This window comes from Synechococcus sp. 60AY4M2 (genome assembly GCF_002760375.1).
In the GTDB taxonomy this organism is placed as follows: domain Bacteria; phylum Cyanobacteriota; class Cyanobacteriia; order Thermostichales; family Thermostichaceae; genus Thermostichus.
In genome coordinates this window covers 1,072,949-1,155,511 of sequence record NZ_AUMZ01000001.1, presented here as the reverse complement: position 1 = coordinate 1,155,511, position 82,563 = coordinate 1,072,949, and the positions used below count along the sequence as shown (strand labels likewise).

Genomic DNA, 82,563 nt, shown 5'->3' with positions numbered 1-82,563 from the left:
TAAACAGAAAGATCAACTGGTAGTAATCCGTACTGAACATATTATACATTATTTTCAGTATAGTTGAGCTTATTATTGACTAGAGTCATGCTCCTCCTCTGCGGGGGCTAGGGGGGACTGGGTTGCCGGCGGGCCGTAGGCTTCACCCAGATCCGGGGATCCCTCTGCTTCCAGGCTCTCGAGAGCGGACAGTTCTGCCGTTGCCTCCTCGGGCGAGGCCAGGATCCCTTGCAAATCTATCAGGCTGCCGTTGAAATGGTCGGCAAAGCGGCGGGCCACCTCCGCCAGCTCGTGGGCAAGGTGGTAGGAGGGAGGCTTTGCCGCTTGCGCTGGCGGGATGGAGTTCTCGCCAGGGGTCTCTGGCTCAGCAGGAGGAGGTTGCCCGACTCTACCGTAGCTTTGGGATCCCGCCTTGGGAGATGGCGATAAGTCTTTGGGGAGGTTGTCGCCCCTGGGGGTTCGGCTCTGCAACTTTGCAGGGGCGAGGGGTGGAGCCTTTTCGCGACCTGAGGTTTCGCCAGCACTCCCCTCACGATGGCGGGACGAAGGTCCCTGCTGCACCACCAAATTTAGCCGCACCGGGCGCTGCAGCAGGTTGTGGAGCGCAGAGCAGAGCTCGGCTTCTTTGCTGCGCACCTTGTCCACTAAGCCCTTATTGGGAAAAGCAAGGGTAATCTCTAAGGTCTCCGTCCCGTCAGAGCCAACGAGAGACTCCTGCTGCAAATAGCCGGATGCCAATAGGCCTCTGGTGATGGGGCGAAGGTTTTCAAGAAACTCCTCCCACCGGGGCCGCAGCAGCTTGAGGGGATGCGGATCTTTCGCTTTTTCCGGGCTGGCCGGCTTCTCCCGACTTGGCTTTGCCGTTTGCGACGGCGGGAGGGATCCCCCTGTTGCAGCAGGGGAAGGGGCTGGGGTCTCTGGAAGGGTTGTCGTAGGAGCTGTCAGCTCCTCGCTGGCTGGGACGGTGGGGCTAGGGGTCTTTCCGACCGTTGGCGGGCCGACGGCTGGGAGCGGCTCTCCGCCTTTGGCCTCTATTGACGGCAGCGGGACGGCACTCTGGCGAAGCTGGCCCAGCAGATCCAGCAGGGCGATCTCCAACCAAAGCTGGGGTTGCCCGCTCTGGCGAATTTGCGGCTCGCACTGGCGCAGGTGGCTCTGGGCCGCCAGCAGCATCTCCACCGAGTAGCGAGGAGCCCGCTGCTGCAGAGCTGCCCAGGTGGGATCCGTTACGGCCGCCAACTGCCGCTGTTGGGGGGCCGTCTTGGCCAGCAGCAGATCCCGGTAAAAAACCACCAGGCTCTGCAGCACCACCAGGGGCTCTCTGCCCCGCTCCAGCAATTGTCGCGTCTGGGCCAGCACCGCCTGCACATCCTGAGCCAGCAACGCATCGGTCAAATCCAAAAGCTGCCGCTCCGGGATCCCGCCCACCAAGTCCCATACGGCTTCTGGGGTGATGGATCCCTCCAGCAAGCTGAGCTGATCCAACAGGCGCTCGGCGTCCCGCAGCCCGCCCTGGGCCAGTTGGGCCACCAGGTGCAAGGCTTCTGGTGCAATGGGGATCCCTTCCTGGGCGGCGATCTGGCCCAGGTGGGCCACCATGTCGTCGAGGGGGATGCGGCGGAAGTCAAACCGCTGACAGCGGGAAACGATGGTGGGCAGAACCCGCTGGGGGTCGGTGGTGGCCAGCACAAACACCACGCGAGGAGGCGGCTCTTCCAGCGTCTTCAGCAACGCGTTGAAGGCGGCATTGCTGAGCATGTGGCACTCGTCGATGACATAGACCTTGTAGCGGCTATTTACCGGCGCAAATTGGGCCCGCTCGATCAGCTCGCGGATGTTGTCCACGCCGGTGTTGCTGGCCGCGTCGATCTCAATCACGTCCAAAGAAGAGCCGGCGGTGATGGCGCGGCACTGGCTGCATACCTGACAGGGATCCGGCGTTGGCCCCTGCTCGCAATTTAAAGACTTGGCCAAGATGCGGGCGCTGGAGGTTTTTCCGGTGCCCCGCGGCCCACAGAACAAGTAGGCCGGCGCCACCCGCCCCAGCCGGATGGCATTGGCCAAAGTCTGCACGACTGCCCCTTGGCCCACCACCTCGGCAAAGCGCTGCGGGCGGTATTTCAAATGAAGGGGTTCGTACTTGCCAGCAACGGCCATTTTTTCGAGCTCTCCAGTCGCCTTGCAAGCGCGCCCCCGCCGAAACCGCTCTTGCTGGGCAATGCTGAGGCATCCCAGGGGGGCTCCCCTATTCTGGCTTCTCCCTTTGTCCCTCAAGAGCGATACTGGGCCTGGGAGGAGATGTCGCTCCCTGGGCGGGCAGAGCTTTGGGATCCCGGCGGCGCAGCGGAGGGATCTGCGGCAATTGCACCTTCCAGCCGGGGGCATCCAGTTGATCCACGTGCTGCAGCCGGTAGCTGAGCTGGTACAGTTCCCTCTTGAGCCGGCGATTTTCTGCCTGCATGGCGGCGATGCGCTCGCGGATGGGCTGCAGGCGGGCCTGAAGTTTGCGCCGGTAGAGCTCCGGCAGCTCCTGGAGCATCTGCTCCAACACCTGCTTTTCTTGGTAGAGCTGCTCGATCTCGGCCTCGTAGCTGCGAATTTGCCGCTGTTGCTTTTCTTGGCGCAGCTCCAACAGGTCGATCTGGCTCTGCAGCAGGCGGTTGCGCTCCCGCAAAAGCTGGATCTCCCGCTCCCGCGCCGCCAGCGCTGAGGTCCACAAAGACTCTCTCCCGCTGCCACAAAGTGCTTCCTGCATCGCCTCTTTCTCGATCCATCCAGACATAGCTGCAAAGAAAGGGATCCCTCCCCCGTCACTCTATCCGGCTCGGCGGGGTGGGGCAAATGGCCCCTCCTTCTCTGGGGTGAGCCCCCAGGGCTTGCCTAACCTGGGCTTCCAGCTGCGCCAGGGATCCGGAATTGTCCAGCACTACATGGGCGCGACGGGCCTTTTCTTCTAGGGGCCACTGGCTGGCCAGGCGCGCCTCGATTTCTGCCGCCGTCAGCAGATCCCGCTGCGCCAGCCGCTGCCGCTGCTGCTCCGGGGTACAGGTCACCACCCAGATCTCGCTGGCCCAGTTTTCCATGTGGGCCTCAAACAGGAGCGGGATCATCAGGCAAACGGTGGGATGGCCTTCCCCGTGAGGACATTGGCAACTGGGTCGAGCCTCAGTCGCTTCCTCAGGCGGCGCAGATGCCCCGTGGGCCTCGAGAAACTCCCGCAGCCGCGCTTTGACAAAAGGATGGATCTGGGCTTCCAGCCAGGCCCGCTCGGCGGCATCGGCAAAGACAATCCGCCCCAACTGGCGGCGATCCAGCGCTCCAGAGGGATCCTGGATGGCCCGGCCGTAGCGCTGCAGCACCCGCTCGCGGATGGGGGATCCCACCGCTAGGGCTTGCCGCGCCATCTGATCTGCATCGGCCACCGGGATCCCGTGCCGTTCCAAGAGGCGGGCCACCGTGGATTTGCCTGTGGCTATGCCGCCCGTCAGGCCGATGATTCTCATGGGAGCTGGGTGATTTCAAATGAGTTGGAGACAGGCCCAAGCGCTCCGCGCCGGCCCTCACCCCCAGCCCCTCTCCCAGAGGGAGAGGGGAGATCCCCTTCAAGGCGAGGCCCTTTGGGCAGAGGGTGGGGAAAGGCAAGGTTCTGTTAAGAGACTATACTCAAAGCCTTCCACCAAGGCCCGGCAGGAGGCTTCGATGATGTTGGTGGAAACTCCCACCGTGGTCCAACGGCGGTGGCCGTCGCTAAACTCCACCAGCACCCGCGTCTTGGCCGAGGTGCCGGCCCGCCCGTCCAAGATGCGCACCTTGTAGTCGGCCAGGTGAATGGCCTCCAGTTGCGGGTAAAACTCCAGCAAGGCTTTGCGCAGCGCCCCATCCAAAGCCGCCACCGGCCCATTGCCTTCCGCTGCCGTCACCCGCGTCTGCCCCCGCACCGCAATCTTCACCGCCGCCAAGGACTGCACCTCCGTTGCCTCGCCGCTGGGATCCCAGTCTTTGCTGCTCCAGTCGGAGCGGGTGGTGGCGCTGACATGGAAGCTGAGCACCTCAAACGGATGCGAGCGCTGCCCCAACAGCTCCCGCACCAAGAGCTCAAAGCTGGCCTCAGCGGCCTCAAACTGGTAGCCCTGCAGCTCCAAGGTCTTCAGCCGCTCTAGGATCAAGCGGGCCTGGGGATCCGACTTGTCCAGCCGGATCCCGAACTCGGCCACCTTGCTGAGGATATTGCTCAACCCCGCCTGATCCGAAACGACGATGCGCCGGCAGTTGCCCACCTGCTCCGGAGCAATGTGCTCGTAGGTAAGAGGGTTTTTCTGAACAGCGCTGACATGGATCCCACCCTTGTGGGCAAAGGCGGATCGGCCCACGAAAGGAGCATGGTCGTCCGGGGCCAGGTTGACCACCTCACTGATGGCGCGGGAGATCTCTGTTAGGTGTTGCAGCTTTCCCTCGGGCAGACAGCGGTAGCCTAGCTTGAGTTGTAAGTTGGGGATAACGCTGCACAGGTCGGCATTGCCACAGCGCTCCCCGTAGCCGTTGATGGTGCCCTGCACCATGCGCGCCCCCGACTGTACTGCCGCCAGGGCATTGGCCACAGCAGTGCCAGAGTCGTTGTGGGTGTGGATCCCCAAGGGCAAATGCCCCAGGTGATGGGATTCGGCCAAGACGGCTGCCGTGATGGCGGCGATCTCGTGGGGCAGGGATCCGCCGTTGGTATCGCAGAGAACCAGCCACTCCGCCCCTGCCTCGGCAGCCGCCACGAGGGTTTGCAGGGCGTAGTCGGGGTTGTGGCGGTAGGCGTCGAACCAGTGCTCGGCATCGTAGATCACCCGCCGCCCTTGGGAGCGCAAATAGGCGATGGTGTCGCGGATCATGGCCAGGTTTTCCTGCAGCGTGGTGCCCAGCCCCTCCGTAACATGCAGATCCCAAGACTTGCCAAAAACCGTCACGTAGCGGGTTCCCGCCGCCAAGATGGCCTGCAGCAGGGGGTCATCGGCTGCCCGCCGCCCCGGCTTGCGGGTGGAGCAAAAGGCCACCAGCTCCGCCTGCTCCAGCGGCTCTTCCCGCAGTTGCCAGAAAAATTGTCCATCTTTGGGATTGGCCCCCGGCCAGCCCCCCTCAATAAAGGGGATCCCCAGCCGATCCAGCAGCTTGGCAATCTGCACCTTATCTGGCACCGACAGCGACAGCCCCTCCCGCTGCGCCCCATCCCGCAGCGTGGTGTCGTAGAGGGTGATGGCGACCGGAGAATCTGCTTCAGTCTTCATACCGCATCAACTTTTTGTAAAAGGCGGTGGTGAAATCCGGCGGCTGCCCCCGCTGCACCAGCGCTACCACGTCGATGAGGTAGTCCACAAACTCGTAGTTGGCGATGGAGAGCTGGTAAGTGAGCTCGGCATCCTGATCGAAGACCACCTGCACCACGGTCAGATCTGCGGGCAACAGCGACGTGTGCCAACTGGCCAGGAAACGCACGGGCTTGTCTCCCTCGATGGCCCTCTGTCCTTCCAGGCTGCCTTTTTTGTAAAGGCCCACGGCCAGGGGCAGGTACTGCCGGCGGGCAACCGCGTAATAGGGCTGATAGAGGGACACTTCCGACGGGCCGGCGGGTTCGAGCTGCAGAGCCATGGCGTGTCAAGGGAAGAAAACGGTTAAGGACGGCAACAACCCCAACTGCAATCCAGCCTACCGCCTCGACGACTTGCTGGTCTAAGGGTTAGGGGCTCTAGGAGGGATCCGGCACCTTCTTTGGGAGAAAAGCGTTGGAAAGTCGAGAAGCTCTGCGGAAGAATAGGAGAAGTAAAGAGGGGATCCCCCCAAGCGACTCCCTCTTCGGCATGTCCTGGACCCATGGACACCAACCAAGACAGGAACATCCCTTCCCCCGCCCCAGCTCTGGCGACGGAGTGGGATCCCGTGCTGCAGCAAAAGTTTGAGCAGCTTGCCCAGATCTTGGCCAAGATGGGGCGGGTCTTGGTGGCCTACTCAGGCGGGGTGGATAGCAGCCTGGTGGCCAAGCTGGCCTGGGATCAGTTGGGGGAGGGGGCCCTGGCCGTCACTGCCGCCTCCCCTGCCCTTTTGCCCGAAGATCTGGAGGAGGCCATCTGGCAAGCCCAATCCATCGGCATCCGCCACCAGATCGTCGAGACCCAGGAGCTGCAGGATCCCCGCTACGCCGCCAACCCCGCTAACCGCTGCTACTTCTGCAAAAGCCACTTGCATGACCTGCTGTGCCGGCTGGCGCAAGCCCAAGGATACGACTACGTGGTGGATGGCCTCAACGCCGACGATCTGGCCGACTACCGGCCGGGAGTGCAGGCAGCTCGAGAGCGGGGCGTGCGTTCCCCCCTGGCGGAGGTGGGGATGAGCAAGCTGGAGGTGCGGCAACTGTCTCGCCATCTGGGCCTGCCCTGGTGGGATAAGCCGGCTCAGCCCTGCCTCAGCTCCCGCTTTCCCTATGGCGAGGCCATCACTGCCGAGAAGCTGCGCCGAGTGGGGGCGGCAGAGCGCTATTTGCGCAGCTTGGGCTGGCACCAGGTGCGGGTGCGCTCCGAGAAAGATACTGCTCGCATCGAACTGCCCCCTCACCAGATCCGAGAGTTTGTGCAAAAAACCGATCTGGAAGCGCTGGTCAGGGCTCTGCAATCCTTCGGCTACCTCTACGTCAGTCTCGATTTGGAGGGCTACCGCAGCGGCAAGCTCAACCGCGCCCTCAACCCGCCCCCGCCGACAACGGGCTGAGCCAGCCCGGGGGCTTGGGCTGAAGTTTTGCGCAGGTTTGGGGGAGTATGAAAGGGTTTTGGTGGCTCTGGCTTTGCTTGGGGGTGTTTGGCCTGGCAACGGCTGCTCCTGCCTCAGCCCAGAAAGACCAGGTGGCAGCCGCTCAGCCTGGGGATACGAGTGCCCCCGATACCCTTGCGGATCGCACGTTACGGCTGCGCTCCGACCGCCAAACCTTCGACCAACGGGCGCAGGTTTTCCAGGCGGAAGGAAATGTGGAGATGCGGCTGGGCCGCTCTGTGCTGCGGGCAGACCGCCTGCGCATCGAGCTGCAACAGCGGCGAGCCGTGGCCGAGGGCAATGTCTCGGTGGAGCTGCATCGGCAGCGCATCCAGGGATCCCGCCTGGAATACGACTTTGAGCGGGAGCAGGGAGTTTTGGAAGAGGCCTTCGGGCAGGTGGATATCGGCCAGTTGCAGGCCGCCGGATCCCCGGCAGCGGCCCTCTCGCCGCAGCGGCTGGTGCGCTTTCGCGCCGTTCGCATCCGCTTCGCTGCCAACAACTGGGAAGGAGAGCAAGTGCAGTTGACCAACGACCCGCTAGATCCGCCAGAGCTGGAGATCCGCAGCCCGCGAGTGACCTCCGCCCTGCAGCCGGATGGTTCCAGCCTGCTGATGGCCGAGGCGGGGCAACTGGTTTTCGACCAGGTCTTTTTTTTGCCCCTGCCCATTCGGCTGCGTCTTGACTCCTTCAACCGTCAGCCTCCGGTCAGCCTTTTTTACGATGACTTCGACCGGGAAGAACTGCGGCGCGGCCTGATCCTGCAAGCCAACATCGAGCTGCTGCAGGATCCCAACCTCAGCTTGGTGCTCTCCCCCCAACTGTATCCGCAGCGCCTCTGGGGGAGCCTCCAAGGGATCCGCGATGGGGTTGGGCTGCGGACGGATTTTCGTTGGCGGCAACCGGAAGCCAATGCCCAAACCTCGCTGTTTGCCGAGCTGCGCGGGATCGTCTTCGAGGAATTTGCTCGGCGCTTGCGGGCGCAGGTCGAACACCGCGTTACCACCGGCGACGGCGGCCAAGTCACCTACACCTATGCTTATCGGGAGCGTTTTTTCAGCGGGCGGCTGGGGTTTCAGATCGTGGAAAATCGCTTCGGTGTCAGCTACAACTCGCCCACCCTCCTTCTCGGCGACACCGGCTTGAATTTCAGCTACCGCATAGCCGCCGACTCCATCGACGCCCTAGGACAACTCGGCGACATCGACACCGATCCCGATCTAGCCCTGGCCAAGACCACCGACCGCATCCAGCTCACCCGACTGCAACTGGGGGCAACCGTGAGCCGCTCCTTTCCCATTTGGCGGCCCCCCAAGACGGCAGCAGATCCCCCACCCCGCTTTTCCGCTTTGCCCATCGAACAGGGAATCTGGCTCAACACCGGCCTCAGCAGCAGCCAGTCGTTCTACTCCAATGGCCGTGCCCAAAGCTATACTGCCGGCAGCATTGGCCTCGACGCGGTAATCGGGGCTTTCGTGGCCGATACCTTCGACTACACCAACCTGAGGGTGACCTACTCCAATGGCTTTTTGGCGGGGGCCTCGCCGTTTTTGTTCGACCGCATCACCACGCGGGAGCAGCTTGTTCTGGGCTTTTTACAGCAACTGTACGGCCCGCTGCGGGTGGGGGCCGAAACCACACTGGATCTCCAATCCGGCCAGCAGGTGGATACCACCTATCGCCTGGGTTACGACCGCCGCACCTATGGATTTAGCTTGCAATACAATCCGGTGCGTCAGTCGGGGGCGCTGGAGCTGCGGGTGGAGGGCCTGAACTGGGATCCCCGCCAGTCCTCGCCGAAGCCGACGACCGGAGCGAGCCTCCACGAGCCGTGATCCCCAAACTCCCAAGGGGACTCAAAATGTAATCTTAACTACTGCTCTGCGGAGATTCTCTGTGAGAAATTGCCTCGCCGCAGGCAGAAATTTCAATCCAAATCCCTCCTGATTTGAAGGGCCATTCTGAAAAATCAAAACGGTAAGATAAAATACAGAAATTACTTTTCCAGGATTCATTTTTGCTGGTTGGGATCGCCGTATCAAAGGCTACTGCAGCGATCCCCAGGCGGTGTTAGGGTAGATAATAGGCTGAGCAGAGTGGGCTGGTGATCTAATTATGCAAACACTTGATGCGATCCCCGACAAAAAACGAGTAGAGCGAATAACCTGTAGCTACATCAACGCGACCAGCTCCGTTCAGGTGGTTCGCATCACAAATATCGAGAACTGGTACTTTGAGCGGGTGGTCTTCCCAGGGCAGCGGCTGCTGTTTGAGGCAGTGCTGGGAGCCAAACTGGAGATCCACACGGGCATGATGGCCAGCTCCATCCTGACGGATATCATCCCTTGCGAAAAGCTGCGCGTGCGAGAGACGGAGCCGGTGACGGTGGGCGCCTAGATGCCCCGAGGCCAGCGGTGTGGACTAGGTCTCGCGACCTTGCTCCTTTCTCTCCTCTCTTTCCGGGCTAGGGGAAGGTTGGGGTGAGGGGCGAGGCTTGGGCGGCAGTGGGATCTCAAGGAAACGGGCGCTCAACCGCACCGGGCTGATCTCGCGCCGTTGCGGCGGCCACGGGATCCCCAGCCAACGGGCCGTGAGCTCCAGCAGGCTGGGGGGCGGTGTGGGAGTAGGGGTGGGCGTTGGTGGTGGGGTGGGGTACAGATCCAAGCGCGGCGGACGGGGGGTGCTGACCCGAAAAGCATCGGGGGGAGGTTGGGTCAGCGGCACATTGGGATCCCCGCACCCCAGCAGGCCCAGCCCCAGCAGGATGTACAGCGTTGCGGTGCCTCTGCTTCTCATGAACAAGCTGCCGAGCATCGACACCAGACTATCACCGGGATCCCAGGGCTCTGAGCTGGGTTTGCAGATCTGCTTCCAGGGCAGATAGCTCGCGAGCTATGGCTGCGTAGCGGTTGGCAGTCAAGTTTTTGGCGATAAATTGCTCCAGCAGTTGCTGATCCCGGGCAACCATCTGGTTAAAGTACTGCTCTACGGGAACCCGTGGGTCTTCGATCAAGGCTCTGCACATCTGCAAAGCCGTGATCAACTGGGCCCGCACCTGCAAAAAGAGCGACTGGATATACCGCTGCTCGGCCTCGCTCAGTTGGCGAAAATCTCGCCAATACTGGCCCCCCTCCAGCGATTGTTGGAGCTCTTGCACCCAGCGGTTGTACTCTTTTACCTTGCGGGCGAGATCGCTGGCAAACTCCATGATCTTGGGAGGGCTATTTAGGAGGTGGGCCTCCTGCCAGCGCTGGCGAATGCGGCGCAGGCTCTGCTGCAGCTCCAAGCTGGCCCAGAGGAGGCCCAGCAAAACCACCGCCAGCAACACGACGGCCACTGTATACAGTAGCCAATAGCCGGGATCCCGCATCCCCAAAAAGATCACCAGGGCAACCACCAACAGGCAGAGGGCCAGCATAACCCAGAAGCGCAGTTGTTGTTGTTGCAGACGCAGGTACCCTTCCCTCAGGCCAAATGCTTCACAGCAAGCCTCCAGATCCGCATCCATGATCTGGCGAAACTCCTCTAGAGAGATTGGTTCGGCAGTGATCATCGAAGACCCTCGCAACGCAATCTGGGTTGAAGTCCAGGCCGTTAGGATTTGCCCTGCCAATTCCGCGCGGCTTCCGTACTCTCCTCCAGCGGCTCCAGCACCTCGCTGGCTGGAACCACCATCAACCCATAGCCCCCTTCGCGACAAAAATCGACGATCTCCTGAGTATCAAAGCGCTCGGCCAGCGGCTTGGGCAGCCCCTGCTGGGCCAGCCTTTGGGCATATTTTTTCGCCCCAAAGGCGCTCTCAAACGCAATGACAATGTCCTGCCCCCCGATCTGGCGTGTGCAGATCCCCTCTTGGCCATTGGCTTGGTAAAGCAGCACGATGACCTGGGAAGGCAAGTCTTCCGGGCTAGCCCAAGCCAACTCCTTCTCAGCCTGGGATCCGCCGCCGAGCAACACATCCCGCGCCTCGTTGAGCCGTGCCAGTTGCGCCTCCAGCAAGGGCCTTTGCCGTTCGTCCTCCAGCTCCAAGAGGGCGGCACTGAGGGTTTGATATTCTCGAAACCACTTCCTCCGGATCTCCCGTTCGCTGGCATCCGGCGGCAGGTTGAGAACTTGGAGGGCCTCGGCGGTGTCCATCGACAGCCTCTGCTCGGATTGAGAGGAACGTCACTGTCCACAGTCTAGACTAACCGCTCTGGGAGCTTTGAGAGGGGGACTCTTCCAGGGATCCCCGCTCCTTGGCGCTGTCAGCCGGTCGTTGGGTAGGAAGCCGAACTGCTGAGCAATTCCCCTTGCACCACGTTCGAGATGCCGCCAGCGGGGTGGGCAGATATCGGGCTTGGCCAACTGGATAGGCAAATCGGGCAGAGCAGCAAAGGATGGTGTGGCACAGCAAGTGGGGGTTGCCTGCCAGCAGCTACTGCAAGTTGTGAAAGAATCGCCGCTCTCCCCCTGCGTGGGAGCAAGCCGGCAGGGCTGCGGACAACGTCAAGGTTAATTCTCAGTTAAGAAAAAAGCCGTTGCGGGGTGTAATCCCGCTGCATCTATGAGAAGATGGTAAAGCTGTGCTTTTTGTTCGCACGGCTTCGGTAGTCTATCTGGCCAATTAGGGGATAGTATGCTGCACACACTATCTGGCCAATTAGGGGATAGGTCTCTGGCTCTGATCGGGATCCACTGCATCCTAGAGCTTTACGACTGCCCGGCCAAACTTCTGGATGATGTTTCCCTGGTGCAACAGGCCTTGCGGGAGGCAGCAAGACGCTCCAACTCCACCCTCTTGGGCGAGCTTTGCCATCCGTTTGAGCCACAGGGGATCACGGCTCTGGCCCTTTTGGGAGAATCCCATATCTCCATTCACACTTGGCCCGAAGCGGGCTATGCAGCGGTGGATGTGTTCACCTGTGGTCGCCACACGCGGCCCGAAGCAGCCTGTGAATACTTGATCCAGGTGTTTCAAGCGCGGCGGTATTCGCTGCGCAAGCTACCTCGCCGAACCACGGATGCGGCACCCATTGAAGAGATGGCGGATTTTCCCGAAGCGCTAAGCTGTGAAACGGCCGGACGAAGGCGCTGAGATCCCGCCACTTTTTGTCAGGTGTCCTATGAACACCCCAAAGAGCTTCTTCTGGGCGCAGGAGTACTTCACCCCCTGGGACTACACTGCCCGTGCCATCACGCGCATTCTGGCCTACCGAAAAACCCGTTTTCAGGAGATGCTGATCGCCGAGACGGGAGCCTATGGCAAGGGCCTGATGCTGGATGGCCACTGGCAGTCCACCACGGCGGACGAATTCCTGTACCACGAGGCTCTGGTTCATCCGGCCCTGGTGCAGGTCGTCCAGGCGGGTGGGATCCCGCGGCGAGTGTTGATATTGGGTGGTGCGGAAGGGGCGACGCTGCGGGAGGTGCTGCGCTGGCGCTCGGTGGAGCAAGTGGTGATGGTGGATATCGACGGGGAGGTGGTGGAAGCCTGTCGAGAGCATCTGCCGGAAATGCACCAAGGATCCTTTGCGGATCCGCGGGCAGAGGTGGTGATCGCCGACGCCTTGGACTTTCTTGGCCAGACGGAGCCGATCTGGGACGCGATCCTTTCCGATCTGTCGGATCCCGTTGAGGCCGGCCCGGCCTACCGCCTCTTTACCCAGGAGTTTTTCCGCCAGGTTCGCTCCAAGTTGCAGACCGCTGGGGCTTTTGTCATCCAAGCTGGGCCGACGGGTCCAGTGGAGTTGTGGCAGCACACTCGCATCGTTCACACCTTGAAAACGGTGTTTGCTGCTGTGCAGCCCTACGCTATCTACGCCCCCACCTACGGCGGGCCGCTGGGGTTTGCCCTGGCAGCCCAGGATCCCATCTCTTCCAGGCCGGAGCCCGAACAGGTCGACCAGATCCTGGCCCAACACCTGGATCCCGACCGCGGAGCGCTGCGCTTCATCGATGGCATCACCCTCCTGGGACTCTACCAGGTTCCCGCCCACCTGCGCCGTGCCATTGCTGCTGAGACCACCGTCTACACCCTGGCCAACCCTCCTCAGGTCGAGTAATCTGGCGGCCCAATCCGCGATTAAAAGTGGGATCCCAGGGTATTTGTCTTCGGTGCCATAACTTGGTAGATTCGTGAGCAGCCGAATTTTGCTTCCCCGATGAAAGTCCTGGTTATTGGTGGTGACGGATACTGCGGCTGGGCAACGGCCCTACACCTGTCCAACAGGGGCTATGAGGTGGCCATTCTCGATTCCTACGTGCGCCGCCTCTGGGATCTGCAGCTAGGGGTTTCTACCCTGACGCCCATTGCCCAGCTCGAGCAGCGGGTGGATCGCTGGAAGGGGCTGACCGGCAAGGATATTCCCATTTTCGTTTGCGACGTCACCAACTACGAGGCCCTCATTTCTTGCATGCGTCGCTTTGAGCCGGAGGCCATCGTCCACTTTGGCGAGCAGCGCTCTGCTCCCTACTCGATGATTAGCCGCGAACATGCGGTGATGACCCAGGTCAACAACGTGGTGGGCACCCTGAACATCCTCTACGCCATCAAGGAGGAGTTTCCCGACTGCCACCTGGTGAAGCTGGGCACCATGGGCGAGTATGGCACCCCCAACATCGACATCGAGGAGGGGTACATCACCATCGAGCACAACGGCCGCAAGGATACCCTGCCCTATCCCAAACAGCCGGGTTCCATGTATCACCTCTCCAAGGTGCACGACAGCCACAACATCCACTTCGCCTGCCGCGTCTGGGGCCTGCGGGCTACCGACCTCAATCAAGGGGTGGTGTACGGCGTGTTAACAGAAGAAACCGGCATGGATGAGGTGCTGATCAACCGCCTCGACTACGATGGCGTGTTCGGCACGGCCCTGAACCGCTTTTGCGTTCAAGCCGCAGTGGGCCACCCCCTGACGGTGTACGGCAAGGGGGGCCAAACCCGTGGCTTCCTGGATATCCGCGATACGGTGCGCTGTGTGGAGCTGGCCATCGCCAATCCTCCTGAGCCAGGTCAGTTCCGGGTGATGAACCAGTTCACCGAGCAATTTAGCGTGGAGCAACTGGCGCTGATGGTGCAAAAGGCCGGAGCCGCCATGGGCCTGAAGGTGGAAATCAACTACTTGGAAAACCCCCGTGTCGAGCTGGAGGAGCACTACTACAACGCCAAAAATACCAAGCTCCTAGACCTGGGCCTACAACCCCACTACCTATCTGACTCGCTTTTGGACTCGCTGCTCAACTTCGCCCTCAAGTACAAAGACCGCGTGGATGTGCGGCAGATCCTGCCCAAGGTGAAGTGGAAGGGCTAGCTCTCCAGGCAAGCTTGGGCCAGGCTCAGCCAGCCGCGGGCCAGATTCTCCAGGTCATAGCCCCCTTCTAACCCGAAGACGGTCTTGCGGGTCACCTCCTCCAGGCAGAGGTGGGCCATGCGGCCAAAGTCTTCCGGCTCCAGCAGCATACTGGCCAAGGGATCCCCTTTGGCACAGTCAAAGCCGGCGCTCACCAGCAGCAAATCCGGTTGGAAGGCCCGCAAAAACGGCAAGACCTTCTCATCGAGAGCTTTTTTGTAGACCGACCAGTCTGACCTGGCAGGCAGAGGCACGTTGCAGAGGTTGCCGTGGATCCCGGTTTCCTCGGCCAAGCCCGTGCCAGGGTAGAGGGGAAACTGATGGATAGAGGCATAGGCCAGTTGGGGGTGACGCTCCACCAACGCCTGCGTGCCGTTGCCGTGGTGCACATCCCAATCGAAAATGGCTACCCGCCTCACCCCCGGCTGATCCAGGGCCCAGAGGGCGGCAATGGCGGCGTTACTGAAGAGACAAAACCCCATTGCCCGTTCCGGCTCCGCGTGATGCCCCGGCGGGCGACACAGCACCAAAGCAGGCTGAGCCGCGGCCAAAGCCGAGGCCGAAGCAGCAATCCAGGCTCCAACTGCCTGCCGCGCCGCCTCAAAGCTCGCTGGGGAAACGGCGGTATCGGCATCGAGGCGACCCCCTCCTGCCGCAGCCAACTCGGCCACCCGTTGAATGTGCCAGCGCGGGTGTACCCGCTCCAGTTGTGCAAGATCGGCCAAGGGGGGATCCCGCCATTCCAGATGCTCGGCGAAAGAGGCACCGCGCAGCGCCTTGACAATGGCCTGCAGGCGAGCCGGACGCTCGGGGTGAAACGGCCCGGCGTCGTGGCGGAGAAAAGTCTCAGAATAGTAAACGGGCAACATACCAGGGCAAGGTAGCGTTCTTGCAGTCTAGCCTAAGCCCATCTTCCCTCTACCCGTAGAAGGCTTCCGACATGGATCCCGCATAGGGATCAACGCCAAAAGAAGCTTGTTGCAGCTTTTGATTGACCACCTCCCGCACTACCGAGCGGAGCAATTCCAGCTCAGAAGGGTTGAGCTGATCGCGGCTGGGACACTCATCGGCAGCCAGCCACATATAAACAGCAGGAACCCGGTTTAAGATCTGCTGCATCAGCGCTTCCCGCTCCCTGGCATCGTGGAAAACCTGCTGATGGGGGTGCTCAGTACAGAGGACATTTTCCAGTTCTCCCAAAGCCAGGTACTCAACGATATTAACCAACATCTTTTCCATTTGTCCCTCCTAAAAATCCCCGTCGCTCTTAAAACAGGCATTAAACAAAAAGTGCAACTTTCTCCTTTCCTCCTTCGCCGCTCTTTGCCTCGGACTCTTGCCTACAGGCCGGATAGCTGAGCCGGCGGCAGATCCAGTCCACCAGCGGGAAGAGGTTGTGGATTTGTCTGCTAAGATCTCCCCTGCGGCCAATCCTTAGCCCCCTCTATTTGCCCCGTTTGCCCTCCCCTCTGCCGCTGAAAGCAGCCAACAATCAGCAGCCGGAAAATCTCTTCGCTGGTATCCGGTACCAACGAAAAATTATCGGCTTTTTGAGAAGGACAGGGTAGGCCATTTAACAAAGACTATAGAAACTCAACCGCAAGAGGGAAGAAGATCTTACCCAGCTACTCCTCCTCCAATACGCTAACACGTAACTATGTAGGAAGTTATGGGACTATTAAGAAGTTTGCACATTTCTTGACGATCGGCTAACACTTTCGTTTGGCAAAGACACCCACTTGAAGAGCTAAGCGGAGCAACTCTTCGCCTGGCTACAAGCTCTGAAAAGCTGCCAAGATCTAAGGATCTAAAACTATGTCTAGCCTGCTATTGGCAAATCGACTCGCTGAGCCTGGATCCAGAAAGATTCCAGGTCGTAATAGTCTCTTTCCTCCTGCATGAACACATGGATGATGAGATCGGCATAGTCGATCAGTATCCAAGAGCCTGACTCTTGACCTTCGATGCGGCGCGGACTCTGTTGCCACTCCTCCCAAACCTTTTCCTCGATTGCTCGGGCAATGGCCCGTACTTGCGTAAGCGAGTAGCCACTGATCAAAAGGAAGTAATCCGCCAACGTGGAAATTTGGGATACATCCAGCAGGACAATGTCGCCGCCTTTTTTTTCTTCTGCTGCGCGAGCTGCGCTCAACGCCATGCGATAGATGGGATCCCTGGCACGGACAGGCATGGACTGTAGCAACTAAAACCCTCCTGAAACGACTGAATTGACTGGAGACACAATCTCCTCCGAACCTTTTTTACCCAAAGGATGCAGCAGAAAATGATTCCGAGTCATGAGTGTGCGTGGATGGATCACCTGATACCGGTTTAGCAGAAATCTCAGGCTGAGATCGCAAACCCCCACCACAGCTTTAGATAAATCTACAAAAGCTAGTCGTCGCAGATGTTCTAGCTCCGGACTGTTGCCGCGGTTGGGTTCCAGAGCATCGGCTACAAAAACCACACAACTGAGCGGATCCATGCCGGGCCGTCCCAGGGTGTGGTTGGCGATGGCTGCCAAGATCTCCGCATCCTGCACCTGAAATCGCTCCCGTGCCAGCAGGGATCCCACCTCGGCATGGAGAAGGTGGGGCTCGGCCCGCTCGATCTCGTCCAACTCCCGCTCCTGAGCGACGCTCTGCAGCAGTTGCTCCGGGGGGAAGGACTTGGCCAAGTCGTGCATCAGCCCTGCCCAAGCAGCTTTTTGCTCATCCAGCCCATAGTGAGCTGCCAGTTGCCGGGCCATCGCCTCTACCCCCAAGATGTGGCGAAGGCGAGGGGGGGGCACCTGCTCCTGGAGCCAGGCCAACACCTCTTCCCGCCGTAAGACCGGGCTAGTCATTTTGCAACTTCAGCACCGCCATAAACGCCTCTTGGGGCACCTCGACGGTTCCCACCGCCTTCATGCGCTTTTTCCCCTCCTTTTGTTTTTCCAACAGCTTGCGCTTGCGGGTCACATCCCCCCCATAGCACTTGGCCAGGACATTTTTGCGCAGGGCAGGAATAGTTTCGCGGGCTATCACCCGAGAGCCAATTGCTGCTTGAATGGGCACCTCAAACTGGTGGCGTGGGATCAGCTCGCGCAGCTTGGCTACCAAAGACCGGCCCACATAAAAGGCTTTGTCCCGATGCACAATGGTGGACAGAGAATCCACCACGTCGCCGTTGATGAGGATGTCCAAGCGCACCAGGTCGTCGGCGCGGTAACCCACCATTTGGTAATCCATACTGGCGTAGCCGCGGGTGCGAGATTTCAGTTGATCGAAAAAGTCGGTGACCACTTCTGCCAGCGGTAGCTCATACACGAGCGTAGTTCGACCCTGCGCCAGGTATTTCATGTCCTTAAAGGTGCCGCGTTTGGTCTCGCACAGCTCCATCACGGTACCGACAAATTCCTCAGGAAGAATCACCTCTACCCTCACAATCGGCTCCTCAATGCTGGTGCGCTCGTTGGGGGGAGGCAGCTTGCTGGGATTGTCTACCCGAATCACAGAGCCATCGTTGAGGGTAACCTGATACACCACCGTCGGAGCGGTGATCACCAAATCCAGGTTGTATTCCCGCTCCAGGCGTTCCTGCACCACCTCCATGTGCAGCAGGCCCAAGAAACCACAGCGGAAGCCAAAGCCCATCGCAGGGGAAACTTCCGGCTCAAAGTAGAGGGCGGCATCGTTGAGCTTCAGTTTTTCCAGAGCTTCTTTGAGTTCGGCGTATTGATCGGAGTTGCTGGGGAAGAGGCCGCAGAAGACCATCGGCTTGGCTTCTTTGTAGCCGGGCAGAGGCTCAGAGGCCTTGCGATGGACAAGTGTGATGGTATCCCCGACACGGGCGTGCTCGACACTTTTAATGGCGGCGGCAATGTAGCCCACTTCCCCAGCATGGAGAGACGCAACGGACTCTTGATGAGGGCGCATCACCCCCAGCTCGGTAATTTCGTATTCCCGACCGGAGGCCATGAAGCAGATCTTATCTCCCGTCTTCACCTCCCCATCCATGATGCGCACATAGACAATCACGCCGCGGTAGGAGTCGTAGTAGCTATCGAAAATTAGGGCCCGCAAGGGATCCGCCACTGTATCCCGCGGCGGGGGCACCCGCTGCACAATGGCCTCTAGGATCTCTGGGATGCCGATGCCCATTTTGGCAGAGGCCAAGATCGCTCCGCTGCAATCGAGGCCGATGACCTGCTCGATCTCGGCGATCACCCGCTCCGGCTCCGCCCCCGGCAGGTCGATTTTGTTAATGACCGGGATGATCTCCAGGTTGTTCTCCAGGGCCAGATAGACGTTGGCCAGGGTCTGCGCCTCCACACCTTGAGAGGCATCCACCACCAGCAGCGCCCCTTCGCAGGCGGCCAGGGAGCGGGAGACTTCGTAGGTAAAGTCCACATGCCCCGGCGTATCGATGAGGTTGAGGACATAGTCTTGGCCGTCTTGGGCGCGGTAGTTCATGCGGGCCGCCTGCAGCTTGATGGTGATGCCCCGCTCCCGTTCCAGTTCCATGTTGTCCAACAGTTGCGGCTTCATCTCGCGGGCTGAAACGGTGCCGGTCGCCTCCAGCAGCCGGTCGGCCAGGGTGGATTTACCGTGGTCGATGTGGGCGATGATGGAAAAGTTGCGAATGCGGGAGACGGGAACGTCGGTCATAAAAACCTGGTTGGGGCAAAGATTTTTTACAATGCTAGCCTCTTTGGCCCTCTGCCTGGGCCAAGGTTGCCCAGAAGTTAAAGTGGCTGGGACAGCTTTTCCCGGCAACGCCGACGATGGCCGGTGTAACAGATGGGTCGCTTGCGTGGCAGCAATTTTACCAAGCAGACTTTCTCTCAAGGCGGAGAAACCCGAAGGACCTCAGGTGGGTTGTGACAACTCCGCCGGGGAGCTGTGGGGCCAGCTCGAGAGTAGAGGGATCGGCCCTACTTATCCAGCTTCTCGATGTAGGGGCGAATGTCGTTGAGGTCGATGTAGCGATCGGTGGCATTGCGCAGCTCGCGGGCGATCATTCCTTCAGTGGAGACGACTGTAATCAAAGTGTTTTTGGAGCGCAACAGCTCAACGGCCCGCTCAAAATCGCCATCGCCGCTAAACAAGATGATCCTGTCGTATTGCCCAACCGTGTTGAACATATCGATGACGATCTCGATATCCAGGTTGGCCTTCTGGGAGTAGCGGCCAGAGTCTTCGTCTCGATACTCTTTAAGGATCTTGGTGCGCACCGTAAAACCCAAGCTGATCAGAGCATCTCGAAAGGCCCTTTGATCGTTGGGATCCTTGATGCCGGTGTACCAAAATGCGTTGACTAGCTCGACGTTGGGCTGTGACCTGACAAAATAATCCAAGACTCGGCGCGGGTCGAAAAACCAGCCATTTTTTTGTTGAGCATAAAACATATTGTTCCCATCGATAAAGATGGAAACCCGCGTGACGGGATGGCGAAACATAAAGATTTTTCTCGGAATAAAGGTGGACTGGTCAGGAAAAGAGGGTGAAAACGAGAGTGTCGATTATCCTAAGGTAAGGGTGGCCACGGCAGGCCAGCGCCTGCTGATACCGATCACCCATCATAGCGAAAACAGGGATCTTTTTCCCTAGCCATTAGCCCAGGCGCCTTTGGAGATCAGGGTGGGTTCCGGCTGCCGCAGGGCATAGCTGGATCCAGGGCGGTCGGCTTGGCTAACGTACAGCTCTGCCAATTGTCGGGCCAGGTTGCGGATGCGCCCAATGTAGAGGGTGCGCTCGGCTACGGCAATGACGCCGCGGGCATCGAGCAGGTTGAAGGTGTGGGAGCACTTGAGCACATAGTCGTAGGCGGGCAGGAGCAGCGACACCGCCAGCCGATCGGGAAGCACCTGTTTTTGCAGCTTCTGCTGTGTGGTTTCGATCAGGCGCTTGGCTTCAGCTTCGTAGAGGCGGAACAGCTCCAGCAGCATCTCGGGATCCGAATACTCGAAGTTGTAGTAGGACTGCTCCACCTCGTTTTGGAAATAGATTTGCCCATAGGTAATCCGGCCTAGGGAAGGGTGCTCACCCCAGCAGAGGTCGAAAACCGAGTCCACCCCCTGTAGGTACATGGCCAGGCGCTCTAGGCCGTAGGTAATCTCCACAGAAACGGGGCGACAATCCAGCCCGCCCACTTGCTGGAAGTAGGTGAATTGGGTTATTTCCATGCCATCTAGCCACACTTCCCAGCCCACACCCCAAGCCCCCAAGGTGGGAGATTCCCAATCATCTTCCACAAAGCGAATGTCGTGTTCTGCCGGGTCAATGCCCAGGGCCCGCAGGCTCTCCAGGTACACCTCCTGGATGTCGTCGGGGGAGGGCTTGATCAGAACCTGGTACTGAAAGTAGTGCTGCAGACGGTTGGGGTTTTGGCCGTAGCGCCCATCGGTGGGGCGGCGACAAGGTTCCACATAAGCCACCCGCCAGGGATCCGGCCCCAGGGCGCGCAAAAACGTGTGGGGGCTCATGGTGCCGGCGCCTTTTTCCAGGTCGTAGGGTTGCAGGATGAGGCAGCCTTGCTCCCCCCAAAACTGCTGCAGGCGAAAGATCAAGTCCTGAAAGGTGTGGGCTGACATACCAAGGGCTGAGCAGGGATACCTTATCCTACCAATCTCCCCCCCTCAGTCGATCAGCTCTTCTTGATCGGCATCCGCTGGGTCTGAGTGGTTCCACTCGATGGGCGGCATTTGGTCGAAGGCTTGTTTGAGGGCGCTGATACATTTACGCTGAACACTGCTGAACATCACTGTTCAACTATGCAGCGATAGCATTCTGCTTGTTTCCATTCGCGTTAGCGGGACGGAGTCCAAACAGAATGGCGGTATCCCGCAAAGCTTTGAGTAGAATACCCAAAGCGCAGTTTCCGTGTCGTCTTACTACCAATTTTCTGCTTTGCTTTGGCTACCATGTTGGCAGACTCGAAAGGTACTGAACATATTATACATTATTTTCAGTATAGTTGAGCTTATTATTGACTAGAGTCATGCTCTCCCAGAGCTTGCGCATCTTGGCCAGGTAGGGATCCCCGGTGCGCAGGCGCAGGCGCTGGGAGACTTTGAACTGATCCGCTTGTACCATCACCAGGTCGATGGGGGGGCCGACGGAGATGTTGGATTTCATGGTGGAGTCGATGGAGAGGAGACCCCGGCGTTGGTGCGGGAATCTGCCGCCATCACCAAGCCAGAACGGGTGAGGATGCCAAAACAGTAGGTCATGGGTGCAAGGGGCTCGGCTTCTCGACTGTAGGATCTCAAAGCAGCGCCGAACCGATTTTGCTGCGGATCTCTTCCCGGAGGCGCGCGGTAATGGAGGTCTCGTCCAAATCGGCCAAAATTTGGGCAATGGCGGCTTTGGGCCCTTCTGGCCCCCAACTGGCTCCTTGGGCCAGGTAGCGACGGGCCGCCTCCCCGATGGCGTAGCAGGAAAACCCGGCCAAGACCGCTTGCGTCAGGGCCACCGAACCGTAGGCCCCTAGGGAGAATCCTCCAGCGAAGGGCAGGGATCCCCCCAGCAAGGTTTTCAGGGATCCCAGGCCCAAGAGCGCCACCCATTCTCCTGCCCCCAGGCTGAGCATGCTGAGGACGATCTTCTGCAGCAGTTGTGCGGCTCCCGCGCTGCTCATGGGCCAGCCATAGAGGCGGGACAGGCGCAGGATCAAGGCAATATCCAGGGCCAGCCCTCCCAAGGTATCGAGCAGGGTAACGGGGTTGAGGGCAACGGCCAGCGCCTTGGTGCGGGCAGCGGCGGCGATGAGGTCTTGGGCTTGCTGGGCGCGGCTTTGCAGCTTGCGCTCGATGACCTGTTGGTTGACGCGATCGGCAAACAGGAGGGCATTCAAGGCCAGCAGGGAGCGCCCCTCCCGGTGCAGCACCTCCAGGATCTTCAGGCGCAGGGCGTCCACTTGGGGGGGGCCGATCTCCATCTCCACGCCGAAGCTGCCATCTGGCCTCTGCACCAGCCGCGGCACGCGCGGGGAGGCCGCCACCATGACGATCTCGTCGGGAGAAAGAAGTTGCCGCACCCGTTCGTTGCGGATCTTGTCGTAGATGGCCTGGCGATCCGCCTCCGGGTACTGGTCGATCTTGTTGAACACCAGCAGCATGGGCTTGCCCGCCTCCCGCAGGGCCGCCAGGGCCTCAAACTCCACCCGCGTCAGATCCCCGCAGACCACAAAGAGGATCAGATCGGCCCGCTGCGCCACCTCCTGGGCCAGCCGTGCCCGCTCCTCGCCGTCCACTTCATCCAGGCCGGGCGTGTCGATCAGCTCCAGACGGGATCCCTGCCAGTGACTAACCTGAACCGACTGCACCGAGGCAGGGGGCAGACGGGATCCCTGCAGGGCTGCTGCAGAGAAGGGGGATTGGGGGCGGGTTTCCCAACTGATGTTCCAAGCTGCCGCTTGCTGGGTGCGGGTAATGCCGTGGGTGGGCCCCGTCTGGAAGACCGGCTCCCCCAGCAAAGCATTGAGCAGAGAAGATTTGCCCCGCCCCACCAGGCCAAAGGCAGCGATGTGGATCACCTCGGTTTCCAGCTTGTCCAGCAGCGTCTGCAGGCTCTCCAGCTCCCCTTCCAAACCCGCCATCTCCTGGGGGCTTAGATCCAGTTGAGCCACCCACTGGCGCAGGCTGCGCTTGGCTTGCTGGTAGTTGAGGTCATCTTCTAGGGTGTTGCGGCGAGCCATGGCAGTGACGCTCAATAGCAGTGGAGAACAGCCCGGCAGGGGCGGGTGTCAACCCTCAACGACAACGATGACGATAAGCAGAAACGCTAATCTCAAAGAAAGGCAGTTGGCCTTGCCGGGATCTGCAACTTTAAAAATAACGTTGAGAACTGGGAGTTTGCGACAGGAGGTTTTTCATGCCGAGGGCCATCTGGAACGGGGTGGTTGTGGCGGAGACCGACCGCTACGAAACCGTGGAAGGCAACATCTATTTTCCGCCGGAATCCCTGCGCTGGGAATACTTCCAGCCCAGCTCCACCCACACCACCTGCCCCTGGAAAGGACAAGCCAGCTACTACACCCTGGTGGTCAACGGCCAGGAGAACAAAGACGCCGCCTGGTACTACCCGGATCCCAAGCCGGCTGCAGCCAACATCCGCGGCTACGTGGCCTTCTGGAAGGGCGTCGAGGTAGAACTCTAGCCGAGCCGAGTTGCCAACTGAGTATGATGGAGAAGAATTGGAGGGGCAATGCGATGCTGACCGATGGCCAGATTCCACGCAGCCCAACCCGCTGGGCAAGCAGGTGGTGTTGGGCCGGCTTGAGCCTCCTGTTGCTCGGTTGTGGCCCGGCAGGGTTTCGCACGCCGCGCCCCACGCTGGCCGGCAGCGGCCTCAACAGTATCTTCCCCGATGGGGAGCCCTCCTTCAGCGGGGATGGTCGCTACCTGGTGTTTTCCTCCGCCCGCGGCGGCAGCCAGGATATTTTTCTCTACGACACGGTGGAACAGCGGCTGGTGGACTTGCCCGGCCTGAATTCCAGCGACGTGGCCGCCACCTCGCCCGACATCAGCGCCGACGGCCGCTACATCGTTTACGTGTCCAATGCGCTGGGCAAATCGGAGATTTTTCTCTACGACCGCCAAACCCGCCGCGTTGAGAATATCAGCAGCCGGGTACCGGGAGATGTGCGCAACCCCACCATCAGCGGCGATGGCCGCTTTATCGCCTTTGAGAGCAACGGTCGCGGCCAGTGGAACATCGAGATCTTCGACCGTGGCCCGGCAGCGGCCACACGGCCCTCTGCCCCCAGCTCTTCTAATGCCGGCAGCAATCCCTAAGGGGATTCAGGAATAGCCAACCTGGACTTGTCGCATGCTCGCTGCCTTCGCCCAACGACTGGAGCCGCTGCACTCCAATGTCTTTGACCAGCTAGACCAGGCCAAGTGGGAGGCGCGCCGGTCGGGCTTGGATGTCATCGACCTTTCTTTGGGCTCCTCAGACCTGCCCCCGCCCCCGGAAGCGCTGGCAGCCATTCAGAGGGCCCTGGCAGATCCCTCCACCTATGGCTACACCCTGTTCCACGATACGGCCGAGTTTCGCGCCGCCTGCGCCCAATGGTATCTCAGGAAGTTCGGCCTGGAGATCGACCCAGAAACTGAGGTGCTGCCGCTGATCGGATCCCAGCAGGGAACGGCTCTCCTACCGCTGGCCCTGCTCAATCCCGGGGATGTTGCTTTGATCACCGACCCGGGCTACCCCTCCCATGGGGGCGGGATCCATCTAGCGGGCGGGATCCCTTACTACTTGCCCCTGCGGGCAGAAAACCGCTTCCTACCCCAGTGGGATGAGATCCCGAAGGAGATCTGCCGCCAGGCACGGCTGCTGGTGCTGAGCTATCCCCACAACCCCACCACTGCCACCGTTACCCCGGAGTTTTGGCAGGAAACGCTGCAATTTTGTCAGCGGTACAACATCGTGCTGGCGCACGACTTTCCCTACGTGGACTGGTGTTTCGACGGCCAGGTGGCTCCCTCGGCGCTGCAGGCGGATCCCGATAAGACCCGCACCATCGAGTTCTTTTCCCTCTCCAAGTCCTACCACATGGGGGGGTTCCGGGTGGCCTATGCTATCGGTAGCCGCGAGCTAATCCGAGCCTTGCGGCTGGTGAAGTCCACCATTGACTTCCACCCCTACCAGGGCATCTTGCGGGGAGCAGCAGCGGCTTTGGCGGCTCCCGATAGCTTTTTGGATAACTGGCGGCAGGTATACCGCAAGCGACGGGATCTTGCGGTGGCCGCTCTGCACCGCATCGGCTGGCCCGTGCCCCTGCCGGAGGCCACCATGTACCTGTGGGCACCTTTGCCCGAGTTCTATCGCGGCTCTTCAGCCCAGTTTTGTCTAGACTTGGTACGGGCTACCGGGGTGGCTCTGTCGCCAGGCTCAGGCTTTGGCCCCGGCGGCGAAGGCTATGTCCGCTTTGCGCTGGTGGCAGAGGGATCCCGGCTGGAAGAGGCAATAGAACGAATTGGGGAATTTTTGGGCAAAGGCACTTCTGGTCTCCGGCAGGCCTAGTCGCATAGAGCCAGCTTAGAAGCAGCAAGGGGGCAGGCTACAGATGTTCCTCTGAGGCCGGTTGTTGTCCCCGTCCTGGCCTTTTAGGCTGCCAGTATTAGCTGCAGCCAGTGCCGGCTAATCTGAGCCAGGATAGGAGTTGTGTTGGCCCAGTTGGCTCCCAAGGGGCATGGAAAAAGAGACGCTCGAGAGTTTTTTGTCCATCCGCGGGGTGATGGGGGTAGCGCTCCTGAGTCGAACAGGCCGCCCTTTTTTCTACCGTTCTTTTCAGAACTTGGACAGCCGACAGCAGCAGGCCCTCACCGAAGGGCTGTTTCAGGTTTTGCAAACCATGCCCCCAGGACTGGACTATTTTGACTTTCAGTTTGCCGAGCAGCGGGTTTTCGTTTACCCTTTGGGGCCGGAGTGGGTGCTGCTGGTGGCGGTCAATGACGACCTGGTGATGCCGGTCTACACCTTGGCCGTCAACCGCCTGCGAGCCGAGCTGCAACGGGATACGCCGAAGGGCCTGGCCACCTTGCGCCTGTTGACCAGCCAGGCGGAGACGGGTCGGAACCTTACCCAACCCAGCTCCACCCTAGCAGAAGGCAAGCCCACACCAAGGGAGGAGGCGACCCAGCCGGCAGCGACAGGCAGCCGCATGGAGATGGATGTCTTCGTGCAATCTCTCAATCGTCTTTGCCAGATCACAAGCGGCTATTTGGGCAAGGCGGTGATCGTCAACTATTGGAAGGCGGCGCGGCAGGAAGTGGTGGAACGCCAGGGATCCTCAGCCGAGTGGCTCCATCAGTTCGAGATCGAGCGCAGCGGACAAATCCACTACAAGGGCACCCTCAAGGAGCTGGACGAATCTCAACAAAAGGTGCTGCGGGACTGGGTGCTGGCTTTTTTCCGCCGCTGCGAAGAGGTGATCCACGATTTTCGCAATTTAATCAAATCGGCGGAATTGCGCTTTTGACATGCTCCCTAAGGCCACAACACCCCCGCCCCGCAAAGGCTGGGCGGCTCTTGGCCGCGGAAAATCCAGGCTAAGCTATGACCATAGCCACCGTGGATCACGCTAGGTGCAGACGGGATCCCTGCCTGGGGATGTCCCTTCTTGTCGCCGCAAGCCGACCCAGCGAAAGATCCGCTTTGCTACCGCGATGCCGCCGGATCCCTCGTTACTATGGGGTTGCGGCACTCTACGCGAAGGAGTCGCTATGCTGAGAATCGTCACCCAGCTAGCCGAGGCTGAAGCCGAGCTTAGACGGATCTCGGAGCGCACTCAGGCTGACCAGAACTTGCACCGCGAGGCAACCGTGCGGGAGATCCTACAAGCGGTACGCCGCCAGGGGGATCGCGCTCTCCTGGCCTACACGGCGGAGTTCGACCAGGTGGAGCTGAGCGTAGCCGAGCTAAAGGTGTCGGGGGCTGAGCTGGAGGCAGCCTACCAGGCGGTATCTCCGCAACTGCTATCGGCCCTGCGCTTGGCCAAACAGCGCATCGAAGCCTTTCACCGGCAGCGGGTGCCCAGCAGTTGGGTGAGCTTTCCCGGCCCCGAGATCGTCTTGGGCAAGCAGTACCGCCCGGTGGATCGCGCTGGCCTCTACATTCCAGGAGGGCGGGCCGCCTATCCCAGCACGGTGTTGATGAACGCCATTCCGGCCAAGGTGGCGGGGGTGCCCGAGATTGTCATGGTGACCCCGCCGGGATCCGACGGGCTGGGGGGCAAGGGGATCAGCCCGGCTATTTTGGTGGCCGCCCAAGAAGTGGGCATCCACACCATCTATCGCGTCGGCGGGGCCCAGGCTATTGGGGCCTTGGCCTATGGCACCGAGACCATCCCCAAGGTGGACGTGATCACCGGCCCCGGCAACATCTATGTGACGCTGGCCAAGAAGCTGGTCTACGGCACGGTGGGGATCGACTCGCTGGCGGGGCCTTCCGAGGTGTTGATCATCGCCGACGAGAGCGCCAATCCCCTCTACGTGGCTGCCGATCTGCTGGCCCAAGCGGAGCACGATCCCTTAGCAGCCGCGATCCTCCTGACCCCCGATCCCAAGCTGGCCCAACAGGTGCAGCAGGCTGTAACCACCCAGATGGAAGCCCACCCCAACCGTCTGCTGGTGGAGAAGGCGGTGGCCAACTACGGCCTGATCGCGGTGGTGCCGGATCTGGCCACAGCGGTCAACTTGTCCAACCAGTTTGCGCCGGAACACCTGGAGCTGCAGGTGGCGGATCCCTGGGCTCTGCTGGATCCCATTCGCCACGCGGGGGCGATCTTCCTGGGACACTACACCCCAGAAGCGGTGGGAGACTACCTGGCCGGCCCCAACCACACCTTGCCCACAGCGGGGGCGGCCCGCTACGCCTCAGCGCTGGGAGTGGAGACCTTCCTGAAGCACTCCAGCCTAATCCAGTACGGCTCGGCAGCCCTGCAGGAGGTGGCCGGCGCGATCCAAGCTCTGGCGCAAGCCGAGGGGCTGCCCGCCCATGGCCAGTCGGTACAGGTACGGCTGGCGGAGGAGCACTAACCTAGCCTAGACAGGGCTTGAACCGCAGTGAAGACGGAAGGTGGAGCAGATGGGGAGCCGGCTCAGGCAAAACTGGCTGGGGCAACTGGGGGGAGCCCTTGTGGCGGTTTGGATCGTCTGGGCGGAGGGGAGCGCCGCCTGGCCGAAGGACATAAAAGACATAATGTCGGCTGCCCCCGAAGCAATCTCTTCTCCTGCCTTGCCCATCCCGTGGGAGTGGGTATACGACTTGCAGGAGCAGGCGCGGCAACGGCAGTGTACGCTGGTGGGCCTGTTGCGCAGCCGGCCCCTGCCGGCCCCGGATCCCCAGTGGCAGGTGTACACTCGTCTGGATTTGGTTGCCACGCCTCAGACCAGTCGGTTGACCAGTGTGTTGTTTGCCAAGAACACTCGTACCCAAGCCTTGCAAGTGATCTATCAAGCTGCGGCGTCTGTGTACGACTCCGTTGAGCCATTGGATTTTGCCATGATCCTGCCTCTGGCCTGGCAGGACAACACCCTGCTGGCGCGGGAGTACGCAGGCTGGTTCCAGACCGACTTGAGCTGGGATCGGGCGGTGATCTGGCCCTTGCCCGCCGACTCGAACAGGATCCCACCGGTACAGGTTTGGGAGCCACCGCCGGCCCTGGGGTATGCCGAGCTGCTGGACTGGGATCCCCAGGCGCGAGGGCGGGTGCTGTTTGCCGTGGCCGATAGCCTGGAGGAGGTGCCGCGGCTGGTGAGCGTTGGCCCTGGTCAAGACTTGCTGTTGCGAGGGACGGCACCGCTGCCAACCTCCGAGCCTCCTCTCCCGCAAAAGGGCTGGACCAGCGCTACCCTCGCAGGGTCGGTACCCATTTGTCATGCCAACAACTTTGGGCTAAACATCAGGTAGTTCCTCCCCAGGGTTTTGGAGCTGCCGCCGATCTTTGGGGTGCTTAGGAGCCGAGGGGAGGATCTAGAGCAGCCCCTAGCGGGAGAGGGAGTAAGCATGCCTAGACCCCAAGTACGACGCGGCTGGCCTTTAGAGGCCTTTGTGGGCGATGTTATTGTCTGTACGCTGGAGGGATCCCATCTGGATCAGGTGACGGAGATCCGGATCAGCCCGGCGGGCAAGGGGATCCGGGTTAGCTTCGGGGATCCCTTGGGGCGCTCCCAAGAGCCGGTGCAGGCCACTGCCGAGGCGCTGACTGTGACTTTTGAGATCGATCCCAGCACCTACCCCGGCGAAAAGCGCATCGAGCTGATCTCGCCGGCAGGGCCCAGCGATCCCCTGCCGTTTTTGGTGATGATGTAGAGGCGCGCAGAGGGGAAGTGAGTCATGGCGTTGGCAACTGCCTCGACCGACTTGGGCGCGCTGCTGCTGGGAGTGGGCCTGTTGCTCCTGGTGGGAGGCTGGGCCTGGCGGCTGCGGCGACAGCAGCGAGCTGCTCCCCCAGACTCGACAACTGTTTTGCCGGCAACGGCGATTGACCTCTCTGCCCTTACGGCGGAACAGGCGGCCCAACTGCAGCCCTTCGAGCAGGCGGTGGGAGATCGGCCGCGGGAGCCCATTGCCTGGTACAACCGCGCCACCACCCTCGACCAAATGGGGCAGGCCCAAGCCGCCCTGGCCAGCTACGACCGGGCCCTGCAGCTGAAGCCGGATTTTCCCGAAGCCTGGAACAACCGCGGCTCTCTGCTGGACGATCTCGGCCGTCACCAGGAGGCGCTGGCCAGCTACGAGCGGGCTTTGCAACTGAGGCCGGATTTTTTCGAGGCCCGCTTTAACCAGGCCAACACGCTGCGGCAACTGGGCCGCTACCAAGAAGCGCTACGCGCCTACGAGCAGGTTCTCACCTTCCGCCCCGACAGCGGGGAAGCCTGGCATCTGCACGGGCTGACCTTGGCCTCCTTAGAGCGGTGGCAGGAGGCGGTGAACAGCTACGACAAGGCCCTGGCCATCAATTCCAGCGATCCCCGGGTTTGGCAAAGTCGCGGGCTGGCCCTGGTGCACCTGGAGCGCTACGCCGAGGCTCTGGCCAGCTATGAACGGGCTCTGCAACTGGGATTGGAGTCGGCCTCTCTCTGGGCCGGCCACGCCCTCGCCCACCACCGCCTGGGCAACTGGATGGAAGCTCTCAACAGCTACGACCGCGCCCTGCAGCAGGATCCCCGGCGTTCTCAGATCTGGGTGCAGCGCGGCCTGGTGCTGATGGACTTGAACCTCTACGGGCTGGCCATCCAGAGTTTTGACCGAGCCCTGCAGATGGATCCCGACGATGCCGAGGCCCACTACGCCAAAGCCTGCTGCTGCGCCTGGGAAGGCCAGGTGCCCCAGGCCCTGCAAGCCTTGGAGCAAGCCCTGCGCCTGCAGCCGGAACGCTACCGCCCCTTGCTCGCCTCTGAGCCCTATTTCGACCTCATTCGCGGTGAGCCGAGCTTTACGGCCTTCCTGACAGCCCTCTCCGGCCTTGGAACCGACACGAACTCTACCTCCCTGACGCGAACGGCTCCATCCTCTGCTTCCTAGATTTCTTCTGAGGTTCCAAAGTGAGCCAGCAGCAGCAATCCGGCGATTCCGCCAAATGACGGAGAGAAATTCGGCTCTTTTGCTGAAGAAAGCTGCTGATTTTCCGTAGGGATGCTGTTGCTTGCGGCGGAAAACCCAGTAAACTAAGAACACTCCAGCTCCTGGCAGATCTCGGAGGCAAGCTGTGTTCTTGTTAACATCTGGTAGCATTTTCACGGCTACAACCTGATACTGTCTGCCTGCAAGCTTCTTCGCGGTTGGTTCCAGCAGAAGTCTGGCCTAGGGAGAATGGGGGTCGCCTGGCATCCTCTGCCTTTGAGTTGTTTGGGTGCTGAATCCAACCTTGAATGGCTTCAGCTCAAAAAGAAAAAAAGTAGTTGTCTATGCTAACGGCTCCTCAGCAGCCTTCTCTCGACGACTCCGAGTCGCCGGCGCCATCGACAGCCGCGGCTCCCCTGTTTTCTGCCAAAGCTGGTGCTGGGGATTCTGGATCCGGAGCTGTGGGTGCGTCTATGGCATCCAAATATGAAGATGTTAAAGCTCAAACTGCTGCACTGTTGCGACTCTACCACCAGACTCGGGATCCAGCCCTGCGCAACCGGCTGGTGGAAATAAACCTGGGCTTGGTGCGCAAAGAAGCCCACCACTGGCGTAACCAATGCGACGAAGGATACGACGACTTGGTGCAAGTGGGTTGCATAGGGCTCATCCAAGCCATCGAGCGCTTCGATATCAGCCGCGGCCTGGCTTTTAGCTCCTTTGCCATGCCCTACATTCGCGGAGAAATTCAACACTACCTGCGAGACAAAAGCCCAACAATACGGATCCCACGCCGCTGGGCGACGCTGCAGCGACAAGCCAAGAAGGTGATCGCGCGCCTGAGACAAGAATTGGGCCGTTCTCCTTCTGAGGCGGAGGTGAGGGAAGCCCTACAACTGACGGAGCAGGAATGGCGAGAGCTGCAGCTGGCCCAACAAAACAGCCTTTTGCTCAGCCTAGATGCTCCCGTACAGGTTGAAGAAGACAGCGTTGCTCTAGGGGATACCATTCCCGATCAGCGCTACCGCAGCTTTCAACTGGCCGAAGAAGATCGCATCCGCCTGCAAAATGCCTTGGCCAAGCTGGAGGAGCGCACCCGACAGATTTTGGAATTTGTTTTCTTCTACGACCTCACCCAAAAAGAAACAGCAGAGCGGCTGGGGATCAGTGCCGTTACCGTTTCCCGACAGGTCAAAAAGGGACTGGAGCGCTTGGCTAAGCTGCTGAGTCAGGACATTTTTTAGGGCGTTGCCGAGAAGGAAGATCCCTGGGCTTCGCGACAGTCTCCAGCGCTTTTCCAGGCAGATCTGAACCCTCTCCCAAAGTGGAGATCAAGGCGACAAAGAGCCTCACAACGACTTTCCCGTAGTCCAAGGCTTTGGTTACTTCAATATCAGTGCAGTATCCTGGTCGAAATAGCTGTAACTTGTGTCTTCGCTTTAATCTTTCGCTTTAATCTTTTTTGTCTCGAGCTTTGTCTTGGGAACAATTTGCTCCCCGGTTCTGCAGTTGGCTTAGTTGGGAGCGCACCTGCAAGGCAATTTGCAAAGCAGCATCCAAAAGCTGCGACTGTTCGCTGGCCTGTTCTCTTAGCTGGAGCGCAGTCAGAGCTGCCAGCTCGTCGCCGAAGAACTCCCTTTGCTGCTCAATAAAGTCTTTGTTCTGCCGCAAGATCCGTTCAGTTTTCAAGGCGCGGATTAGGTCGCTGCGAGTCAGCTTCAGAGCCTCGATGATCTGATCCCGCTGGGGCAGCTTGGCCTCAGGATTGCCCGCCTCTACCAATTCATCGTTGATGTGAATGGCTTGAATGAGCCGATTGTAGCGATCTACTTCTTCTAGCAAGTTCAGCAAGAGCGGCATGCGGCGGCTGCGGAAAATCCAATAGGCTTGGCCCAAAGCGGCAATAGCTGCCAGGATCCCCCATTCCAGTAGCCAGGTGCTCCAACTGCTGGTCAGACCAGGGATCAAAATCCGTCCCACCAAGGTCACTAGGGATCCGCCTGCCCAAAAGGCACGACAGAAGAGATCCAGCACCAGCAACAGGCGCAGCAGATCCCAGAAAGCAGAGAACTGCTGTAGCCAGTCTTTCCAGTGACGGACGGGCCGAGGCCGGTACAGCCAAGCTACAGGTACCCCAGAAAGATTTTCCACTTGAATAGGGGAAATAACCAGCTCCTGTAAATCCCGCTGCATTGCCATTGCCGAGTGTTACAAATTGTCCCCATTCTACTGAGATTGTTTTCCTGCTTGGGGATCCCTTGCTGGAAGGAGACTACCGGCAAATCTGGATAAGATAAGATCTGCTCTGCTATTTGGGTCTTCACGCCCTTGCGCCGGCAGCAGCGGGAGACCGGCTCGCGGAGCAGCAATGGGTACAGGTTTGGGAAAGAGGAGACAAGCAGGGTGAGCAGCCAACTGCGCCAACTGAAGGCCCATCTCGCTGAACCGGAAAACTTTGCCCCCTACGGACAGGTGATCTACCCTGTCCCCGACCACAAACCCTTCGACAGCCAAGATGCCCAGTTGGTTTTGAATCAGGGCCAGCCCCGCTTCTACTTGATGCGCCTGCCCCGCCGCGGCCTCAAGTTTAGCCAGATAACCCACCACACCCGCTGCACCCAGTGTCTGGGATCCCTGCACGGCAAGGAGTGGTTTATCGCCGTCGCGCCGCCCGCCGACGAGCTGCAAGTGGACGAGATTCAGGCTTTTCGGGTGCCCGGCGATCGCTTTATCAAACTGGAGATGGGCACCTGGCATGCCGGCCCCTACTTCGACCACGAGGAGTTCATCGATTTCTATAATCTGGAGCTGGCCGACACCAACCTCACCGACCACGAGACGATCAACCTGCTCCAGACCTACAACCTGGAGTTTCAGATCGTCCCCTGAAGGCGGATCCCTGCAGTCTCGGCAAAAAAATCGATGTAGTCTTTACGCTTGAGCGCGGAAAGAGGTGCGGGGATCCGCAGCTACGCTATAGGAAGGGGCAGAGGCTGAACTCAGGTTCTAGCCCTAGAGGATCCGGCTGAGTTGGGTGAGCATTTCTTGACTGGGGTTCGAGTTCTGCCCTTGCCGACAGAAGTCTCGGCACAGCAACTTGTTGGGCCAGGTGATAGAACAGGGTCAAACCTGGCAGCGTTTTAGAGGTTTGTTGCGATGGCCGCACTCCAACTCAACAAGGTGAGCCGCCAGCTCTTGGGGGCTCTGGCCCTGTTCCTGTGCCTGGGACTGTTGTCTGCCTGCGACGAGGGTAGCAGCAGCACCGTCAGTCCCCCCAGCCTCACGCCCACTCCCACCCCCGCTGGTCGGTAAGCCCACAGGATCTTGCATGCCTTGGCAGCGGCTGCCCAGTTTGCAGCAAGTCTGGGCAGGGATGGTTTTGAGTCTGCTCTGCCTTTTTCTGTTGGCAGCCTGCGGCGGTGGGGAGGGATCCCTTACTGCGGTGGGGCCCCCTCCGGCAGGGGAGCTGCCCATCGCCGGTTTCTTGTGCCAGTTGGATCGCCAGACCCGCAGCTTTGCCGGCCCCATCTATGCCGAGCAGCCTCAGGCTGCCACCTGCAATCCCGGTCGCCTCACCCCGGCAGCAGCCCAAAAGATGATGGATCGGCTCAACTTTCTGCGGCTGTTGCACGAGTTGCCGCCGGTGAAGCTCAATCCCGAATTCTTGGAGGCCGCTCAGCAGGCGGCCCTGCTACAGGTGGCCAATGGCGCCCTCAGCCACCAGCCGCCCCCCTCTTGGCGCTGCTTTACCCCTGCTGGGGAGGCGGGATCCCGCTTCAGCAACCTGGCGGTTGGGCCCATCCTAGAGCTGAACGGCCCCGATCCAGGCCGGGTGTTGGCGCGGCAGGTGGACATCTATTTTGCCGAGCCAGGTCGAGAAAACTTTGTGGATGTGGGGCATCGCCGCTGGAACCTGTATCCTCAGTACGCCCAGGGGGCCTACGGCATTGTCTTTGACCCACGGGCTGGACGGGTGACCCAGGCCAACGCCAACTGGATCTTCGGTTTTGACGAGTCGGTGCCAGATCCAGAGTTCATCGCCTTCCCGGAGAAAGACGGCTACCTCTACCGCCTAGAAGGGTTTTCCGGCCAGCCCCTGTCTGCCTACCGCTGGTCTTTCTCGGTGCCCAGCCGTGGCGGCAAGGCTGATCTCAGCCAAGCCCAAGTCCGCATCACCGATGCCGTCACAGGTGAGCCGGTGCCCGTTAGAGATATCCGGGTTGGGGATCCCGCCTTTGGCCTGGAAACTTTGACCTACTCCGTGGGTTCGATCCAGCCCAATCGCAACTACACCTTTGAAATTAGCGGCATTCGCCTCAACGGTGGCCCCCCCCGCAGCTACCGCTACACCACCGCTCTCTACGACTGCGATCCCCAAACTTCCCAACGGCCCGCACCCCTGACGGAAGGGCTGGGGATCCCGCCCCGTCTGCTCTGGCAGATGGAGCCTTTCAACTCTTTCAACCCTCTCAACTAGCTTTTCCTCACCCCCAGCCCCTTTCCCAAAGGGGAGAGAGGAGTCTGCTGCTCCTGGAAGCCTGACTTTATGCATAAAGCGCAATTCGAGAATGACAAAACTGCATAACCTGTTACAAAGTGTAACTGCCAATACCAAAGTTAACGGTTCGTCATCGCTAGGGTAGCTAGTGTTCACCCCACGGCAGCGATCATGGCGAACCAATTTGAACGCCTCAAAAGCGAAAAGGATGGGCTGGCGGTCAAGGCCGAGCTGGAGGCGTTTGCCCGGATGGGTTGGGAGAACATTCCTGAAGACGACCGGGATCACCGCCTCAAGTGGCTGGGGATCTTCTTTCGCAAGCGCACCCCAGGTCAGTTCATGCTGCGGCTGCGCCTGCCCAATGGGATCCTAACCAGCGGCCAAATGCGGATGTTGGGCGCAATCATCCACCCCTATGGAGAACAGGGCGTAGCCGACATCACCACCCGGCAGAACCTGCAACTGCGGGGCATCCCCATCGAGGAAATGCCCCAGATCCTGGGCTACCTGAAAGAGGTAGGCCTGACCAGCATCCAGTCGGGCATGGACAACGTGCGCAACATCACGGGATCCCCTCTGGCTGGTATTGACCCGGATGAGCTGATCGACGTGCGCGGCCTCACCCGCAAAGTGCAGGACATGATCACCAACAACGGCGAGGGCAACCCTTCCTTCAGCAACCTGCCGCGCAAGTTCAACATCGCCATCTGCGGTTGTCGCGACAACTCGGTGCATGCCGAGATCAACGACCTGGCCTTTGTGCCCGCCTTCAAAAATGGCCGCCTGGGCTTCAACGTCCTGGTGGGCGGCTTTTTCTCTGCTCGCCGCTGCGCCGAGGCAATTGGCCTAGATGTCTGGGTGGATCCCCGCGATGTAGTTCCCCTGTGCGAGGCGGTGCTGCTGGTCTACCGGGATCACGGCCTGCGGGCCAACCGGCAAAAGGCGCGGTTGATGTGGCTCATTGACGAGTGGGGCCTAGAGAAGTTCCGGGCGGCTGTGGAGCGCCAGATAGGCCACCCTCTGCCCAGGGCAGCGGAAAAAGACGAGGTGGTCTGGCACAAGCGGGATCTGCTGGGGGTGCATGCCCAGAAGCAGCCGGGCCTCAACTTTGTCGGCCTGCATGTGCCGGTGGGGCGGCTCAACGCCCTGGAGATGATGGAGCTGGCCCGCTTGGCGGAGGTGTACGGCTCCGGGGAGCTGCGGCTGACAGTGGAGCAGAACGTGCTCATCCCCAATGTGCCCGACTCCCGAGTGGCCCCGCTCCTCAAAGAGCCGCTCTTGAAGAAGTTCTCCCCTAACCCAGGGCCATTGCAGCGGGGGTTGGTGTCCTGTACGGGCAACCAGTTCTGCAACTTTGCCCTCATCGAGACCAAAAACCGGGCTGTGGCCTTGATGGAGGAGCTGGAGGCGGAGCTGGAGATCCCCCAAACGGTGCGCATCCACTGGACGGGCTGCCCCAACTCCTGCGGCCAACCCCAAGTAGCCGATATCGGCCTTATGGGCACCACTGCTCGCAAGGACGGCAGGGTGGTGGAGGCCGTGGACATCTACATGGGGGGAGAGGTGGGCAAAGACGCCAAGCTGGGCGAATGCGTGCGCAAAGGGATCCCTTGCGAAGACCTCAAGCCCGTCTTGGTGGAGCTACTGATTGAGCACTTCGGGGCCAGGCCGCGTCGTGATCCCTCGGCTGCTCAGACCTCTGCTTCCCCCTTGATGACCTACTAGGCAGTTCGTCGTTCGAAATTTTGGAGGTTGTGATGTCTAAGCTATTCAACACTTCCTCTCCCATCTCCCGTCGCCAGTTTTTGGCTGGGGCAGCTGCCCTTGCGGCTGGAGCAGCTACGGCTGGGATCCCGCGCGCCCAATCGCAATCCTTGGGCAAAGGCTACTGGGTGGCGCAGGCCGATACTCCCGAAACCACCAGCGCCAAGCTGGGGTTCATCGCTCTAACCGACGCGGCCCCCCTGATCATCGCCAAAGAAAAGGGGTTCTTTGACAAGTACGGCATGAAGGACGTAGAGGTGGTCAAGCAGGCCTCTTGGGGCACCACCCGCGACAACTTGGTGCTGGGATCCGCCGCCGGCGGCATCGATGGGGCACACATCCTCACCCCCATGCCCTACCTCATCACCACCGGCAAAGTTACCGATGGCAAGCCGGTGCCTATGTACATTTTGGCCCGTCTCAATCTGGACGGTCAGGGCATCAGCATTTCCAACCAATATCGGGATCTGAAAATTGGCTTGGATAGTTCCCCCCTCAAAGCTAAGTTTGCCGAGTTGCGAGCAGCCGGCAAAGAGCCCAAATGTGCGATGACCTTCCCCGGTGGCACCCACGACATGTGGATGCGCTACTGGCTGGCCGCAGGCGGGATCGATCCCACTAGCGACGTCTCCGTCATTGTGGTGCCGCCGCCGCAGATGGTGGCCAATATGAAATCCAGAACCATGGAAGCCTTCTGTGTGGGCGAGCCTTGGAATGCCCAGCTGGTGAACCAAAAAGAGGGGTATAGTGCCCTCACCACCGGCGAGCTGTGGAACGGCCACCCGGAAAAGGCCTTTGCCCTGCGGGCCGACTGGGTGGATGCGCACCCGAAAGCCACCCTTGCCCTGTTGAAAGCGGTGCTAGAAGCCCAGATCTGGTGCGACCAGATGGAAAACAAAGAGGAGATGTGTCGCATCATCGGCGACCGCCGCTGGCTGGGGGTGCCTGTGCCCGATATCTTGGGCCGTTCTCGGGGCACTTTTGACTACGGCACCGGCAAGGTCGTTGAAAACAGCCCCCACCTGATGAAGTTCTGGCAGAACTACGCTTCCTACCCCTTCAAGAGCCACGATCTCTGGTTTTTGACCGAAAACATTCGCTGGGGCTATCTGCCTGCCGACACCGATACCAAAGCCTTGGTGGAGCGGGTGAATCGGGAAGAACTCTGGCGAGAAGCTGCCAAAGCCATTGGTCAGGGGGCAGCCATTCCCCCCAGCACCTCTCGAGGAGTGGAAACCTTCTTCGACGGGGTGCAGTTCGATCCCGAAAATCCTGCCGCCTACCTGGAGAAATTGGCGATTAAGAAGCTGGCCTAATTTCCCAACTTTCCCCAGCAAGTTAGCTGCAAACCCTCTGTCCAGGAGAGAAGGGATCCCCGAATCCCCACAAAGAGTGTTCAACTGAAACCCCTTCTCTCTTGGGATCCTCTTAAGTTGACTTCAACCTTACTCCCAGCAAGCCATGAGGATTTTCCACTCTGCCCTACAGTTGGGCTACCACCTCTTTCGGATCCTGCTTCCCCTACTGGTTGGCCTAGGCCACTGGCTGCTGAAAACCGGCCAAGGTTCTATTCTTCAGTCCAGTACCGGAATCGGTTCTCCCGCCAGTTCTGCACCTTCTTCTGCTTGGCGGCAAAGAGTCCAAATCCACAAAGCGCTGCGTCGCATTCTGTTGCCCGCTACGGCCATTTTGCTCGTCCTGATTCTCTGGCAAATCATTTACAGCCGTCCCGGAGCCAATTTGCCCACGCCTCTCCAAGTTTGGCAGGACACCTGGGATCCCCTCATTAAAGATCCCTTTTTTGACTATGGCGGCAATGCCAAAGGGCTGTTCTGGCAAATTTGGGCCAGCTTGCGGCGGGTGTTCATTGGGTTTGCCCTGGCCGGCTTGGTGGGGGTTGTGGGCGGCATGATCATCGGGGTCAATCGCTGGCTGTACGAGGCTTTGGATCCCATTTTTCAGGTGCTGCGCACGGTGCCGCCTTTGGCCTGGCTGCCGATTTCTTTGGCTGCCTTTCGAGATGCCAACCCTTCCGCCATTTTTGTAATCTTCATTACGGCCCTCTGGCCCATTTTGATCAACACTGTTGTCGGCGTACAGCAGATCCCTCAGGACTACCGCAACGTGGCCAGAATTGTGCGCATGTCCGGCTGGAAGTACTTTTTCAAAATCGTTTTCCCGGCAACTGTGCCCTATATTTTTACCGGCTTGCGCATTGGGGTGGGCTTGTCTTGGCTGGCCATTGTGGCAGCGGAAATGTTGATTGGCGGTGTGGGCATCGGGTTCTTCATCTGGGATGCCTGGAATAGCTCCCGCATCAGCGAAATTATTCTGGCTTTGATCTATGTCGGGATGGTGGGTCTTCTGCTGGATCGCATCACGGCTTGGATTGGCTCGCTGGTGGTGGCTGAGGATCGCTAAATGAGCTTGGCCGAGTTTTAGATTGGTTGCTGACAATTTCTCCATGCTCTCAGAAATCATCTCAGGGGAATCATGAAGACCCAGCCTTACATTGAAGTGGATCATGTCGACAAGGAATTTCTCCTCGACAACGGAGAGATCTACCCTGTCCTGAAAGACATCCACCTGGAGATCCAAAAAGGGGAATTTGTCTCGTTGATCGGCCACTCTGGCTGTGGCAAATCGACCCTACTCAACATCATCGCCGGCCTGGAAAAGCCTTCCCGCGGAGGCATTCTCCTGGAGGGCCGACAAGTTACAGATCCCGGCCCAGATCGCATGGTGGTGTTTCAGAACTATTCCCTGCTGCCCTGGCTGACGGTGCGGGAGAACGTTGCCCTGGCCGTGGACGAGGTGCTGGGATCCCTTCCCAAAGCAGAGCGAAGCCGGATTGTGGAAGAGCACATCCGCCAGGTGGGGTTGCAGGGGGCAGCCGACAAGCGACCGGCCCATCTGTCAGGAGGGATGAAACAGCGGGTGGCCATTGCCCGAGCCTTGGCCATTCGTCCGCGGGTGCTGCTGTTGGATGAGCCCTTTGGCGCTCTGGATGCCTTGACGCGCGGCAACCTGCAGGAGCAACTGATGGAGATTGCCCAGGCGGAGCAGCTCACCTGTGTCATGGTTACCCACGATGTGGATGAGGCGCTGCTGCTTTCGGATCGGGTGGTAATGATGACCAATGGCCCGGAGGCCCGCATTGGCCAGATTTTGCGGATCCCTTTTCCTCGGCCCCGCCATCGTTTGGAAGTGGTGCGTCACCCCGACTACTACAGCCTGCGGGGAGAGATGATCTACTTTCTCGACCAGCAAAAGCGGGCTCGCCAAAAAACGCCTGTTCGCGTGGCCATTGCCAAACACGGCCTGGAGAAGGTCAATTTGGAGATTGGCTTTGTGCCTCTCAACGACTGCGCGCCTCTGGTGGTGGCGCAGGAAAAAGGCCTGTTTCAAAAGCATGGCCTGGAGCAGGTCACCCTGGTGCGGGAGCCAGGCTGGAAGACCATCTGGGAAGGGATCCGCTCCGGTCGGCTGGATGCGGCCATGGTGGTGGCCGGGATCCCGTTGGCCTCCACGTTGGGGGTGGGGGGAGTTCCGGTGCCTTTGATTACCGCGCTAACCCTCTCCCGCGGCGGCAACGCCATTACCTTTGGGCGCAGACTTTTGGAGCGAGGCGTTCAAAGCCTGGCGGATTTTCGCCAATACCTCAACCACACCCCCGACACAGTCCACACCCTGGGAGTGGTTCATCCGGCTTCCATGCAAAACTTCCTGTTGCGGCACTGGCTGGCCGGTGGGGGGGTGGATCCGGATCGGGACGTTACGTTGACGGTGATCCCGCCGCCGCAGATGGTGGCCCATCTCAAGGCCGACAACATCGACGGCTACTGCGTGGGCGAGCCCTGGAACTCCCGCGCCGTGCGGGAACAGGTGGGGGTTATCGTCGCCACCACCCCTGAAATCTTACCCAGCCACATCGAAAAGGTGCTGACGGTGCGCCAGGATTGGGCGCAAAACTACCCCCGTACCCATGTAGCTCTGGTCAAGGCACTACTGGAGGCTTGTCACTACTGCGATCAGCCGCAGCACCGTTCTGAGATCTTGGAGTGGCTGGCTCAGCCCCAGTATGTGGGCGTGGCCCTGGAGGATCTGCAGCCGGGGTGGACGGGTATTCTGCAGCGGGGAATTGCCGATGAATCCCAAGCCCTCACCGGTTTTCACCAGTTTGCCAACGGGCGCAACACCTGTCCCGAAAGGTTGGAACACCTCTGGATCCTGACGCAGATGGCTCGCTGGGGCCTCTGCCCTTTTCCCCGCAATTGGGTTTCGGTTCTCGACCAAGTTCTGGACAGCGAAACCTACGCCCTAGCCGCTAGAGAACTGGGCCTGCCGGATCGGGCCCATGACCGCGGAGCTTTGCTCTTTGCCGATGGATCCCGCTTTGACGGAGAGGATCCCGTTGCTTACCTGGAGTCTGTGGCCATCCGGCAGGATCTGAAGCTGCAGGAGTACCGGCTCAGCGAAGTTTAGCTTTTGTTACCTTAAACTCTCGATTGGAAAACACCATGATGACCAGCTCCCGCACGTTCTCCTCACCGCTATCTTCTGCTTCTCCGGTTGCAGGACTGCCCCTTCTTTGTCTTCAGAATGTGGGCAAGACCTACTTCACCTCAGCAGGGCCCTTCGTTGCGCTGGAAAATATCAATCTGGAAGTGGCTGCCGGTGAGTTTGTTTGCATTATTGGCCACTCGGGTTGTGGCAAATCCACCTTGATCAACATGGTGGCGGGTTTTTCGACTCCCACTTCGGGATCCATTACCCTCAAGGGCCAGCCCATCACCTCCCCAGGGCCAGATCGGATGATGGTGTTTCAACATTATTCCCTTTTGCCCTGGCTGACTGCCTTTGAAAATATTTATCTGGTGGTGGATCAGGTTTACCCAAACAAATCCCGGCGGGAGAAAAGGGAAATCGTTGAAGAACACCTAGAATTGGTAGGTTTAGCAGAGGCAGCCCACAAGCGGCCCAAGCAGCTTTCTGGAGGCATGAAGCAAAGGGTAGCCATTGCCCGTGCTCTTGCCGTTCGTCCGCAAGTTTTGCTCTTGGATGAGCCTTTTGGGGCCTTGGATGCCATTACCAAGGAAGATCTACAAGATGAGCTGCTGGCCATTTGGCGGGATCACCGCTGCACAGTTTTGATGATTACCCACGACATCGACGAGGCTCTCTACTTGTCAGACCGTGTGGTGATGATGACCAACGGCCCCGCTGCCCATATTGGTGAGATCTTGACCATTCCCTTTGAGCGACCGCGCATCCGCTCCCGCATTATGGAAATGCCTGAGTTCTACGAATTGCGTAACCGCGCCCTTGACTTCCTCTATCGCCGCTTTGCCCATGGAGGGGATTGAGCTAGGGTTCAAAATACTTGGAGAGGGAAGTTGATGGCCGCTGCTCCGGTTCAGGTAGTTCCAACCGATCTCCCAATGGAGGAGCGGGTCTTGCCCTGCCCAAAACCCTTGCCGACTATCTGGCCAATCCAGTTGCCCAAACCAAATGGGTAGATGGCTACATTGTGGAGAAAGTGGGGCAAACTTTAGGGGATGCAAAGCTCCAAACCCGACTTCTCTTCCGTTGGCTCGGTTATGTTGAATGTCAGCCATTGGGGGGTATGGTTTTGGTGAAGGCTCCCGGCCAAACCAAAGGCAAAGTCAGAAGACCTGATGCTGCCTACTCATCTCCAGATTTAATCCAGCAATTTGGAGAGGATATTGCCACGCTACTGCAGAGCTATCCTCTGGTTGAGGAGATCTTCTCTCCAACCGACTGTGGAGAAGATATTTTCCTAAAAGCCCAAGAGTATCTCAGCTCCGATGTACTGGAAGTCTGGCTGATTTTTCCCAAAAGCAAATTTATTTTTATCCAGACTCAGGATCGCCACCTTTGGCTAACCGAACAAGAGACTGCCAAAAGCCAGGTTGTATTGCCCGGATTTGAGATCCAAGTGGCCGATCTCCTCGGCTAAGAGATCCTTAACCTGATGGCCTATCGGGATCCAAAATGCAAGACACTTATCCATCCTGACAGGGATCCCAACTCATGGTGACCGCGATGGAGTCGGAAAAAGCTGTCATCAAAACCCTATGTCCCTATTGCGGTGTGGGATGTGGATTGGAGGCGGTTTCGACAGCCTCAGGTGACTGGAAAATGAGAGGCGACCGGGAGCATCCTTCCAGCTTGGGGATGGTCTGTGTAAAGGGGGCTACGGTTCTGGAGGCAGTTGGTCGGGATCGGCTGCTCTATCCCCTGTTTCGGGAGAGCTTGGGCCAGCCCTTTCGTCGCATTTCTTGGGATCAGGCTTTTGAGGAGATGGTTTCTCGGCTGCGCCGCCTCAAAGACAACCCCCACTCCATAGCCATGTATGGATCGGGGCAGTTGCTCACTGAAGACTATTACGTTGCTCAAAAGCTCATTAAGGGCTGCCTGGGCACCAATAATTTTGACACCAACTCGCGCCTGTGCATGTCCTCAGCCGTCTCGGCCTACACCCAATCCCTGGGATCCGATGGCCCCCCCTGCTGCTACGAGGATCTCGATCTCTGCAATCTGGCTTTTCTGGTGGGCACCAACACCGCCGAGTGCCATCCCATTCTTTTTAATCGCCTGAAGAAGCGGCACAAGCCCGGATCCCCCCTCAAAATGGTGGTCGTGGATCCCCGGCGCACTCAGACAGCAGAAGCTGCCGATCTCCACTTAAAAATTCGCCCCGGTACGGATATCGATCTTTTCAATGGGATTGCCCATTTGTTGTTAAAGTGGGGATCCATTGCTGCTGATTTTATCGAGGGCTTCACCCAAGGTTTTGCTGAATATGCAGCTTTGCTGGCCGATTATGAACCGCAGATTGTAGCCCAGCGCTGCGGAATTGCCACCGAGGATTTGATCGAAGCAGCCAAGCTTTGGCAGGGATCCCAGAGAGTTCTATCCCTTTGGTCGATGGGCCTAAACCAGTCCAGCGAGGGCACCGCCAAGATCACCAGCCTAATCAATCTCCATCTTCTAACTGGGCAAATTGGCCGACCGGGGACGGGCCCCTTTTCCTTGACCGGCCAGCCCAATGCCATGGGCGGTCGAGAGGCAGGGGGGTTATCTCATCTGCTGCCGGGATATCGGCTGGTGAGCCATCCCCAGCATCGGGCAGAGGTGGAGCAGGCTTGGGGTTTGCCCAGCGGTTCCCTCTCTCCCTGCCCAGGGCTGAGGGCCACCGAGATGATTGCCGCTCTGGAGACGGGATCCCTGCAGTTCTTTTGGATTGTGGCCACTAATCCTTTGGTGAGCTTTCCGGATCTGGAACGGGTCAAAAAAGCCCTGAAAAAGTCTCCCTTTACTGTTTATCAAGAGGCTTATTACCCTACGGAAACGGCAGAATATGCCCATTTGCTTTTGCCTGCCTGTCAGTGGAGCGAGAAAACCGGGGTGATGACCAACTCCGAGCGCAGGGTTACCCTTTGTCAAGCCTTTCGAGACCCCCCTGGCGAAGCCCGACCCGATTGGGAGATCTTTGCTGAAGTGGGGCGCAGGTTGGGCTTTGAAGCGCAATTTTCCTTCCAAACCGCGGCAGAGGTTTATGCAGAATTTGCCGCCCTTACCGCAAATCGCCTCTGCGATCACTCCGGCCTCAGCCATGCCCTTTTGGCAGAACAAGGCCCTCAGCAATGGCCTTATCCCAAAGAAAGAACCTCGGCCCCTAAGTCCACTCGCCTCTACACAGATTGGCGTTTCCCGACCCCCAATGGCCGCGCCCGCTTTATCCCCCACCATTCCCGTGGCCTAGCAGAGCCGCCGGATCCCCAGTTTCCCTACATATTAACCACGGGCAGGCTTTACGGCCATTGGCACACCCAAACCCGCACCGGCAGGATTGAAAAAATCAAGCACATGCACCCCCAACCCTTTATTGAAATCCATCCTCGCGATGCGGAAAAACTGGGCATCCAAGATGGAGATTGGGTTCAAGTGCGTTCTGCCCGCGGACGGGCCTATTTCCCGGCCAAGATAACTGCCAACATTGCTCCCGGTACGCTATTTGTACCCATGCACTGGGGATCCCTCTGGGCAGAACAAGCCGAGTGTAATGCCCTTACCCATGACATCAGTTGTCCCGATTCCGGACAGCCGGAATTAAAAGCCTGTGCCGTTGCTCTTGAGAAAGCCGACCCACCGCTCAAGCAATCCCCTCAACTCTAGATTTGGTTCCTAATCGAGGTTCCCATGACTCTGTTTCAGTTTGAGCAAGATTTTGCCGACTCTCTGCGATGCATCCCCATGACCTTGCGCCTAAAGCTGGATTTGTGCGGGATCAAGCTCAAGCTCCATCAATGGGCCAAGTTTTCCTTAGAAGAGCGGCGGAAGTGTGTTGATTGGCCCTCTGAATCTCCACAGGATCTAGAAGAACTCCGCAACCATCTGCGCCATTTGGTTCGCTCCATCTGCCACGAAGAGGCGCAAGAGATTCCCATTGACCCCCAGCCTGAATGGCAAAATCCCAACCAGATCCCAATGGCTGTCCAACAAAAAGCTCAAGACCTGGGGATCCGGCTTGCCCTCGATTTCTGGAGAAACTTGCACGATATCCAGAGATTTGCCTTGCTGAAGTTGAGCCGATCCCATCACGAAAATAAAAATTTCTTGCCCGCTCTGCGAGAGTTTGGCCTGAAGATGGCGAGGGATGGTGATTGCAGTTACTGTAAACTACCCGGCTCCGACCGCTAAGCGGTACGGAGCGGGCTTTCAGTAGCCCTGAGCCTGTTCTGCTCTACCAGAGAACAAAACAAGCCCGAACCTCTAGGCTGGTTTACGACAGCCCCCAAGAGCGCAATCACATTCGCACCATTCAAATCCGCATCCCCTTCCCATCCACAGTGCCCACACTTGAACGACTTGCCACTGCGATAGGATTGCGCAGGGTCGGGATGGATGTGCAAACACCGGTGGCAGGTCTGCGACGTGTAGGCAGGCGGCACAAGAATCAAGGGAACCCCTGCAACCCTCGCCTTGTACTCCAGAAACTGACGTAGTTGGTAGAACGCCCAACTGTTAGCCCTACGCCTTTCGGTTTTGCTGCGTGGCTGTTGATTGACTCTTTCCCGGATCCCTGTCAGGTCCTCCAGGGCGATAGCGCTGTTGGTAGCTTTTGCCCTAGAGACAATAGCTTTGGAGATGCGATGATTGACCCACACTTGAAAGCGTCTCTCCTTGCCAGACAGCCGTTGCAGCAGTTGACGGCATCTGCGCCGCGAACTGCGTGTGCCCTTACTGGCTTTGCGTTGGAGTACCGCCCTCAACCGGGAGTAGTGGTCTCGGACTCTGTTCAACTGCTGTCCATTCCAGTTGTCCCCCTCTGACGTATGGGCAATATCTGTCCTTCCCAAGTCCACCCCGATCACCTTGTCGGTATCTTGTTGCTTGGGTGGTTTTTTCTCTACGCAAATCTGGATGTAGTAGGAGCCATCCTTCCGCTGGAATAGGGTGGCCGATTTGGGGTTAGAGCCAGCCAGCATTCCCCTCTGGTAGTTGCCAATGGCTAGCTCAAAGCGTTCTCTTCCATCAACCGTGGCAAGCGACACTGTCCAGTCTTTCTCGCGAAACGAGAAGATACGTGCATCGTAGGTAACGAACCTACGCTTGAACTCTTTAACTGGACGGTTGCGCTGTCTCGCCACTTTGCGAGCGCCTGCCACCCGTCTGCAGACCTGCTGGGCCAGATTACTGGACAAGCCGAACCGGGCTCGAATCTCGTAGTAGCAAAGGGATTGCAGTTTGACCGCGTTGACGATCTTCTCCGGCGTGTTCTGGTTGACCCAGTTCAAGGCTTGGCCAAAAGCCTCCATCGTCGCGTCCAATTTGGCGGCTTGCGACTGGGACGCCTTGAGCTTACAGGAGACGGTCAGGACTTGGCTCATAAGTTCATTGTACTTCATCAAAGCGCATTCCTCCCGGCACTGACCCTACGGGTACAGTGCGGGGCTCCTGCGATTTCTAGCTGAATCTATTTGAGAGAGATAGTCTCCTCTGCCATGCGCTGCCACAGGCGACCACCCCCAACCTCTTTTCCACCAGGGGAGAGGAGAGCGAGGAAATCCCTGCCCCAAGGGATCCAGGTCTGCGACTGCAACGGCTCAAGTGAGCTGATGCGGGATCCCTCTCGACAGGGGAGGCTCGGCCTTGGCAATATCCGTGCCTAGTCAAAGCAGAGGGCTATTGTTAAGGAATCTAAAGTAAAGTTGAGCTTTTGATATCACTGTTGCCGTCTTGTTACCGAAAGCGCTATCGTCTAAGCATCAAAGCTTTTTTCAAAGCTGCTTTATGGGCCCTGGAGGAGCGACCCCTCTGGGGCTTCTTCCATCCGGCTGCAGCTGAGAGGGCAAGGGATGGCTTTATGGGGTAGGGATCACTCCTCGGCGGACGGCAGGCCCCAGGGCGTGGCTGCCGATGTCAGAACGATAGTAGGCCTTGGGAAACTGCACTTGCTCCACAGCTGCGTAGGCTTGGCGCAGGGCCTCGGATAGGGTTGCCCCTTGGCCGGTAAGACAGAGAACGCGCCCGCCATCGCTCAGGAGCTGCTTGCCTGCCTGGCGGGTACCCGCATGAAACACCAACGCCCCCGTGGTGGCAGCTGCATCCAAGCCGGAGATGGGGATCCCTCGCTCGTAGGCATCGGGATAGCCTGGGGCTGCCATCACCACGCAGGCGGCATAGCCGGGTTTCCATTTGAGCTGGATTTGGGCCAGCCGTCCTTCTATACAGGCCAGCAGCACCTCGTCCAAAGGGTTTTCCAGCAAGGGCAGGATGACCTGAGCTTCGGGATCCCCAAAGCGGCAGTTGTACTCCAACACGTAGGGATCCCCACTGGGCGTGATCATCAAACCGGCATAGATCACCCCCTGGTAGCGGATGCCCCGCCGTTGCAAAGCCTCCAGGGTGGGATCCAGGATCTGGGTTTGGATGCGGGCCAACCCTTCTGGAGTGACCAGGTGATCCGCAGGGGCATGAGCTCCCATGCCGCCGGTGTTGGGGCCAGTATCGCCCTCGCCAAGGCGCTTGTAGTCCTGGGCAGGTGGCAGCGGCACACAGATCTGGCCATCGGTTAGAGCCAAAACCGACACCTCCTGGCCGGGGATAAACTCCTCGATCAGCACCTGATCGCCCGGCTTGGCCAGGGCTGCTTCCAGGGCTTGCACGGCTTCTTCCCGGTTTTGGGCAACGGTTACCCCCTTGCCGGCAGCCAGTCCGTCTTTTTTGATGACCACTGGGAAACTCTGGGAGTCGAGATAGGCCACAGCGGCAGATAGCTCAGCAAAGCCGGTAGCGCGAGCAGTCGGGATCCCCGCCTCTTGCATCAATTGCTTAGCCCAGAGTTTGCTTCCTTCCAGTTGGGCAGCGGCGCGGCTAGGCCCGAAAATGGGCAACCCTGCTGCCTGGAAGGCGTCCACGATCCCCTGCACCAAGGGCAGCTCTGGCCCTACCACCGTCAGGCGGATCCCTTGTACGGTAGCAAACCGCACCAGGCCTTCAATGTCGGTAGCCGCCAAAGCCACGGATTGACAGCGGGGCATCTGCTGCATGCCGCCGTTGCCGGGGGCACAGTAGACCCGAGTAACCTGGGGAGACTGCAACAGCTTCCAGGCCAGGGCGTGTTCTCGTCCCCCCGATCCGATGACCAGAGCCTGCATAGTGTGTTATTCCACCGTTTCTAAACCCAGCTTGCCTGTCTCCCGAACATCCCCCATTAGACCATGTTCTTGCCCCGTTTCTAGGGTGTTGGCACACTGTGGACGGCGAGAGAACGGCCCCGCCAGGTCCAGTTGCGGCCGGTGGTGGTGCGGATGGCCGAAGCCAAGATGATGGCCGCTGTCGCCCAACCCCCCACTGCCGTTAGCCACCAGTAGCGCAGGGGCAGATGCGCCCAATGCCGGAGCAAGAGCCGGATGGCCAATTGGGCCAGGATCCCTGCCAAGCTGGCCAACAGCACCTCCAGGGATCCCGTAGCCCCAGCCAGGATCACCCCCAACCAGGGCAAGCTGCAGATCCCCAAGACCGTACCCATTGCCAACACCGCCAAGGCCCAGTTGCGCTCCAGGCCCAGGAACCAGTTTTTGGTCCACCCTTCCCAGAGGGCGGCCCCATTGGCGTACATGCGGCTGCGCACCCGCGGCCCCCCCAGGCAGATCTGCAGGCCGAGGCCGGCCGCTTTGATGCGCTGTCCCAGCGCCACATCCTCGATGACCACCTCGGCCACGCCGGCGTGTCCGCCCACTTGCTCGTAGGCGGAGCGGCGAAACAGCATGAACGGCCCGAAGGCAAAGGCCTTGGGACGCTTGGGATCATTCACGGCGGCAAAGTCGTAGCCTGCCGCCAAGATGACCATCATGATGGGCTGCACCAGCCACTCGGCCAGGCAGCCGCACACCAACTGCGGCCCCACGCTTACCAGGCCGCTGCCGCTTGCCAGCAAATGTCCTAAGGCGGCTTCGATGGCTCCACTTTCCAGCCGCACGTCGCAGTCGAGAAAGAGCAGGTAGTCGGGGGGATCAGGCTGGGCGGCTAGGGCGGCAACGGCTTGGGCACAGGCCCAGTTTTTGCCCACCCAGGTCTGGCCTTGGGGGCGGGGATCCCCTTTGAGCAGGTGCAGCCGCGGATCCTGTCGCTTGGCGGCCAGTCCCTGGGCCAGCTCCCAGGTGGCATCGGTGGAGTCGTCGTCCACCAGCCACACTTGCAAGGGGGCGGCGGTGCTGTCCAGGATGCTGCTCAGGCAGCCCACCACGTTCTCCGCTTCGTTGTAGGCGGGCACGATCACCGCCAGCCGCTCCATGGCCGCTGCCACTGCTGCCGCTTGCTCCGGCGAGGGATCCCTCAGCCAGGGGGAGGCCCGCAGCGCCCGCCACAGCCGCAGCGCCACCAACGCAATGGCCAGGGCCGTCGGCGCCAACACCCCCGCCAGGATCTCCGGGATCCCCACGCTTGCTTCCCTCGCTTAGATACGAACGGCTTTGCCCATGCCCTGGCCCTAGGATCTCCCAATCCTCTAAGCAGACAGCGCCCCTTCTACGATATCGCTGTAGGGGCGGGGAAAGATCAGCCAAACCTGGCTTTGCGTTTCCACCAAAGCCCGCACCAGCGGCGAGAGCTGGGCAATTTCTGCGTAGCCGTCTTCGGTTTTGAGCTGGATCCCTTGGTCGTAAAAGCTGTAGCCCTGGACGTGGGCGGAGCGGATTCCCAGATAGCTTTCTGGATCCAAGCCATCTCGCTGCATCTTCTGGCTTAGAGTTGCCACCAGCTCTTGGCGTCGCTCGGCTGGCAAGCGGGTGAGGTTGCGGGCTTTGAACAGATCCCGCTCCAGGTAGCGCCGCGCCAGATCCGCCAAGATGGGATCCTTCCCCACCATAGCCCAAAAGCGGAAAGGGTAGCTGAACATCACATCGTCAGCGGCCAGGTAGAGGGGCAAAGGCAGCTCGAAGGGATCCCCCTTTTGCGCCGCCAGCGCGGCCCAGCACCAGGCGCTCAGGATGGGATCCAACTCGATCTCCCCCTTTTGCAAAAGGATCTGGGCCCGCTTGAAGAGGCGATCCAAAATGAAGCGGGCGCAGAGGCTCTTGGGGTGCTGGTAGACCTGGGTGTACATGAAGTAGCGCACCACCAGGTAATGTTCGATGGCTCCCAGGCCTTTGCGGGCGGGAATGGAGAGGGATCCCGTCTCCGGGTCGTAGTCCAACACCGTGAGGATGCGATCCAGATCCAGGTGGCCGTATTGGGCGCCGGTGAGCAGGCTGTCGCGCATGAGGTAATCAAAACGGTCGCAGTCCAGTTGGCTGGCAATGAGCTGCCCCACCAGCGGCAGGGGGAAGCGTTTCTGCCACACCTGCTCCAGTTGAGCGGGCAGTTGCGGGTCGAACTCCGCCAGAAGAGTCGCCACCTGGGGATCCTCGCGTACAATGCGGGCCGTCCAGACCTCATGGCGGCAGCCAAAAATCTCCTCCCCTGCATGGCTAAAAGGAGGGTGCCCAATGTCGTGCAGCAGGGCGGCAACCAGGGTAACGGCGCGGTAGGGGCGCAGCTCCGGGTAGCGGCGGGCCAACTTGTCGAGCAGCCGCCGCGTAACCTGCAGCACCCCCACCGAGTGGGTAAAGCGGGATCCCTCGGCCCCGTGGAAGGTCAAAAAAGCGGTGTCCAACTGGCGGATGCGGCGCAGGCGTTGGAAGGCCGGTGTGTCGATGAGGCGAATCAGCAGCGCCTCAACCGGATCCCCGCCATCCAGGCTGATGGCGCCGTGCAGGGGATCGTGGTAGGTGCGGGACTTGCAAAAGCGCAGCGCCATACTCCCACCATACTCGCCGATTGGCCGATCTTTGGTTAGCCTGTCTGGGGGGCTTCCCGCCCCGCCCGACCCCTGCCCAGTCTTTCCAAAGCTACCCCCTTGCACCTGCTTTCTTTGCCGACAGATGCAAGCGTCCAGATACCGAAAAAACCGACCTCCAGACCCTCAGACGGCTGGGCTGCTCCTCCTCTCAATCCTAATTTTGCTGCTCGGATCAGGGCTAGCCGCCTGTTCTGCCGCTTCGAAATCCCCTCTGCCTGCTGTGCCCGGCCCACCCGCCCTCACCCGCTACGTTGCCCTGGGAGCCAGCGATGCCGTCGGCTTCAACGCCTCCATCTCCTGCGATGGCCCGGCCAACGCGGCCGGCACCCGTCCGCAGCGCTCAGAACCCCTGGACTGCCCCAATGGAACGGGGTATGTCCCTCGCCTGGCCCGCCTGCTGCCCGGCCCGGTGGAGCTCATCAACTTGGGCCGCTCGGGAGCGGTGCTCAGCCCGGCCATGCAAGCCCTGCGGGAAGGGATCCCGGCCAACCTGCTCCAGGATCAAGTGCCGCGCATCCCTCCCAATGCTGACCTAATCGCCATCTGGGTGGGCGGCAACGACACCAACGCCATTGTTTTTGCCGCCGCCCAACGGGCCCTGCAGGGGGAGGATCCCTTAGCCTTTATTGAACGCCAGATCCAACAATTTGCCGCCGACTACCAAACCCTGCTGCAGGCGGTGCACGCCCGCGCCCCCCAAGCCCGCCTGGCAGTGGCCAACCTGCCCAACTTTGCCCTGATCCCCTTGGGCCAGCAGCAGCCCAGCAGCCTGCGCCGACTGCTGGCTCTGGTCTCCGTCGGCCTCAGCCAACGGGCCATCAACCCCTTGAGCCAGCAAGGGATCCCGGTGGTGGACTTGCTCTGCGATCCCCGCTCCTACCGCCGCGAATCCTTCTTTCCCGGCCCGCTGGCCGACGGCTTCCACCCCAACGACCGGGGCTACGCCGATCTGGCCGAGGCCTTCCTGAGAGCCCTGCAGCAGCCCGTTCCGCCCCAAAACCGCTGCCCGCCCTTTAGCGACGTGGGATCCCTTTCTCCCGAAGCGTTGGCCGCCCTTGGCAAGGCAGAGCTCTCTTCCAGCAGCTTTCCGGCAGCAGAGCTCAACCCCCCCGGCCCAGGGAAGAAGGAGGAGACCTGAGCGCCAGCCACCCGGTCTTACGAAGCCGCCACCGCCGCCGAGGAGCGCCGCCGCCGCCCCAGGGCTATCCGTTCCTGTTCTGTCTTCGTCTCCCCTGTGGGCAGAGCAGTTACAGGTACAGACTCCTCCTCAGGCGATTGCACAAAAACCAGCACCGTCGGCTTGCCGGGCAACTGTTCCCGCACAAAGCGGCGCACCACCCGCTCCACTTCTGCCTTGAGGCCGGCCCAGTCAATATCCAGCCTGCCCCGCCCCAGCGAGCGGGCAAAGCGCGGCCAAGCTTGCTTGAGGGTGTCCTCCAGCAGGGGTTTCAGGTCGGATCCCTTGAGAGAGGTGCCCTCGCCTGCTAGGCCCAAGCTTTGCACCTGCGGCGTGCAGAGCAACTGGCCCCTGCCATCCAAGCTGATCACCACCGTCAGCATGCCATCTTTGGCCATCTGCTGGCGCTCTTGCAGCATCTCGTCCATCACCACCCCATCGTGGGAAGCGGCGATCATCTGCAGGCCAGAAGGCACTTTGTCTACAATGGCAATGCGCTCCTGGTTCACCTCCACCACATCGCCGTTGCCGATGATCACGATGTTTTCCCGCGGGATCCCCATGCTCATCGCCGTTTCGGCGTGCTTGACGAGCATGCGGTACTCCCCGTGGGTAGGAACAAAGAACTTGGGGCGCGTGAGGGCGATCATCAGCTTTTGGTCTTCCTGACAGCCGTGGCCGGAGACGTGTAGCCCCTTGTCCTTGCCGTAGATGACATCGGCTCCCAGCTCCATCAGCTTGTCGATGACCCGCGTTACTGCGAGCGTGTTGCCGGGAATGGGGTTGGCCGACCAAATCACCGTGTCTCCTGGCTTGATCTGCAACTGCGGATGCTCGCCGTTGGCAATGCGGGTCAGAGCAGCCAGCGGCTCGCCTTGGGATCCCGTGGTGAGGATGATCACTTTGTCGTCCGGCAGGCTGTTGATGACATGCATCGGCTGCAGCGTCTCGTCCTTGCAGCGGATGTAGCCCAGGCGCCGCGCGTGAGCCACCACGTTCAACATCGAGCGCCCCAGCAAAGACACCACCCGGCCCTGCTGCTCAGCAATCTGCAACACCAAGTTGAGGCGATGTACCGAAGAAGCGAAGGTAGTGATGATCACCCGTCCCTTGGCTCCCGCAATCGCCTTGGTAAGGCCTGGCACTACCGAGGCTTCGGAAGGAGTAAACCCGGGCACCTCGGCGTTGGTGGAGTCGCTAATCAGACACAGCACCCCCTTTTCCCCGTGCTCGGCCAGCCGCTGCAGGTCGAAGCGCTCCCCATCCACCGGTGTGTGGTCGATCTTGAAGTCGCCCGTCTGGATGACAACACCCACCGGCGTGTGCAGAGCCACCGTGAAGCTGTCGGGAAAAGAGTGGGTATTGCGGATGAATTCGGCAAAAAAGTTCTTGCTCAGGGGCACGATATCTCGCGGCCCGACCGGGCGCAATTCTGTGCGGTTCAACAGCCCCACCTCGCGCAGCTTGTCCTCCAGCAGCGCCAGCGCCAAACGCGGGCCATAGATAACCGGAATGTCGAATTCTCGTAGGTGATACGGGATCCCGCCAATGTGATCCTCGTGGCCGTGGGTAACTACCATCCCCCGCACCTTGTCCCGGTTTTGCTTGATGTAGGTCATGTCCGGCAGCACGATGTTGATGCCGTGCATGCTCTCATCGGGAAAAGCCAAACCGGCATCCAGCAGGATGATGTCATCCTCGTAGCGGAAGGCCCAGGTGTTTTTGCCGATCTCCCGCTCGCCTCCTAGCGGGATCATCTGCAGAGAGGAAGTGGGCTTAGCTGCCGAAGCCGCAGGACGGGAAGCGATCGAAGTACGTGGTGTTGGCATACTAGCTTTAGATCCTCAACAGTGACAGTCAAACAACAGACGAAAACTGGTATAGACAAATCCCAGCAAACTTACCCGCAAGGTCATAGGTAAAAGGCGGATTCCGCTGTTGCAATTTACCTCTTTCCCAGTTGGGAAAAAGCAAAAATTAGAAGGAAAACTGTCTTAATCACAGCTCAAACGCCACAGAAGACCCCCTAACCCTTAAAAAACTCTCGTCATGGTAAAGGTAAAACCTAAGAAAATAATCGAATCATGAAGCCTTCGCCGTCCTTCGTTCGGATCCCTGCGCTTCAGCCAGGAGGCCCATTTCTTGCAGCACTTGCCGTAAAACCTGTAAAGAACCGCCCTGGAGAGGCACCAGCGGAGGGCGCACCTGCCCCACTAGCCAACCCTGCATCTCTAGCGCTGCTTTGATCGGAACAGGGTTGGTCTCAATAAACAAAGCCTTAAACAGCGGAAACAGACGCAAATGATAAGTCAAGGCTTGGTCGTGTTGTCCCCTGCTGTAGCTTTGAATCAATTCCTGCAGTTGCGGCCCAACTAAGTGGCTAGCTACACTGACCACACCGCTGCCTCCCAAAGATAGGATCGGCAATGTCAGAGAGTCATCTCCTGAGTAGATGCCGAAATGTGAGGGAGTGAGCCGCCGAATTTCCGAGACTGCGTCCATTATACCACTAGCTTCCTTGATGGCGACAATCGTTTCCAACTCCGCCAATTTCGCCACAGTTTCCGGCTGCAGGCTCACCCCCGTCCGACCAGGAATGTTGTAGAGCATGATGGGCAGGTCGCTGGCTTGGGCGATCGCCTTAAAGTGCTGATAGAGGCCAGCTTGGGTGGGTTTGTTGTAGTAGGGCACCACCTGTAAAGAGCCATCCAAGCCCAATTGGGCAGCTTTTTTGGTGGCTTCAATGGCTTCGCGGGTGGAGTTGGATCCCGTCCCGGCGATAACTTTAGCCCGACCGGCCACCGCATCTCGCACCACGCGGAACAGTTCGTACTCCTCTTGCCAGGTTAGGGTGGGAGACTCGCCGGTGGTGCCACAGACCACGAGACCATCGCTGCCATGGGTTACCAAGTAATCGGCCAAACGAGCGGCTTCTTCGTAGTTAAGCTCCCCCTCAGGTGTAAAGGGAGTCACCATTGCCGTCAGCACGCGACCGAAATTCACAGGTTGCCTCTCCCCATCAACCACACCGCTCGCCATCGCCGGTCTGTGACCCCGCAAAATCCAATGCTGCGGGCTAGAGCCTTGATTATCCCCTTATCATAGCTGCCTTTGGGCCAGGGATCCCGTTTGGCCGAGGGGGCTGCTTGCCAAGGCCCGGCTCACCGGTTGCTTCAGACCGGCTAAAAAGGAGATAACCTAGAGAGGGCAGACCGTTTGAACCCAGAATGTACGGCTGCTCACCAACTCTGCCTCCAGTCGTGGGGTCAGCAGCCTTCTTGCTTTCGACCTTTGAGCTTCGAGGATTGCGATGGACGCCCTAGCCGCCCTAAAAGCGCGCATCTCCGCCGACAAGTTCGATCCCAGCCGCTCTTTATCGGAGATGGAGATCCAAGAGCTGGTTGCCTATGCTACGGAAGCCCCCTCTTCCTTCAACATCCAGCATTGGCGGTTTGTTGCCGTCGCCGATCCTGCAGATAAAGAGCGCCTCAAGGCCCTGGCCTACAACCAGCAGAAGGTGGCGGATGCGGCGGTGGTGTTTATCATCTTGGGGGATCTGAAGGGCTATGAGAAGCTGCCTGAGATCGCCCAAAGGGCCGTTGCCGCCGGGATCCTCCCTCCTGAGCGGGCGGAAAGTTGGGTAAGCATGGCCCAAGCCACCTACGCCAACAACCCCACCTTGGCGCGGGACGAGGCGATTCGCTCCGGGGCGCTGGCGGCCATGGCACTGATGATCGCGGCGCAGGCGAAGGGTTTGGTGAGCGGGCCGATGATCGGCTTTGACCCTGAAGGGGTCAAGCGAGAGTTTGGGATTGCCGATCGCTACGTGCCGGTGATGCTGCTGGCGGTGGGCTACCCTGCGCCCGGCAACTTGCCGCGCAAGCCTCGCTTGGGGGTGGATGAAGTTCTGGCCTTTGGGCGAGGGCGGGAGTTTTAGCTAATCCGCCGTTCGCGCTAGCGGGACGTAGTCCTGGAAGCCCCGCTCTGTACCCCCCTATATCCCAGCCCCCCAGTCCCCCCGTATACGGGGGGATATAGGGGGGCGGAGGGATGTAGGGGGGCGGGCCGGCCAGAGTCAGGATGAGAGGCGGGAGCGTTCAACAGGTACAATGCATTCATCATGAGAACCGCTTACCAGTACCGCTTGCGCCCTACTGCTAGCCAAGTCGCCCTGATGGGTGAGTGGCTGGAGCTGCTGCGTAGGCAGTACAACTATCGCCTGGCAGAACGGTTCAACGGGTGGGAGCAGAATCGCTGCAACAGCCACGCTTGCCCGTTGACAGTCTGCCATCTGCCTGTGTTGAAAGACAAGCCCACCTTCGACTCACAGAAGCGAGACTTGGTAAACACAAAGGCTCTCTTCCCCGAATACCAAGCGATTCATTCCCAGGTGCTCCAAGACTGCCTACAGCGGGTACAAAGGGCCTTTGACCGATGGCTAAAAGGTGACCGTAACGGCAAGCGGGCAGGCAGGCCTAGGTTTAAGGGAGTAGGGCGGTATCGCTCCTTCACCTTCCCTCAGATGAAGCAGGACTGCATTCGAGGGCAGTTTATCCATCTGCCCAAGGTTGGGCCGGTCAAGCTGGTCCAACACCGCCCTTTGCCCGACGGTTTTACAAAGTAGCCAACCAGCGCAAAGATTTTCACTACAAGATGGCAAAGAAGTTGTTAAGTAAGGGGAAGCACATTGCTCATGAGGCGCTTACTATTAGGGGTCTGGCTAGAAGCAGACTAGCCAAATCTGTTGATGATGCTGGGTGGGGTGAGTTCCTGCAAATTTTGGCAGCCAAGGCTGAAAGAGCTGGGCTGTTGACGATTGCAGGGGATCCCCGCGGCAGCAGTCAAGAGTGCTCGGGGTGTGGTCGAGATGTGCCCAAAAAGCTGCATGAGCGGTGGCACGATTGTCCGCACTGTGGGTTGAGGATTGGCAGGGATCACAACTCGGCGAGAGTCATCAAATCTAGAGCGGTGGGGCGTCCCGTTCTTCAAGCTCAGGAAATGTCCTGCTATTGGGCAGGAGTCACTGGGAAGCCCGCACTCTATGCGTCAGCATGAGTGCGGGAGTACGTCACGAAGCCAGAAAATTGACCAGCTTTTGCAGGCGATCCCAGGCAGCGCCGCTGGCAAGGATCTCCCGCGCTTGGGCAATTCCGGATCCCCAATCGGGAACGGCTCCGGCCACCTGCAGGGCCAAAGCGGCATTGAGGGCCACCACATCCCGCTGGGCAGGCGCTCCGGATCCTTGGAGAACTTGGGCGAGGATGGCGGCATTTTCCGCCAAGTTCCCCCCCTGGAGGGCCTGGACAGGTGCGGGCGTAAGATCGTAATCTCGCGGGTTCAAAACTTCTGTTCGTACCAGCCCACCGGAAAGGATGCCCAGATCGGTGGGCTGATCCAACCCGGCCTCGTCCAGACCTTCGCGGCTGTGCAACACCACGGCCCTTTCCCGCCCCAACAGACGCAAGGCCTCGGCCATCACCGGCACCAGCTCCGGGGCATAAACCCCGATCACCTGGCGGTTGGGATAGAGGGGATTGACCAGGGGCCCCAAGAGATTAAAGACAGTGCGAACTTTAAGGGCGCGGCGGTAGGGGATCACCGCCCGCATGGCCGGGTGCCAGTGGGGGGCAAAGAGAAAGGTGATGCCCACTTCCGCCACCGCCGCCCGCACTTGCTCTGGCTCAGCGCTCAGGTTCACCCCCAACGCCTCCAGCACGTCCGCCGAGCCAACCTTGCCAGAAGCAGAGCGGTTGCCGTGCTTCACGACTGGGATCCCGGCAGCGCTGACCACGAAGGCCACAGCAGTGGAAATGTTAAACGTGCCGGCCCCATCTCCCCCGGTGCCGCAAGTATCCACCAACAGGGGCAGATCCAGGGGGGATCCCAGGGAAGCTCGCTGCAGCACCCGCGCCATGCCGGCCAGTTCACTGGCGCTGACCCCCTTGGCTTGCAGGGCCGCCAAAATCGCTCCCGACACCACATCCGGCACTTGGTTGTGCAGCCAGCCGTTCATCAACTGTTCGGCTTGGGCTTCGCTCAGAGATTGCCGCTCCAGCAACTGTCCCAAAAGCTGGGGCCAAAGGTCAGCCGTTTCCGTCATGGGGCGGGATCCGGGTTTTCAGCAAGCCCTCATCCTAGCATAGGTCTGCGGGGGCTCTTTCGGCCAAAGCGGCTAGAGATCGCGCAGCCAAGGGTCCGAGACAGGGGCAGCCGCCGCCAGATCCCTTCGCTCCCCGTGGGATCCAACAAACGCCAGGCCAGCAACCCTGCTGCCGAGAAGAAAGCCAAAGCCAGCAGCAGCGCCAGGGAGTTTTGCACGCTTTTCCAGGCGAATCCAACCTGAGATCTCCGTTGAACAGGTCGGGAGCCCTTTTGAGCGGGGGAGGGTGGTTTTGCAGAAGTTGGGGAGGGGGGCAACGGAGCAGCGGGAATGGGAGGCCCTGGCAGCCGCTTCCAAGCCATAGCCACAGCCTGGGGGCGCTGGCGCATCCACCGGTTGAGCTCGGCCAGAGAGATGGCACAGAGGTTGGCAAGGCCCAGCCCCTGCACTCGCTCGACCAAGGGTCGGTCGTTGCTCACCACCACCACCAGGGATCCCGGCTGCTGTTGGGCCAGGGCATAGGCACACTCGGCAATGGCCTGCTCTAGGCGGACTCGCAGCGACTGCTCGCCGGCGTTGACTTCACCCACCAGGGCGCGGGCTTCTGAGACGGCAAATCCCAAACGGGGCCAGTGGCGCAAGAAGGCGCGCGCTGTCGATTCTTCTTGGGGGTCGATGGCCTGTCGGGTTAGGCGTTCTAGCTCCGCCATCACCGCCTGGGGCAGCACACACACCCCAAAACGGGCCCATTCCTGCCACAGAGCCGGGCGACCGGCCAGGATCGCAGAGCTGTCGAAAACGAGCAACGGCGAGATTTCGGCCATAGGGGGCGCCAGCGGCGGGCTCACCCTCAATTGTGCAGCTTCTCCGAGAACTTGGGGAGGCGGGATCCCTCGGCCAAACAGAGGCGGATGGCCAGCGGGTAGAGGCGGTGTTCCTGGGCCTGGATGCGCCGGTAAAGGGATTCCACCGTATCTTCCGGCAAAACCGGTACGGCTGCTTGCGCCACAATGGGGCCGCTATCCATTTCCAACGTGACCCGGTGGACGGTGCAGCCGGTGATTTTCACGCCGTACTCCAGCGCCTGCTCCACCGCCCGCAGGCCCTTGAAGCTGGGCAAGAGGCTGGGGTGGAGGTTTAAAACCCGCTCCGGATAGGCAGACAGCAACACTTGGGTCACCAAACGCATCCAGCCGGCCATGATCACCCACTCCACCTGATACTCCTGGAGCACTTGCAAGATGGCCGCGTCCAGCGCCTCCCGGCTGGCATAGTGCCGATGGTTGAGCAGAATACAAGGGATCCCTCTTCGCCGCGCCCGCTGCCGCACGTAGGCGTCTGGATTGTTGGTGATCACGACGGCAATTTGCGCCCGTAGCTCGCCAGCATCGATGGCTTGGGCGATGGCCTCGAAGTTGCTGCCGTTGCCGGAAGCCAAGATGCCCAGGATCCCCGGCTGGGGAGGAGCCGGGATCTCGCCGGGGTCTGGCCAGAGGAGGTTAGGCAAGTCCATACGAAAAACTCGAGGGAGAGTCCGCAGCCCCGCTATTTTAGACCCAGCCGGATTTGGCTGCGACCTGCTCTTGTCGGAGAGAGAGTCCAAAAACTAGGCTGCCACTGATGCTATCCAGCCTGTCCAGCACCGCTCAAACCCTGGGCAAGGAGCTGAAAGCGCTGAACTGAATTGTGCAAAAGCACGAGGTGCTGATCGCAGAAACTGATGCTGGCTCCCCGAGGAGCTCTGGCTCGCTTTGACAGGCGCAGCGGTGCTATCGAGCTCCGCCCGGCTTAGCTGCAGGAGGAAACGGGAGAGATACGCCAAGAAATGCTGCGGATGTGGCAAGGGATCTGCAATTGGTGGCGGGATTTTCTGGAGTTTCTGCAAAGATAGGCCAAGCCAATTCCAGGAACTGGGCCTGGATCTTTCGCGGGCTGGTCTAAATTGGGAAAGCATTGACCTTGGTGTGAGAGCATGGCTCCCTTGAGAAAGCGACAGCGGCGATTTTGGCTTTTTGGCCTGATCGTCCTTCTGGTCGGATTGATGGGATCCCTGACGCAAGCGCAGCAAAGCCTCACCCAGGCCCAGTTGGAGCAGGCCCAATACGTGCGCAGTTGCGGCACTTGCCATGTGGCGCTGCCCGCTCAGGTGTTGCCCACCGAAACCTGGCGACGGCTGCTACAGGATCCCAACCACTACGGCCAGCAGATCCAGCCCCTGACCGGCGTGGCTTTACAACTGGCTTGGGGCTATTTGCGGCCTAATTCCCGTCCCCTGCGCCAAGGGGAACCGGTGCCCTATCGCCTGGCCGAGTCTCGCTACTTCCGCGCTTTGCACCCGCAAGTAGACTTTCCCAACCCAGTGCGGGTGAGCGGCTGTGTGGATTGTCACCCCAAGGTCGATGCGGGAGACTTTGCCAGCCTCTCGCCGGAATGGCAATCTTGAGAGGCGCAGAGACAGCATGCAGGTAGATATAGGCGCTATTCTGACCGGATATGCCCAGGGCTACTTCCTCATGGCGGACGAAGAAACCGGATCCCTGGCCTGGTATGGCACCGAGCAGCACGCGCTGATCCCTTTGGACGAGCGGTTTCACTGTCCCCGTTCGCTGCGGCCTTTGGTGCGCGGCAGTTGCTTTCAGGTGCGGATCAACGGCGCTTTTGAGCAAGTGGTGGAGGGCTGTGCCGCTCGCCCCCAAACTTGGATTAGCTCGGAATTAAAGCAGATCTACCTTGCCCTGCACCAAGCGGGGTTTGCCCACAGCTTTGAAACCTGGCAGGGAGACACCCTAGCAGGCGGGATCCTGGGCATTGCTTTGGGGGCGGCCTTTATCGGCGAATCGATGTTTTACCGCATTCCCAACGCTTCGAAGGTGGCGCTGGTCAAGCTGGTGGAACACCTGCGGGAGCGGGGCTTTCGCCTTTTTGACGCCCAGTTGATGAACCCGCACCTGGCTCGCTTTGGGGCTTTTCTCATGGACGGACGGGATTACCAGGAGCTGTTGCAGCAGTGCCTGCGGATCCCTTGCCGGTTTGACTGAGCCAGCGCCCTGGGGGGCAGGGGGTATTTATCAAGAGGGGTGGATTGGGCTAGGTTAAAGGTAGTGTTCAGCTTTTGTTCCGGCCATCCCGATGTCGCAGCCCTCTCCTGTCAGCTCCACCCCTGTTGAGAAGGGATCCTCGCCTCAGGTGAGCTATACCCGCCTGGCCATGCGCAACATGGTGCGTAAAGGCAAAACCTCCCTCCTGCACTTCACTCTGACAACAGCGGGGTTGCTGGCAGTGTTGGTAGGGCTGGCGTATCTGTTTCACTGAGTTTCACTGCCTTTGATGTTCCCTCCTAAACTTTTCCCAAAGTTAAGTGTTAGGAAGGTAAAGGACGGGCAGCGAGGGAGCCGGGTTTCGTTGGCGGCAACCTCTGCTGCTGCAGACCTCATCTTTGGCCCTTGGGACTTTTGCCTATGCAAACTTCGCTAGATCGCACCTCCACCCGTTCTGGCATTCGCCTGCTGTTGTTTGCTCAGGGTCGAGCCAATATCGAGGAACTGGCGGAGCAATTGCGTCGGCACATCCAGGGGCTGCCGGGCCAGCATCCTGCCCATCTGAAGGTGGTACCGCTGGAGGAGCACCCCTACCTAGCAGAGCACTACAAGTTGGTGGTGACGCCAGCCTTGGTGAAAGCAGAACCCCTGCCGGCTCAGGTCTTGGCGGGCGAAGATCTGGCGACGCAGTTGGAAGTGTGGTGGCCCCGCTGGCAGGGTCAGGCGGCTTTGGTTTCCTACCAGGAAGAGGCGGGTCAAGATCCTGCTCCTCCCCCGACCACCGAGGCGTTGTTGCAAATGTCGGAAGAGGTGTTTTCGCTGCGCCAGGAGCGCGCCCAACTGCGGGAGCAGTTGGACTTCAAAGACCGCGTTCTGGCCATGCTGGTGCACGATTTGCGCAGCCCCCTGACGGCTACAGCCCTGGCGGTCGAAACCCTACAGCAAGGGCGAGAAGGATCCCTGGACAAGGCGGTGGAGCGGCAGTTGTTCGAGCATGCCCGCCAGCAATTGCGCAAGATGGACAGCATGATCACCGATATTCTCGAGTCGGCCCGTGGCAGTGCCTCGGAGCTGCGGATTCGAGCCGTGGAAACTCAGTTGGCCAGCCTATGCCAGCCAGTGATCGAGGAGCTACTGCCTCGCATCCAAGCCAAGCAATTGCAGTTTCAAGCCGATATTCCGGTGGATCTGCCCACAGTTCACGTGGATCCCGACAAGATCCGCCAGGTTATTTTCAACCTGTTGGACAATGCCATCAAGTACACTCCCGCCGGGGGATCCATCCGCCTCAACATCCTCCACCGCACCAGCCAAAAGGTACAGGTGACCGTCAGCGACACCGGCCCTGGGATCCCGGAAGCCGAGCAAGAGAACATCTTCTCCGATGCGGTGCGCCTATCCCGCGACCAACAGCAGGAAGGCTATGGCATTGGCCTTTCCCTTTGCCGTCGCATCGTGCGCGCCCACTATGGCCAGATTTGGGTGGAATCGATCCTGGGCAAGGGCAGCAGTTTTCATTTCACCTTGCCGGTGTATCGACTCTGCGGTCGCTAGCCAAGCTTTGGCCCTCGCTTTTCCCTGTTTCTCCCGAGAGCATGATCGGCCAGAACCAGTGGGGGCGCATCAGGATCACGGTGTCGATGACGTGAATGATGCCGTTGTCCGCCTCGATATCCGCCTGGATAACGGTGGCATTGTTCACCTCAAACACGTCCCCCTCGATAAACAAATCGATGGGGGATCCCTCTACCGAGCCTACACGTTGGTACTTGGCCAAATCCGCCTTTTTCAGGCGACCGGGCACCACGTGGTAACACAAAATGCGAGTCAATTGGGGGATGTTTTGCACTAGGGTGGTGATGGTGCCGGGGGGCAACTTGGCAAAAGCCGCATCGGTGGGCGCAAAAACAGTGAAAGGGCCAGGGCCTTTCAAAGTATCCACCAAGTTTGCCGCCTTCACGGCTGTAACCAAGGTGGAAAAACCCTCAGCAGAAACTGCAATATCGACAATATCAGGCATGGCCAAGATCCTTGTTTTGCTGAAGTGGGAATAAAGGTCTGGACGGCAGGTTCAGAAGAGCAGTTGGGTCCAAGCAGGATCGGGAAAAGGGAAAGCCAAAACCGACCACCTGAAATCGGCGTAATTGTCCTCAACTAGCGGTAGTTTTGATCCTGAATATAGGAGAGGCGGGCTGCCTCGCGGATGCCGTATTCCGGTCGGGTGAAGCGATTGAGCTGTCCCTCAAAATAACGGCGGTTCATCATCAAATGCCGCGGGTTGGGATCGTCCAGAGGATACAAGAAAGCGGCTCTCCCCGCCTGGATCACGGCTGAAGTAACGTTGTACATGGAGCGCTGGAAGCTGATCCCAAGCTGGATCAGCATGTCGTCTTCACCACGGCAATGCTTGCGGTAATACTCCACCAAATACTGGGGCAAAAAGTGGTACATATCCTGGTGCAAAAGGGTCGGCGGGATCCCGGCACTGCCCACCGGAAACTTATCGGCGTAGAGAACCCCGTAGTGGAAATCCAATTGGTTGGTGGGAACTTCGTTGGCTTGGGCGTTGTAGGACTTGGTGCCGCGGAAGGGAGAGGTGCGATAAAACACCGCTTCCACATAGGGGAAAGCCGCCTCGTATAGCCAAGTGAATCCTTTGGATTTGGGCACAATGTCGTACCACTCTCCTCGAATGCGCACCCGGTGATAAATGGGCCGCCCGGCAACGGCGAAGATCCCGTTAACCAAAAAGTTCATCGCCTCCGGCACGCTGGTGATTTTGCCCTCGTCGTAGAGATCGCTCATCTCAAAAAAGACGGGGGCCATCACCTCCCAAAACAGGCCCAGCACCGAATACATGGTGGCCTGGCGGCAGAGTTCCAGAAACATGTCTGGAAAGAGCTTGTACAGGCCGGTCAAAAGGGGGTTGCCCTGGCAGTAGGCGCGGATGGCGCGGTCGGCATTTTGCTTGTATTCTTCCGAATCCATATAGGGATCCAGCAGGCCTCCCATATCCCGGTGCCAGAGCATGGCCCGCATACATTCTTCGGCAAATTCCATGTTGATGCGGTCATGCCAAAGGTGATGCAAAATCCGCGGCAGCTTGCGCTTGAGCTCCCCTTTTTCCATGAACTCCAGCAGTTCCGGGTGGGCCGTAGCGGGGCCGCGCCAAATGCGCAAATCGGCATTATCCCCCGCGTAGTGGTTGGCCAGCTTCAAATATTCTTCGGGAATGATGAACTTAAAAAAGGGCAAGGGATCCACAAACACCTGCTCGGCAATGTAGAGCAGATCGCGCCAGTAAAAGTCCATCGGCACCGCATAGGCTTTGTAGAGGCCGATAATTTGCATCAGGTTTTCCGGCGTATCCGGCAGCATCGATCCCCCTGCCTCGAGGCGATGCACCACCTCGGCAAAGGGATGGGTGGAAGGGGGGAGCTTGGGCGTAACCAGGGTCGTCGTCATGGAAAAAGTCTCCAACTCTTCACTGCCTTCGGCTAGGGGAGAAAGTCATGAGCTTGCGTTGTCCATCAGGGATCCCTGCAGCAAACTGGAGGGAGAAGAATGTTCGGCTTCCGCGATGACAAGCGTCTGGGCTTGAGCCACCTGGGTGGATAGAGTAAAGGCCAAGGTTTGGGGCCATTTCACCAGGTTCATGGGCTGGATCCCAAACCAGACGATCAAGGCAGTTAAAAGAAAGCCCGGGATCCGCTCCCAACCTTGCACCCGGGGGTAGTAGGCGGTGCGGTTGTCCAATTTGCCGAAGCAGGTGCGGTTGAGCAAAATCACAAAATACACCGCCGTCAAGCCGGTGCCGCAGATGCTGAGCAACGTGGGCAACGGAAAATCTTGGTAGCTGCCCTGGAAGATCAAAAACTCGGCCACAAAGCCCACCAAGCCCGGGATCCCGGCGCTGGCCATGCCGCCCAAGATCAACAGGGCGCTCACGGTGGGCAGGCCGCGCAGAGGATTGAGCAGGCCGTTGAGCACGTTCAGATCCCGCGTTCCCACCTTGCGCTCCACCAGGCCCACCAGATCAAACAGCAGCGCCAGAATCAGGCCGTGGGAGACCATCTGCACCATCGCCCCCGTCAGGCTAATCGGCGTGGCCGCCGCCATACCCAGCAGGATGTAGCCCATATGGCCGATGGAGCTGTAGGCCACCATGCGCTTGATGTCTTTTTGGGCGATGGCCGCCAAAGCCCCCGACAGCACAGCAATAGCCCCCCACCAGGCCAGCAGCCCACTCAGATCGGCCCAAGCCTGGGGAAACAACTGCAGCCCAAAGCGAAACAGACCATAGGTGCCCAACTTGGAGAGCACCCCTCCCAGCAGCACCGCCACCGGCGGGGAAGACTCGCCGTAGGCGTCGGGCAGCCAGGTGTGGAAGGGCACCAGCGGCATCTTGATGCCAAAGGCCACAATCAAAGCCAACAGGGCCAGGGTTTGGGCAGCGGGGCCCAGGGAGCTGATGCGAATCTCGGCCAGCTCAAAAGTATGGGGATCCCCCAGCCAGTAGACGGCCAGAAACGCCCCCAACAGGAAGACGGCGGAAACAGCGGTGTAGATCAAAAACTTGATGGCGGCATAATCCCGCTTGGGGCTGCCCCAGATGGAAATGAGCAAGTAGATCGGGATCAGCACCAGCTCGTAAAAGAGGAAAAACAACAGCAGGTTCTGGGCGGCAAAAGCCCCGTTGACCGACCCACTCATCAGCAGAATGCAGCCGTAAAAGAGATTGGGCCGCTTGGTCTCCGGCTCAGCCGTCAAAATGGCGATGAGAGTGAGCAGCCCGTTCAGGGCCACCATCAACAAAGCCAGCCCGTCCAAGCCCAGGGAGTAGCTCAGCCCGATTTGCGGGATCCAATCCCACCGCTGCTCCCACTGAAAGCCGGTCGCCTGCACGTCGAAGCGGGTAAACAGAAATAGCGAGATGGCCAACGGGATCCCGGCCAAGACCACCGCCAGCTTGCGCCCTCCCAAGCCCAGGAACAGCAGCAGGGATCCCAAAATCGGCAACACAATCAAGGCACTCAGCATGGTCTTTTCCCTCTTTCTTAAGGACTCCGTCCCCCTCTGCCTAGAGAATTAGCCAGCCCAGCAGGGCCACCCCCACCACAATCGTCAGCACATAGGCCTGCAACTGGCCGGAGGTGGTGTATTTCAAAACCTGACCTCCTGCCAGCACAACTAAGCTGGTCAAATTCACCACGCCGTCCACCACGTAGCGGTCAAAGAGGGCCGTAACCTCAGAAATGATGCGCACCACAAACACCACGCTGGCGCGGTAGAGCGTGGGGGTGTAGAAGTCGTTGGCCAGCAGATCCTGCCAGTCGGCCAAGAAAGCCCAGTCCACTGGCCGCCGCCCCCGCGGCAGGTACAGCCAGGCTCCCAACGCGATGCCCGCCAAGCTGGATCCGGCCATCACCGCAATCGGGATCCCCTGCAGAGCCGGCAAGAGATCCAAGGCCGCCAGAATCATCGGCACATGCAGCGTCACCCCCATCATGGCCGTGCTGGGCAACATCATCGGCCAGTGCACCTCTGGGGAGCGCTCGCTCATCTGCTGCGGCTTGCCTCCCCAAACCAGGCCGAATACCCGCGTCAGCCCCAGCGCCGTTACCGCGTTGGTGACCAGCACCACTGCCGCCCACAGCCCCTGCCCCGATTGCGCCAACTGCTGCCACAGATCCGTCAGCACCCAGAAGGAGCCGAAAGGCGGCAGGGCCACCATGCCGGCCATCCCCGTCAAAAAGCACAGGCCGGAAATGGGCCGCCGCGACCACAAGCCCCCCAGATAGCGCAGATCCTGGGTAATGCTGTTCCAGATCACCATGCCCAGCGCCATCACCAGCAAGGCCATCGCCGGCGCATAGGTGAGCAGCAGTTGGTAGGCCTGTTGCGTGTGTCCTGTGCCCACCGCTACAAAGATCAAGCCCATGTAGGCGCTCACCAGGTAGGACAAGGCCCGCTTGGCATCAATTTGGGCCAGGGCCACCAGGGATCCCCCCACTGCCGTCAGCCCCCCGATCACCAGCATCAGCCGCAACACCGTCGGGGAAAGCTCATAGAGCGGCTGCAGCCGAATCAACACCCAAGCTCCTGTGCCCACCACCACCGCATTGCGCAAGATCGTAGAGGGGATCGGCCCTTCCATCGCCTCATCCAGCCACAGATGCAGAGGGAACTGGGCACACTTGCCCACAGGGCCGGCCAGCAACCCCAGCCCCACCAAGGCGATCAAGTTCGGATCCACAGAGATAGCTCCTGCCTGCACCGACTTTGCCCAAGCCGTCAAGTCCTCAAACTCCCAGGATCCCGTCAAAGGATAGATGGCGATGACCCCCATCAAGAGCAACAGGTCGCCGATGCGCTTGGTTAGAAAAGCATCCCGGGCCCCAGTTACCACCAGCGATTGGTTAAACCAAAAGCCCACCAACAGGTAGGTGCCCAGAGTCAAAATCTCCAGGATGACGTAGCTGAAAAACAAAGAGTCGCACAGAGCCAGAGCGCACATCCCCCCCTCAAACAGGCCCAGCAGCGAGAAGAACCGCGCCCAGCCCCAGTCCATTTCCATGTAGCCAAAGCCGTAGATCTGGGCCGCCAGGTTTAGCCCCGTCACCACGGCGCAGGCCCCCAGCGTTAGCGATGAAACCTGCAGCGGCAGCTCCAACACCAGATCCCCTACCTGCAGCCAGGGCAGCCGAATCACCTGCGCCGGCTGATCCCAAATCGCCACCAGCGCCCCCACACTGTGCAAGAACGCCACCAAGGTCAGCAGCGCATTTAGATAGCCCGCCGGTCGGGGGCCGGTGCGCCGGGTGATCCCAGGGGACCAAATCAACGCCCCCAGCCACGCCACTAGCGCATAGAGGGGAATTAACCACGCGGTTCTGACCAGCCCGTCCAAACTCATAATCCTCCTTACGGCCAGGAATCCCGCCTGACCCCATCGCCTACTGAGATCCTGTAAAAAATCTTAAGAGGCATCCTAGTGGCAAACTAGGATAGACAAAAATCAAGTTTTCCGATGAAGGCTATAGATTTCTAGCTAGGGAAGCGGAAACCTTCTCGCAGGCAACACAGACAGGCAGGAACCGTTGCCGGAGGGCTCCAGGTGGAGAGGGCCTCGGCCAAGGGACAGCTTGGCGCAAAAAGTAGAGGGATCCCCTTTTCCAGCGGGGATCCCCGTCGAGCTTTGGATGTCATCGTCGACTGTGAGCCTTGGTTCCTCAGCAGGAGGTAAGACTTGCCTTCATGGGCCTAGGTCAGCTCTCCGACTTGCTGGAAGTCTGCACGTACAAGATCACCAGGAAGATCGAGGGTACCAGAATAACCAAAATGGTGGCCAAAAGGCCCAGGTAGTTCGTCTCCATAGCTGCACACGCCGCAAACCCAACTGGCAGCTAGCATACCATTCTCAGGTACGCCTTGCCCAAAAGCGGCCAAGCCGGCTCTAGGGTTTCGTCTTCACCGCAACATCCCCCAATACCTTCGTCTGGCAGGCGAGACGATAGGTATCGGGCTTGCGCTTGAGCTTGCGGTTTTCCGCCTCGGTGCGGGGAGAGAGGTTCTCGGCTCCCTCGACGATCTCCACCACACAGGTGCCACACTGGCCGTTGCCGCCGCAGTTGAGCAGCTTGGCCATCATCTTGTAGAGGTCGATCTGGTTCTCCAGCGCCTTCAAGCGCAGGTTAGCGCCTTCCGCGACGACGATCTCTCTATTCTCGTTGACAAAGCGAATCGTTGCCATAATCTCGCCCGAAACCACAACACCTTTCAGATTGAGCCAGGAAAGCTCCAGGGTTTGCTAAGTATTGTTACACTTTAAATCATATTTTTAATCTTTGGCGAGAGATCTGGGAAGATGATGGCAGATAAGAGGGCATCCCGCCTGAAGCCGCTCAGGTCAGTTGCGTTTCGTTATACTGTTTGATGCCTGTGATGAAAATTCTGAGAGCGATGTCCTCACTGGGTGCGCTCTTGGGTTAGGTGGGTGCGGCACCCCTCGACACTGAAGAGACTGCTCAGGTAAGGATCCCAGGTGAAGATGTCGGCTTCAGTTTTTTGACTGGATATCGCGCAAGTGTTGGAGAACGTGGAGGATCGAGCTTTATGGGACTACCGTGGTACCGGGTCCACACCGTTGTATTAAATGACCCAGGTCGCCTGATCGCGGTACACCTGATGCACACTGCGCTGGTGGCAGGTTGGGCCGGATCGATGGCGCTGTATGAAACGGCTATTTTCGATCCATCGGATCCTGTCCTGAATCCGATGTGGCGTCAGGGCATGTTCGTCATGCCATTCATGGTGCGTCTGGGGGTGGTCAACTCCTGGGGCGGCTGGAATATCTACGGCGAGAGCGTGGCCAATCCCGGCTTCTGGACGTTTGAAGGGGTAGCCACTGCTCACATTGTTTTGTCTGGCTTGCTCTTTTTGGCCGCCTGCTGGCACTGGGTGTACTGGGATCTGGAGCTGTTCCGGGATCCCCGTACCGGCGAGCCGGCTTTGGACTTGCCGAAGATTTTTGGGATCCACCTGCTCTTGGCCGGGATCCTTTGTTTCGGCTTTGGGGCTTTTCACCTGACGGGGGTGTTTGGCCCAGGGATGTGGGTCAGCGACCCCTACGCGACGACAGGGCATGTGCAGCCGGTGGCGCCGGAGTGGGGGCCGGCAGGGTTTAACCCCTACAACGCTGGCGGGGTGGTGGCCCACCACATTGCCGCGGGCATCGTGGGCATCATTGCCGGCCTGTTTCACATTACAGTACGCCCACCCCAACGCCTCTACAAGGCTCTGCGCATGGGGAACATTGAGAGCGTGCTCTCCAGCTCGATTGCGGCCGTGTTTTTTGCCGGCTTTGTGGTGGCCGGGACGATGTGGTACGGCAGTGCCACCACTCCTGTGGAGCTGTTTGGCCCCACCCGCTACCAATGGGACTCCGGCTATTTCAACCAGGAAATTAACCGGCGCGTCAATGCCGCTATGGAGGCCGGGATGACCCGCAGCGAGGCCTACAATTCTCTCCCCAAGTCGCTGCTCTTCTACGATTACGTGGGTAACAGCCCGGCCAAGGGTGGTTTGTTCCGGGCTGGTCCGATGAACAAGGGAGACGGTATTGCTATCGAGTGGCTGGGCTACCCCGTCTTCCGGGACCGTGAAGGTCGGGAGCTGACGGTGCAACGCATGCCCAACTTCTTCGAGACGTTCCCCGTCATCCTGCGGGACGCCGATGGCGTGGTGCGGGCGGACATTCCCTTCCGGCGCGCCGAGTCACGCTACAGCTTTGAGCAGGTGGGCGTGACGGTGGAGTTCTACGGCGGCAAGCTGGACGGTCAGGTGTTCACTGACCCGCCAACGGTTAAAAAGTATGCCCGTATGGCTCAGTTGGGCCAGCTCTTCGAGTTCGACCGCGAAACGCCTAAGGCCGACGGCACTTTCCACACCAGCCCCCGCGGTTGGTTTACCTTCGCCCACGCGGTCTTTGCGCTGCTGTTCTTCTTCGGGCACATCTGGCACGGCGCCCGTACTCTCTTCCGGGATGTGTTCGCCGGTATTGACCCGAACATGAGCGAGGAAATGGTGGAATTCGGCGTCTTCCAGAAAGTGGGGGATCCCACCACGCGCAAGGTGCAAGAAGCGTAAGGCTTTCTCGCGGGATGACCGCCGGCACTCTGTTTCTCTGGGGAGAGGGGGTGCTGGCGGCTTTGAGCTAATCTGGAATCAAGCCCCCTTAGGATTCTGATTTGGAGGTTGGTATGGAAGCCATCACCTACACCTTTATTCTGTTTTTGACGCTGGGCCTTCTGTTTTTTGCCGTCGCCTTTCGCGAAACTCCTAGGATTCAGAAGAAGTAACCTGCGCCAGGGGCTGCTGTTGTCGGCTTGCTGAGAGTGTTGAGTGGGTTGAGGCGGCCAAAAGAGACGGCAGTTGTACCCCGTACAAGGCCGGAAAAATCCCCGGCCTTGTTTTTGTTTTGTTTTCAGAGGGCGCTCGGTTCCAGGCTGGTAGAGTATCCCCCAGGCAACCCAGCAAAGCTGTTTTCAAAACGGTAGCTGTCCTCTCCTGCTGGCAGAGGGGGTAGCTACTGGCGCTACTTTATTGAGATTTGTTATCAGTATTTTGGAGGGGGAGCTCTTGTCCCACTGCTCGAATGGGATGGCTAGAATTGCTTCGGGATGGTTTCCAGAACTACGGGGATTGCTGCGGCTCGAGTTCGCAACCAAGTCAACTTCAGGTTAGCGATGGCAACAGTGCTGCTGGTGGAAGACGATCCAATTAACGCCCGCGTTTTCGACAAAGTGTTGCGGCGGCGAGGCGGGTTTGAGGTCTTTCACAGCCAGGATGTGGAGGAGATCCTACGGCTGGCGCAGGCGCACGAGGTGGACGTGATTTTGCTGGATGTCTCCCTTTCTCAAAGCACCTTTCGTGGCGAGGCCGTGGACGGGATCCGCATTGCCCAACTGCTGAAGGGGGATCCCAAAAGCAGCTCCATTCCCATCATTTTGGTGACGGCCCATGCCATGCGGGGCGACCGCGAGGCCTTTTTGGCTCAAAGTGGGGCCGATGGCTACATCGCCAAGCCGGTGGTGGATCACGAGGAGATGGTGAACCAGGTGCGCAGGGTGTTGGCTCAGGCCCAGCAGGGCTAACTGGACAGGCTTTGGACAATGGACTGCCAAAAGGGGATCCCATCCTGCCCCGGCAAGTCGGGATCCGCCGCCCGCTCCGGGTGAGGCATCAGGCCGAGGATGCGACCGCTAGGGTCACAAATGCCGGCGATGTTGTCCACCGAGCCATTGGGCGCGACCGGAGCATAGCGAAAGACGATCTGCCCCCTGTCCTGCAACTGCTTGAGGGTATCGGCATCGCAGACGTAGCGGCCTTCCCCATGGGCGATGGGCAGGGTCAGGGTGGCTCCGCAAGGGTAAGCGCTGGTCCAGGGCAGGTCTTGCCGCTCCACGCGGATCCCTACCCGGTCGCAGATAAAGTGCAGGTTGGCGTTGCGCACCAGCGCCCCCGGCAGCAGACCGGCTTCTGTCAAGATCTGGAAGCCGTTGCAAATGCCCAGGACATAGCCCCCCCGCGCCCCATGCTCGGCCAGGGATCCCATCACTGGCGCAAAACGGGCCAGCGCCCCAGCTCGTAGATAATCCCCGTAGCTGAAGCCCCCTGGCAGCACCACCACATCCAGCCCCGATAAATCGGTTTCCCGGTGCCAGATGAGTCGCGTCGGGCAGCCCAAGAGGCCGCGGGTTACCCAGGCCACGTCGCGGTCACAATTGGAACCGGGGAAAACGACAATGCCAAACCTTACCTTGGCCATGGGGATCCCTTGCTGTGAAAACAAAAAGGTGGTGAGGGCTAGGCGTGAGCAATCAACTCTCTACAGGATCCACTTGGATTTGATAGGTCTCGATGACCGGATTGGCCAGCAGTTGCTCGCACAGCTCGTTCACCTGCTCTCGGGCAGTTTCGGCGTCAGGGGCCTCTAGCCGCAGTTGGATGTGTTTGCCAATGCGCACTCCCTGCACCTGGGTATGCCCTAACTGATGCAAGCTAGCCTGGAGAGCAGCCCCAGCAGGATCAAGTACCGAGGGGCGCAGGTGGATCTGAATCTGGGCCTGGAACTGCATAGAATAAAGCTGGACTTCTACAAGTGTATAGCTGGATGTCGCTTGCTTGAGGTCAGCTTATGGATGCGGCGCGCGTCGTGGCCATTGCCCAGAATGTTTTCCGGGAAACGATTCGGGATCGCGTTCTCTATCTGGTGATGGTGTTTGCGGTGGCCATGTTGGGAGCCATCGTTTTGATCCCCCAGGTAGCCAACCAGGCCCACAACAAGATCATTGCCGATCTGGGTCTGGCCGCTATCCACTTCCTGGCGCTGGTGGTGGCTATTTTCGTCGGCACCGGGCTGGTGAATAAAGAGATCGAGAGGCGCACGGTCTATGTGCTGATTGCCAAGCCCATGAGCCGGGCGGAGTTTATTGTCGGCAAGCATCTGGGCCTGTCGGCTTTGCTGTCGGTGCTGCTAGCAATGATGACGGCCGTCTTTTTGCTCAGCCTGCTGTTGGTGCAGGCCCCCATTTCCCCCTGGGCCATTCTCTGGGCAGTAGTTTTCACCTTTTTGGAACTGGTGCTGATTGTGGCGGCAGCGCTGCTGTTTGGGGTTTTTACCTCTCCAATTTTGGCCACCCTCTACACCATTGCCCTGTTCATTATGGGCCACGCCAGCCGCGCCCTGCTGCAGTTAAGCAAGCTGGTGGAAGACGCAGGTTTTGGCAAGGTGTTCGAGGTCATTTACTTGGTCTTGCCGGATCTGGAGCGCTTTAATCTAAGAGATGCTGCCGTTTACGGCCAAATTCCTCCGCCCACCCAGCTCCTTGGCGACGCGCTTTACGGTCTGATCTACACCGTTTTGCTGCTCATTTTGACGGTGCTGGTGTTTGCCCGGCGTGAGTTCTAATAAGCTCTCGTGGGGCTCTAGTTGAACCTTTTTTGCTCCCTCTCTCATGCAACTTTTCCACTTCCACACCCCTGAGCAAGTCCCTCCGGCAGGGATCCCAGCCTGCGCAGTGGCCATCGACGTGCTGCGGGCCACCACCACCATCGCCGCAGCTCTGGCGGCAGGGGCAGAGGCCGTTGAGGTGTTTGCCGACTTGCAGTCCTTGCAAGCGGCCAGCCGGAGCTGGCCGGCCTCCAAACGGCTCTTGGCCGGGGAGCGAGGCGGCAAAACGGTGACGGGATTTGACCTAGGCAACTCCCCCCGCGAGTACACCCCAGAGCGCGTGCGGGACCAGCGCATCTTCATGAGTACCACCAACGGCACCCGCACCCTGCAGCGCTTAGAAAGGATCCCAGTGTTGATCACAGCAGCCCTGGTGAACTTGGGAGCAGTGGTGGAGTTTCTCAGGCAAGGAGCTTTTGCCGAGGTGTGGCTGGTGGGAGCTGGCTGGGAGGGGGCTTTTGCTTTGGAAGACACCGCCTGTGCCGGAGCCATTCTGCATCGCCTGGGCTGTTCGGAGGAGCAGTTGGGCAACGACGAGGCAGTGGCCGCCCTGGCCCTCTACCAAACTTGGCAAGACAATCTCCTGGGCCTGTTGCGGCGCTCCAGCCATGGGCAGCGGCTACTGGCCATTAGCCCTGAAAGCGACAGGGACCTGGCCTATTGTGCGGAGTTGGATCGGCTCTCAGTGGTGCCCCGGCAGATTCAGCCCGGCGTTTTGGCCCTCGCCGGCTAGCTGGACTGGGGTGTCTCGGCGGCAACAGCCAAAGCCTTCTGGTGCAGCCACTCCTGCCATTCTCCCGGGATCAACTTGCTGTGAAACGCATCTCCGGAGACAAACACCTCCTGCTGGTTTTGGGCCAAAACAAAAATGGAGCGGCGGTCGAAATGGGAGGTGAGCTTGTAGAGGGTGTAGGGGCCTTCGGAGTAGAGGGTTAAAGTTTCCTGATCCAGGCCGTGGCGGCTGCTTTGGCCGCGGGCTCGCAGGATCATGTTGATCAATTGTTCGTAGTACATACAACCCTTCCCGACGAGGTAGGGAACATCCCTGGGCAAGACCTCAACAGCCAAGGCGGCTGCCGAGGCTTGGGCGGCTCGCGTGAGCCCAGTATAACTCCCGGCCCAGGCAACACTGAGCCCAACAGAGCAGGTGAGTTCAACCAAGGCAGCGGCAAATGCGATAAATAGTAAGGCAAACCGTCAGTTTTGCAATTCTGCACAGGCAGCCCCCATGGCCACTACGGCGCCTCGTTCTCTTCCTCCCACCGATCCCGTCCGCGTCGCCATCGTCGGGGCCTCCGGCTATGGAGGGGTGCAGTTGGTGCGGCTGCTCAGCGAGCATCCCGGCGCGCAGATCACCTACCTGGCCGGTCAAGACAGCGCCGGCAAACGCTACGGGGATCTCTACCCTCACCTGGCCCAAGCGGTGGATTTGACCATCCAGCCGGTAGATGTGGAGGCCATTGCCGCCAGCAGCGACGTTGTCTTCCTCTCTCTGCCCAATGGCCTGGCAGCAGACTTGGCGCCGCCTTTGCTAGCCAAAGGGTGCAAAGTTCTAGATCTCTCGGCAGACTATCGCTTTCGCAACCTGGCCACCTACCAATCCTGGTATCGCCTGGGGCAGACGGATCCCAACTGGCCCAGCCCTGCCTATCGCCAGGCCAACGAGCAAGCGGTCTACGGGCTGCCAGAACTCTACCGGGAGGCCATTGCCCAAGCCCAACTGGTAGCCTGCCCCGGCTGCTACCCCACCGCCTCCCTGTTGGCGGTTGCCCCCCTGCTGCGGCAGGGGTTGGTGGAGCTGGACAGCCTTATTTTCGATGCCAAGTCCGGCGTCTCTGGCGCGGGCCGCACCCCCAAGCTGGGATCCCTATTTGCCGAGGTAGATGGCTCTCTGGGGGCCTATGGCGTGGCCCAACACCGGCACACACCCGAGATCGAGCAGGCCTGCAGTGACCTCACCCACACTCCCATCACTGTACAATTTACGCCCCACCTCGTGCCGATGGTGCGGGGTATCCACGTCACCTTGTACGCCAACCTGCGGGATCCCGGCCTTGTGGGCGAAGATCTCATCACCATTTACAACGCCTTCTATCGCCAATCCCCCTGGGTCAAGGTGCTGCCCCGCGGCGTTTACCCGCAAACCAAGTGGGTTGCCGGCACCAACACCTGCATGATCGGGGTGGAAGTGGATACCCGCACCAACCGAGTCATTGTCCTGTCGGTAATCGACAACCTCATGAAGGGACAGGCCGGGCAGGCGGTGCAATGCCTCAACCTAATGATGGGGTGGCCGGAAACCTTGGGCTTACCGCAGCTTGCCTTTTACCCCTAGCTATAATGCCGGTAATTCCCCTGCAGCCCAGTTTGCCCATGCCTAACCTCTTCTCCCCCAATCTTGATCCCAACAGGCCCGCCGCGCCGGCGAACTCTCCACCTTCATCCGGTAGGGCGGGGGACCTGAACTGGGAGGGGCTGTGGCGGCAACTGGAAGCGGGCTGGCAGGAGCTGCCCCGGCGCTCTGAAGAAACCCTGCAGCAGACCCTAGCTCGTTGGCAACTGGAGTGGGGCGGCCTGTGCCGCGAGGCGCGAGATCGGCTGCAGGCAACTCTAGACAAAGCCAGAGCCACAACCTCTCCAGAGCCCCTCCGGCGAGAGCTGCAAGCGCTTTTGCCTCTGCTCAACCCCTGCCAATGGGAGGTGGTCATCGGCTCTCTGGAACGGGCCGCCGACCGAGCCTGGGTGGCCAGCCTGCTGTATCACAGCCTGCAGGAGCCACCACACCCCGAAGCAGCCACCAACGGCATCCCTGCCTGGGCGGGGGCCTTGACCTCTGAGCAGCGCTCTACCTTGGAGGCGATGAGCCTGCGGGCCTATGGCAACAGCCGCCTACCTTTGGTGATGGACAAAAGCGGCGAGATCCAAGTGGAAGCCTCAGCCGCCCTCTTGGCCGCCCTTATTGCTGTCGAGATCGGCAGCGTGGGATCCGCAGGCGCCCTCTCTTTGCTGGGCACACCGGAGCTGCGCAAGCTCTTGAATGCCGAGGGCAAGCTGCGGCGCAGCGTCTTAAAACAGGGGCGAACTGCCCTCACAGAAGAGGAATGGCAAACTCTGCGCCAGTGGCTTGATCCCAAGGGATCCCCCCCCGACTGGTACCTCTCCCTCACCCAAGTGGGGATCCAAACCACCCAAGTGGGGGACTATCTGGCGCGGCGGCTGCGGGAGTTTTTCCAGAGCGAGTGGATCAAGCTGGCGATCCCGCCCCTGTACCACTTGGTTATCGACGCCGTGCGGCTGTTGACGGGAGAAGTGTTTCTCAGCGTGGGCACAACCCTAGAATCGGCTTTGGAGTCGGCAGAGGCGGGGCGACGCCTGGAGTTGCTGCTGCAAGCTTTGCCCCAGGCCCGGCACATTCCCAGTCCCGAGCGCATCCAAGCCGCTCTTCCCGCCGTTGTGGAGGCTGCTGAGACAACCCTCAGGCCGCTCTTGGCGCGCCAGTTGATGACGGTGGCCGACATCTTCGACCCGCCCATTCGCAACGAAAGCCTCAACGAATTGGGGCGGCAACTCAACCTCTGGAATCCCTTGCAGTTTTTGCTCACCTGGGGTACGTCTGGCTGGCTGGGCGCTCTGCTAGATGAGATCAAAAAATTGCAGCAAACCTACCCGGAAATGCCCTTGTGGGAGAGCTATCGGCAAGGGGTTGAGACGGCAGTGCAAGCGCCTCGAGTGATGGATCAGGCGGAAGCCTTGCGCCTTACCGCCAAGAGCTTGGATCCCAAGATAGAACCGTCGGACGACTAACCTAGCGCAGGCGTACCCTACCCCCTCAGCCGAAGTGCCCCCATCTGCGGGCGTATTCAGCATCGCATAGGGCACAAACTTAAGGCCGAAAAGTCCCAAAAAGTTGGACTTAAAATCTCAGCTTGGTTGATATCCTAAAAGCAGACAGACATAGAAACAATACAATTGCTCTTTTGGTAGCTATAGACTTTTTTCTATCTTCTGGCGATTCTCGAGGGAGTTGCTCTCCGGTGGCAGAGTGCTTTAAGCAAAACGGCTCAACGGACTGGGGATCCCTGCCCCATGGCGGCTATCACTGGGATGGCTGTGCCGAGCCGTTTTTCGAGGGCTGGTACAGCCGGGTCACTTTACCTGGGGATCCGCCCCTCAGCTTTGCCTTCATGTACGCCATCGACCCCAGGCGGGGAGGCATGGCGCAGGTGTTGGGGCCAGACGAGGAGCTGCATTGGCGCACCTTCCCCAATCCACAGCGCTTCTGGGCCAGTTGGCGGCACCTGGCCTTGGGGCACGCTGGCGGGCCAGGCGAGAGCTGGCGAGGGCTGCAGGAGCCCCTCACCTTCTTCCAACACACCGCCAGCGGCTACCAATACACCGCCCACCTCAACCAGGGGATTTTGCCAGATCCTGTCAGAGGCGAGGCCATCCGCTGGCTCTATCGCATTCAACTCTGCTCTGCCTACGGGATCCCGCCGCGGGCCACCATGGGAGCCTGGTCTTATCTGCCCATCTTCGAGCCGGGCTGGCAGATCCTGATGAGCCACGGCCTGGCCAGCGGCTGGGTGGAGTGGCGGGGCAGGCGCTTCGAATTCGAGCAGGCCCCCGCCTACGCCGAAAAAAACTGGGGACAAAGCTTCCCTCGCCGCTGGTTTTGGATCCAGTGCAACGCCTTTCCCAACCATTCCGGCCTCAGCCTCACCTGCGCCGGAGCCGAGCGGCAGGTGCTCACCCGCCCCGAAGAAGTCGCCCTGATCAGCCTGCACGGCGGGGGATCCCAGCCTTTTTTGGAGTGGCGGCCCGGCCAAGCTCGGCTAACCTGGCAGGTGGATCCCTGGGGATCCTGGCAGGTGCGCGGCGAAGACGCCCGTTGGTGCATCCAACTGGAAGGTCACACCCAGCGGCCTGGGCAAACCGTCTTCACCCCTGGCCCGGAAGGGATGCGGCGCAACTGCCGCGACACCCTGGCCGGCCATCTGCAGGTGCGGCTGTGGCAGCGCAACGGCCAGGTCTGGACGCAGGTGCTTGCGGCCAGCAGCTCCCAAGCCGGCCTCGAGGTGGGGGGAGAAGTTCCGCGATCCTGGCCAGGGCATTGTTGAACGTTGGCGGATATCTACACCCCCGTTGGACTTCCCAAAAAACGCTCTTGTGCTAGAATACCTAAGCCACATTGATAAGCTTCCATCTCTGGATAGGAGAGACGGGTCTTCAACCGTGGCTGTTTCGCTTTTCTTGCAGGTAGATAGCTTGCGCCTGTAGCTCAGTGGACTAGAGCACGTGGCTACGGACCACGGTGTCGGGAGTTCAAATCTCTCCAGGCGCGTCACGATCCCAGATGATTTTTCGTCTGGGGTATTTACCGTCCCTTAGTTGGCCTGAATCCTGTGTTAGGATTAGGCCTATCAAGTCCGCCTTGATGCAGGCGTAGGGAGCCCGAGGATCATGTTTGAACGCTTTACGGAAAAAGCCATCAAGGTGATCATGCTGGCCCAGGAGGAGGCCAGACGGTTGGGTCACAATTTCGTTGGCACCGAGCAAATCTTGTTGGGGTTAATCGGCGAGGGCACTGGGGTCGCCGCCAAAGTTCTCAAGTCCATGGGAGTGAACTTGAAGGACGCCCGCATTGAAGTCGAGAAAATTATTGGCCGGGGATCCGGCTTTGTGGCCGTCGAGATCCCTTTCACTCCCCGCGCCAAGCGAGTGCTGGAGCTCTCCTTAGAAGAAGCTCGCCAGCTCGGCCACAACTACATCGGCACTGAGCACCTGCTCCTGGGCCTGATCCGCGAAGGGGAAGGGGTAGCTGCTCGCGTCCTGGAAAACCTGGGGGTGGATCTGTCCAAGGTGCGCACCCAGGTGATCCGCATGTTGGGCGAGACCGCCGAAGTGACGGCAGGGGGTGGGTCTTCCAGCCGCACCAAGACGCCAACCCTGGACGAATTCGGCTCCAACCTCACCCAATTGGCCCAAGAGGGCAAGCTGGATCCCGTGGTGGGTCGGACGCGGGAGATCGAGCGCGTGATCCAGATCTTGGGCCGCCGCACCAAGAACAACCCCGTTCTTATCGGGGAGCCGGGCGTGGGCAAGACCGCCATCGCCGAAGGTCTGGCCCAGCGCATCGTGCAGGGGGACGTGCCCGACATCTTGGCCGACAAGCGGGTGGTCAGCCTGGATATCGGCCTGTTGGTGGCTGGCACCAAGTACCGCGGCGAGTTTGAGGAGCGCCTCAAGAAGATCATGGATGAGATCCGCAACGCCGGCAACATCATCCTGGTCATCGACGAGGTGCACACCCTCATTGGAGCCGGGGCTGCCGAAGGGGCCATCGATGCCGCCAACATCCTCAAGCCGGCTTTGGCCCGCGGCGAGCTGCAGTGCATCGGCGCCACCACGCTGGATGAGTACCGCAAGCACATCGAGCGGGATGCCGCCCTGGAGCGTCGCTTCCAGCCCATCATGGTGGGCGAGCCGAGCGTTTCAGAGACGATCGAGATCCTGTTTGGCCTGCGGGAGCGCTACGAGCAGCACCACAAGCTGAAGATCTCCGACGCGGCCTTGGAGGCAGCGGCCAAGCTGGCCGACCAATACATCTCTGACCGCTTCCTGCCGGACAAGGCCATCGACCTCATCGACGAGGCGGCTTCGCGGGTGCGCCTGATCAACTCGCAACTGCCGCCGGCGGCGCGGGAGCTGGATCAGGAGCTGCGGCGGGTGCTTAAGGAGAAGGATGCCGCGGTGCGGGCCCAAGACTTCGACAGGGCCGGCGAGCTGCGGGATCGGGAGATGGAGATCAAGCAGCAGATCCGCGCCATTGCGGCGGCCAAAAAAGCCGAGGAAAGCAGCCGCCAAGAGATGCCAGAGGTCACCGAAGAGGACATCGCCCAAGTGGTGAGCGCCTGGACGGGCGTGCCAGTGGCCAAGCTGACCGAGAGCGAGTCGGAGAAGCTGCTGCACATGGAGGAAACCCTGCACCAGCGCATCGTCGGCCAAGATGAGGCGGTGCGGGCCATCTCGCGGGCCATTCGTCGGGCTCGCGTGGGGCTGAAAAACCCCAACCGTCCCATCGCCAGCTTCATCTTCTCCGGCCCAACAGGGGTAGGCAAAACCGAGCTGACCAAAGCCCTGGCGGCCTACTTCTTCGGCTCCGAGTCGGCTATGATCCGCCTCGACATGTCGGAGTACATGGAGCGGCACACGGTCAGCAAGCTGATCGGATCCCCGCCCGGATATGTCGGCTACAACGAGGGGGGGCAGCTTACGGAAGCGGTGCGGCGCCGTCCCTACACGGTGGTGCTCTTCGATGAGATCGAGAAGGCCCACCCGGACGTGTTCAACCTGCTGCTGCAGATCCTGGAGGACGGCCGCCTGACCGACGCCAAGGGCCGCACGGTGGACTTCAAAAACACCCTGATCGTGATGACCTCGAACATTGGCTCGAAGGTCATCGAGAAGGGTGGTGGCAGCCTCGGCTTCGAGTTCAACACCAACGACGAAGATGCGAACTACAACCGCATCCGCAACTTGGTGCACGAGGAGCTGAAGCAGTACTTCCGCCCCGAGTTCCTCAACCGGGTGGACGAGATCATCGTCTTCCGGCAACTGACCAAGGAGGAAGTGAAGCAGATCGCCGACATCCTGCTCAAGGAAGTGTTCGACCGCATGAAGGAGAAGAAGATTTACCTCACGGTCAGCGATCGCTTCAAGGATCTGCTGGTGGAGGAGGGCTACAACCCCAGCTATGGGGCACGTCCGCTGCGCCGTGCTATTCAGCGCCTGTTGGAAGACATCCTGGCAGAAGAGATCTTGACTGGCCACGTCAAAGAGGGATCAGAAGTCCTCATCGATGTGGACGAGGAGCGTAAGCCCAAGGTGCTGGTCACGGAGCCGGAGCGGGTGCTCTTGCCCCAGGGAGCGGAGTAAAGCTGCCGCCTCCCCTTCAGGTTCTGGTTCTTAGGAAGACAAGGGATCCGCTGCTGTTCTCGGATCCCTTGCTCTTGTCCTTCATCTGTGCTGTCGTTCTAGGAAGTTGTCTCTAGAGTCAAGGGATTGGCCGTAGGAGAACTTTGGCATGGTGCAATCGACCTACTACTATGGCGGCGCTCCGGTTCGGACTCCGCCTCCCGATTTGGCTTCGCTGCTGCTGCAAGAGCGCATTGTCTATCTGGGTCTGCCCCTGGCCGAGGAGGCGAATGCCAACGTCACCAAGCTGATTGTGGAACAATTGCTGTATTTGCAGTACGAGGATCGGGAAAAGCCGATCAAGATGTACATCAACTCGACGGGCACCTACAGCTACGACACGGCAGCTTTTGCCATTCTGGATACGATGAACTACATCAAGCCGCCGGTGCATACCATCTGCATTGGCAATGCCATTGGCATGGCGGCCATGCTGTTGGCGGCGGGCGCCAAGGGGTTCCGGGCCAGTTTGCCCAATGCCACGATCGTGCTGCATCAGCCGTATGGGGGCACCCGTGGACAGGCCAGCGATATTGAAATTCGCACCCGCGAGATCTTGACCTTGCGCAACATGATGCTGGAGGAATTATCTCGCAGCACGGGCCAGCCCATAGAGCGCATCAAGAAGGATACGGAGCGGCTGTTTTTCATGACTCCGGAAGAGGCCAAAGCCTACGGTCTTATCGATCAGGTGTTGACCAGCTCCAAAGCCCTGCCGAAGTTGGCAACAGCCAAAAGCTGAAGCAGAGGGATCCGTCGATGGTTCAGGTCCCTGTACAGCCTTTAACGGCGGAGGAGTACCTACGCCTCAAAAGCTGGCCTTATGAAGGACGGCTTGAACTTGAAGACGGGTATATTCGGGAAGTGCCAACTGAGGAGCGCATTAACACCCTCATTGAGCTGTTTCTGATTGCGGAATTGCTCAAGTTTTTGCCCGTCCAACGCCTGAGCT

82 protein-coding genes and 1 tRNA gene (1 of these 83 running past the window's edge) are annotated in these 82,563 nt (G+C 59.7%); 46 read left to right on the top strand and 37 right to left on the bottom strand.

Annotation, left to right across the window (positions count from 1 at the left end):
• Positions 1-72 precede the first annotated feature (72 nt).
• From SYN60AY4M2_RS05055 to ebsA, 5 genes are all read right to left on the bottom strand, one after another.
• A complete protein-coding gene (locus SYN60AY4M2_RS05055) occupies positions 73-2,157 on the bottom strand; it encodes a DNA polymerase III subunit gamma/tau (protein WP_099812422.1) in 2,085 nt (694 codons plus the stop codon).
• An 88-nt stretch (positions 2,158-2,245) separates the two neighbouring features.
• Positions 2,246-2,719, bottom strand: a complete 474-nt coding sequence (locus tag SYN60AY4M2_RS05050) for a hypothetical protein (protein ID WP_187147164.1) — start codon at positions 2,717-2,719, stop codon at positions 2,246-2,248.
• A gap of 91 nt (positions 2,720-2,810) precedes the next feature.
• Complete coding sequence (gene coaE, locus SYN60AY4M2_RS05045) at positions 2,811-3,503, bottom strand: dephospho-CoA kinase (RefSeq protein WP_099812421.1); 693 nt, start codon at positions 3,501-3,503, stop codon at positions 2,811-2,813.
• A gap of 99 nt (positions 3,504-3,602) precedes the next feature.
• The gene (gene cimA, locus SYN60AY4M2_RS05040; RefSeq protein ID WP_099812420.1) at positions 3,603-5,270 is read right to left on the bottom strand and encodes a citramalate synthase; all 1,668 of its coding nucleotides are present in this window, start codon (positions 5,268-5,270) and stop codon (positions 3,603-3,605) included.
• The gene (ebsA, locus tag SYN60AY4M2_RS05035; protein ID WP_099812419.1) at positions 5,260-5,631 is read right to left on the bottom strand and encodes a type IV pilus biogenesis protein EbsA; all 372 of its coding nucleotides are present in this window, start codon (positions 5,629-5,631) and stop codon (positions 5,260-5,262) included. Before ebsA ends, cimA begins: the two co-directional genes overlap by 11 nt.
• A 288-nt stretch (positions 5,632-5,919) precedes the next feature.
• Between ebsA and larE the strand changes: the two genes are divergently transcribed.
• The 3 genes from larE (at position 5,920) to SYN60AY4M2_RS05020 (ending at position 9,180) form a co-directional block, all read left to right on the top strand.
• On the top strand, positions 5,920-6,744 hold the full coding sequence (gene larE / locus SYN60AY4M2_RS05030) for an ATP-dependent sacrificial sulfur transferase LarE (protein WP_011429471.1): 825 nt from the start codon (positions 5,920-5,922) through the stop codon (positions 6,742-6,744).
• A 47-nt stretch (positions 6,745-6,791) separates the two neighbouring features.
• Positions 6,792-8,618, top strand: a complete 1,827-nt coding sequence (locus tag SYN60AY4M2_RS05025) for a DUF3769 domain-containing protein (RefSeq protein ID WP_011429472.1) — start codon at positions 6,792-6,794, stop codon at positions 8,616-8,618.
• 280 nt (positions 8,619-8,898) lie between these two features.
• Entirely contained in the window at positions 8,899-9,180 is a 282-nt protein-coding gene (locus SYN60AY4M2_RS05020; protein WP_011429473.1) for a DUF1830 domain-containing protein, read from the top strand.
• A gap of 24 nt (positions 9,181-9,204) precedes the next feature.
• Here the strand turns inward: SYN60AY4M2_RS05020 and SYN60AY4M2_RS05015 are convergent, their stop codons facing one another.
• The 3 genes from SYN60AY4M2_RS05015 to SYN60AY4M2_RS05005 are packed head-to-tail and all read right to left on the bottom strand — an operon-like array spanning position 9,205 to position 10,920.
• Positions 9,205-9,579: a hypothetical protein gene (locus SYN60AY4M2_RS05015; RefSeq protein WP_011429474.1), complete on the bottom strand. Its 375-nt coding sequence runs from the start codon at positions 9,577-9,579 to the stop codon at positions 9,205-9,207.
• Between the two features lie 31 nt (positions 9,580-9,610).
• Positions 9,611-10,336, bottom strand: coding sequence for a hypothetical protein (locus SYN60AY4M2_RS05010; RefSeq protein WP_041438088.1), 726 nt, complete (start codon positions 10,334-10,336; stop codon positions 9,611-9,613).
• Between the two features lie 41 nt (positions 10,337-10,377).
• A complete protein-coding gene (locus SYN60AY4M2_RS05005) occupies positions 10,378-10,920 on the bottom strand; it encodes a DUF3110 domain-containing protein (protein ID WP_011429476.1) in 543 nt (180 codons plus the stop codon).
• Positions 10,921-11,401: 481 nt separating this feature from the next.
• Here SYN60AY4M2_RS05005 and speD point away from each other — a divergent pair, with 481 nt between their 5' ends.
• From speD to SYN60AY4M2_RS04990, 3 genes are all read left to right on the top strand, one after another.
• The gene (gene speD / locus SYN60AY4M2_RS05000) at positions 11,402-11,860 is read left to right on the top strand and encodes an adenosylmethionine decarboxylase (RefSeq protein WP_099812417.1); all 459 of its coding nucleotides are present in this window, start codon (positions 11,402-11,404) and stop codon (positions 11,858-11,860) included.
• 28 nt (positions 11,861-11,888) lie between these two features.
• On the top strand, positions 11,889-12,827 hold the full coding sequence (locus SYN60AY4M2_RS04995; RefSeq protein WP_011429478.1) for a polyamine aminopropyltransferase: 939 nt from the start codon (positions 11,889-11,891) through the stop codon (positions 12,825-12,827).
• A 99-nt stretch (positions 12,828-12,926) separates the two neighbouring features.
• The gene (locus SYN60AY4M2_RS04990) at positions 12,927-14,078 is read left to right on the top strand and encodes an NAD-dependent epimerase/dehydratase family protein (RefSeq protein ID WP_011429479.1); all 1,152 of its coding nucleotides are present in this window, start codon (positions 12,927-12,929) and stop codon (positions 14,076-14,078) included.
• Here the strand turns inward: SYN60AY4M2_RS04990 and SYN60AY4M2_RS04985 are convergent.
• From SYN60AY4M2_RS04985 to SYN60AY4M2_RS04945, 10 genes are all read right to left on the bottom strand, one after another.
• Positions 14,075-14,986, bottom strand: coding sequence for a histone deacetylase (locus SYN60AY4M2_RS04985; RefSeq protein ID WP_099812416.1), 912 nt, complete (start codon positions 14,984-14,986; stop codon positions 14,075-14,077). The genes SYN60AY4M2_RS04990 and SYN60AY4M2_RS04985 overlap by 4 nt on opposite strands.
• Before the next feature lie 49 nt (positions 14,987-15,035).
• The gene (locus SYN60AY4M2_RS04980; protein ID WP_011429481.1) at positions 15,036-15,356 is read right to left on the bottom strand and encodes a hypothetical protein; all 321 of its coding nucleotides are present in this window, start codon (positions 15,354-15,356) and stop codon (positions 15,036-15,038) included.
• 580 nt (positions 15,357-15,936) lie between these two features.
• Positions 15,937-16,308 carry a ribosome silencing factor gene (gene rsfS / locus SYN60AY4M2_RS04975; RefSeq protein ID WP_168173631.1) on the bottom strand — a complete coding sequence of 124 codons (372 nt, stop codon included), beginning with the start codon at positions 16,306-16,308 and terminating at the stop codon, positions 15,937-15,939.
• Positions 16,309-16,320: 12 nt separating this feature from the next.
• The gene (gene yqeK, locus SYN60AY4M2_RS04970; RefSeq protein WP_011429484.1) at positions 16,321-16,962 is read right to left on the bottom strand and encodes a bis(5'-nucleosyl)-tetraphosphatase (symmetrical) YqeK; all 642 of its coding nucleotides are present in this window, start codon (positions 16,960-16,962) and stop codon (positions 16,321-16,323) included.
• The gene (gene lepA, locus SYN60AY4M2_RS04965) at positions 16,955-18,766 is read right to left on the bottom strand and encodes a translation elongation factor 4 (RefSeq protein WP_011429485.1); all 1,812 of its coding nucleotides are present in this window, start codon (positions 18,764-18,766) and stop codon (positions 16,955-16,957) included. Before lepA ends, yqeK begins: the two co-directional genes overlap by 8 nt.
• Before the next feature lie 266 nt (positions 18,767-19,032).
• Entirely contained in the window at positions 19,033-19,557 is a 525-nt protein-coding gene (locus tag SYN60AY4M2_RS04960; RefSeq protein ID WP_011429486.1) for an NYN domain-containing protein, read from the bottom strand.
• A gap of 147 nt (positions 19,558-19,704) precedes the next feature.
• On the bottom strand, positions 19,705-20,691 hold the full coding sequence (glyQ, locus tag SYN60AY4M2_RS04955; protein WP_011429487.1) for a glycine--tRNA ligase subunit alpha: 987 nt from the start codon (positions 20,689-20,691) through the stop codon (positions 19,705-19,707).
• Positions 20,692-20,736: 45 nt separating this feature from the next.
• A complete protein-coding gene (locus SYN60AY4M2_RS14630) occupies positions 20,737-20,859 on the bottom strand; it encodes a hypothetical protein (protein WP_276307358.1) in 123 nt (40 codons plus the stop codon).
• A 193-nt stretch (positions 20,860-21,052) separates the two neighbouring features.
• Positions 21,053-21,235, bottom strand: coding sequence for a hypothetical protein (locus SYN60AY4M2_RS04950; RefSeq protein WP_240527733.1), 183 nt, complete (start codon positions 21,233-21,235; stop codon positions 21,053-21,055).
• 130 nt (positions 21,236-21,365) lie between these two features.
• Positions 21,366-22,796, bottom strand: coding sequence for a DUF697 domain-containing protein (locus SYN60AY4M2_RS04945; RefSeq protein WP_099812415.1), 1,431 nt, complete (start codon positions 22,794-22,796; stop codon positions 21,366-21,368).
• A 176-nt stretch (positions 22,797-22,972) separates the two neighbouring features.
• On the opposite strand from SYN60AY4M2_RS04945, the gene SYN60AY4M2_RS04940 reads away from it, so the two are divergent.
• The 9 genes from SYN60AY4M2_RS04940 (at position 22,973) to SYN60AY4M2_RS04900 (ending at position 31,419) form a co-directional block, all read left to right on the top strand.
• The gene (locus SYN60AY4M2_RS04940) at positions 22,973-23,257 is read left to right on the top strand and encodes a DUF427 domain-containing protein (protein ID WP_011429490.1); all 285 of its coding nucleotides are present in this window, start codon (positions 22,973-22,975) and stop codon (positions 23,255-23,257) included.
• 119 nt (positions 23,258-23,376) lie between these two features.
• Positions 23,377-23,895: a TolB family protein gene (locus tag SYN60AY4M2_RS04935; protein ID WP_041438852.1), complete on the top strand. Its 519-nt coding sequence runs from the start codon at positions 23,377-23,379 to the stop codon at positions 23,893-23,895.
• A gap of 34 nt (positions 23,896-23,929) precedes the next feature.
• A complete protein-coding gene (locus tag SYN60AY4M2_RS04930) occupies positions 23,930-25,129 on the top strand; it encodes an LL-diaminopimelate aminotransferase (RefSeq protein ID WP_099812414.1) in 1,200 nt (399 codons plus the stop codon).
• A 169-nt stretch (positions 25,130-25,298) separates the two neighbouring features.
• Entirely contained in the window at positions 25,299-26,087 is a 789-nt protein-coding gene (locus SYN60AY4M2_RS04925; protein WP_240527732.1) for a hypothetical protein, read from the top strand.
• A gap of 244 nt (positions 26,088-26,331) precedes the next feature.
• Positions 26,332-27,645: a histidinol dehydrogenase gene (hisD, locus tag SYN60AY4M2_RS04920; RefSeq protein WP_011429494.1), complete on the top strand. Its 1,314-nt coding sequence runs from the start codon at positions 26,332-26,334 to the stop codon at positions 27,643-27,645.
• A gap of 49 nt (positions 27,646-27,694) precedes the next feature.
• Positions 27,695-28,519: a hypothetical protein gene (locus SYN60AY4M2_RS04915; RefSeq protein WP_240527731.1), complete on the top strand. Its 825-nt coding sequence runs from the start codon at positions 27,695-27,697 to the stop codon at positions 28,517-28,519.
• 96 nt (positions 28,520-28,615) lie between these two features.
• Positions 28,616-28,921, top strand: a complete 306-nt coding sequence (locus SYN60AY4M2_RS04910) for a hypothetical protein (protein WP_011429496.1) — start codon at positions 28,616-28,618, stop codon at positions 28,919-28,921.
• Positions 28,922-28,945: 24 nt separating this feature from the next.
• Positions 28,946-30,136, top strand: a complete 1,191-nt coding sequence (locus tag SYN60AY4M2_RS04905) for a tetratricopeptide repeat protein (protein ID WP_099812413.1) — start codon at positions 28,946-28,948, stop codon at positions 30,134-30,136.
• 512 nt (positions 30,137-30,648) lie between these two features.
• Positions 30,649-31,419: an RNA polymerase sigma factor SigF gene (locus SYN60AY4M2_RS04900; RefSeq protein WP_099812412.1), complete on the top strand. Its 771-nt coding sequence runs from the start codon at positions 30,649-30,651 to the stop codon at positions 31,417-31,419.
• Between the two features lie 208 nt (positions 31,420-31,627).
• On the opposite strand, the gene SYN60AY4M2_RS04895 is transcribed toward SYN60AY4M2_RS04900, so the two are convergent.
• A complete protein-coding gene (locus tag SYN60AY4M2_RS04895) occupies positions 31,628-32,368 on the bottom strand; it encodes a hypothetical protein (RefSeq protein WP_240527730.1) in 741 nt (246 codons plus the stop codon).
• 210 nt (positions 32,369-32,578) lie between these two features.
• On the opposite strand from SYN60AY4M2_RS04895, the gene SYN60AY4M2_RS04890 reads away from it, so the two are divergent.
• The 11 genes from SYN60AY4M2_RS04890 to SYN60AY4M2_RS04845 all read left to right on the top strand — a co-directional run bounded on the left by SYN60AY4M2_RS04890 (position 32,579) and on the right by SYN60AY4M2_RS04845 (position 45,164).
• On the top strand, positions 32,579-33,064 hold the full coding sequence (locus SYN60AY4M2_RS04890) for an ureidoglycolate lyase (protein ID WP_099813246.1): 486 nt from the start codon (positions 32,579-32,581) through the stop codon (positions 33,062-33,064).
• A 267-nt stretch (positions 33,065-33,331) separates the two neighbouring features.
• Positions 33,332-33,487 (top strand): hypothetical protein, encoded by a 156-nt coding sequence (locus SYN60AY4M2_RS14045; RefSeq protein WP_168173315.1) that lies wholly within the window; start codon positions 33,332-33,334, stop codon positions 33,485-33,487.
• Positions 33,488-33,503: 16 nt separating this feature from the next.
• Entirely contained in the window at positions 33,504-34,652 is a 1,149-nt protein-coding gene (locus SYN60AY4M2_RS04885; RefSeq protein WP_099812410.1) for a CAP domain-containing protein, read from the top strand.
• A 192-nt stretch (positions 34,653-34,844) separates the two neighbouring features.
• Positions 34,845-36,398 (top strand): ferredoxin--nitrite reductase, encoded by a 1,554-nt coding sequence (locus SYN60AY4M2_RS04880; RefSeq protein ID WP_099812409.1) that lies wholly within the window; start codon positions 34,845-34,847, stop codon positions 36,396-36,398.
• A gap of 32 nt (positions 36,399-36,430) precedes the next feature.
• Entirely contained in the window at positions 36,431-37,753 is a 1,323-nt protein-coding gene (locus SYN60AY4M2_RS04875) for a CmpA/NrtA family ABC transporter substrate-binding protein (protein ID WP_099812408.1), read from the top strand.
• Between the two features lie 145 nt (positions 37,754-37,898).
• The gene (ntrB, locus tag SYN60AY4M2_RS04870; protein ID WP_099812407.1) at positions 37,899-38,858 is read left to right on the top strand and encodes a nitrate ABC transporter permease; all 960 of its coding nucleotides are present in this window, start codon (positions 37,899-37,901) and stop codon (positions 38,856-38,858) included.
• 72 nt (positions 38,859-38,930) lie between these two features.
• Positions 38,931-40,922, top strand: a complete 1,992-nt coding sequence (locus tag SYN60AY4M2_RS04865) for a nitrate ABC transporter ATP-binding protein (RefSeq protein WP_099812406.1) — start codon at positions 38,931-38,933, stop codon at positions 40,920-40,922.
• 38 nt (positions 40,923-40,960) lie between these two features.
• Entirely contained in the window at positions 40,961-41,803 is an 843-nt protein-coding gene (locus SYN60AY4M2_RS04860; protein ID WP_099812405.1) for a nitrate ABC transporter ATP-binding protein, read from the top strand.
• Positions 41,804-41,820: 17 nt separating this feature from the next.
• Positions 41,821-42,417, top strand: coding sequence for a Uma2 family endonuclease (locus SYN60AY4M2_RS04855; protein ID WP_099812404.1), 597 nt, complete (start codon positions 41,821-41,823; stop codon positions 42,415-42,417).
• A gap of 86 nt (positions 42,418-42,503) precedes the next feature.
• Positions 42,504-44,639 carry a nitrate reductase gene (locus SYN60AY4M2_RS04850; RefSeq protein ID WP_099813245.1) on the top strand — a complete coding sequence of 712 codons (2,136 nt, stop codon included), beginning with the start codon at positions 42,504-42,506 and terminating at the stop codon, positions 44,637-44,639.
• A 24-nt stretch (positions 44,640-44,663) separates the two neighbouring features.
• Positions 44,664-45,164, top strand: coding sequence for a nitrate reductase associated protein (locus SYN60AY4M2_RS04845; protein WP_011431713.1), 501 nt, complete (start codon positions 44,664-44,666; stop codon positions 45,162-45,164).
• Here the strand turns inward: SYN60AY4M2_RS04845 and SYN60AY4M2_RS04840 are convergent.
• From SYN60AY4M2_RS04840 to SYN60AY4M2_RS04825, 4 genes are all read right to left on the bottom strand, one after another.
• Positions 45,161-46,354 (bottom strand): RNA-guided endonuclease TnpB family protein, encoded by a 1,194-nt coding sequence (locus SYN60AY4M2_RS04840; RefSeq protein WP_099813244.1) that lies wholly within the window; start codon positions 46,352-46,354, stop codon positions 45,161-45,163. The two genes, SYN60AY4M2_RS04845 and SYN60AY4M2_RS04840, sit on opposite strands and share 4 nt — an antisense overlap.
• A gap of 474 nt (positions 46,355-46,828) precedes the next feature.
• Complete coding sequence (purD, locus tag SYN60AY4M2_RS04835; protein ID WP_099812403.1) at positions 46,829-48,124, bottom strand: phosphoribosylamine--glycine ligase; 1,296 nt, start codon at positions 48,122-48,124, stop codon at positions 46,829-46,831.
• 80 nt (positions 48,125-48,204) lie between these two features.
• On the bottom strand, positions 48,205-49,410 hold the full coding sequence (locus SYN60AY4M2_RS04830) for a glycosyltransferase family 2 protein (protein ID WP_240527729.1): 1,206 nt from the start codon (positions 49,408-49,410) through the stop codon (positions 48,205-48,207).
• A gap of 66 nt (positions 49,411-49,476) precedes the next feature.
• On the bottom strand, positions 49,477-50,766 hold the full coding sequence (locus SYN60AY4M2_RS04825; RefSeq protein ID WP_011429522.1) for an HD domain-containing protein: 1,290 nt from the start codon (positions 50,764-50,766) through the stop codon (positions 49,477-49,479).
• 262 nt (positions 50,767-51,028) lie between these two features.
• On the opposite strand from SYN60AY4M2_RS04825, the gene SYN60AY4M2_RS04820 reads away from it, so the two are divergent.
• Positions 51,029-51,946: an SGNH/GDSL hydrolase family protein gene (locus tag SYN60AY4M2_RS04820; protein ID WP_240527728.1), complete on the top strand. Its 918-nt coding sequence runs from the start codon at positions 51,029-51,031 to the stop codon at positions 51,944-51,946.
• Between the two features lie 17 nt (positions 51,947-51,963).
• Here the strand turns inward: SYN60AY4M2_RS04820 and SYN60AY4M2_RS04815 are convergent, their stop codons facing one another.
• Positions 51,964-53,814, bottom strand: a complete 1,851-nt coding sequence (locus SYN60AY4M2_RS04815) for a ribonuclease J (protein ID WP_099812401.1) — start codon at positions 53,812-53,814, stop codon at positions 51,964-51,966.
• 253 nt (positions 53,815-54,067) lie between these two features.
• On the bottom strand, positions 54,068-55,024 hold the full coding sequence (dapA, locus tag SYN60AY4M2_RS04810; protein ID WP_049749712.1) for a 4-hydroxy-tetrahydrodipicolinate synthase: 957 nt from the start codon (positions 55,022-55,024) through the stop codon (positions 54,068-54,070).
• A gap of 271 nt (positions 55,025-55,295) precedes the next feature.
• On the opposite strand from dapA, the gene SYN60AY4M2_RS04805 reads away from it, so the two are divergent.
• The 3 genes from SYN60AY4M2_RS04805 to SYN60AY4M2_RS14380 all read left to right on the top strand — a co-directional run bounded on the left by SYN60AY4M2_RS04805 (position 55,296) and on the right by SYN60AY4M2_RS14380 (position 57,040).
• Positions 55,296-55,922, top strand: a complete 627-nt coding sequence (locus SYN60AY4M2_RS04805; RefSeq protein WP_099812400.1) for a nitroreductase family protein — start codon at positions 55,296-55,298, stop codon at positions 55,920-55,922.
• Positions 55,923-56,105: 183 nt separating this feature from the next.
• The gene (locus SYN60AY4M2_RS14385) at positions 56,106-56,609 is read left to right on the top strand and encodes a helix-turn-helix domain-containing protein (RefSeq protein WP_240527727.1); all 504 of its coding nucleotides are present in this window, start codon (positions 56,106-56,108) and stop codon (positions 56,607-56,609) included.
• Positions 56,610-56,638: 29 nt separating this feature from the next.
• Positions 56,639-57,040, top strand: coding sequence for a transposase (locus SYN60AY4M2_RS14380; protein WP_240527726.1), 402 nt, complete (start codon positions 56,639-56,641; stop codon positions 57,038-57,040).
• A gap of 13 nt (positions 57,041-57,053) precedes the next feature.
• Here the strand turns inward: SYN60AY4M2_RS14380 and trpD are convergent, their stop codons facing one another.
• The 3 genes from trpD to purN are packed head-to-tail and all read right to left on the bottom strand — an operon-like array spanning position 57,054 to position 59,598.
• The gene (gene trpD, locus SYN60AY4M2_RS04795) at positions 57,054-58,085 is read right to left on the bottom strand and encodes an anthranilate phosphoribosyltransferase (protein ID WP_011429527.1); all 1,032 of its coding nucleotides are present in this window, start codon (positions 58,083-58,085) and stop codon (positions 57,054-57,056) included.
• A gap of 29 nt (positions 58,086-58,114) precedes the next feature.
• On the bottom strand, positions 58,115-58,909 hold the full coding sequence (locus tag SYN60AY4M2_RS04790; protein ID WP_099812399.1) for a PIN domain-containing protein: 795 nt from the start codon (positions 58,907-58,909) through the stop codon (positions 58,115-58,117).
• 26 nt (positions 58,910-58,935) lie between these two features.
• Positions 58,936-59,598 (bottom strand): phosphoribosylglycinamide formyltransferase, encoded by a 663-nt coding sequence (purN, locus tag SYN60AY4M2_RS04785; protein WP_011429529.1) that lies wholly within the window; start codon positions 59,596-59,598, stop codon positions 58,936-58,938.
• A gap of 459 nt (positions 59,599-60,057) precedes the next feature.
• Between purN and SYN60AY4M2_RS04780 the strand changes: the two genes are divergently transcribed.
• The 4 genes from SYN60AY4M2_RS04780 to SYN60AY4M2_RS04765 all read left to right on the top strand — a co-directional run bounded on the left by SYN60AY4M2_RS04780 (position 60,058) and on the right by SYN60AY4M2_RS04765 (position 62,677).
• Positions 60,058-60,528: a hypothetical protein gene (locus tag SYN60AY4M2_RS04780; RefSeq protein WP_011429530.1), complete on the top strand. Its 471-nt coding sequence runs from the start codon at positions 60,058-60,060 to the stop codon at positions 60,526-60,528.
• Between the two features lie 16 nt (positions 60,529-60,544).
• Positions 60,545-61,123 (top strand): leucyl/phenylalanyl-tRNA--protein transferase, encoded by a 579-nt coding sequence (gene aat / locus SYN60AY4M2_RS04775; protein WP_011429531.1) that lies wholly within the window; start codon positions 60,545-60,547, stop codon positions 61,121-61,123.
• 91 nt (positions 61,124-61,214) lie between these two features.
• The gene (locus SYN60AY4M2_RS04770; RefSeq protein WP_011429532.1) at positions 61,215-61,397 is read left to right on the top strand and encodes a DUF3285 domain-containing protein; all 183 of its coding nucleotides are present in this window, start codon (positions 61,215-61,217) and stop codon (positions 61,395-61,397) included.
• A 146-nt stretch (positions 61,398-61,543) separates the two neighbouring features.
• Complete coding sequence (locus tag SYN60AY4M2_RS04765; RefSeq protein ID WP_011429533.1) at positions 61,544-62,677, top strand: histidine kinase; 1,134 nt, start codon at positions 61,544-61,546, stop codon at positions 62,675-62,677.
• Here the strand turns inward: SYN60AY4M2_RS04765 and SYN60AY4M2_RS04760 are convergent.
• The 6 genes from SYN60AY4M2_RS04760 to SYN60AY4M2_RS04735 all read right to left on the bottom strand — a co-directional run bounded on the left by SYN60AY4M2_RS04760 (position 62,643) and on the right by SYN60AY4M2_RS04735 (position 68,876).
• Positions 62,643-63,143 (bottom strand): fasciclin domain-containing protein, encoded by a 501-nt coding sequence (locus tag SYN60AY4M2_RS04760; protein WP_099812398.1) that lies wholly within the window; start codon positions 63,141-63,143, stop codon positions 62,643-62,645. The genes SYN60AY4M2_RS04765 and SYN60AY4M2_RS04760 overlap by 35 nt on opposite strands.
• A gap of 134 nt (positions 63,144-63,277) precedes the next feature.
• The gene (locus SYN60AY4M2_RS04755) at positions 63,278-64,588 is read right to left on the bottom strand and encodes a CO2 hydration protein (RefSeq protein ID WP_099812397.1); all 1,311 of its coding nucleotides are present in this window, start codon (positions 64,586-64,588) and stop codon (positions 63,278-63,280) included.
• A 45-nt stretch (positions 64,589-64,633) separates the two neighbouring features.
• Positions 64,634-66,163, bottom strand: a complete 1,530-nt coding sequence (locus SYN60AY4M2_RS04750; protein ID WP_099812396.1) for an NADH-quinone oxidoreductase subunit M — start codon at positions 66,161-66,163, stop codon at positions 64,634-64,636.
• 40 nt (positions 66,164-66,203) lie between these two features.
• Complete coding sequence (locus SYN60AY4M2_RS04745) at positions 66,204-68,039, bottom strand: NAD(P)H-quinone oxidoreductase subunit F (protein ID WP_099812395.1); 1,836 nt, start codon at positions 68,037-68,039, stop codon at positions 66,204-66,206.
• 352 nt (positions 68,040-68,391) lie between these two features.
• Entirely contained in the window at positions 68,392-68,499 is a 108-nt protein-coding gene (gene psbM / locus SYN60AY4M2_RS04740) for a photosystem II reaction center protein PsbM (RefSeq protein ID WP_011429539.1), read from the bottom strand.
• Positions 68,500-68,579: 80 nt separating this feature from the next.
• Positions 68,580-68,876, bottom strand: a complete 297-nt coding sequence (locus SYN60AY4M2_RS04735; RefSeq protein WP_011429540.1) for a 2Fe-2S iron-sulfur cluster-binding protein — start codon at positions 68,874-68,876, stop codon at positions 68,580-68,582.
• A gap of 362 nt (positions 68,877-69,238) precedes the next feature.
• On the opposite strand from SYN60AY4M2_RS04735, the gene psbB reads away from it, so the two are divergent.
• From psbB to SYN60AY4M2_RS04720, 3 genes are all read left to right on the top strand, one after another.
• The gene (psbB, locus tag SYN60AY4M2_RS04730; RefSeq protein WP_099812394.1) at positions 69,239-70,771 is read left to right on the top strand and encodes a photosystem II chlorophyll-binding protein CP47; all 1,533 of its coding nucleotides are present in this window, start codon (positions 69,239-69,241) and stop codon (positions 70,769-70,771) included.
• Positions 70,772-70,884: 113 nt separating this feature from the next.
• Positions 70,885-70,983 carry a photosystem II reaction center protein T gene (locus SYN60AY4M2_RS04725; protein WP_011429542.1) on the top strand — a complete coding sequence of 33 codons (99 nt, stop codon included), beginning with the start codon at positions 70,885-70,887 and terminating at the stop codon, positions 70,981-70,983.
• A gap of 387 nt (positions 70,984-71,370) precedes the next feature.
• On the top strand, positions 71,371-71,778 hold the full coding sequence (locus SYN60AY4M2_RS04720) for a response regulator (protein ID WP_099812393.1): 408 nt from the start codon (positions 71,371-71,373) through the stop codon (positions 71,776-71,778).
• Here SYN60AY4M2_RS04720 and purQ read toward each other — a convergent pair.
• Together purQ and purS are read right to left on the bottom strand one after the other, a co-directional pair.
• Positions 71,775-72,452 carry a phosphoribosylformylglycinamidine synthase subunit PurQ gene (purQ, locus tag SYN60AY4M2_RS04715; RefSeq protein ID WP_099812392.1) on the bottom strand — a complete coding sequence of 226 codons (678 nt, stop codon included), beginning with the start codon at positions 72,450-72,452 and terminating at the stop codon, positions 71,775-71,777. The genes SYN60AY4M2_RS04720 and purQ overlap by 4 nt on opposite strands.
• A gap of 52 nt (positions 72,453-72,504) precedes the next feature.
• The gene (gene purS / locus SYN60AY4M2_RS04710) at positions 72,505-72,762 is read right to left on the bottom strand and encodes a phosphoribosylformylglycinamidine synthase subunit PurS (protein ID WP_099812391.1); all 258 of its coding nucleotides are present in this window, start codon (positions 72,760-72,762) and stop codon (positions 72,505-72,507) included.
• A 59-nt stretch (positions 72,763-72,821) separates the two neighbouring features.
• Here purS and SYN60AY4M2_RS04705 point away from each other — a divergent pair, with 59 nt between their 5' ends.
• Both SYN60AY4M2_RS04705 and SYN60AY4M2_RS04700 read left to right on the top strand, forming a co-directional pair.
• Positions 72,822-73,595 (top strand): ABC transporter permease, encoded by a 774-nt coding sequence (locus SYN60AY4M2_RS04705; protein ID WP_099812390.1) that lies wholly within the window; start codon positions 72,822-72,824, stop codon positions 73,593-73,595.
• Between the two features lie 46 nt (positions 73,596-73,641).
• On the top strand, positions 73,642-74,370 hold the full coding sequence (locus tag SYN60AY4M2_RS04700; RefSeq protein ID WP_099812389.1) for a 2-phosphosulfolactate phosphatase family protein: 729 nt from the start codon (positions 73,642-73,644) through the stop codon (positions 74,368-74,370).
• Here SYN60AY4M2_RS04700 and SYN60AY4M2_RS04695 read toward each other — a convergent pair.
• Entirely contained in the window at positions 74,367-74,651 is a 285-nt protein-coding gene (locus SYN60AY4M2_RS04695) for a hypothetical protein (RefSeq protein WP_099812388.1), read from the bottom strand. The genes SYN60AY4M2_RS04700 and SYN60AY4M2_RS04695 overlap by 4 nt on opposite strands.
• 214 nt (positions 74,652-74,865) lie before the next feature.
• Here SYN60AY4M2_RS04695 and argC point away from each other — a divergent pair, with 214 nt between their 5' ends.
• The 7 genes from argC to SYN60AY4M2_RS04660 all read left to right on the top strand — a co-directional run.
• Positions 74,866-75,972 carry an N-acetyl-gamma-glutamyl-phosphate reductase gene (gene argC, locus SYN60AY4M2_RS04690; RefSeq protein ID WP_099812387.1) on the top strand — a complete coding sequence of 369 codons (1,107 nt, stop codon included), beginning with the start codon at positions 74,866-74,868 and terminating at the stop codon, positions 75,970-75,972.
• Between the two features lie 38 nt (positions 75,973-76,010).
• Positions 76,011-77,441 carry a hypothetical protein gene (locus SYN60AY4M2_RS04685; RefSeq protein WP_240527725.1) on the top strand — a complete coding sequence of 477 codons (1,431 nt, stop codon included), beginning with the start codon at positions 76,011-76,013 and terminating at the stop codon, positions 77,439-77,441.
• Positions 77,442-77,671: 230 nt separating this feature from the next.
• Positions 77,672-78,754: a tocopherol cyclase family protein gene (locus tag SYN60AY4M2_RS04680; protein WP_099812385.1), complete on the top strand. Its 1,083-nt coding sequence runs from the start codon at positions 77,672-77,674 to the stop codon at positions 78,752-78,754.
• 150 nt (positions 78,755-78,904) lie between these two features.
• Positions 78,905-78,978: transfer RNA gene (locus SYN60AY4M2_RS04675), tRNA-Arg, on the top strand.
• Between the two features lie 119 nt (positions 78,979-79,097).
• Positions 79,098-81,572 (top strand): ATP-dependent Clp protease ATP-binding subunit, encoded by a 2,475-nt coding sequence (locus tag SYN60AY4M2_RS04670; RefSeq protein ID WP_099812384.1) that lies wholly within the window; start codon positions 79,098-79,100, stop codon positions 81,570-81,572.
• A gap of 148 nt (positions 81,573-81,720) precedes the next feature.
• Complete coding sequence (locus tag SYN60AY4M2_RS04665; RefSeq protein ID WP_011429553.1) at positions 81,721-82,353, top strand: ATP-dependent Clp protease proteolytic subunit; 633 nt, start codon at positions 81,721-81,723, stop codon at positions 82,351-82,353.
• Between the two features lie 17 nt (positions 82,354-82,370).
• Positions 82,371-82,563, top strand: the 5' portion of a protein-coding gene (locus SYN60AY4M2_RS04660; RefSeq protein WP_099812383.1) for a Uma2 family endonuclease. 356 nt of this gene lie beyond the right edge of the window; 193 of the gene's 549 nt are visible here — the first part of the coding sequence; the start codon lies at positions 82,371-82,373; its stop codon lies off the right edge, out of view.

Bases quoted from the DNA above. Each gene is read 5' to 3' on its own strand.
- SYN60AY4M2_RS05055 (WP_099812422.1), bottom strand. From the start codon at position 2,157: ATGGCCGTTGCTGGCAAGTACGAACCCCTTCATTTGAAATACCGCCCG.
- coaE (WP_099812421.1), bottom strand. From the start codon at position 3,503: ATGAGAATCATCGGCCTGACGGGCGGCATAGCCACAGGCAAATCCACG.
- cimA (WP_099812420.1), bottom strand. From the start codon at position 5,270: ATGAAGACTGAAGCAGATTCTCCGGTCGCCATCACCCTCTACGACACC.
- ebsA (WP_099812419.1), bottom strand. From the start codon at position 5,631: ATGGCTCTGCAGCTCGAACCCGCCGGCCCGTCGGAAGTGTCCCTCTAT.
- SYN60AY4M2_RS05025 (WP_011429472.1), top strand. From the start codon at position 6,792: ATGAAAGGGTTTTGGTGGCTCTGGCTTTGCTTGGGGGTGTTTGGCCTG.
- SYN60AY4M2_RS05020 (WP_011429473.1), top strand. From the start codon at position 8,899: ATGCAAACACTTGATGCGATCCCCGACAAAAAACGAGTAGAGCGAATA.
- SYN60AY4M2_RS05015 (WP_011429474.1), bottom strand. From the start codon at position 9,579: ATGAGAAGCAGAGGCACCGCAACGCTGTACATCCTGCTGGGGCTGGGC.
- SYN60AY4M2_RS05010 (WP_041438088.1), bottom strand. From the start codon at position 10,336: ATGATCACTGCCGAACCAATCTCTCTAGAGGAGTTTCGCCAGATCATG.
- SYN60AY4M2_RS05005 (WP_011429476.1), bottom strand. From the start codon at position 10,920: ATGGACACCGCCGAGGCCCTCCAAGTTCTCAACCTGCCGCCGGATGCC.
- speD (WP_099812417.1), top strand. From the start codon at position 11,402: ATGCTGCACACACTATCTGGCCAATTAGGGGATAGGTCTCTGGCTCTG.
- SYN60AY4M2_RS04995 (WP_011429478.1), top strand. From the start codon at position 11,889: ATGAACACCCCAAAGAGCTTCTTCTGGGCGCAGGAGTACTTCACCCCC.
- SYN60AY4M2_RS04990 (WP_011429479.1), top strand. From the start codon at position 12,927: ATGAAAGTCCTGGTTATTGGTGGTGACGGATACTGCGGCTGGGCAACG.
- SYN60AY4M2_RS04985 (WP_099812416.1), bottom strand. From the start codon at position 14,986: ATGTTGCCCGTTTACTATTCTGAGACTTTTCTCCGCCACGACGCCGGG.
- SYN60AY4M2_RS04980 (WP_011429481.1), bottom strand. From the start codon at position 15,356: ATGGAAAAGATGTTGGTTAATATCGTTGAGTACCTGGCTTTGGGAGAA.
- rsfS (WP_168173631.1), bottom strand. From the start codon at position 16,308: ATGCCTGTCCGTGCCAGGGATCCCATCTATCGCATGGCGTTGAGCGCA.
- yqeK (WP_011429484.1), bottom strand. From the start codon at position 16,962: ATGACTAGCCCGGTCTTACGGCGGGAAGAGGTGTTGGCCTGGCTCCAG.
- lepA (WP_011429485.1), bottom strand. From the start codon at position 18,766: ATGACCGACGTTCCCGTCTCCCGCATTCGCAACTTTTCCATCATCGCC.
- SYN60AY4M2_RS04960 (WP_011429486.1), bottom strand. From the start codon at position 19,557: ATGTTTCGCCATCCCGTCACGCGGGTTTCCATCTTTATCGATGGGAAC.
- glyQ (WP_011429487.1), bottom strand. From the start codon at position 20,691: ATGTCAGCCCACACCTTTCAGGACTTGATCTTTCGCCTGCAGCAGTTT.
- SYN60AY4M2_RS14630 (WP_276307358.1), bottom strand. From the start codon at position 20,859: ATGTTCAGCAGTGTTCAGCGTAAATGTATCAGCGCCCTCAAACAAGCC.
- SYN60AY4M2_RS04950 (WP_240527733.1), bottom strand. From the start codon at position 21,235: ATGAAATCCAACATCTCCGTCGGCCCCCCCATCGACCTGGTGATGGTA.
- SYN60AY4M2_RS04945 (WP_099812415.1), bottom strand. From the start codon at position 22,796: ATGGCTCGCCGCAACACCCTAGAAGATGACCTCAACTACCAGCAAGCC.
- SYN60AY4M2_RS04940 (WP_011429490.1), top strand. From the start codon at position 22,973: ATGCCGAGGGCCATCTGGAACGGGGTGGTTGTGGCGGAGACCGACCGC.
- SYN60AY4M2_RS04930 (WP_099812414.1), top strand. From the start codon at position 23,930: ATGCTCGCTGCCTTCGCCCAACGACTGGAGCCGCTGCACTCCAATGTC.
- SYN60AY4M2_RS04925 (WP_240527732.1), top strand. From the start codon at position 25,299: ATGGAAAAAGAGACGCTCGAGAGTTTTTTGTCCATCCGCGGGGTGATG.
- hisD (WP_011429494.1), top strand. From the start codon at position 26,332: ATGCTGAGAATCGTCACCCAGCTAGCCGAGGCTGAAGCCGAGCTTAGA.
- SYN60AY4M2_RS04915 (WP_240527731.1), top strand. From the start codon at position 27,695: ATGGGGAGCCGGCTCAGGCAAAACTGGCTGGGGCAACTGGGGGGAGCC.
- SYN60AY4M2_RS04910 (WP_011429496.1), top strand. From the start codon at position 28,616: ATGCCTAGACCCCAAGTACGACGCGGCTGGCCTTTAGAGGCCTTTGTG.
- SYN60AY4M2_RS04905 (WP_099812413.1), top strand. From the start codon at position 28,946: ATGGCGTTGGCAACTGCCTCGACCGACTTGGGCGCGCTGCTGCTGGGA.
- SYN60AY4M2_RS04900 (WP_099812412.1), top strand. From the start codon at position 30,649: ATGGCATCCAAATATGAAGATGTTAAAGCTCAAACTGCTGCACTGTTG.
- SYN60AY4M2_RS04895 (WP_240527730.1), bottom strand. From the start codon at position 32,368: ATGCAGCGGGATTTACAGGAGCTGGTTATTTCCCCTATTCAAGTGGAA.
- SYN60AY4M2_RS14045 (WP_168173315.1), top strand. From the start codon at position 33,332: ATGGCCGCACTCCAACTCAACAAGGTGAGCCGCCAGCTCTTGGGGGCT.
- SYN60AY4M2_RS04885 (WP_099812410.1), top strand. From the start codon at position 33,504: ATGCCTTGGCAGCGGCTGCCCAGTTTGCAGCAAGTCTGGGCAGGGATG.
- SYN60AY4M2_RS04880 (WP_099812409.1), top strand. From the start codon at position 34,845: ATGGCGAACCAATTTGAACGCCTCAAAAGCGAAAAGGATGGGCTGGCG.
- SYN60AY4M2_RS04875 (WP_099812408.1), top strand. From the start codon at position 36,431: ATGTCTAAGCTATTCAACACTTCCTCTCCCATCTCCCGTCGCCAGTTT.
- ntrB (WP_099812407.1), top strand. From the start codon at position 37,899: ATGAGGATTTTCCACTCTGCCCTACAGTTGGGCTACCACCTCTTTCGG.
- SYN60AY4M2_RS04865 (WP_099812406.1), top strand. From the start codon at position 38,931: ATGAAGACCCAGCCTTACATTGAAGTGGATCATGTCGACAAGGAATTT.
- SYN60AY4M2_RS04860 (WP_099812405.1), top strand. From the start codon at position 40,961: ATGACCAGCTCCCGCACGTTCTCCTCACCGCTATCTTCTGCTTCTCCG.
- SYN60AY4M2_RS04850 (WP_099813245.1), top strand. From the start codon at position 42,504: ATGGAGTCGGAAAAAGCTGTCATCAAAACCCTATGTCCCTATTGCGGT.
- SYN60AY4M2_RS04845 (WP_011431713.1), top strand. From the start codon at position 44,664: ATGACTCTGTTTCAGTTTGAGCAAGATTTTGCCGACTCTCTGCGATGC.
- SYN60AY4M2_RS04840 (WP_099813244.1), bottom strand. From the start codon at position 46,354: ATGAGCCAAGTCCTGACCGTCTCCTGTAAGCTCAAGGCGTCCCAGTCG.
- purD (WP_099812403.1), bottom strand. From the start codon at position 48,124: ATGCAGGCTCTGGTCATCGGATCGGGGGGACGAGAACACGCCCTGGCC.
- SYN60AY4M2_RS04825 (WP_011429522.1), bottom strand. From the start codon at position 50,766: ATGGCGCTGCGCTTTTGCAAGTCCCGCACCTACCACGATCCCCTGCAC.
- SYN60AY4M2_RS04815 (WP_099812401.1), bottom strand. From the start codon at position 53,814: ATGCCAACACCACGTACTTCGATCGCTTCCCGTCCTGCGGCTTCGGCA.
- dapA (WP_049749712.1), bottom strand. From the start codon at position 55,024: ATGGCGAGCGGTGTGGTTGATGGGGAGAGGCAACCTGTGAATTTCGGT.
- SYN60AY4M2_RS04805 (WP_099812400.1), top strand. From the start codon at position 55,296: ATGGACGCCCTAGCCGCCCTAAAAGCGCGCATCTCCGCCGACAAGTTC.
- SYN60AY4M2_RS14385 (WP_240527727.1), top strand. From the start codon at position 56,106: ATGAGAACCGCTTACCAGTACCGCTTGCGCCCTACTGCTAGCCAAGTC.
- SYN60AY4M2_RS14380 (WP_240527726.1), top strand. From the start codon at position 56,639: ATGGCAAAGAAGTTGTTAAGTAAGGGGAAGCACATTGCTCATGAGGCG.
- trpD (WP_011429527.1), bottom strand. From the start codon at position 58,085: ATGACGGAAACGGCTGACCTTTGGCCCCAGCTTTTGGGACAGTTGCTG.
- SYN60AY4M2_RS04790 (WP_099812399.1), bottom strand. From the start codon at position 58,909: ATGGCCGAAATCTCGCCGTTGCTCGTTTTCGACAGCTCTGCGATCCTG.
- purN (WP_011429529.1), bottom strand. From the start codon at position 59,598: ATGGACTTGCCTAACCTCCTCTGGCCAGACCCCGGCGAGATCCCGGCT.
- SYN60AY4M2_RS04780 (WP_011429530.1), top strand. From the start codon at position 60,058: ATGGCTCCCTTGAGAAAGCGACAGCGGCGATTTTGGCTTTTTGGCCTG.
- aat (WP_011429531.1), top strand. From the start codon at position 60,545: ATGCAGGTAGATATAGGCGCTATTCTGACCGGATATGCCCAGGGCTAC.
- SYN60AY4M2_RS04770 (WP_011429532.1), top strand. From the start codon at position 61,215: ATGTCGCAGCCCTCTCCTGTCAGCTCCACCCCTGTTGAGAAGGGATCC.
- SYN60AY4M2_RS04765 (WP_011429533.1), top strand. From the start codon at position 61,544: ATGCAAACTTCGCTAGATCGCACCTCCACCCGTTCTGGCATTCGCCTG.
- SYN60AY4M2_RS04760 (WP_099812398.1), bottom strand. From the start codon at position 63,143: ATGCCTGATATTGTCGATATTGCAGTTTCTGCTGAGGGTTTTTCCACC.
- SYN60AY4M2_RS04755 (WP_099812397.1), bottom strand. From the start codon at position 64,588: ATGACGACGACCCTGGTTACGCCCAAGCTCCCCCCTTCCACCCATCCC.
- SYN60AY4M2_RS04750 (WP_099812396.1), bottom strand. From the start codon at position 66,163: ATGCTGAGTGCCTTGATTGTGTTGCCGATTTTGGGATCCCTGCTGCTG.
- SYN60AY4M2_RS04745 (WP_099812395.1), bottom strand. From the start codon at position 68,039: ATGAGTTTGGACGGGCTGGTCAGAACCGCGTGGTTAATTCCCCTCTAT.
- psbM (WP_011429539.1), bottom strand. From the start codon at position 68,499: ATGGAGACGAACTACCTGGGCCTTTTGGCCACCATTTTGGTTATTCTG.
- SYN60AY4M2_RS04735 (WP_011429540.1), bottom strand. From the start codon at position 68,876: ATGGCAACGATTCGCTTTGTCAACGAGAATAGAGAGATCGTCGTCGCG.
- psbB (WP_099812394.1), top strand. From the start codon at position 69,239: ATGGGACTACCGTGGTACCGGGTCCACACCGTTGTATTAAATGACCCA.
- SYN60AY4M2_RS04725 (WP_011429542.1), top strand. From the start codon at position 70,885: ATGGAAGCCATCACCTACACCTTTATTCTGTTTTTGACGCTGGGCCTT.
- SYN60AY4M2_RS04720 (WP_099812393.1), top strand. From the start codon at position 71,371: ATGGCAACAGTGCTGCTGGTGGAAGACGATCCAATTAACGCCCGCGTT.
- purQ (WP_099812392.1), bottom strand. From the start codon at position 72,452: ATGGCCAAGGTAAGGTTTGGCATTGTCGTTTTCCCCGGTTCCAATTGT.
- purS (WP_099812391.1), bottom strand. From the start codon at position 72,762: ATGCAGTTCCAGGCCCAGATTCAGATCCACCTGCGCCCCTCGGTACTT.
- SYN60AY4M2_RS04705 (WP_099812390.1), top strand. From the start codon at position 72,822: ATGGATGCGGCGCGCGTCGTGGCCATTGCCCAGAATGTTTTCCGGGAA.
- SYN60AY4M2_RS04700 (WP_099812389.1), top strand. From the start codon at position 73,642: ATGCAACTTTTCCACTTCCACACCCCTGAGCAAGTCCCTCCGGCAGGG.
- SYN60AY4M2_RS04695 (WP_099812388.1), bottom strand. From the start codon at position 74,651: ATGTACTACGAACAATTGATCAACATGATCCTGCGAGCCCGCGGCCAA.
- argC (WP_099812387.1), top strand. From the start codon at position 74,866: ATGGCCACTACGGCGCCTCGTTCTCTTCCTCCCACCGATCCCGTCCGC.
- SYN60AY4M2_RS04685 (WP_240527725.1), top strand. From the start codon at position 76,011: ATGCCTAACCTCTTCTCCCCCAATCTTGATCCCAACAGGCCCGCCGCG.
- SYN60AY4M2_RS04670 (WP_099812384.1), top strand. From the start codon at position 79,098: ATGTTTGAACGCTTTACGGAAAAAGCCATCAAGGTGATCATGCTGGCC.
- SYN60AY4M2_RS04665 (WP_011429553.1), top strand. From the start codon at position 81,721: ATGGTGCAATCGACCTACTACTATGGCGGCGCTCCGGTTCGGACTCCG.